Below are 109,687 nucleotides of genomic sequence, written 5' to 3'. Positions count from 1 at the left end.
AAAATTGGGGGACAGCTGCATGGGTCAGTCCTTGTTGGGCAGAAAGCGGTCAGCGAGGCGGCCCGGCACGCTGGTCAGCGTGTCGATCGCGGCCTTGGCGATGCGCGGGGTGGCGTCGAAGGCGAGCAAGGCGATGGCGAAGGCGATCGACTGCGCAGCGAAGTGATTCCAGCCAGTGACGGCGATGATGGCGATGGTCGCGTAATAGCTGACCGTCGATCCAACCACCCACTGGAGGAAGCGCTGGCGGAAAGGCAGGGCAGGCTTCCATGCCTGCGCCACGGCGGAACCGATCAGCGAAGGCGTGAGGGAGCCGATCAATTCGATGACGGATTCCAGAAAGTGGCGCAGGTCCATGGATCAATCCCAAAGCTGAATGAGGGGAAGCACGCGCGTTGCGCTGGCGTCGGCGGTTGCGGGCACGATGACGACGGTGCCGAGCGGAAGGACGGGGCCAAGATCAGCCAGCCCCGGATTGGCGTCGCAGACGCGGGAAATCTCGGCCGGACCAAGCCCGGCATCGCGCCACAGCAGCAGGTCCAGCTTGTCCCCTGACCGGGCAACAAGGCGCTGCTCCGACGCCATCAGATGAGATCCACCACTGTTCGGGTCTGGCCCAGCATGTCGCGCACCGCGTGCATCGCGTCACGGCGCAAGCTGCCGATCGCGGAGGCCGCGTCACTGCCTTCCGAGCCTCCCGCTGCCGTTGTGTCGAAGTCGGGATGCCGCTCGATCAGTTCGGCCTTGGCATAGAGCGCGACGGCGCGCTGATAGCGGAACAGCTGCACGCTCGCCCCGTCCAGCTGGGGCGCGGGCACGGCGGCGAGGGTGGCGTGCCCGGCGGCGATGGAATCCGCAGCGAATTGCTGCAGGTCGATTCCTGCCGTCATGATCGCGCCGATGATCGCGGCGCGCAGGCGCGCGGGCGTGATGCTGGTCGGGATCCTCGCGGCATCACGGACTGCCGCCGGATCAATGTCGGGGAAGAAGCCGTCGTTTATGACCGCAGTTTCTTCTTCCGGCGGCTGCTCGATCTCGGACGCGGGCGGGCGGGCGACGAACGTCATGCCATCCCCAATCGGGCGATGAAGGCCATGCTGGCGAAGACGACGAAGGCCCAGCCCGCAGCCGCGCCGACGTCGAGGATCAGGAAGAGGGGCAGCACGATCCGGTAGGCCGGGGACATGCGGATGCGATCAGGCAGATAGGGCGCGATCAGCTGGGGCTTGCGGACGACACACCAGATCCGCTCGAAACAGAAAAGCGCCGACAGCACGGCGCAGACGGCGAAAACGGCAATCAGCGCCAGATTGAAAAAGGGCATGATGTCCTCCGATTTCGGCCCACCGGCTTACAGGGGTGAGGATCGGGGCAGAGTGCGGCCCTACGGCTCGAAAGCCTCCCGCATCGCGCGATCCGCCCCTGAGCGCCGGGGGCGAGCCTGTCAGGCGGCAGCGCCGCCCTGTTCGTTGTTGGGCGTGCACACGCCACCGTGGTCATGGGTGCAGCCGGGATAATCGCAGTCGAGACCGCTTCCGGGCCGGTCATCGCCATTCCACGGGTCCGGGGCGACGGCGGCAATGGCCGTCAGCAGCTTGTTCGCCCGCTTGATCTTGTCCTTGACGCCGATGCGATCATGCAGGCGCTGGGCTTCATTCAGGCTCGCCAACGCCGCTTCCAGCGCGGGCTTGCCTTCGTCCGCTGGCAGATCTTCGGCGGCGGTCAGCTGGACGGTGCCGGTTGCCTTGAACAGCTTGGCGCGGACTTGATCGTGGATGTCGCAGGCGGCGGTCAGTTCGGCGACGCGGGCCAGTATTTCCAGCGGAAAATCAGCGCCTGCGCCCTGCGCCTTGTTCGCGGCGTCGGCAATTTCCTCAATGGCGATCGTCGCCGCATCGCGCTGATAGCGGTTCGGCATGGCAACCTTGTGCTTGAGCATGAACGGCAAGAGATCAAGCGCCTCGCCATATGCGCCGACGTCGATCAGCCAGACCATGACGGTGGGAACGACTTCGGCAGCAAGGCCGATGCCGACGCCCGCATCAGCGCCCACGGTGCCCGCGACCCAATCACGATATTCCGGCAGCATTTCGCGCTTCGCCGCGATCTTGAGGTCGATGCCCCGAATTTCCTTGAGGCGGCGCAGGTCATGGGTGAGCCGCAGCACGATCTGCGCGGCGGCGCGTTCAGCCAGAGAGGCATTGCCCGCCCCTGCCGCCGGGAGAGTTGCGGCGGCAGGGGCGATGCCCCCTCCATCAGCAGGTGCAGCCGCTGCGCTTACGATCTGGGCAGCGAGGATGCGATCACGGTTGCGACGAGCAAGGCTCATTTGCGTGTCCTGTCAGATGGAGGGGATAGCGTTAGGACCGCGCCGATCAGGCGGGCTTCGGTCCCATGACGATGTTTTCGACCAGGGCGCACTTGCCGTAATCTTCGACCACGAAAGCCTCATTGACGCTCTCGTAATTGGCGATCTGGGTCAGTTCCGGTTCGTCCTTGACGTAGCGGCGGCGCGATTCTTCCTGCTCGTAGATCGCCAGATTTTTGTAGCTGGTGATGAGCAGGGTCGCGGTCGGGAAGTCGGGAACGCGCTCGGCATAGTAGCCGCCGACCTGATTGGCACCGCGCAGGATGATGTCGCGCGCCAGCTGCTCGGTCGGGGTGTTGCCCGCCTTGTTGACGATCGGCATCTGTTTGTCGTGGACCAGATCGCGACCGATCATGACGACAAGGTCATCCGCTTCCTGATGCCACTCATCGAGCAGGCCAGCGGCGGCGTCCTTCACCAGCGCGTCGAGATTGACATAGTCACGCTTCGTGGCGTCATCGGTGTCGGCCACATAGATCGCCTTGCCAGCGGCGGTCAGTGCGCCGTCATCCAGCACGCGCTCCGGTGCATACTGGCGGATCTTGTGCAGCCAGCCCTTGTTGACGTCCTGCAGGCGCGGATTGGCGACCAGATCAGTGGTGGCGGCGACCGATGTGCCGTGGAACCCGATCGTGATCCGGTCCAGTGCCTGACGCTGCACGATGACGTCACGAACCAGCGTCTGGAATTCGGGCTTATGGCGCCATGCGTCGAGGCGTTCCCAGCTGATCGCGTGATCGTAGAAGGTCTGCTCGCAACGATAGTTGCCGCCGTCGCTGGTGTCGGTCGGATCGGTGGGTGCCCGTCGCGTGCCGCCGCGCGTGTTGACACGGCCAGCGAGCGGGCGAGTCACGCCCACGCCGACCTTCTGGCCTTCCTGATTGGGCACCGTTTCGAACGAAATCTTCTGGAGGAAGGCGCTGGACTGCTGGATCAGCTGGCTCAGCGTCTGCTGGACGGTCGGGGCGACCGAAAAGCTTTCGGTGGCGAGTTCGACGCCATTGAGGCGGGCGATCTGGCCCAGATAGGCGTTGAACGCGAGACGAGTTTCACGACGCATGTGGGGGTTACTCCAAGGTGTTGAGGCGGGCGGCGGCGAGGATCAGCAGTTGGTCTGGATCGCGTTGGAACCGCCGGTCGCGGGGGCGCGCGAAAAGCCGGTCTGCTCGGTCGATTCCAGCTTGGTGACGAGGGCGGCGAAATCGCCCTGGAGTTTGGCTACGGCGTCGTTCGCGGGCTTGACCGCAGCAACCATCTGTTCGCCCAGCCCAGCGCAGAACGCCGCCACGTCAAAGCTGTTGTCATTGGCAGGCTTGGGCGTTTCCGGTTCCTGCCCCTTCGCTTTTTCGCTGCCGGACGTGAATTTGGCGGCGAGGCTGGCGAAGCCTGCGGCGATGGCGGACGCGATGCCGGTCCCGTCCACCGGCGCTTCCTCCAAGTCGATTTCCACCGCTTCGAAGGCTTCGGAAAACAGATTGTTGGGCGAGGATTTCCGGGCATCGAACATCGGCTTGAGCGCGGAAAAATTGAACGCTTCGGTGCCGAGGGAGGCGGGATTGTCGGTCAGGGCGAGGCCGACCAGCCCGACCTTGCCGGTGCCTGCGAAATCGGGCGAGATTTCAACCGACGGGAAGGGCTTCTGCCCCTTGGCGCGCATGGCGATCAGCTGCTCGTTGGGTTCGACCTGCGCATACAGAGCGCGGCGGCGAACGGTCTGGCCGTCAATGACCAGTTCGTCGGTCTGGGCCTTCACGGCGACGACATCGCCATAACCATTGAACGGCGGCTCCGGGCTGTAGCCCTTGATGTGCTCGATGTTGATGCGCGGCGTGTAGGTTTCCGCGTTGAAGGTGGAGACGATGTCGTCAATCCACGACGCCTCGATCTTGCGACCGTCGCTGGCGGTGAAGCCCTCTACGAAGACGCGGAAAAATTTGCTCTTTGCCATGGTCGGTTCCGGTTCCCTTGGTTGCTGGCGGCGCGGCTAGGCGTTGACGCGACCAGAAAAGGGGCTGTCGGGCGAGCAGGCTCAAGGCCCAGCATTTGGATAGGCCGCTGTCCAAATAGACGCCCATGATCAGGTGCTTGAGCGCGGGGCATGGTCCGCCCCGATGACCATGCAGCCTCCCCAGCCCGGCGCGCCCTCTGCCATGTGGCAGTTCGATCCACGCCGTCATGCCCGCAGCCTTTACTGGCGCGGGTGGGGCGTGACGCAGATCGCGGAGGAATTCGCGCTGCACGGTGTCGTCAATGAAAAGGGCGGGCCGATCCCTCGCGCGACGATCGAGGCGTGGAAGCAACGCGATCGCTGGGATGATGCGCCCTCGATCCGCAAGATTGAGGATGGGCTGGAGATCCGGCTGCTGACCCTGATCGCCAAGGAAAAGAAAACCAGCGCGGATCTGGTCGAAATGGACGCGCTGGCCCGCCAGATCGAAACACTGGCGAAGGTGCGCCGCTATGAGGCCCCCGGCGGCCACTCTGGCGATCTCAACGACAAGGTTGCGAACCGCAACGCGGGCGAGCGCAAGAAGGCGAAGAAGAACCATTTCACCGCCGAGCAGGCGGAGGAACTGAAGCGCGTCTTCCTCGACGGGCTCTACGATTATCAGCATCGCTGGTGGCAGGCGAAGGATCAGCGCACGCGCATGATCCTCAAGTCGCGCCAGATCGGCGCAACCTACTATTTCGCGTTCGAGGCGCTGATCGACGCGATCGAGACGGGCCGCAACCAGATCTTCCTGTCGGCATCGAAAGCCCAGGCACACCAGTTCCGGTCCTATATCGTCAGCTTCGCCAAACTGGTCGGGGTCGCGCTGACCGGCGACCCGATGCTGATCACGTCGGATCTGCGGCCAGCGGAGGAAGCGGCGGCGGAACTGCACTTCCTTGGCACCAATTTCCGCACGGCGCAGGGCCGCCACGGCAATTTCTATTTTGACGAATTCTTCTGGGTCCATTCGTTCGAGGAATTGAACAAGGTCGCGTCGGGCATGGCGACGCACAAGAAGTGGCGGAAAACCTACTTCTCCACGCCGTCGAGCGTCGCGCATCCGGCCTATCCCTACTGGACCGGCGACCGCCGCAACCGTCGGCGCAAGAAGGAAGATCAGATCAAGATCGACGTCAGCCATGATGCGCTGGCGATCGGCATGGCCGGGCCGGATCGGATCTGGCGGAACATCGTCAACATCCGCGACGCCGAGATGGGCGGATGCGATCTGTTCGACATCGAAGAGCTTGAGGACGAATACGCGCCCGACGAATTCGCCAACCTCTTCATGTGCGACTTCGTGGACGACAGCCAGTCCGCCTTCCGCTTCAACGACATGATCGCCTGCGGGTGCGACAGCCTGATCGAATGGCAGGATTTCAACCCGGAGGCGGCGCGGCCCTACGGCAAGCGTTCAGTCTGGGCGGGCTATGATCCGCAGGAAAGCGAGAATGGCGACAACGCGGCGCTGGTCATCGCTGCGCCGCCGCTGGTCGAGGGCGGGCAATTCAGGATCCTTGAGCGCCACCAGCTGCGCGGCCTCGATTTCGAGCAGCAGGCTGAATTCATCAAGGCGGTCCTGAGCCGCTATACCTGCACATATCTGGGCATCGACGCCAAGGGCGTTGGCGCGGGCGTCTATCAGATCATGGCGAAGCCCGGCGCGCTGCCGGGCTGCGCCGTCGCCAAGATCGAATATTCGCTCGAACTCAAGGCGCAGATGATCATGAAGGCGCAGAACGTCATCCGCCGGGGCCGTCTCGCGTTCGACAGCGGCCTGCTCGATCTCGTGTCCGCCTTCGTGTCGATCAAGAAGACGCTGACCACCAGCGGGCGGAATATCACGTTCAAGGCGGGGCGCGGCGGCAATGACGGCCACGCGGATCTGGCTTGGGCCACCATGCACATCCTCATGAACGAACCGCTCGACGGCAAGGAAGCGCCCAAGGGCACAATGGAGATCATCGAATGAGCAAGCGCGCACGCCGTATGAACCGCCGGGAATCGGTCGCAGCGTCCGAGGGCGCGATCGTCGCGGCCAGCGACAATCGGCGCGGCGCGGTCGAGGCGTTCACGTTCGGCGATCCTGAGCCGGTGCTGAGCCGGGCCACTATGCTCGACATGCTGGAATGCTGGCACAATCATCGCTGGTATGAGCCGCCGCTGTCACTGGACGGGCTCGCCCGCGCCTTCCGCGCCTCGCCGCATCATAGCAGCGCCATCATGCTCAAGCGTAACCTGTTGGCGGCCAGTCTGGACCCGACACCGTGGCTGTCCCGCAAAACCTTCGCCGGGATGGTGCAGGACTATCTGGTGATGGGTAACGCCTATGCGCAGGAGATCCACAACCGCCTCGGCGGTGTCCTGCGGCTCGATCACTGTCTCGCAAAATACACGCGGCGCGGCGTCGAGCCGGGCCGCTTCTGGTGGGTGCCGGGGCAGCGGACCGAAAGCGAGTTTCAGCCGGGCACGGTGCATCAGCTGCTCGCGCCCGACATCAATCAGGAAATCTATGGCCTGCCCGAATATCTCTCGGCCCTGCAGTCGGCGCTGTTGAATGAAAATGCCACGCTGTTCCGCCGCCGCTATTTCGAGAACGGGAGCCACGCGGGCTATATCCTGTACGCCACTGGCGACTTCGCTAATGGCGACGTCGACGCGATGCGCGATGCCTTGAAGCGGGCGAAGGGACCGGGCAATTTCCGCAACATGTTCGTCCACTCGCCGAACGGGAAGGACGGGGGGATCAAGATCATCCCCATCGCCGAGGTCGGCGCAAAGGACGAATTTCTGGGAATCAAGAACACGACGCGGGACGACGTGCTGGCCGCGCACCGGGTGCCGCCGCAGCTGCTCGGCATCATCCCGGCCAACGCGGGCGGCTTCGGCGATCCAGCCAAGGCGCTCGACAGCTTCTTTGAACTGGAAATCCAGCCCCTCCAGTCCGTCTTCCTGGAACTCAACGACCAGCTGGGCTTTGAGGCGGTGCGATTTCTGGAGCGGGTGAAGGCGGTCTGATCACGCCAATTTCCTTAGATAGCGACGAACTGCAGGAGAACGTACTATCGGCGAGCCGTTAACCGGCCCGCCCCATAGTAATCTGATCTCATTTTCCCAGGCGAAATCTTGCGATTTTTTGAATGGATGGGGGCGGACGGGGGCTGAAATCGACAGATCTGCCTCCCTCGCCACATACTCCACCGGCGACCAACGAACTTCGCCCAGATGAGGGTTCTGGCGATTGATGGTGGCGGCGAACTTAAGAAGGTCAGTAATCTCGATAAGGCTGCAGCCCATGTCCTTGGCTTTAGAAAAATCAGGGGCAAGGGAGGCGCAGAATATGCGCATAGGTTGCAGTGATTGGACAGAGGATATGTTCGTGAAGCTCGGCTTGTAGCAGAAACTTATATCGATGCCGATGGATCGGATCAGGCTGACATCGGCAGGATTCATGCCATCCAAGACCATCGTGCGGCCGATATAGTTTTTCGCGGCCCCTTCCAGCGGGTCGCCTCGCTCGCCTTCCATGGCTCTGTAGTTTTCCAATGAGTCGATCTTGATGCTTTCCCCTGCGAGGAAGGCACGCTCGAATTGGGGATCAACCATCTTGTATGCCTTGATGGGCAGGCGCAGCCCTGTCTCCAAATGAACCCGTGTCAGCGTCATCACATTCCCCCTGCTGTCCTTACATGTCGCGCGATGTGCTGGCGCGCAATGGACGTGCCGTAGATGAGCCTCCGGGCCGCCCGTCAGTGCCGCATCTAACGTGTAAGATTATTACGCGACCTGACCAACCATCCAGGCATCGGGACGGAACCCCCGACGCCCGCGGATCGGCACGAGGTCCAGCAGCCGAGGGCCGGGACCGGGGTGCCCCCCTGCCGCCCCCAAAAACGCGCTTTTCCCCCCGCCTCGCCCGCGCGCTTTTCATGTCCCTTTTGATGCACCATCGACGCCCCCCGGAAAGCGGCCTAGATCCTTGGCCGGTTGCCGATCATGAGGCGGCCTGCGCTGATGCGTTTTGATGCACCCACAGCGCCCTAATCGGGCCGGTGCGACATTCTCCGAAAAATGATGTTCGCCGCCGTTGAAAGCGGGAGGGGTCGGGAAAAAGGTAATCTCGCCAATCTGCGCCGATCATCCGCTAAAAAGTGGCGGATTTCTGCGGTTTCTGGGGTTGGCCTTTCCCTATAATATTCTGCAACCTCTCAGGGGGTAAAACTATAATCCCTTTGAAAACTAAGGACTTTTTTGAGCCGGAAAATCACTCCTAGAAGGTATAATCTGGTTATAGAAAGATTATAGGTAAAGTTACTCGTAACCTGTTGAATTTGCACGGTGGTTATAGAGATTACCTTTTTCCCGACCCCTCCCGGCTTACTAAATGGACCTGCCCCCTATATAGGGATAAGCCGTAGATCGGCGCTGCAACGCTGCTGCCTCGACAGAGAAAGTATCTTGCCGCCTTTATGGTCAGATATATGGTATGCGGGCGAGCGGAGCCGGGGCGGCCTTCGGAATATCAATGTGTTACGTCGAAAATGCGCCTTCCTCCCTCTCCGCCACCACCCTGTCCTTTCACATCCGTTCCGAATCACTAAAGCCCAGCTTTTCTGCGGCTTTCAGCGTGATTCGCATCCACGTTCATCCCTGCCAGTCCACCGGTGACCGATTGGAAATGTGGGAAAGAATGTGGGAGATTTGGTGGCATGGGAAAGCTCTCCGCTACCGCTGTGAAGGCAGCAACACGCCCCGGGCGGCTCGGGGATGGCGACGGCCTGTTTCTTGTGATTCAGCCCGGCGGCGGCAAGAGCTGGGTGTGCCGGGTGCAGAAGAATGGCAACCGGCGCGACTTTGGTCTGGGCAGTGCGTCAAAAGTCTCGCTGGCTACCGCGCGGGAGCGGGCACGAGAAATCCGCACCTGGGTTGAACTCGGGCTGGATCCGATATTCGAGCGGCGCAAGGCGCAGGGCATTCCCACATTCCGGCAGGCGGCAGCCAGAGTGATTGCTGCCCACAGCAAGACCTGGCGGAATGAGAAGCACGAGAAGCAATGGCTCCAGACGCTGGAGACCTATGTGTTCCCGCAGATCGGCCATGTGCAGGTTCATGAGATCACAGGACCCATGATCCGGAACGTTCTGTCGGATATCTGGCTCGCTAAGCCCGAGACAGCGCGACGGGTCCGGCAGCGGATCGGCACAGTTCTCGATTGGGCTTACGCCTCGGGTTACCGCGAGACTGAAGCGCCCATGCGCGCGATCACCAAGGGGCTTCCGCGACAGCCCAAGAAGGACGGGCACTTCGCGGCCATGCCCTATGCAAAGGTGCCCGCTTTCATGGTGAGGCTCGCGGAGCGGGAATCCTTCGGTAGGTTAGCGCTGCGCTTTGCTATCCTGACTGCCGTCCGATCAGGCGAGGTCCGAGGTGCGGCATGGGAAGAATTCGATCTGGACGAGAAACTGTGGGCCATACCGGCCGCGCGCATGAAGGCGTCGCGCGAGCATGTCATTCCGCTGTCGATACCGGCGCTGGCGATCCTGGAACGGTGCCGGGAATTGCGGATCGGATCGCGCTCGCTTGTATTTCCTGGGGCCAGAGGTGACGCGCCAATGAGTGACATGACGCTCACGAAACTGCTCCGCGAGATGAAGGAGGAGGTGACCGCCCACGGATTTCGCTCAGCTTTCCGGGACTGGGTTAGCGAGGAAACCAATCACCCCGGTGAAATCGCAGAGGCGGCCTTGGCCCATCGGGTCAAGGACAAGACGGAAGCCGCGTATCGGCGCGGAAACCTCCTCGAGAAGAGGCGAAAGCTGATGGACGAATGGGGAGCATATTGTTTGGAGCGCTGACCGGGCACCTTCTTCAGTGCCTTTTGAGCATCTTGCCGTCCGATAGCGGCCGTCTCACGACTTCAGCCGGAATGGCCTTCATGTCCGCTTCGTTGGACACTCCGCGTCGGCGCGGTCCATGCCCTTGATGCACAAGCCGCTTTCGGTGATCGCGCGGTGAAACAAACCTTTGACCAAACGGACCGCAGATGCCACGGATCAGTCGCGACGAAAAATCCCGGTGCTGAAATGCGGCGATGCGGAACCGGGCGATTGGGGGCCAAGGTTGAGCGGGTCTCGACCTGAATTCGGTCGATTGGACCCTGACCGATGCCTGTTGCCTACTGGCTGACGCCGAGGCGCGACTGCGGCCACCTGAATGACATGGGAGCATTCTCACAAGGTCCTGCGAGACGTCTGCCAGCCGCCGCCGAGTGCGCGGAACATAGTCCGGACCCGCAGCGCAGGCGGAAAGCCTCAGCGAGGCCGCGCCGATGAGCAGATATCTTGTCGTCATCATCTTTCTCATTCCGCTGCCCCGAGCGCGGGTCTGGCGATATGCTGGTCCCTACGCTCCCGCCAACGCCGCATCCGTTCGGAAAGCGCGCGGGTGCCTGCCTTGAACGCCCGAGGCTGTGGAGTGTTAAACAGGGCATTGCGGACGTCCCGCCTTGGCATTTTTGCGACCCCTGAAGCGACGCCGTTCGCCACAGGCATATCAACCTGCGGCTCAGACATAATTTCATTCAGCAAATCGGCCTCGCTGGGGATGAATTATGGAACCGATCCTTCGTTGATTATGGATGGACGCCTTGACGTGGGCCTGAAGAGCCAGCGCAGGAGACCTTAGGGCCTCTGTGCCGGTTAGGCGATCAGCGAATCAGCGAGCAATGCCCGGCCGCGCAGAAAGGTGCCGTTTGAAATGCCTTCTTGTCCATCTCTTCGCCAAGACGCGCGCCTATCGCTTGGATCTGAACCCCGGGCGCCTGAATGAGAGGGACGGCCGGAAGAGGGTTGGAACCTCATACTTCCCTTCCTGCAGCTCTTCAGCTGCGGGAGTCCGCAAATCAGAAGGGCGTATTGGCGAGTCTAGATAAACACCAAACCCTTCACCTTTGCGCCAAGCCACCGTGCCATTGGCCGGGTCACAATCGACGACATGAATCGAAACCCGATCTCCGACTGCTATGTCGGATGCACATCTGCCTCCCAGCCCGCGTTCAGAAACATCTCGCACCAAGATGTCGATCAAGCCCAGGCGATCATGAAACATCTGCGCCTTTAGGAGTCGTCGTCTCCGGTCGTAAGCGCGAACCGCATGAAGACAGGCTTCATCCTCTTCCATCGTCATTTTTCCGCGACCTTTTTATATCGATTGTTATATTGGGCCGCGTCCTCGAAGCAATAGAGCATTCCGCGGTTCAAGAGGCCCTCGGCCGGGAATTTTCAGAGCGGCAGACCAACGGTGTAATGTCCGACGCGCCGGACGGTTGCAGCCCACAAAATACGTTGCGATCAGGAGACGCCAGCAAGGCTGGCATGCCGGAGCGAGATCGACGCTCGAAACCGCTCAACATGCGCTGGCGCACAGCCTCGCAGACGATCTTCTCATATCCTTCTGTACCCACTCCCCCTAGCACCTGTTATGCTTCGACCTCAGTACCTATCCTGCAGCTCGCCATAATTCCCGCCCCACTCGCCCGAGAGCATGTCGTGGACGATCCGCTTCTGCCTAATCCAACTCTGGGGGACATTAACATCGTCTCAATGCCAGCCTGATACGATTTGCCGAAATGGTGGAGGATCAGGCGTGGGACGTCCCTATGGAATTGCCGAATGGGAAAAGGGGGAGGAGATTGGCTTCCGCGGCTTTGCAGCGGAACGGCGGCAGCTGACCAGGAGACTCCCCGATGCCGACTTCGATATCCAGACAGCCGCTCAGGCGAGCGAAGAGCGCTATCGCAACACTGTAGCGCTTAGCCCCCTCATCCATTGGATCGCCGATGCTCGAGGCGGCATGGTCGATATCGACGTGCGCGGCCTCGAGTACACCGGCCTTTCTTATGAGGCGTGCATGGGGTCGGGATTCCTCGCTGTGGTTCACCCAAGTGACCGTCCGACCGTGAAGAGGGCGTGGAGCGATGCGCTAATAACGGGTTCGCCCATGGATTATGAAATCCGCCTCAGGCACCGAGACGGCAACTACCGATGGCACCGTTCACGAGCCGCACGGCACCAGGAGCGCGGCAGCGCACTCGGAGTCTGGTACGGCACCGTCGAGGATATCGATGATCGCAAGCTGGCGGACGAAGCGGTGCGCTGGACGGCAGACCATGACGACCTGACTGGGCTCTGGAACCGGCGCGCCTTCATGCAAGGGCTGGGAACCGCGCTCGCTGGTGTTGAAGGATCGGGGATCGGGGTCGGACTTCTTGTTATCGATCTTGATGGCTTCAAAGCCCTGAATGATCGCTACGGCCACGACGTCGGCGATGCGCTGCTGAAGGAGATCGCCCGGCGCCTAAAGAGAAATGGCACCGGCGATTCAATGGCCGGGCGGCTCGGTGGCGATGAGTTCGCTCTCTTTATTTATACCACTGGTGAAGCGCAACTTGATCAGACGATCTCCGAGCTGAGGCTTGCATTGTCTGAACCATGTTCACTCAACGGTCAGGCCCATACCTGTCGTGCCAGCATTGGCGTCGCGCTCAGTCCAGATCACAACAAGGATGCCATTAGTCTCTACAAGGACGCCGATCTGGCACTTTATGAAGCGAAGATTGCGGGCGGCGGTGTCCGCCATTTCGAGAGAAGCATGCGTGCGGGTCTGCAAGCCCGCATGTCGGAACTGTCGCTGGCCCGCCAGGCGCTCGACCTTGATCAGGTCCTCCCCTTCTATCAACCCAAAGTCGATCTGGAATCGGGTGCCATCGCAGGATTTGAGGCACTGTTGCGTTGGCGCGACGGAATGCCTGGAGCATGTCACGGACCCGGAACAATCTCCGCCGCTTTCGAGGACGCCGAACTGGCCATCGCTCTTGACCAGCGCATATTCGAGCTGATCGCGGCCGACATCCTTCGGTGGAGAAGGCGGGGACTCCCCATCGGTCGTATCGCCTTCAACGTGTCAGCCGCATCCTTTCGTCAGGAGCATTTTGTCGCGGGCGTGATGGAACGCATTGATCGCGCGGGCATCTCCGCATCTTGTCTGGAACTGGAAGTCACTGAAACGGTGCTGCTTGAGGGGGCTTCTCACAATGTAACGAAGACGTTTGAACAGCTTCGGCGCGCCGGGATGACGATCGCACTTGACGACTTCGGCACAGGATATGCCTCTCTCATCCACCTAAAGCAGTTTCCGGTTGATGTACTCAAGATTGATTGTTCTTTTGTTCAATCTCTCGATGACCCGATCAACGCGGCGATCGTCCGCGCGATCATCAACCTTGGGAGGGATCTGGGAGTCACGACGGTCGCCGAAGGGATCGAAACAGGAGGCCAGGCAGATTGCGTGCACAGGAACGGGTGCGATCAGGCGCAGGGTTATCTCTTCAGTCCAGCCGTAGCAGCGGATCAGATCCCTGCGCTTCTTGCCGATCAAACTGCAAGTTGGAGCCGGCCCGAGAGGCGTAGTGCCAGAGAACGGCGCATGCATCGGCCCTCGACCAGCTTCTCAAAGAGAGCGATTGAATGCGATCGCACGCCTTGAAAGAGCGGTATTTGAATCCGCCCCCTGATGGCGAAATGCGATCAAGAGCTTTATAGGGTTCCGGCATGGCCGCTACTTTCTAAGTACCGGCCTCCACTCCCGGCGGCGGTCCAGCGAGGCGCTGCCGTCGCCGGGAGACCAAAGATCGCCGACAACAACCGTCAGGCCGCATCACATGCCAGCAGTATCTGGGAAGTGTGGCCCCCACGGTTCGTGCCAACCGTCATGCCGGTCGAGACGACCGCCCAATCTGCCGAGTAAGAGTCGCACGGCTTCCTTCTACCGGCTCCATATGGACCTAAGGCTGGATCGACATGAGGTGGTCGAAACATTCGTCAGGCTTGCAATTATTGAGGGGCAAGAATGTCGGCCCAGAAGGTGATTTCCTCATAAAGCTGCATGCCTTCCGGGTCCTCCCAGTCTCGCCGGTGGGGATCCCATCGGCCCACGACGGGCTGATCCTCCTCCCACAGTAGCATCCGTCGACCATCTTTTCGGTCAGACGGCAGATCAGAAATAGGGTTCCATCCTGAGCTGCTTGGCATCGTCATATGCGTCCCTCGGATAAGCGACGCTTTGAGCCTTGGCCTTATCGTCGCGCCTATGTCCACTCGGGGCGACGGCCAAAGCCGGATGTTCGAAACCTGGCATACACACAGGCGCATGCGCCTTTACCGGCAAGCCGGCTGGACATGCGCGCATGCCACCCGGCCTCCAGAAACTGGATGACCGAGCCGGTATGCAGAGGTTTCGACGCCCCGCTCCCACGTGTCTTGGGAGCCGGGACAGATTGCTGGGTTTGAGTAAGTTATCAAGCCAAAATTCGCGCATGTCAGCGCCGACGAGGTGGGGCCGCAGCAGAAATTCAGATGCAATCTCAAGTCGGCAGGGGCATTGCGACTGATGAAAAGACGCCTGGAATCCATCGCTCGATGACTTCGTTCTGAGATAAAAACCAGCCAGGATCGTGGCAAACCAAGACCACGTCCGCACCGTCATTCAGGCGCTCAAGATGGCAAAAAGGCCGCCGAGCAGGAGAGCCGTTTGTCTGTCATGCCGCTGCATCAAGGCCGGATTTCTGAGAATGCTGTTGAGATTTGAGACGCAGAAAGCCGGATTTTAGGGGATTTAAGATACGGCAAGATTAAAGCCCTGCCTCCTGCGGTGGCGGGGAATGGCGCCTGCACAGGGTTTTTGATGGAGGCATGCCGATGGCCATGCCTCCACAGGGCCGGAGAATGCAGCACTTTCGGGCTTGGCGATGGAGGCCCTTGCACGGCGGGCCGGCCGCTTCCCATCCTTTCCTGCTTTCTGCGGGAAAGGATCACGACATGGCCGACGGCGACGATTTCGATCTCTGGCTCGGGCGGATCGGCAGCGACACCCCGACCGTCGGTAAGAGCCTCGCCCGGGCTCGTCGTGTCGGCGGTGGGGGCAGTGCCTGCCGTCGCTTCACCGGCGCGCGACTGGGCAGGGGCAATGGCGTCGGCCGGGTCCTCGGCCGGGGCGCGTCAGGGTCTGGTGTCGGCGCCCGCCGCGTCGTGGTGAAAAGCCGCATCGTGAAGCTCGGCAAGGGCATGGCAGCCGTCGCCCATCTTCGCTATCTCCAACGCGACGGCACGACCCGCGAGGGCGAGCGCGGATCGCTCTATGGTGCTGACGCTGATCGGCTCGAAAGCAAGCCCTTCCTCGAACGCTCGGCCGGCGACCGGCACCAGTTCCGCTTCATCATCGCACCGGAGGATGGTGCCCAATATGAGGACCTGAGGCCCGTGGTCCGCCGCCTGATGGATCAGGCCGAGAAGGATTTGGACACGAAGCTCGATTGGGTGGCGGTCGATCATTTCAACACCGGCCATCCCCACAGCCATGTCATCGTGCGGGGTAAGGACGAGACCGGCAAGGATCTCGTCATCGCCCGGGATTATATGACCCAGGGGCTTCGCACCCGGGCGACCGAGATCGTCTCCCTCGACCTTGGTCCCCGCACGCAGCAGGAGATCGCCGCCAGCATGGCCAGGGAGGCCGGGCAGGAGCGTTTCACCAGCATCGACCGAACCTTGATGCGGCAAGCCGATGAAGAGGGTGTCATCACCGTCACCAAGGCCGATCCGGGCCAACATGCTTCGCTCATTGGGCGGCTACGCACGCTGTCCCGGCTCGGCCTGGCCGAGGAAGGCAGGAACGGTCGCTGGACGCTCGACCATGAACTGGAGCCCACGCTGCGGCGCATGGGCGAGCGCGGCGACATTGTCCGGACGCTGAACCGGGAGCTTCGGGAAGCAGGCATCCACCGCCCACCCCAGAACCACGCCCTGTTCGATCCGGCGCAGGATAAGGTGATCGTGGGAAGGGTCGTGGCCACCGGCCTTTCCGACGAGCACCGTGACCGGCGCTATCTCGTCATCGACGGCATTGATGGCCACAGCCACTATGCCGATATCGGCGAGGACCAGCAGGCTGTCCGAACGGGCAGCATCGTCCGCCTGTCGCCCACGCCGGTCGAGGTGCGCGAGATCGATCGCGCCGTGGCCCATGTCGCTGCCCATCGTCAGGGCCGCTACAGTATCGAACTCCACCTGAAACAAGACCCGATGATGACCCAAGGCCGAGCAGAGATGCATGTCCGTCGTCTCGAGGCCATGCGGCGGCTGATCGACGCACCCGAGCGACAGCACGATGGCAGTTGGGCGATTGGCCAGAACCATCTGGCTGATGCTGAACGCTTTGAACGGGAGAAGAGCCGACGCCTGCCGGTTCGCATCGAAACGCTGTCGGTCGGGCCGCTTGAACAGCTCGCCATCCATGATGGCGCGACATGGCTGGACCGCGAGATGGCGAGCGATCGGCCGCAGCCGCTTTCCGGCGGGTTCGGCGCGGATGTCAGGAAGAGCCTTGTCCAGCGGCAGGCATGGCTCGTGGAGCAAGGGCTGGCAGAACAGGAGGGACAGACTGTCCGCCTCCGCCGTGATTTGCTTGTCGTCCTCCAGCAGCGCGAGCTCAGCCGAACCAGCCAGCAGATCGAACAGGAAACCGGACTGCGGCATGTCACGCCGCGGCGCGGTGAGCCGATCGAGGGCATCTATCGCCGCGCCGTGGCCCTTGGGGACCAGCGCTATGCCGTGATCGAGAGGGCGCATGAGTTCAGCCTCGTGCCCTGGCGCCCGGTTCTCGAGCGGGCCGTTGGCAAGCCCGTGTCTGGCGTCATGCGTGAGGGTCCGATCAGTTGGACCATTGGCGGCAGGAGTAGGGGATTGAGCATCAGCTGACCGGCCGCCCTCCAACGGACACTTCACGGCACCATGGAGGCACTGTCGCGCCTTACCGACTTGGCGGATGCTGCGGGCCATGAAGACGTTCAAGACCCGCCATCAATTCTACCTGCCCGACGACCTATCGGCGAAGCTGGATGCGCTTACCGCCAGCCCGGGCACCTCGAAGACGCAGCTCCTGACCGACGCGCTCAATGCCTGGCTCGACCGCAAGGGCGCGCAGGAACTGGACCAGCGCTTCGGCCCCAGGCTGGATCGGCAGAACCGGACAGCCGAACGGCTCGAGCGCAAGGTCGACGTACTGAGCGAGATGCTGGGCGTCTTCATCCTCCACCAGTTGACGCTGGTGGCCCATCAGCCCGCGTTTGACAGCGACACTGCCCGTCTGGGAAGGGCGCGCTATGTCAGCTTCATGAAGCTGGTCGAGCAGCGCCTGGTGCGGACCGACGGCGGTGACGCGACAGCCCTTGCGAAACAGGAGGAACAGCCATGAGCCTTGATCCATCGCCAGCACCCATCACGGTCCGGATCAAGGATGCCTGCCGTATGACCGGCATCGGGCGGTCAAAGCTCTACTTGCTCATCGCCGAGGGCGCGATCGAAACCATCAAGCTCGGCAGCATGACGCTCATACCGGTCGCATCGCTTGAGGCGTTTTTGGGCAGTCGAAGGAATGGCCGGTAGGCGCCACTTTTTGCCGCTCCGGTGCCCGCCGCCCTTTCGAGAACTGGTCATTCAGTGCAAATACTCACCACCGTCCAGCGCCCGCCTCCTGCTGCGGAGGGGGCTCGCGGTTTAAATTCTGGCTGTGTCTGCTTGCAGTGAATAGGTCGTGTCGGAGGCGGAATGCTGGGCACTTAAGTCCAAGCCGATGGTTGGCCTCAAAGGAGATAGCCTTTGCTGAGCGAACGAAACTCGTCAGTCTGCTTACCAACAGTGTGATCGCCGTTCTGCGTTGCTCGTTAACGCGGCATTTTCCGGCAGTGTACGACAGCAGCATGGATGATCTTGTCGGCAAATTGGACAGCAGATCGGAGGAGGTCAGGCACCTGCCTCTAAAATGAGTCCATTCTATTCCGGCATGGTTGGTTTCCACACTCGGTTCGCCGTCGACTCTCTTGAACGGAATACAATCTTCGCCGGATGATCAGGCAGATGCCTCTTCGCCAGGTCAGCCGCATGGCGAGGATAACTCACCCCCAAACGTGCGGGAAACATGAGATGCCACTACGGACCCGCTTCGCTTGAGCGAAGCTTGGCTTCTTTCTTATCATCCCGGCCCTGCCGTTCAGCCTTTTCGGCTTCTCTCGCCAATGCCAGGTGCTCGCTGGCTAACCGCCGGTGATATTCGGCGGTGATGTCATCGCCATGGATCGCGGCCTCAGTCATCTCCTCGGCTGCACGTCTGCGATGGTATTCTGAGGTGCTTTCGGTCACCACCTAGCTCTCCTTGAGCCTCCTTTATCATGCGGGCGCCTCATTTTTCCACCGAGTCGTTTCGTAACCGACTTAAGTATCTGTCGGCACGAGCATGTTTAAGGACTTGCAGACGGGAGCGCTTGACCGACTCGCCTGACAACGGGACGCTTTGGCAATGACTCCGCTCGAACGCGCTGCCCGCGCCCTGTGCCGGCTCGATGGCCATCCGGAAAATGCCAGGCTGGAAGGGCGGTCGCTTTTGCGAGATTATATCCCCGAAGCTCGGGCTGTACTTACCGCCGTTAGCGATCTCAGCGATAAGATGCAGGATGTCGCCTACAGAATATAATGGTCAACTGGAGGCGACGGTGCGGCGGCAGACGCTAACGCGATCAACGTCTGGCAAGACATGATTGATGCTGTCCTCAAGGAAAGCCACTAAAACAGGATCAACGTATCGCGGCGGTGCCTACAGGCTTGAATTTCAGCCCAGCAGAAGTCTCCTCTGCTCCGGACGAATAGATGCACCCCGCCGGGAACGGCTGTGCTACAACGGCCAATCACCCTGATCCTTCCCAGGCATATCGTGACAGAGAGACCATCGTGCTCCCGCCTGCAAGCAGGAGATATCGATGCCCGCCGACGTGAAACGCCCCACTCGTCTCCGGCGGAAGCGATCATGACCGTCCGTACGACGCGTAAAACGGTGACCTTCACCAAACCATTCCGGCTACCCGGGTTCGAAAACCCCTTGTCAGCGGGTCCCTACGAAGTGGAAACTACCGAAGAGATGCTGGAGGGCAATAACCATACGGGCTTTCATCGCACCGTTACGGCGCTGCGGATCCAAATGGGTTCTGCCATAGAGTATTACCCGATCGATCCCGCCGATCTCTCTGCTGCACTGGAAAACGATTAAAGGTCTGCGCCACTACGGGGGAGGCCGCCCGCCTCGGCCGCAGATCAGGCGAAGTCGGCCAGCGGTTCGCCGTCCGCTGCGGCGCGATGGGTGTCGCTTTGGGTGCGCAACGCGCCACCTGACGGTAAGAGGTAGGCGCAATGAGCAACAGTTCAACAATGTGCAGACGACAGGCGGCTCACCATCGCCAGGTTGCCGCCGCTTCTCTCTTGAACAGGTACGCCGGGCTGCCCTGCGAGCCGCCAATGTTTGGGAGGCGCAGGCTGCCGAGGCTGAGGCGCGTGAGGCAGGGACGTCTGACGCACTCAGCCCAGAAGATGCGGCTATCGCTTTGGAATTCCGGTTGGAAGAGGAGGAGGACGCTCAGGGTCGCGCTGGCGATGAGGGGGGACAGCCTCCTCACGCCGGCCGGGGCAGGACAGAAGTTCTGATGAACGGTGAGGTAGAGCAATTTCGCTCGTAGGTAGCCGCACAGCATGGCGGGCTTGATCGGAGCTGATGAAGGAGTTGGCGGACGCTTTTGGAACACGCGCCGACCCCTATAGCGCAATCAGCTTTTCAGGGTAACGATGCCGAGCGCGCCGGGCTTCTGCGACGGGTTGGGCGCATTCTGCTTTCTGGATTTCTCCGCCTTGGGTTTGCGAACTTCACGGTTGGATCTTTTCTGGCTTTTGGCCATGGTGTATTCCTTTGCATTGGACGTCAGATGTATGGGTTGTGCTGCTTCGCTTGTTCAGATGTGTGGGGGGCGCCCGGTGGCGCATTGCTGCTCCTCCTCGAGACCATGAGGTCGTCGAGCGCACCGTCTAAACGCTGCCTCTCGATCGTAGACAGCGCTTCTCCACATGCCAGCGCATCGCGGGCAGCATAGAGGAGTGTCTGAAGTTCCTGTAGCTTGTCGAGGTCACAGGTCAGTCCGGGCGTCAGCCGAAACTCGGCATTCGCCAGTCCTTTTGGTGTAGCATCCATTTTTCTGCCAATCGCTGTAAATATGGGGGCTCAATTATTTACCAATATGATGGCTACTGTTCCCGCTATCAATATGAGGAGGCCGTTGATAATGGCCGCACGCATCGTGGTATCGTCACGAAATAGATCAGCGCACCACTGGAGCTTAGTGAGCCGGAGAGGCTTGGGTCTTAATGACGTGGCAACGCCAATTGCTGTTCCACCCTCATTCTCCCAGCTATCAATAGCCGACGCCAGCTGGCGCTTACGGTCATGCGAAATGGCCGCCGCCTTTCTCGACCGTTCTCGCGCTGCTCCAAGGGTCAGCCATTGTTGCTCAGCGTCAGCGTGCCTGCGAGCCTCGCGTAGCGATAATGATGGATTAGAGCTTTCAGATGCGGACATTGTGCACTCCTCGCCAAACGGGAGCGCCTGTGTCTCTCAGCCCCGGCCTGTCTGGATGAGTCGAGCCGGGATGCCTCACAATAGCACGTTGCCGTTGGGGACGAGAGCACTTTCTGTTCAGCATTGAAGCGCCGGAACACCCTGGCCTTGCTGCCATCACTGCGAAGATTGACGTCGCGCCTGCCACTGGTCGAGAAGCTGGAGGGACGGAGTTACGGTGATGCCATGTAGAACGATTGAAACGAGCACCACGAAGGCAGCGACACTCCAGAGCCTCTCCGCCTCGGGGAAATGAGCTTGATTGAGGGCGAAGGCGAGATAATAGATCGTGCCCACGCCCCGTATTCCAAAGAAGGAAATCACGAGCTTCTCCCGCCACGGAAGTTCCAATGCGAAAAGGCTGATGAGACCGGCGAATGGGCGAACGACGAGGATTGTCAGGGCGGTGAATAAGATCATCCAAATATCCAGTTGCGCGAGTAGCCCTGCATGGGTGATCATGCCGCCGAACAGCACCAGCATCAGCATCATCAACAGGCGTTCGGCTTCTTCGGCAAATGCGTGCAGACGATGATGGTAGCTGTGGTCGCGGCTGGCATGGCGAAGGCAAAGCGCCGCTACGAAAACGGCGAGAAAGCCGTACCCGTGCGCCAATTGGGTGAGGCCATATGCAAGGAGCGCGGCACCAAGGGCGACGAAGCCGTCACCTGTCCGGGACAGCTTGGCGGCATTGGGCAGGTGGAAAGTAAGGAAGCCCAGCCCCATCCCGATGACGTAGCCCATGCCCACACCGGCAAGAACCTTCCAGATCACGTCAACGATGAGCCAATGTTCAAGCGCTTGCGTTCCAAAGGAGAGGCCGGCCAGTGCAATCGCCAGGTTGACGAAAGGAAAGGCAAGCCCGTCGTTCAGACCCGCTTCGGACGTGAGGGCGAAACGGGCCTCATCTTCCTCTCCCTCTCCTGGTGCGCCGACCTGGACGTCGCTCGCGAGCACCGGGTCTGTGGGGGCGAGGCTCGATCCCAGGAGCAGGGCGGCTGCGAGGCCAAGCCCCAGAAGGGAGGAGGCGAGCGCTGCAACAAGCAGGATCGTGATCGGCATCGCGATCGCGAGGAGACGCCAAGTGAGGATCCAGCGGTGAAGGCCAAGGAGCCTGTCAATCTTGAGACCCGCGCCCATGAGCGCGACGACCACCACAAACTCGCTCAGGCGTTCCACCAGGATAGGGTACTGCAGCGGATGAACCGCGAAGGGTCTCAACTGGGGCATCGTAAACAGGGCCGCACCAAGGGCTACGCAGAAGATCGGCAGCGACAAAGGCATCTTCCTCAGGACCATCGGAATCCAGGCGGTCATGAGTATGATGGCGCCGAGGCCGGTCAGGATCTGGATGTAGAATCCAGAATTAAGCATGGATTGTCTCTCCATGAATCGAGGAAATTTTTGAGCGCCGCCTGACACTGCGGCTAAACGGATTAAATCAGCGCAACGTTCACCTGGACGTCCATGCCGATGAAGTCGTCCGCTGCGCCAATGAACCCACCCGTGACCGGCATGATCTGCTTGTTGCACCTGCCAACTGCTACTGGAATGAGATTCGCTGAGCCGGTGCGCCGGTGCGTAGGGTCAAACGCGATCCACCCGGCCGCTGGAAGATAGACTTCCGCCCAGGCGTGCGTTGATCCTGCGTCATGCAGCAGTTGGTCTGGATCATGCAAATAGCCGGAGACGGCACGGCCGCCAAAGCCAAGGTGGCGAACCACCTCGATGAAAAGAGCCGCCATGTCTCGGCAGGATCCACTCGCCATCGTTAAAGTTTCCAGGGGGTCTTGTGTTCCATCTTCGTCTCGGGTTCGGTACGCGATCGCGTCGGCGATGCCATTGTTGATGTCTTTCAGCAGCGACAACGTGTCGGTCGGAAATGCGTGAACGAAAGCGCGTACCCAATTATCTAACTGTCCGCCATGATCCGCATGTTGCGCCTTAAGGAGGGTGCCCAGGTCGGTAACCTCTTCTTCTGAATAAGTGAATGGGTAGGAGTGAGCGCCTGGCGCGATCCGGAAGATGGGCCACGCGGGAGCAAACTGCTCCACCGTGATGTCCGTTGATATGACGAGTGTGTCCACAGAGCTTGAGAAGCAGGCGGTCGCGACCAGGTTCCCGAACACGTCTTGCGACCATTCGATGTCGGCTTCCGGTGTCAGACGGATCGAACTCGCCAAGACCCTCAGATCGTGCGAACTGCGCGGCGCAAGCATGAGGCGATGCGGTTGCAGGCCGACGGCATTCCGATAGCGGTAGGTGGTTTCATGGCGTATTTGGAACTTCATAACCCCCCAACGCGTCAATCCGACCGCAGGGTGCGCACCTTGACTGGTATGGACTTCCTATTTTGCTGCCTCTGCGGCTTTGGCTCACCCCGACCGGCTAAAGCTGGTCCTATGATGTTGAGGCGGCACTGCTTTGCCGAGCGATACCGGCCACCGTAAGTGACGTCCGAAGGATGCCGAACCGATCACACCCTGACGGGAGGTGTGGATTGGCTGCGCGGCGGTCCGCACCTGAGAACCAGAGAAGAAAACTCGCCGCGGGGTGATTGAGAAAGAGGGCCTGGAGCTGGGCCGCGTCCCTCAGGTGTAGCAGCTCTCCCGAGTCGATCGCCGCGAACCTGCCATTCCGCATTCGGACAGTCCGATTAGCGGCCGGCAGCAGGGCTCATTCAGTAGCGTCTGGACAGATCCAAATCGGTCCGTCATAAATATCATCAAGCTGGTGGTTTGATGGCCAGCAGAGATGACCGTGGGAACGAGTGTGGGGGAGCTTCGGCCGTTCTGAAGGGAACGCAGGATATTAGGCACTTTTGGCTTGAACATACTGCTCCCTCCCTCTCCGCCAATCATTATAAACATTTGAAATATAACGATTAAATTCTGAAATCTATCCTTGGGCCGACGTCCGGTCCCTTTTTGCCGTTGCTGTTACGGCTGGTTCCGAAAAATTTATGCGATCTTTATACTCGGGGCGTGCCATTCCCATGGAGCCTTAACGCGCTCTGGTTGCATTGATCGGCTTTCAATCAGGAAGCTCGTCGATGCAGGAAATCTCCAAGACAACGCGCAATTCGCTCGGCGGCCTGACGCTCGGGGCGATTGGTGTCGTCTATGGCGATATTGGCACCAGCCCGCTCTACGCCTTTCGCGAAGCGCTGGCGCAGGCGGCGCAGGACGGGATCACGCGCGGTGAGATCGTCGGCGTTCTCTCCCTGGCGCTTTGGGCGCTGATCATCGTCGTGACGCTGAAATATGTCCTGTTCCTCAGCCGGATGGACAATAATGGCGAGGGCGGGGTGCTCTCGCTGATGGCATTGGCCAAGAGGGCGACGGACGGACGCTGGCTGATCGTGCTGCTCCTCGGGGCGACCGGGGCGGCGATGTTTTATGGCGACGCCATCATCACCCCAGCCCTGTCGGTGCTTTCCGCCGTGGAGGGATTGAAGACCATCCCCGGCCTGGAGGGTATGAGCGAACCTGCGATCATCGGGGTGGCTGTCGCTATCCTTTTGGCCTTGTTCGCCATTCAGGCACGGGGCACGGCCAGCGTCGCGGGATTGTTCGGGCCGGTCTGCACGCTGTGGTTCGTCGCTCTCGCGGGGCTGGGGCTTTGGCACATTGCCGATGCGCCGCAGATATTGTCTGCGTTCAACCCGATCAACGCGGTGCGTTTCATGGCATCGCATGGTGTGACAGGGCTGTTCGTCCTGGGCGCCGTGTTCCTGACCGTAACGGGCGCGGAGGCATTGATCGCCGATATGGGCCATTTTGGGCACAAGCCGATCCAGCTTGGCTGGCTCACGCTGGTCTGGCCCGCGCTCACGCTGAACTATCTGGGACAAGGGGCGCTGGCGTTGAAGGCGCTGGCGGCTGCCGAAGCGGCTGGAAGGCCGCTCGCCAATGCCGACTGGTTCTTCATCATGGCGCCCGATGCGCTGCGCGCGCCACTGGTTGTGCTGGCCACACTCGCCACCATCATCGCCAGCCAGGCGGTGATCACAGGCGCCTATTCGCTGACGCACCAGGCCATTTCGCTGGGTCTTCTACCCCGCCTGACGATCCGCCAGACCTCCGCACACCAGATGGGCCAAATTTATATGCCCGGGGTGAACTGGCTGCTGCTGGCGGGTGTGCTGATACTGGTCTTCGGCTTCAGGTCCAGCACAGCGATGGCGGCGGCTTACGGCATCGCGGTGACGGGAACGATGGTGGTGACGACCTGCCTTGCCTTCATCATCGCCTGGCGGTTCTGGAAATGGGAGCCGGTCTGGACAGCCCTGCTGATCTTCCCCTTCCTCACGCTCGACCTGTTCTTCTTCGGCGCCAACATTCTCCGCGTCAGCGAGGGCGGCTGGGTGCCGCTGCTGGTGGCGGGTGTGGTCGGGGTGGTCATCCTGACCTGGCTGAAGGGTCGCAAGGCGGCGCAGGCGCGCACCAGCGAACAGGGTGTGGCGCTTGACGCTCTGATCAAGGCTCTTGCCGCCCGTCCGCCAATCGGGATCGAGGGGACTGCCGTGTTCCTGACGCAGGATCTCAATGTCGCGCCCTCCGCCCTCCTGCACAATCTGAAGCATAACAAGGCGCTTCACCGGACCAACATTCTGCTCAAGGTCGAAAGCCAATCCCGCCCTTATATTGCGGCCGATGAAAGGCTGGAACTGGAACGCGTCGATGAACGCTTTCTGAAGGCCCGGTTGCGCTATGGCTATATGGACAGCATCGATGTTCCGAGCGACCTCGCCCGGCGCGACGGCCTGCTCGCCGGGGCGGGGGGAACGTCCTTCTTCGTCGGCCGCAGTGCTATCCGCTTTGCCACGAAAGCCGCGCTGCCGCGTTGGATGACCATCCTGTACATGTTCCTGCACCGCAACGCCGCTGACCCCACAGCCTATTTTTCGATCCCGCCGAACCGCGTGGTCGAATTAGGCAGCCAGATAGAGCTATAAGGGCAACCATGCGACGATCAGCCACATCCTATGCCTTTGCCTTGGCGGGTGTTGCGGCCATCACCTGGGTGACTTCGGCATTTTTTCAGGGGCTGGGCCTTGCTTCTTCGGCGCTGCTATTCTTGTTGCCGGTTCTGTATGCGGCAACCCGTGGCGTGGGGCCGGGAGTGTTCGCGGCGGTTATGGGCGCAGCGGCCTATAACTTCTTTCTGTTGCCGCCCCGTTTCACATTTCGCGTCCACGGCCTGGAAAATCTGGTCAGTGTCTTCGTGCTGGTGGCAGTGGCCCTTGTCACCAGCCGTCTGGCCATCCGGCTCATGGCGCGCGAGGCCGAAGCACTCGAACGCGCGCGGATGAGTGACGAAGCCGCCGGACTGTCTGCCATTCTGGCCGGGCACCCGGCCGAGGCCGCGTTGGGTGAAGGTCTTGAATGGATTGCCCTGCGATATGGCGACCTCCGCCTGCTGACGCAAAGCGCCTTGCCCGAGGGCGAGGCGGCGTTTTCGTCGCTTGACCTTTCGGCAGCGGCATGGGCGCTCCACAATGGCGATATGACCGGCCACGGCACTGGCGTGATGCCTGCCGCTGACTGGACCTTTCTTCCTCTTGCACTGAAGAACCGCAAGGATGGCAACGTCGCCGCATTGGCGAGGCCAACAGATGGCGGGACGCGGGAACCGGGCGAGTTGGAACATCTTGGGCAACTATGCCGCTTGCTGGGCCAGAGCCGGGACAGCGCTGCCCTGGAAGCCGAGCGGCATGAACGGGAAAGGCTGGAAGAGACAGACCGGCTGCGCCGTACCTTTCTCGCCTCTCTGGCACATGATTTCCGCACGCCGCTTACCGTCATCAACGGGCGCCTCACTTTATTGGCACAGCAAAATGCCGACGCGCGCGATGCCCTCGCTGCCGCCCAACGGCTTGACCGGATGATGACCGATCTCGTCGGAGCCGCGCGGATCGAGGCGGGCTCGCTCGCGCCTGGGGTGGAGAGCGTGGACCTGATTGATGCCGTGGGTGCGGCGATGGACGGGCTGGAGGCACCGCAAGGCATTCGCGTTCTGCGGAATATTCCAGCCAACCTGCCCTTCGTCGCAGGCGATCCGATGTTGCTGCATCACATAATGACCAACCTGATCGACAATGCCCTGCGGCGTGCGTCCAGCAGCATAACAGTTGATGCGCAGCATGCAGGCGATGCCGTTTTGTTCAGCGTCAGCGACGATGGGCCGGGCGTGCCGATCGCCGACCGGGCCAGGATATTCGAACGGTTCGTCCGTCTTGAAGGCAGTGACCGGACAAGCGGCAGCGGGTTGGGCCTGGCCATCGTCAAGGGATTTGCCGATGCGATGGACATGACGATTTCAGTCGATGAAGCCCCGACGGGAGGCACCTGCTTCACGCTGGCAATGCCTCTTGCCGCAAAGGGCGGCGCATGAGCCGCATCCTGTGCATCGACGACGAACCTGCCATCCTTCGCCTGCTTGGCGTTGTGCTCGCCCAGGATGGGCATGAGGCTGTCGCCGTTCCCGATGGACGCGCCGCCATGGACGCTATCGTCCGGGGCGGGATCGACGCGGTTCTGCTCGACCTGGGATTGCCGGATCGCGACGGACTGGAACTGATCCCGGCCATCCAGGTCGTGTCGGCGGTTCCGGTCATCATTGTATCCGCGCGCGGCGATGTGGCCGAAAAGGTCGCCGCCCTTGATCTGGGTGCTGCGGACTATGTCACCAAGCCCTTTGATGGCGACGAATTACGCGCCCGCTTGCGAGCGACCCTACGGAAAGGGCACAGCGCGGTAGTCGGGGCGGAATTATGCCATGGTCCCATTCGCATGCTTCCGGACCGTCACGAAGCAAAAGTGCATGGGCGTCCAGTCGCTTTGACGCCGAAAGAATATGCTGTGCTGCAAGCGCTGGTCGAGGCGGGCGGGCGCATTCTGACCCATGCTTCTCTGCTCGAACGTGTCTGGGGCAAGGCGCATCGCGATGATATCGAATATCTGCGAGTTGCAGTGCGTGCTTTGCGGCTTAAGGTTGAGGACGATCCCTCGCAGCCCGCCCTGATCCGCAACGAGCCGGGGATTGGCTATCGCTTGGTTTAGATGCAGCGCGTCACGGCTGTTCATGACCGGTGGTGTTGTCGACGGAGTTTGCTACAAAATCTGAGATCATGAAATTATAAGACATTGAAATGTAGCTGTTAAATTAGATTGGTGTAGTTTCCCTCCCTCTTTCCGCCACTTCAGTTCAATGATCGGTGCCTGAGCCGTTGACCTTTACCGCATTGCTGCGCGCGCTTGTCCTGCTGCTATTCCTGCCTCCGACGGCTGCGTGGAGCATGCCCGGCAATCGGCCGACGCCCGGCTATACGCGCGTGGCGATCGAGACCTCGGTGGGCACAATAGTCGTCGCCGTCGATAACAAGCGGGCGCCGCATACTTCAGCCAATTTCCTTGCCTATGTCGATGATGGCCGGTTCGATGGTGTCACCTTTTATCGGGCGGCGCGGCGCAAGAGCAATGCGAGGCTGGGGCTGATCCAGGGCGGGATCGATACCGATGCGCGCCGGTCCCTGCCGCCAATCCCGCATGAGCCGACCAGCAGGACCGGTATCCGGCATCTTGATGCGACCCTGTCGATGGCGCGGCCTAATCGGCCCAATTCGGCGATGGGCAATTTCTTCATCACCGCGGGTGCGACGCCCAATATGGACGCGCGGGGGGATTATATCGGCTATGCTGCCTTCGGCCATGTGGTCGCTGGCATGGATGTCGTGCGCCGTATCCTGGCCATGCCGACCTGTTGCGGGTCCGGGCCGATGCGGGGGCAGATGATCGTGAAGCCGGTGACGATCATTCGCGCCAAGAGGCTGGATGGAACGGCGCGGCCGACGCGCGGGGTGAAGCCATGGCTGATCGGCCTGCGGCGCAAGGCGGCTTCCTGACATTTGCTCTGTTCCGGGCGGCGTTCAGCCGTCAGGATGGGCGTTGTAAGGAGAGTGCCATGGCGGCGGGACGCATCAGGGTAGGTATTGGCGGATGGACGTTCGAGCCATGGCGCGGCACCTTTTATCCCGAAGGGCTGCGGCAGAAGGATGAACTGGCCTATGTCGGCCAGCATCTGACCGCTACGGAGATCAACGCCACCTATTACAGCACGCAAAAGCCCGCGACCTTCGCGAATTGGGCCAAGGCGGTGCCCGACGGCTTCCAGTTCGCGGTGAAGGCGTCGCGATATTGCACCAATCGCCGCGTGCTGGGGGAGGCTGGTGAGTCGATCGCCAAGTTCGTGGGGCAGGGGATCGCGGAACTTGGCGATCGACTGGGTCCGATCCTGTGGCAGTTCATGCCGACCAAGAAATTCGAGCCGCAAGATTTCGGTGCTTTCCTGAAGCTGCTGCCTGATAGCGTCGATGGCGTCCCGCTGCGTCATGCGCTGGAGGTACGGCATGAAAGCTTTGATGATCCCGCTTTCCTGCAACTGGCGCGCGATGCGGGCGCGGCGGTGGTGCTGGCCGATCATGACGAATATCCTGCCATTGTCGGCCATGATGTGGGCTTTTCTTACCTTCGCCTGATGCGCACGCGGGAGGAGGAGGCAACCGGATATTCGCCTGACGAAATCGACGGCTGGAAAAAAAGAGCGAAAAGCATGGCGGATGATGGGGATGTCTTCGTTTTCTTCATCAGCGGTGCGAAAATCCGGGCGCCTGCCGCCGCCCAACGGATGATTGTTGCTTTGAAGTAACAGCGACTGTTGCGTTTACTGCAACTGCGAACGCGCCCTTTGCGATTGAGGCAAAGGGCGTGGTCGATCATATGCGTTCTTGTCCAAACAGGGCGCAAAACAAAAATTGCAGGAAACGAAACATGCGGCACACTATGCAGGGCGTTGCGTTGATGGTTGCGGTTGGTGCGCAGATGCTGACCTTCTACTCGGTGCTTTTCGCCTGAGCGATTAATCGCTCCCCTTCATTCCTCGTCTTTGGGGAATTTCAAAAAGGCCGCCCGGCTATTGTCAGGGCGGCTTTTTTATTGATACCGATTATATGCAATGAGCCAGCCTCTGCTATTCGTTTACGGGTCTCTCCGGCCCGGATTTTCAGGGGAGATGGCTCGCTGGCTGGCGTCGGTGGCGGAATTTGCGGGTGCTGCCATTGCGAGCGGCGCGCTTTACCGGATCGATTATTATCCCGGCTTCGTTCCCGGTGCTGACGGAATTGTCACGGGTGAGCTGTACCGGCTGCCTGATCCTGACGGCGTCCTTGCCATCCTTGACGAGCATGAGGAGTGCGCGGCGCATTTTTCCGCGCCTCATGAATTTGCGCGGGAGCGGATTGAGGTGCGCGGCGCGACGGGGCCGGTCGATGCGTGGACCTATGTTTATGCGCGCGATGTCGCGGGGCTGGAGCGAATCGCGAGCGGCGATTTCCTGGCCTGACCGCTTGCGCTGGGCGGATGGGCCGATAATCTGCGGCGGCCGGGGGGCAGCGGAGAGGAAGCGCGATGAGCAGTGAGAATGCAGAACCCGGCCCCATGGATCGCCTGCCCGAAGACCGCAGCTGGATCGACAGCACAGGGCTCGACCGGCGCAAGCTGCTGATGACCGGCGCCTTCGCGGCTGGTTTTGCCGCCGCATGCCGCCCGGTGTCGAGCAGCGCCGTGCAGACATCGGGCGAGGGACTAACGCAGGAGACGGTTTCGATCGCGGCGGGTGATGGCTTTGCCATGCCCGCTTATGTGGCGCGGCCGGAAAAGGCGGAGAACGCGCCGATCATCGTTGTGGTGCATGAGATATTCGGCGTCCATGAATGGATCCGCGACATGTGCCGTCGCTTTGCGCGAGAAGGCTATTATGCGATCGCGCCCGATCTGTTTGCCCGTCATGGCGATGCGACCAAGATCGCCGATATCAAGCAGCTGATCAGCAGCATCGTGTCGAAGGCGCCCGATGCGCAGGTGATGGCCGACATCGATGCGGCCTATGACTGGGCAGGCAAGCATGGTGGAGATGCGGCCCGGCGGGGCATTACCGGCTTCTGCTGGGGAGGGCGGATCGTATGGCTCTACGCCGCGCACAGTGCGCAACTGGATGCGGGCGTCGCCTTTTACGGGCGGTTGGTCAGCGACAAGACGGCGTTGCAGCCGTTGAGCGTGGTGGAGCAGGCGGCCGCGTTGAAGGCGCCGGTGCTGGGGCAATATGGCGGGTTGGACAAGGGCATCCCCGTCGCTGACGTCGAGACGATGCGGGCGGCGCTGACGAAGGCGGGCAAGTCGCCGCCGGATGCGGTCACCGTCTATCCGGAGGCTGATCACGGATTCATGGCGGATTACCGGCCGAGCTATAATGAGGCTGCGGCTAAGGAGGCCTGGGCGGCTACGCTGGAGTGGTTTGGGCGCTATGTGAAGGGCGCCGGATAAGGGTGATGCCCGTTCGTGTTGAGCGACGTCGAGACATAGGATGTGTCAGCGCTTCTCGACTTCGCTCGAAGCGAACGGAGGTGGGGGGAGACGGGGTAGGCGTTTCCTATTTCGCCTTCATCGATTGCACGGCGGCGAGGGTGCTCTTTACATGGCCAGTATAATTCATCTCGCTGTGAACGAAGACGATCCGGCCGTTGGGCGCGATGACGTAAGAGGTGCGGTCGGTTATGCTCGGCGCCATCTTGAGCGCGACGTCATAGCCCGCGATGATGTCTGGTCCGGCCGAGGCCACGGCGAACTTGCCCGCGCATTCCTTGGTGGAGAAGGCGACAAGGTCGTCCACCGGATCGGCCGACATGCCGATCACGGTCGCGCCCGCTTTCTTGAAATCATCAATATGCGCCGCGAACTCGCGCGCTTCGGCCGAACAGCCGGGCGTGAAAGCCTTGGGGAAGAAATAGAGGACGACCGGGCCGCGCTTCAACTGATGGGACAGGGTCAAGGTGAAGGTCTTGCCCGCCAGCGCGCCGCGCGTGGTGAAATCGGGCGCCTTCGCACCGGCCGACAGCGCCGCCATGGCTGCGGTCGATCCCAACATGGTGGCGGCAAGGCCCATAGCGATCATTGCGCGCTTCATCATCACCCGTCTCCATCCTTTACGGCAGAGCAAGGGTGATGGCCCCAAGCCGTGCCGCTGGCAAGCCTGTAGCTGGAACCCTTCACCGTGCCGCAGGTTCATTACGGATGCGCCTGCTTTTCGCCATCCCGCTGCTGTTGCTCGCCGCCTGTGACGACAAGGGCGGGGAAAAGCCCCGCATGTCGACCAACATCGTCGATGAGCAGGCGACTTATGATATCAGCAACGAGACGCCCGCGCAGGATGAGACGCTGGCGGCGGGAAATGAGGCGCAGTCCGAACTGGCCGACAACGTATCTGTTTCCGCCGCTGCGGACAAGGCAGGGACCGCGTCGTATGCTGGCGCAATTCCCGCAGCGTTGCAGGGGAGCTGGACGGGCCTCAACGACCGTTGCGGCGACCGTTCGGCTGAACTGGAATTGAAGGTAACGGCGGACAGCCTGATCTTCCATGAAAGCGTCGGCACGGTGAAGGGGGTTGCGACCGGTACTGGTGGCAAGGTGAAGGTCGATGCCGCCTTTACCGGAGAAGGCGACAGCTGGACCAAGAAGCTGGAACTGCGCCCATCGGCCAACGGTCGAGAACTCACCATCATCAACGACGGGGCTGCGGTGACGCGCAAGCGCTGCTGAAGCGCTTTCCGTTTCTCGCGAGCGCCGCTAGAGCGGGGCGATGATCGGCCGCCTGACCTTGAGCGATTTCCGCAATCATGCGGATGCGCTGATCCTGCCCGATCACGCCTTCATCGTGCTGACCGGCGAAAATGGCGCGGGGAAGACCAACATATTGGAAGCGGTGTCGATGCTGGCGCCCGGACGCGGCCTGCGTGGCGCGGCGCTGCGCGACATGGCGCGGCAGGGTGGGCCGGGCAGCTTCGGCATCGCGGCGGAGGTGGACGGGGTGGTGCTGGGCACCGGCACCTCGCCCCAGGCGCCCGATCGGCGGCAGGTGCGGATCGGCGGCGTCGCGTCTTCGGCCAACGCGCTGGCCGATCATCTGGCGATCGTGTGGCTGACCCCGGCGATGGACCGGCTGTTCATGGACAGCCCCGGCGGGCGGCGGCGGTTTCTGGACCGGCTGACGCTGGCGCTGCATCCGGGGCATGCGGTGCACAGCGCCCGCTATGAGGCGGCGATGCGGGCGCGCAACCGGCTGCTGTCTGACCTGCCACGCGCCGATCCGTCATGGCTGGCGGCGCTGGAGGCACAAATGGAGGAGCATGGCGCGCTGCTGTCGGCCGCGCGGGCCGATCTCGTCACGCGGCTGGGCGTGGAACTGACGGGTCAGCCCGATGAGCCTTTTGCCCGTCCGCTGCTGGCGATCGACGGGGGCGAGGATGGCGAAGGGCCGCTCGCCCAGCGGCTGGCGCGGGAGCGGCGGCGCGATGCTGCGGCGGGACGGACCTTGTCCGGGCCGCACCGGCAGGACCTGGCCGTCACCCACGCAGCCAAGGGGCAGGCGGCGGCGCTGTGTTCGACGGGGGAGCAGAAAGCGCTGCTGTTATCGATCCTGCTTGCCCATGCTGCATTGGTCGCCGTTCATCGCGGCCAGCCGCCTGTGTTGCTGCTCGACGAAGTGGCGGCCCATCTCGATCCGTCGCGACGAGCTGCGCTGTTCGGCCGGTTAAGAGAAACCGGGGGGCAGGTGTGGATGACGGGAACGGAAGATAGTCTTTTCAATGAGTTGGGTGCGGCAACACGGTTAACGGTAACGGCGGGCCAGCTTTTTCGTTCCGCAGATTAACCCGCCTCCGCAACAATTCATCGCTTGGCGCTTCTCAACTCATCCTGGCTCTGCGCTAAAGACGCCACAGGGTTGATAACGCACAACAAGTCGGGGGTCGTTTCACACATGGTCAGTGCTTTTCGCGCATTTATCGCGACAGCCGTGCTTGCGCTCGGCGCCCTGATCGTGACCCCTGCCGCCGCTGGCGTTCTGCAATGCGCACCCTATGCGCGCCAGGTTTCCGGCATCGAAATTTTCGGCAACGCCAATACCTGGTGGGGTCAGGCCGAGGGTCGCTATGACCGTGGTCATGAGCCGCGCGAAGGCGCTGTCCTGGCCTTCGCCGCAAGCCGTTCCATGCCCGTCGGCCATGTCGCCATGGTCAGCAAGGTGGTCAGCGATCGCGAAGTTCTGCTGACCCATGCCAACTGGTCCTATCGCGGCGGCATCGAGCGCAATGTCCGCGCCATCGACGTGTCGCCCAACAATGACTGGACCGATGTGCGCGTATGGTATGGCCCGATCGGCGGCCTTGGCCTGCGATCGAACCCTGCCAAGGGTTTCATCTATCCCGGCCATGCCCGAGAGGTCGCGCCGGTCCAGATTGCCATGGCCGATCGCGTGAACCCGGCCGCTGCCGCTGCGGGCGCTGCTTTCTGACAGTTTAACCAGTTCATAAGAGCCGCCGGATAATCTTAGCGGCGGTGGGGCGATTCTCAGTGGTTTGAGGTCGCAATTAATGTTTCGATATGTTCGCGGGGCGGCTTGGCTGCTGGCGGCGCTGGTCGCCACGCCGGTATTCGGCGCTACCGCTTTGCAATGCGTGCCCTATGCGCGGATCGTATCCGGCGTGAATATCCGGGGCGACGCGCTGACCTGGTGGGATCAGGCGGAGGACCGCTATGCGCGCGGGCACGTGCCCCGGCGCGGCGCCGTCATGACCTTCCGCCCCTATGGGCCGATGACCCTTGGCCATGTGGCGGTGGTGAGCAAGGTGCTGGACGACCGGCGCGTGCTGATTCGCCATGCCAACTGGTCGGTGCCCGGCGCGATCGAGGAAGATGTGCTGGCGCTGGATGTCTCCGACGCTGGCGACTGGAGTCAAGTGCGTGTGTGGCACAGCCCGACGGGCCAGATGGGCGCGCGGACCAACCCGACCTTTGGGTTCATCTATCCTGCCAAGCCGCAGTTGCGTGAGTTCGAGCCTGATCCCGCACTCGGTACCAGCGTGCGCTTCGCGAAGGCGGATGCGGAGGATTGGAAGCCGACAAAGGCGGTGGTCAAGGCTGACGGAGAGGAGCCTTCCACGCGCCTCGCGAGCCTTGGCCGATCCTTGCGCAAGGCGGCGCATGAGCCGAAGCTGGAAATGGATATGCGGGCGATCCAGTTCGCGGATGCCGTGCCATCGGGACGATCGCTGCGCGACATCATCGCTGATGTGAAGCGGGATGCGCGGCTGCGGTAAGACATATTCCGTTCGGGCTGAGCTTGTCGAAGCCCTCTTCTTCCTAAAAGAAGTAGAGCCCTTCGACAGGCTCAGGGCGAACGGTATGAGGAGGTGGTGCCGGTTAAAGCGGGAAGGTATAGCCCGACCTTCGCTCGAAGCGAACGGAAGTTATTGGGAAGTCCCGGTCCTATGAGGACAGGCCAACTCACTCGGCGTCGGCGGGCTGTTCCTCTTCGCCGTCAGCCCCGCGCTCGAACCATGCCTCTACCGGGCCTGACAGCTTGATCGTCAACGGCTGGCCGTGGCGGTCCTTGGTCTTGCCGGCGGCGACGCGGATCCAGCCTTCGGAAATGCAATATTCCTCGACATCGTTGCGGACGCGGTCCTTGAAGCGGATGCCGATGCCCCGTTGCAGCACGTCCATGTCGAAATGGGGGCTGCGCGGGTTGGTGGAGAGGCGGTCGGGAGGCGTATCGCTCATGGCTGTTTCAGATCCTTCGTTTCGCGCCGCCTAGCCTTTTGGCCGCGCCGCCGTCAACCGGGGCGCGTCGTCCACGTCGCAGAAGATGCGCCGGATCACCCCCTGTTCCAGCCAGGAGGCAAAGCGCGTCTCGGCATCGGCTAGCCCCGCGAAGGGGTAGGCGACCGGCTGGTCATTGACGGCGCGGCTGGCATGCACCAGTCGGATCATGGCGTCGGGTGCGGTCGTCAGAATGCGGCCGCGCCGGTCGGTGGCCGCGCTGTTGACGCCGATGACATGGCCATCCTCGGCAAAGACGGGGCCGCCGCTGATCCCCGACAAGGTGTCGTCGCTTTCGGGCAGGCGCGCGACCTCCGCCCAGGCGAGCACCGGCTGGGTTTCCTCCGTTCGTCCGCGTCGGGCGCTGGCCGCGCCGATGAGTTCGGAAACGACGAGCGCGGCGCGTCCTGCGGGAAAACCCATGTGGAAACCGACCGATCCGGGCGCGGGGACGCGGTCTGACAGTGGCAGCGCGTGATCGCTGGGCAGGCCGTCGCGGACCAGCGCGGCGTCGGCTTCCCGGCTCTCCACAATACGGGACACGGCGCGGGCGACGCCGCCTTCCTCCAGCCCGATGCGGGAGCAATCATGGGTGACATGTTCGGCGGTCAGCCAGGCGCCGTCCCGATCGACGGCGAAAGCAGTGCCCATGCTGTCGGATGGCGCGCCCACGCGATCCTCGATCACGAAGGCTTCGTCGCTCCATTGGGGCATGGGGCGCCGGGGCGATCGGGGATCGAAGCTTTCGACCCGCAGCGGCGTTGGTTGCGTTACCTCGCCGATCCAGGCGATCGTCAATATGACGCCCAGCATCAGCGGCAGGCAGCCGACGCTCCGCCGCGCCATGGCTCAGCCTGCCACGGCCGCCGCCGTCAGGCAGGCGATCGCGACCTTCATCATGGCAAGGAATATGGCGGCCGACCGCTCATTCGCTTCGATCCGCGCGGACAGGGAGCCGAGCAGGAAATCGACGAAGCGGAAGGCGATGAGTTGCAGGATCAGCGTGACGCTGCCCCAGATGATCACGTCCCAGACATTGACCGACCCGGCAAGGCACAGCGCCAGAGGAATGGTCAGCCCGATCGCCGCACCGCCAAGCGATATCGCCGCAGCCTCATTTCCGGCGCGGATCAGGGCGAATTCGTCGTGCGGCGTAATCCACATATAAAGCGCCAGCGCCGCGAGCCAGGCCAGCGTGGCGGAGGCGAGGTGCAGCAGGAAGATGGGGAGCCCGGACAGCAGGCTCTGGATGACGGGCATGGGATCGCTCATGCCGCCAAGGATGCCGCAACCCGATCCCCGCTTCAATCAGGGATCGGGTTGCGGAAGTGTTTCTGTGCCTGATTCAGACAGTTAGTCAGGTTTTGCCCTGTGTCTTATCGGCAGATACGCACCCGGACGTCCCGGTCGCGATAATAGTCATAGCGCCATTCGGTCCAGCAGCGCTGGCGATAGCGATAATGATGCCGCCTTCCATCGCGCCAATGACGGCGGTCGTTATGCCAGCGCCGGTCGTCGCGCCGGTCCCAGTGACGATCATGGCGCCCGTCACGCCAGTCGCGATCGCCATAGCCATAATAGCCGCCGCGATATTGCGCCTGGGCGGGCGCGGCAGTCGCGCCCAGGGCGGTGATCGCCAGGCCAAGCGCCATCGCGCCCTTCACGAAGATGTTCATATCCTCTCTCCTCACTTGCACCCCCGACGCATGGGCGTTCAGCGGGGCCACGGAAGAGAAGATGCACTCGGTTGACTGAACCGTCCGGGAACGGGGCTGTCAGCCAGCGTTCAGGGGGACTATTTGCCGCGCAGTTCGTCCTCGGCAGACACCATATAGTCGCGCGTGATCGGCAGGGATCGGCGATTGCGCGCATATTGAACCTGGTAGTTCACCATGCTGCCATGTTCGAACACCGTGGCGGCGCCCGCCAGATAGAAGGTCCACAGGCGGAAGAAGCGCTCATCATAAAGGGCGACGATGTCCGCCCGGCGCGCCATCGCGCGGGCATACCATTGTCGGATGGTCAGGCCATAATGCATCCGCAGCACTTCGACGTCCGTCACCATCAGGCGCGTGCCCTCGCTGCCCTGGATCATTTCGGACAGGGCAGGGATATAGCCGCCGGGGAAGATATATTTCTGGGTGAAGGCGTCGGTGATGCCCGGCCCATCGACGCGGCCGATCGTATGGATCAGCATCACGCCATCGGGTGTCAGAAGATCGCGGCACTTGTCGAAGAAGGTGCGGTAATGGGCTGTGCCGACATGTTCGAACATGCCGACAGACACGATCCGGTCGAACGGCCCCTCTATGTCGCGATAATCGATCAGCTCGAAACGGACATGATCGGCGACGCCCGCCTCCTCCGCCCGTTGCCGCGCGACTTTCAGCTGTTCCTCCGACAGGGTGATGCCGGTCACATCGACGCCGCAGGTGCGGTGCAGATATAGCGCCATGCCACCCCAGCCGCAGCCAATGTCCAGAACCTTCATGCCCGGCTTCAGGTGCAGTTTGGCGGCGATATGCGCCTTCTTGTCCTCCTGCGCCTGTTCCAGGCTGATCCCGGCCTCATTGTCCGCGTCCGGGAAATAGGCGCAGCTATATTGGCGGTCGCGATCGAGGAAGAGAGCGTAGAGGGCGCCGGACAGATCATAATGATGGGCGACATTGGCTTTTGACCGGGCGCGGTGATTGGCTCTCCACAGTGTCTGGCGGATCGATTTGAACCCGCGTTTCAGCCGCCCCTTGTCGCTGATCGACTTGCCGCTTTCCCAGCTATTGTTGGCGCGGATCAGCGAGATTAGTTCCATGATCCCGCCGCCCTCGATCGTGACGCGCCCGTCAATATAGGCCTCCGCCATGCCAAGGCGCGGGTCCTTGATGATGTCGAAGGGGACGCGCGCGTCGCGGAACTTCAGCGCCAGCGAGGGGAACGCCGGGTCTGGCGTACCTGCCGTCACCTTTCTGCCGTCATGATAGATGATGGTCAGCTGTCCCCGTGTGACCAGCCGCTTTATGACGCGATCGAACAGTTTCATGGGCGGCAAACTGTCAGGTCAGGCAGCGCCCGTCAAATGCCTGCGTACCAATCATAATTCGCCCGGTCCTCCCAATAGCCGCCCTTGCCGTCGCCAATGCCGGACAGGCTGCTGACCGCCTTAATCTCCATCAGATATTTGGCATGTTTATAGCCGAGGTGCCGCTCGACCCGCAGTCGTAGCGGCGCGCCATTGGCTACCCGCAGCGGTTGGTCATTGAGCGCGAAGGCGAGGATCGTCTGTGGGTGAAAGGCATCGACCCTATCGATGCTTTCATAATAGGGCCGCCCATCGCCCATGACGTCAGCGCATTTGAAAACGAGATAGCGCGCGCGGTCGCTCATTCGTGCAGCATCCAGGACGAGGCCGAGGGGCACGCCGCGCCATTTGCCGATGGCGCTCCACCCCTCGACGCAGTCATGGCGGGTGATCTGCTCGCGGTGCGGGAGACTGTGCAATTGGGCAAGGGACAGTGACAGAGGGCGGCCGACCAATCCCGTGACCTTCAGCCGCCAATCGGCAAAGCCCTTCCGCCACAGGGCGCGATATTCCGGCGTGTCGGGGTTGGCGGTTCCGTTGGGCCGGAAGAAGGGGGAAATCTGGTCGGGCTTGAACTCCTGCGCCAGCGCATCGCGCGCCATCAGGCTGCGCTGCGCCCATTTGTGGAAATTCTCGGCGGAGAACAACGCGTCCCGCACATGTTCGTTGCGCGCCAGCCGGTCGCATCCCGACAGCGAAGCCGCCGCGCCGAGCATCAGCGTGCGGCGATTGAGGATCAGGCTCATGGCCTCTCCTCCGGCAAGCGGTACCGCCCCGTGATGATGGAGCGCAATTCGTTCGCCGGGCCTGCCAGCAGCACCATCGTCAGGTGGACGAGGAAGAAGGCGACGAGCGCGAAGGCGGTGATGAAGTGGATCGATCGCGCCGATTGCCGCCCGCCGAACAGATCGACCAGCCACGGCCAGGCGGCGTTCATGCCGGGCGACATGGTGAGGCCGGTGAGAATGATGAGTGGCAGGGCGACGAAGATGACCGCGATATAGCTCGCCTTCTGCAGAACATTATAGCGCAGCGCCGCGTGGCCCTTCGGGAAGCGCAGACGCGCATGATCGAGGATGTCCTGCCAGATATGGCGTGGCGCCAGCTCGCCTTTCCGGAAGGCGAGGTCGCGGCTAATATGGTGGCTCAACAACGCCCAGAGCATATAGGCGAGCAGGGCGAAGGCGAAGACGGGCGCTGCCGCGAGATGCCAGTGCCGCGACATGGCGAGATCATAATATGCGGGCAGGGTGATCCACTGACCAAAGCGCTCCAGCTTCAGCCACGGCTGATCGAAATTCGCGCCATAATGGCCCCAATAGAGGCGCGGATGGGCATTGAAGATGCCAAGTCCGCTGGTGAAGAGAATGTAGAGCAGCCCCGCATTGATCCAGTGCCACAGCCGCACCGGCCAGCGGTGGCGCAGTACCGGCGGCGCCTTGTCGCCTGAGGGGGTGGGACCGCCATCCATCGCCCTGCTGTTACCCTTTTGCATCAATCGCGTCAAAAATCGCCGAGCATATCGGAACGTATCCGAAATGAGGTGCCGGTTCATCTTCTGGCCACATTCTCTGTGGATAGGAACGCTCGGCCTTGCCTCAAGGTCACGCGGTGGCGGAAAATGCGGGAATAGGATGGTGAAGAAAAGGTGACTGTTGCGAAATAGCATCATCAATCGACAATCTTCATATCGATATTGCAACATTGATCAAAGACAGCCATATGCGCCTTCGCTTACGACGCAAGATCGGGGCAAGCAGGGATGGAGTAAAGGGGTCACTTCATAGCGACGCTCGAAGCTGAATGCTTCGATACCATGCCTGTTATATATCAAGAGTGCGATCCGCTTCCTGGATGACGCACATCTTACCGCATGAGGACATTATGAAGACTGTGATTTTCGCAGCAGCTGCTGCTGCCGCTTTCTCGGCTCCCGCTTTCGCGCAGGACGCTGCTCCCTTCACCGGCCCCCGCGCTGGCGTGACCGTTGGCTATGACAGCCTGGGTGACGAAGAAGGCGTCAGCTACGGCGTGACCGCTGGCTACGACCTGCCGGTTGCCCAGAACATCACCTTCGGCCCGGAAGTTTCGCTCGGCGATTCCTCCATCGACGCCGGTGGCGTTGACGTGAGCCGTGACCTGGCCGCTTCTGTTCGCCTGGGCTATGTCGTGAACCCGCAGTTCCTGGCATTCGCCAAGGTTGGTTATGCTGACACCCGTTTCGAAGCGCTTGGCACCAACGTGAATTTCGACGGCGTCCGCTTCGGTGGTGGTCTGGAATTCGCTCTGACCAGCAACGCCTACATCTCGGCTGAATATCAGCGCACCGAGTATGAAGACGATTTCGGCGGCCGTGACGCTGGCGTTGTCGGCATCGGTTTCCGTTTCTAATCCCTCTCGGATCTGAAACACAGGAGGGCGGTCCCATCGGGGCCGCCCTTTTTTGTTTGTCGGCCTTTGCTTTCGCAGATGAGTTCGCGAAGTTGAGGCCGTAGATTGGGAGTGGCCCCGCATGGGGACGAAGCAACAAGCAACGAAGCTATAGCGAACCGGCCAGAGCCAGCACCACGCCGCTTACGACCAGCATCAGGCCCATTACCTCGCTGCGGGCCATCCGCTCTCCGAGGTAGAAATGGCCAAAGCCCAGGGTGAAGGCGACTTCCACCTGGCCCACGATGCGCACCAGCGCCACGGGCGCGGTCGCAAATCCGGTGAACCAGCAGGCTGACCCCAGGGCGGACAGCAAACCGACCTGTCCCGAGATGCGCCAGCTCGCGAACACCCTGCGCATCTCCGCCGGTTCGCGCAGCAGCAGGTAGCCGCCCTGCATCAGCGTCTGGAGTGACACGGTGGCCACCAGCACGATGAGGGCGGCCAGGATCGGGTCGCTGCCGCCAACTTCCTGCGTCGCGCGCCTGATGCCGATGGCGGTGAGGGCGAAGAAAAAGCCCGACGCGATGCCGGTCAGCGCGGCGGGCTGGCCGAGCGCTTTGAGGAAATCGGCTGGCCCCATGCGCTTCCCGCCGGTCGACAGCAGCATGACTCCGACAACCCCGCAGCCGATGCCTGCCCAAGCCAGGGCGCTGAGCCGCTCCCCCATCAACAGGAAGGACAGCGCCGCGCCCTGCACCGCTTCCGTTTTGGAATAAGCGGTGCCGACGACGAAATTGCGGTGGGCGAAGGCCATGATCAGCAGGTTGGTGGCGATGATCTGCGCAATGCCGCCGCCGATGCAGAACAATAGGAAGGACGGGTCGGGGTGAGGCAAGGGCACCCTGCCTGTCAGCACGTAGCCACTCAGCAGCAACAGCGCGAAGGGCAGGCCGTAGAGGTAGCGCACCAGCCCCGCCGCGTTGATCGACAAGCTATGGCTGACCCGCCGCTGCACCGCCGTGCGCCAGGCCTGCACCGCGCCCGCGAACAGAGTGGCGGGCAGCCAGATGGGTGAGGTGATCACTTAATCCTCCCCATCGTGAGATGGGGAGGGGGACCAGCCGCAGGCTGGTGGAGGGGAAATGCGCAACAGTGGTGCAGAATATGCGACGTCACATCGTCGAGATTGTATAAAACATCGGCGGCCTTGATCCTCAAAACGTTGATCCCCTGCGCCCGCAACCACGCGTCACGTCGCTCATCATGCATCATCCGTTCGATGTGATCATGCCCGCTTCCATCAATCTCAACCGCCAGCCGCGCCGGAGCACAGTAGAAATCCAGCACATAAGGCCCGGCTGGATGTTGGCGGCGGAATTTCAATCCGCTTGGCCGTTGCCGCAGCCATTGCCACAGCGCGACTTCTGGTGGCGACATCTCTCGCCGGAGTCCGCGCGCATTTTCGACCGTTCTTCTTCGCGGCGGCATCGCGCATTTCCCCTCCACCACTCGCTATGCGAGCGGTCCCCCTCCCCATGCGAGCATGGGGAGGATTAGTGGGCCGTCATGCCTTTTCGAGAAGGCCTTCCTTCTTGATCTTCTCTTGCCACACCAGGGGGGCGAGGCGGTGGACGTTTTGGCCTTCGCTGTCCACGGCGACGGTCACAGGCATGTCCTGGACGTCGAACTCGTAGATGGCTTCCATGCCCAAATCCTCGAAGCCTACGACTTTCGCGCCCTTTATCGCGCGGGCAACGAGATAGGCCGCGCCGCCGACCGCCATCAGATAGGCGCTCTTGTGCTTGGCGATGCTGTCGGTGGCCGCCGGGCCGCGCTCAGCCTTGCCGACGCAGGCTGCGAGGCCCTGTTCCAGCATCATGTCCATGAACTTGTCCATGCGGGTCGCAGTCGTGGGACCGGCCGGGCCGACCACCTCATCGCGCACCGGATCGACCGGGCCGACATAATAGATTACGCGGCCCTTGAAATCGACCGGTAGCTGCTCGCCTGCGGCCAGCATGTCGGCGATGCGCTTATGCGCGGCGTCGCGGCCGGTCAGCATCTTGCCGTTCAAGAGCAGGCGGTCGCCATGCTTCCAGCTCTGCACGATTTCCGGCGTCAGATTGTTCAGATCAACGCGGATCGCTTCCTTGCTCGGCTTCCAGTCGACCTGCGGCCATTCGGAGAGCTTGGGTGCTTCCAGATAGGCAGGGCCTGAGCCATCGAGCGTGAAATGCGCGTGGCGGGTGGCGGCGCAGTTGGGGATCATCGCCACCGGCTTGCCCGCTGCATGGCAGGGATAGTCGTAAATCTTGACGTCGAGGATAGTCGAAAGACCGCCCAGGCCCTGCGCGCCGATACCGAGCGCATTGACCTTGTCGAAAATCTCGATCCGCAGACGCTCGATGTCGTTCTGCGGCCCGCGTGCTTTCAGTTCGCCCATGTCGATGGGCTCCATCAGCGATTCCTTGGCCAGCGCCACGGCCTTTTCCGCCGTGCCGCCGATGCCGATGCCCAGCATGCCGGGCGGGCACCAGCCAGCGCCCATTTGCGGGATCATCTCCAGCACCCAATCCACGATCGAATCGCTGGGGTTCATCATCTTGAACTTGGTCTTGTTTTCAGAGCCGCCGCCCTTGGCCGCGACGTCCACCGTCACCTTGTTGCCGGGCACCATTTCGACATTCAGCACGCAGGGCGTGTTGTCCTTCGTATTGACGCGCGAGAAAGCCGGATCCTTCAGAATCGACGCACGCAGGCGGTTTTCGGGGTTCAGATAGGCCTTGCGTACGCCCTCATCGACGACGTCCTGCATCGAGCGGCTGTTGTCGTCGAACCGGCAGTCCATGCCCCATTTGATGAAGACATTGACGATGCCGGTGTCCTGACAGATCGGGCGATGCCCTTCGGCGCACATACGGCTGTTGGTCAGGATCTGGGCGATGGCGTCCTTCGCCGCCGGATTGGCTTCGGCGTCGTAGGCTTTGCCGAGCGCGCGGATATAATCCATCGGATGATAATAGCTGATGAACTGGAGCGCGTCGGCGACGCTCTCGATCAGGTCGGCGGTCTTGATGACGGTCATCTACCCAAAGTCCCTATTCTGCGCCCGCCCTGCACGGCGGGTCTTCGCAGGCGCGGCTAATAGGGATTGCGGCCAGAGTCCAGATATGCCGGTTCGGCTATCCGTTGGCATAGGGGAACATGTGCCACCAGGGCTCTTTCTCCTCCAGCACCCGGGCAAAGCTGGGCCTTGCCTCCAGCCGGTCGAGATAAGCGGCCAACGCCGGAAAGCCGCCGCGCATCGGTTCCACCTTGTCGGCATAGAAAAGGGCGGGGGCAGCGGCGCAATCGGCCAGCGTGAAGTCGTCCCCCGCCGCCCATTGCCGCGCGCCGATCCGCCCCTCCAGCATCGCATAGGCCTTGCCCAGCAGGATGCGCGCTTCGCCCACGCCATGAGCATCGCGCGCATCGTCGGCCCGCAGCCGGTCGGCGACGATCTTTTGCATCGGGGTCATGACATAATTGTCGAACAGCCGGTCCATCAGCCGCACCTCCAATGCCTCGCCTGCATCGTCGGGAATGGGACGGAAGGGGCCAGCGCACTGCTGCCCCAGATATTCGATGATGATGCTCGCCTCTGCCACGGTTTGGTCACGCGCCTCATCCCGCAGCAACGGGAACTTGCCCAGCGGCCACAGCGCGAGCCACGCCTCCGCCACGCCGGGGTCCTCCATCATCGCGCGTTCGAATGGCGTGTCATTCTCATAAAATGCGATCAGCACCTTCCAGCAATAGGAGGAAAGGGGGTGATAATAGAGAATCATCGGCTCTGCCTCTTTGCATGGTCCGGGTGGTAGGATCGTGCCTCTTACCATGGTTTCCGGGCGGTTTCTTGGCGGCTCCTCATCCACAGTTGATCCACATCAGCTTGTGGATAAGTTGTGGACGAACCACCATCCTTAGCGGAACAGGGCAGGGGTGCTGACCTGATCCCGGCAATTTTGGGCCTAAGCGAAAATTATTTTCGTTCTCAAATTGTTTCCCTTGCCTTTTGCAAGAGCGCGGGAAGTCCGCGCGTCGCTGCAATGCAGGATGACCGCCGTGCCATGCAGATGCCATCCCGTTAGCCGCCCGGAGTCTTCATACCGTCATTTACCCCCTTGCAAGCATATGAAGCTGTGGCACTATCCCTTGTATCGGGTTAACGGGGGTTACCCAACAGATTGTGATTGCACCGGCCGGACCATTTTCCGGGCGAGAGGCGTTTTGTCTCATGCGATCCGCTGCTGGCACACCCCGCTGCCGTTCCGGGCGGCCTTACAAGATGAGGCTTGACCGAATCGAACGAAACAGGAACATTCGGGGGCTCGGAATGGATTTTCGTGACAGCGAACAGACAGGTGCAAGTGACGTGGCGACGGTAATCGACGAAGTGGTGGAAGCAGTGGCGGAAAAGAAGGCTGCGCCAGCCAAGGAAGCCGTGCGTTCTTCATCGTCCATCCAGGCGCGCCGGTTCGACGTGGTCACGGACGAGAGCCGCGATGCGCTGCTCACCGAGTTCGGCAAGGACACGCTGAAGGACCGCTATCTGCTGCCCGGCGAAAATTATCAGGATCTGTTCGCTCGCGTCGCCGCCGCCTATGCCGATGACCAGGCGCACGCCCAGCGCGTCTATGACTATATCTCGCGGCTGTGGTTCATGCCCGCGACCCCTGTGCTGTCCAATGGCGGCACCGGGCGCGGCCTGCCGATCAGCTGCTATCTGAACAGCGTCGATGACAGCCTGGAAGGCATCGTCAATACCTGGAACGAGAATGTGTGGCTCGCCTCGCGTGGCGGCGGCATCGGCACCTATTGGGGCAGTGTGCGCGGCATTGGTGAACCGGTTGGCCTCAATGGCAAGACCAGCGGCATCATCCCCTTCGTCCGCGTGATGGACTCGCTCACCCTCGCCATCAGTCAGGGCAGCCTGCGCCGCGGTTCGGCCGCCTGCTATCTCGACGTCTCCCACCCGGAGATCGAGGAGTTTCTGGAGATCCGCAAGCCGTCGGGCGACTTCAACCGCAAGGCGCTGAACCTTCACCATGGCGTGCTGCTGACCGACGAGTTCATGGAAGCGGTTCGCACCGGCAGCGAATTCCAGCTGAAATCGCCCAAGGATGGCTCCGTTCGCGGCACGGTCGATGCGCGCAGCCTGTTCCAGAAGCTGGTGGAAACCCGCCTTGCCACTGGCGAGCCCTATATCGTCTTCTCCGACACCGTGAACAACATGATGCCCAAGCATCATCGCGATCTCGGCCTGAAAGTTTCGACTTCCAATCTTTGTTCAGAAATCACACTGCCGACGGGTCGCGACCATCTCGGCAATGACCGGACGGCGGTCTGCTGCCTTTCGTCCCTGAATCTGGAAACCTGGGACGAATGGAACAAGGACCCCGTCTTTGTTGAGGACGTCATGCGCTTCCTCGACAATGTGCTGCAGGATTATATCGACCGTGCGCCGGACGAAATGGCGCGGGCGAAATATTCGGCGGCGCGTGAACGGTCAGTGGGCCTGGGGGTGATGGGGTTCCACTCCTTCCTCCAGGCCCGTGGCCTTCCTTTCGAAGGGGCGATGGCCAAGAGCTGGAACCTGCGCATCTTTAAGCATATCAGCGAGAAGGTGAACGACGCCTCGATGCAGCTGGCGGTCGAGCGCGGGCCGTGCCCGGACGCCGCCGACATGGGCGTGATGGAGCGGTTCAGCTGCAAAATGGCGATCGCGCCCACCGCGTCGATCAGCATCATCTGCGGCGGCACATCGGCCTGTATCGAACCGATCCCGGCGAACATCTACACGCACAAGACGCTGTCCGGCAGCTTCGTGGTGAAGAACCCCTATCTGGAAAAGATCCTGCGCGACAAATCGAAGGATTCGACCAACGTCTGGAACACGATCCTCGAACGTGGCGGGTCGGTCCAGCATCTCGACTTCCTGAGCCAGGAAGAAAAGGACACGTTCAAGACCAGCTTCGAAATCGACCAGCGCTGGCTGCTCGAACTGGCCGCCGACCGCACGCCCTTCATCGACCAAGCGCAGTCGCTCAACCTGTTCATCCCGGCGGACGTGGAAAAGTGGGACCTGATGATGCTCCATTTCCGCGCGTGGGAGCTGGGCATCAAGTCGCTTTACTATCTGCGGTCAAAGTCGGTGCAGCGCGCGGGGTTTGCGGGGGGCGTGGAAGCCGACAACACGATCGACGCACCGAAATTCGAGCTGGCTGGGGGAAGCACAGACTATGACGAATGTCTTGCGTGCCAATGAGTTAATGGGGGGGATGGGCGCGGCGGTGGCAACACTGACCGCGCCCACACATTCAGCCCCGGAGGCTTTACCCCTCGTCCTGTTCTTCTTCAAAGAGGACGGCGTTGGCACCGGTCGCAGACAGCCGCACAGTGCCATCCTCATCAACCCCGGCGATCAGTCCCTGGCTGATATAATGATGATGCCCGGAGTGACTTCCCTGGCCGCTATCCGCCTTGATCAGCTTGATACGCTGATGTCCTTCGGCGCCTTCGACATGATCGACAGTGCCGACATGGACGCCATCAGCGCCAATAACCTCAGCATGTTCCTTGATGCTGGTAAGATCAACCATCATATTGCTCCTGTGCCGGGAATGACAGGGACTGAACGTCCCGCGCCCGCGCAGGTTGCGCTTGTCCATTAATTCGCGGAGCCGACCCAATGCCCCTTCTTCAAGCCAGCAAGGTCTACAAGCCTTTCGAATATCCCTGGGCCTATGAATTCTGGAAGCGCCAGCAACAGCTGCACTGGCTGCCCGAAGAAGTGCCGCTGGGCGAGGATTGCCGCGATTGGGCACAGAAGCTGTCCGATCACGAACGCAACCTGCTGACCCAGATCTTCCGCTTCTTTACCCAGGCGGACGTGGAAGTGCAGGATTGCTACCACGAAAAATATGGCCGCGTGTTCAAGCCGACCGAAGTCAAGATGATGCTGACTGCGTTCAGCAACATGGAAACGGTCCACATCGCTGCCTACAGCCATCTGCTCGACACGATCGGCATGCCCGAAACCGAATATTCGGCCTTCATGCAGTATAAGGAGATGAAGGATAAGCATGACTATCTGAGCCAGTTCGGCGTCGATACGGACGAGGATATCGCCAAGACGCTGGCGATGTTCGGCGGCTTTACCGAGGGGCTCCAGCTCTTCGCCTCCTTCGCCATGCTGATGAACTTCCCGCGCTTCAACAAGATGAAGGGCATGGGCCAGATCGTCACCTGGTCGGTGCGCGATGAGACGCTGCACTGCGAAGGCATCATCAAGCTGTTCCACGCCTTCACCAAAGAGCGCGATTGCCTGACGCCGTCGGTCAAGGACGACATCATGGACATGTGCCAGAAGACGGTGCGGATCGAGGACGCGTTCATCGACCTCGTCTTCGAAATGGGGCCTGTGCCTGGCATGACGCCCAAGGACATCAAGAAATATGTCCGCTACATCGCCGACTGGCGCCTGGGGCAGTTGGGCCTGAAGCCCATCTACATGATCGACGAGCACCCGCTGCCGTGGCTTACTCCGCTGCTGAACGGGGTGGAGCACGCCAACTTCTTCGAAACCCGCGCGACGGAATATTCCAAGGGCGCGACGCGCGGCCAGTGGAATGAAGTGTGGGATGCGTTTGATCGGCGGAAGCAGCTCAAGGCTGGCGATGCGGCGAATGCGGACGAGGCGAGTGATCCCGATATGTTCAAGGCTGCGGGGATCGCTGCGGAGTAATAATGTTAAGTTGTGGTTGGCGCGGACCTCAAAGGGGGGGGACGCGCCAATCTTTTAACATAAAAACGGCGGCGTGCTTCGTCAAAAGCCGCCGCCGTAAAGTTCCCAATGTCTCACGCGCCAGCTTGCCAGCAATGCCGTGTGAGACTCCTTCCAACGCGAAAGGAGGTGCGCCATGTGGTCCATGGCCCGGTCATCATAGCGAACTAAGTGCCGGGGGCGCGTTGCTTTGGCAGCGCGTCCGCGGCTCCTGACTAACTGGCTATTTCCTACAAGTCAAAGGAGTGAGTTATGGCTAAGCAGCCTCCTCGCCAGACATCGAGCAAGGTTTCGACCTTGGCATCTGGTATTTTATCCGGGAAAATTCCTAACCCCACTAAGGCTCAGATTAAGTCTGTAGCCGCATCGGCTTTGGGGCAGGATCAGACTAAGGGACAGAAATAAATGATAATGCGCGGAGCGTGCATGTCACGCTCCGCGTCTACGCTCCATCAAACCGGATCGGCTGTCCCTGTGCACGTAACCCTTCCTCAATCCATCTCATCTATCCTCCCGCCCATGTTCGGCGTCCGCCTCTCCTCGCTCTTCACCAGCCGCTGGATGGCGCTGCTATGGTCGGTGCTGGTGATACTCACGGCGATCCAGTTTGTCGGTTCAGGCGATCAGAATCATGATGAGGCGGCTGCACCCGCCCCCGCTTCCGACACGTTCACGGCGGACCAGCAGAAGGCCATCGAACGCGCTTTCTAAAAGTGCCTGAAAATCCTATTTCCCTGTCCTACAGCCTCCCACAAATGTTAAGCCGGCTGCGGCTCTTTGACCCTGTAGGAAATGGCAGAATTCTGCGACCAAGAACGGTGTGAACTTCGACACTCCGCCACTCTTCCGTGTGCGCAATCTGTCAACCTGTCCGCCCGCTGAATGCAATGTTTTGTTCCGTTCATGCAACGTCCATCGGCATCCATGTGTTTAGCTCAACAGCCTGACAGATTATGGCAAGGAGCATCACATGAACTTCTCGATCAAGCGCACCATCGCCGCTTTTTCGCTGGGCGCGATGACGCTGACTGGCGTTGCTGCGACCCCTGCTTTTGCATAGCCTGGCCATGGCCGACATGACGAGCGCCATGGCGGCAAGCATGACCGCGACTGGCGGGGCGACCGCGATCGCCATGACCGTGGCTGGCGCGGCGATGATCGCCGCCACGACAATGGCCGCCACAATGGCTGGCGCCGTCCCGGTGGCGTTGTCTACAGCTATGACTGGAACCGCCCGGATCGCCGCTATGGCAGCCGCTATCGGCCCGATCGCTATTATCGCAGCGGCTATGAGCCGATCCGCGTGACGCGCGGGACGCGTATCTATCGCGGCTATGACGATCGCTATTATTGCCGCCGTTCGGACGGCACGACTGGCCTGATCGTCGGCGCGGCGCTGGGCGGGTTGCTCGGCGGGCAGCTGGATCGCGGCTATTCGAACACTGCTGGCGTGCTGATCGGCGCGGGTGCGGGCGCTCTGCTCGGCCGCGAGATCGACCGCGGCGGTATCAGCTGCCGCTAACTACGGCACCATGGCTGGCGCGCTCCGGTCCAGGGGCGCGCCAGACCTTCGGCGACCAGCAGCGCGCCGATCGACCGGCCCTGCCGCGTCACGATGCGCAGGGTCCGCCCATAGCGATCCCGTTCCCGCTCTACCGGCAAGAGTGAAAAGGCGCCCGTATTGAGCAGCGCTAACAGCCGCTCGGTCGCTCGCACGCCCAGCGCGCCCTCTGCGCTGCAACGCGGCCCGTGGGTTTCCGGCGTGTCGATGTCGGCGATGCGGATTTTGGTCCCCTCCATCCAGAATGTATCTCCATCGACCACGCAATCCGGCCCGCCCATGCCGTGGCACAGGCCGAAGCGTGAGGAGGGATTTGACGCCCGAACAGCCTCCGCTGATCCGATCAGCAGGATATGGAGGGCGAGGAGGGGAGAGAGCAGTTTGCACAGGCGGATCATCCCGCCAGCCTAGGGCACGCGGTTGACGATGCGCGGTGAAGCTGATCCGTTTACCCTCCGTTATGGCGGCTTTGGGCCGTTAGAGCTTCGAGTCCTTTATCTGGATCACTCAATTCCGTTCGGGCTGAGCTAGTCGAAGCCCTGTTCTTTCTAGAAAAAAGTACAGTCCTTCGACAGGCTCAGGGCGAACGGTAACAGGGGCAGTGCCGATTTAAGGCGCGACGCTCTAGCGGCTGGAGGCCGGAAGGCGCGGGGAGAGCGCCTTATCCCGCCTCGGCGCTATTCCTCGTCCTCGGTGTTGCCGAGATATTCTTCCTCATCATCCATCTGCGGTTCGCCCGCGAAGGCGTCATTGTCGATCCGTCCGGAACGGTTCATTTCCTCCATCCGCTCGACCAGGTCGGGCGTGTCTTCGGGGATGATCTGCGCGGGGTTTGGGGTTCCGCCTCGTTCGCTGTCCTCCGACAAGTCGGTGCTGCGCGCGCGGGCGTCGTCGGCGACATCCTGCGCCTGCGATCCCCGGTCCCTCTGCTCGTCATTTTCCTCGATATCGTCGGGAAAGCGGTCCTTGTCCGACTGATCCTTTGGCTGGTCCATGGCATGTCTCCTTGCCTGCCCAACCGATCAACCGGGGCGCCCGTTCCATGGCTGTCCAAAAGGCGCTGGACAGGGGACACGGCAGGGGGCAAGAGCCGCCCGATCCCTTTCATCGCTACCCCTTCGAAGGAAATCCCATGTCCCGCAAACTCATCTCCTCGGGTTCGCCTTTCGAGGCGCAGGTCGGCTATTCGCGCGCCGTGGTTCAGGGTGACTGGTGCTTCGTCGCCGGCACGACCGGGACTGATCCCGAAACCAAGACGATGCCCGAAAGCGTCGTCGATCAGGGCGTCAACGCGCTGAAGGTCATCGGCAAGGCGCTGGAAGAAGCAGGCTTTTCCTTCGCCGACGTCGTGCGCGTGACCTATTATATCACTGACCCGGCCTATTGGGATGAACTGGGCAAAGCGACCGCGCCCGTGTTCGGCGAGATTCGCCCCGCGGCAAGCTGCGTCGTCGCTGGCCTCATCAAGCCGGAGATGAAGATCGAGATCGAAGTCACCGCGTTCAAAGGCTGACCCCCATGATTACCATGTATGGCATCAAAAATTGCGACACCATCAAGAAGGCGCGCAATTTCCTGGACAATGAGCGGGTCTCCTACAGCTTCCACGACTATAAGGTGTCGGGTGTGGACAAGGGCAAGCTGGAAGAGTGGGTGATGGAACATGGGTGGGAAACCATCCTCAACCGTTCCGGCACGACCTTCAAGGCGCTGGACGCGGGCGACAAGGCGCATATCGACGCGGAAAAGGCGATCCTGCTGATGAGCACCAACCCCTCCATGATCAAGCGGCCGATCCTGGATGTTGGCGGGCGGACCGTCGTTGGCTTCAAGGCTACGACCTATGAAGAAGCGTTGAGCAAGGTGAAGGCCTGATCGGCCTCGCGGCGGCTTGTCAAATGAGGCGCGGGGGCGAATAACGGGAATATGCTTTCGCAGAAGACCCGTTACGCCATTCGCGCTCTCCAGCATCTTGCCGACCGCTACCGTCAGGGACCCGTTCCACTGAACGAAATCGCGACGCGGCAGAATATTCCGGCGAAGTTCCTGACGGTCATCCTGTCCGAACTCTCCCGCGAAGGGCTGGTGGCGACGCAGCGGGGGCGGGACGGGGGCTATTGGCTCGCGCTGGCGCCGGTCGACATCAGCTATGGCGACATCGTGCGGCTGACGCGCGGGTCGCTGGCGCTGACACCCTGTGCCAGCCGATTCGCGCATGAAACCTGCACCAACTGCCTGCCCGAATCGGAATGCAGGCTGCATCGCGTGATGCTGCGTGTGCGGGACGAGACGGCGAAGGTGCTGGACGGGATCAGCCTGGCCGAACCGCTGGGGCTGGAGGAGGCGGGCTAGCTCTTGCGCCTCGCGCCCGGCTTCGCCACATCTCCGCCCATGACCACGCCACCGCTAAAAGCCGCTCTGATTCCCGTCACTCCGTTGCAGCAGAATTGCACGCTCTTCTGGTGCACGGCCACCAATCGGGGCGCTTTCGTCGATCCGGGCGGAGACTTGCCACGGCTGAAGGCCGCCGCCGAGCAGCAGGGCGTGACGATCGAGAAGATATTGGTGACCCACGGCCACATCGACCATTGCGGTGAGGCGGGTACGTTGGCCAAGGAACTCGGCGTACCGATCGAAGGGCCGCATGAGGCCGATCGCTTCTGGATCAGCCGTCTGGAAGAGGACGGCCGCAATTACGGCGTGAACGGAAAGATCTTCGAGCCTGATCGCTGGCTGGCCGACGGCGATCAGGTGACGGTCGGCGATCTGGTGCTGGACGTCTATCATTGCCCCGGCCACACGCCTGGCCATGTCGTGTTCCATCACGCGCCCAGCAAGCTGGCGATCGTCGGAGACGTGCTGTTTCAGGGGTCGATCGGCCGCACGGACTTCCCGATGGGCAATCACCAGCAGCTGATCGACGCCATCACGGGCAAGCTTTGGCCGCTGGGTGGCGACACGGCCTTTGTCCCCGGCCACGGCCCGATGAGCAATTTCGCCCTTGAGCGCCGCACCAATCCCTTTGTCGGTGACGCGGTCCTCGGCTAACGGCTAGAGCATGATCCGATCAGATCGGATCGGATCATGCTCTATTTATCTTTGTTTTTCCGCATTTTCCGAGCCAGCAGATGATGCCATCTGCTTCGAAAATGCTCTAGCGCGCGGCCATGGCTGGCGGCGCAGGCACCGCGCGGGTCGCGTGATAGGCAACATAGAGGGCCGCCACCGCTAGGACTGCCGTTACCACCCAGGTGAGCAGCGCGCCGCCTGCCCGCCAGGCGTTAGGGCGATCCGCGTCCATGCCTATCCCGTGCGAAGCGCGCGCGATGACATAGGTCAGCGCGCCTATCCACAACCACAGCGGCGACCCGATAGCTAATTCGACCAGCGCGAAGAGGATGAGGATGATCGGCGTATATTCGATAAAGTTCGCGTGTGCCCTTATCCGCCGTGCGAGCAGCGGATCGCCGCCATCGCCATGCAGCACCTTGCTGCCGACGCGAATCCGGGCGCAGCGAAATGCGAGCCACAGGTTGAGAAGCGCGCAGGCAGCGGCCAAGGTCAGCGTGATCGGCAACAGCATCGCATGTTCTCCCCATAATTATGTTGGCGGTACAATAGGCGGCCATCGTTTCGGGGCAAGGAAGGACTTGCGCACCTGCCAAAAAACGCTATAGGCGCAGGGCTTCGCGATCACCCGGGCCGCATGGGTCTGCGGCGCCTGTGGCGTCGATATTCATCGGATTTCGGCCAGTCGCTTAACCAGATCTAATTATGGAATAAGGTGCCGACATGGCTGTCCCCAAGAGGAAAACTTCCCCGTCCCGTCGCGGCATGCGTCGCAGCCACGACGCGCTGCGCGTTGAAGCGTTCCAGGAATGCTCGAACTGCGGTGAACTCAAGCGCCCGCACAATCTGTGCGACGCCTGCGGCCACTATAACGGCCGCGAAGTCGTTGCCGTCGGGGCCTGACGACACACTCCCTCCTGCAAAGGTGTCCTGAAGTGTCCAGCCAACCGCGAATCGCAATCGACGCGATGGGCGGGGATGAAGGCGTGCGCGTGATGATGGCGGGTGTAGCGCTCGCCCGTCACCGCCACGAAGGGCTACGCTTCACCCTTTTCGGAGACGAGACGCGGATCAAGGCCGCCCTCGACAATCATCCGAATCTGCGGGCCGCGTCCGAAGTGGTGCACGCCAGCGATGTCGTGTCTGCGGGGGATAAACCCAGCGCCGCCATCCGCAAGAAAGCCAGCTCCATGAGCATGGCGATCGCGGCGGTGAAGGCTGGCGAGGCGGGCGCTGCGGTTTCGTCCGGTAATACCGGCGCGTTGATGGCGATGGCCAAGCTGGCGCTGCGTACCATGCCCGGCATTGATCGGCCCGCTCTGGCGGCTTTGCTGCCTACGCTCGGCGACAATGACGTGGTCATGCTGGACCTGGGCGCCAATACCGAGTGCGACGCCCGCAACCTGGTGCAGTTCGCGGTGATGGGCGCGGCTTATGCGCGCATCGCTTTCGATCTTGAACGCCCGCGCGTTCGCATCATGAACATCGGCACGGAAGACATGAAGGGCACGGAAGAAATCCGTGACGCCGCCGCGATCCTGCGCGCGGCGACGAGCCTGCCCCTGTCGTTCGATGGCTTTACCGAAGGCGACAAGATCGGACGTGGCGAGGCCGATGTCATCGTCAGCGACGGTTTTTCCGGCAATGTGGCGCTGAAGACGGCGGAGGGCACGGCCCGTTTCGTCACCGATCTGCTGCGCACCGCCTTTACCAGCTCCATCCGGTCCAAGATCGGCTTCCTGATTTCCAAGCCCGCCATGCATCTGCTCAAGCATCATCTGGACCCCAACAACCATAATGGTGCGGTGTTTCTGGGCCTGAACGGTGTCGTGGTGAAAAGTCATGGCAACGCCAATGACAAGGGCGTTGCCAATGCCGTCCATGTCGCTGCGCGGCTGTTGGAAGAAGATATTACGCGGCGTATCGCCGCCGACATGGCGGGCGTCAGCGCGCTGTCGGCCGTGGCGTCCAAACAGGAGCTCGCCGCAAAGTGATTCGCAGGTCCGTTCTTCTGGGTACGGGGTCGGCACTCCCGGTTCGCGCTGTCAGCAATGCTGAACTGGCGGAGACCGTGGACACGAGCGACGAATGGATCGTCGAACGCACCGGCATCCGCAATCGCCATATCGCGGGCGACGGCGAAACAACCGCAAGCCTTGCGACCGATGCTGCTCGCGCGGCACTGGATGCGGCGGGCCTGGCTGCGCAGGATATCGACCTCATCATTCTGGCGACGGCCACGCCGGACCAGACCTTTCCCGCGAGCGCGACCATTGTTCAGGCAGCGCTGGGCATCGATGATTGCGTCGCCTTCGACGTCGCGGCGGTGTGCTCCGGCTTTCTCTACGCAGTGACGGTGGCGGACAGCATGATCCAGTCTGGCGCCGCGCAGAAGGCACTGGTGATCGGGTCGGAGACGTTCAGCCGCATTCTCGACTGGGAAGATCGGACGACCTGCGTCCTGTTCGGGGACGGCGCGGGGGCCATCGTGCTGGGCGCGGAGGAAAGCGCAGACGGCGCGCGCGGCATATTGGCTTCAAAGCTGCATGCTGATGGACGCCATAACCAGCTTCTCTATGTCGATGGCGGGCCTTCGACGACGAAGACGGTCGGCAAGCTGCGCATGAAGGGACAGGAAGTCTTCCGCCATGCGGTCGTCAACCTTGCTTCGGTGCTGACCGAGGTCATGCAAATAGCGGGTTTGGGCACGGACCAGATCGACTGGCTCGTTCCGCACCAGGCGAATGCGCGCATTCTGGACGCCACCGCGCGGAAGCTGAAGCTGTCGCCCGATCGGATTGTCATGACGGTGGATCGCCACGCCAATACTTCCGCCGCTTCGGTGCCATTGGCGCTTGACCTGGCCATGCGGGATGGCCGGATTCAGCCGGGCGACCTGCTCGTTCTGGAGGCGATGGGCGGGGGCTTCACCTGGGGCGCTTGCGTCCTTCGGGTCTAAGCCGACGCATCTCCCCGAAATTCTTTGACTTTCTTGGGCGAGTCATCTTGCCGAATCACTCAGCTTATCGCACAATTTACCATTGTCGTCGGCAATAACCCGGCGGATGAAGGTGGGGACGTTCGATGACTGGCAATGGCACCCTGACACGCGCAGATCTGGCGGAAAGCGTCAATCGTCATATTGGCCTTTCACGATCCGAGGCCGCGGCGCTTATCGAGTCCATATTGGAGCATATGACTTCCGCGCTGGAACGCGGGGAAAATGTGAAGATATCGAGCTTTGGCACCTTCGTTCTGCGCGACAAGACCCAGCGCATGGGCCGTAATCCCAAGACAGGGGTTGAGGTGCCGATCGAACCGCGCCGCGTGCTGACCTTTCGCGCCAGCCAGACCATGCGGGACCGCGTTGCCGCGTCCTGATAGGTTGGGATAGCTGCCAGTTAATCCCGCGCATGGTTGACCTTTGCGCCCTGATAGGTGCAACATTGGACCCATGGAAAAGGCAGAGGGCGCGTTCCTGACGATTAGCGAGCTGTCCGGGGAACTGGGGCTTCCGCAGCATATTCTGCGCTACTGGGAAACGCGTTTTCCCCAATTACGTCCTCTCCAGCGGTCGGGTAATCGCCGCTATTACCGGCCAGCGGATGTGGCGCTGGTCAGGCGTATCAACCAGCTGTTGAACGTGGAGGGTTTCACGGTGCGGGGCGCGCAGAAGGCGCTGGCCGATGGTATAGCCGTGGCGAAGCCTGCCGCTGTTCCAGCTCCTGCTGTTTCGGCCAAGCCTGAGCGGGGTGCGGATTTGCTGGATCGGCTTCAGGTGATCCGGACGGCCTTGGCGCAGGCTATCGGGGAGTAAGTTCAGCGCCTCGTGTTCTAACTCAGTGCTGCCCTTTAAGCCGGTTCGCCCTAAGCTTGTCGAAGGGCTACTGCCCTTTAAAAAGAAGAGGGCTTCGACAAGCTCAGCCCGAACGCAAGTGGGGGCGGGTTGAACTCACTCTGCGCCAGCAGCCACCTTGGTCACTTAGAACAGTTGATTTAACGCGATTCCGGACCAAGCGCGGGGTCCAGATCGCGCGGGCGGGTGAAGCTTATGAACGACGCCGCATCCGGTTTGGTTTCTTCCCAACGATCAACATCCAGATCCAGAACCGCGAGGCTAGCGGTTGGAAACTTGACTTCCACATCGTCGCGTAGCGGGCTGGCGCCATTGTCGGGCACCAGCTCCAGGATCAGTTCTTCGAGGCCGGGATTATGTCCTGCCAGGACGACGTTGCTTGCAGTGTCGGGCAGATCGCGCAGAACATCCAGCAGCGTTGCCACGGACGCCAAATAAATGCGGCGATCCCAATGAGGATCGAGCGGCTGGCCGTAGCCTTCAAGGAAAGTATCGAGCGTCTGCACGACCCGGACGGCGGGAGAAGCGACGAGAAAGTCGAACTGCATTTTCCGGTTGCGGGCATATTGACCGATCAGCAGCGCCGCCTTTTCCCCGCGCCGGTTCAGCGGCCGGTCGAAATCCCGCTCTACCGGATCGTCCCAGTCGGACTTGGCGTGGCGCAACAGGGTCAACCGCTTCATCTTTGCTCCAGGTCGGGAATGCCGGATTCGTGTCCCCGTTGCCCTAGCGACATGCCGGCGCCAAGGCCAGCGTGGGAATGGGCGCTGACCGCAATGATCGCTTCGTCAAGGGTGACGCGGCGAATGGGGGTGCCCGGTGGAAAGGCGCTGAGCAGGCGACTGGGCATGGCGGCCGACAATATGACGAAGCTGCCGCGATCCTCGGCGCGGCGGATCAGGCGGCCAAAGGCCTGGGCAAGGCGCGCGCGGATCAGCCGATCGTCATAGGCGGCGCCCCCTCCGGCGAGACGGCGGGCGGCGTGCAGCACCGTGGGCTTCGACCATGGGACGCCCTCCATCACGACGAGGCGCAACGAATGGCCGGGCACATCGACCCCGTCGCGCAAGGCGTCGGTGCCGAGCAGCGAGGCACGCGGATCGTCGCGGAAAATGTCGATCAGCGTGCCGGTGTCCATCGGATCGACATGCTGGGCGTAGAGCGGCAGACCCGCCCGTGCCAGACGATCGGCTATGCGGGCATGGACCGCGCGCAACCGCCGTATAGCCGTGAACAGGCCGAGCGTCCCACCGCCCGCGGCCTCGATCAGCCGCCCATAGGCGCCCGACAGTGCGGCAATGTCGCCGCGCTTGATGTCGGTGACGACCAGCACCTCGGCGCGGCCGGGATAGTCGAACGGGCTTGCCGCTTCGAACCGCTGGGCACCGTGCGGGAGATGGCTCGCCCCGCTGCGGCTTTCCGCATTGTCCCAATCGCCGCCGCCCTTGAGTGTCGCGGAGGTTATAAGCACGCCCTGTGCAGGTTTCAGAACGGTTTCAGCGAGGGGACGGGTGGGGTCCAGCCAGTGACGGTGGATGCCGATGTCGAATTCCCGCCCTTCGATGCGGTCGACCGTCATCCAGTCGACGAAATCCGCATCAGCCGGGCCGCCGATCCGCGCGAGCAGCGCCAGCCAGGCGGCGATAAGGTCGCACCGCCAGCCAAGGGAGGCAATCGCGCCTTCGATCCGGGCACGGGCTGCGCCGTCGAGCCAATCGGGCGCATCCTCAATGACTGCCTCCAGCCGTTTGCTGAGCCGGTTCAGCGGCCGCAGCAAAGCGTCGAGGGCCAGCGCCGCCTCCTGCGCGGCTTCGACCAGCGGGCCGTCGGGTTCGGCAACTTCCGTTTCGAGGCCATAGCCCGCGTCCGCTTCCCCCACGTCGGCGGCGCGGGCATAGACCGTGCCACGCACGGCTGCGAGCAGCTGTTCTAGTGGTCCGAAGGGCTCTCCTGCGACGATCCGCTTCAGCCACTCATCGGCTGGCAGCGCGCGCGCCGCGTCCGCCGCTGCGCGGATCGCCTGGCCGCCTTCCTCGTCATAGCTGGCCAGATCCGACAGGCGGGCGGCAAGGCCGCGCCGACGGCCACGCGAATTGCCTTCGGGTCCCATGACCCAGCGGCGCAGCTCGATGGCTTCCTGCCCCGACAAGGCGACGGAAAAGGTGGAGTCGGCGGCGTCGAAGAGGTGATGGCCCTCATCGAAGATGATGCGCTGGGGGCGCTGGCCTGTCTCACGGCCACGCGCGGCGTTGATCATGACGAGGGCGTGATTGGCGATGACGATGTCCGCGTCGGCCGAGGCGCGCGCCGACCGTTCGATGAAGCATTTGCGATAATGCGGACAGCCCGCATAGATGCATTCGCCCCGGCGGTCGGTCAGCGCTGTCGATCCGTTGCGGCGGAACAATGTCGGCAGCCAGCCGGGCAGGTCGCCGCCGACCATGTCGCCATCCTTGCTGAACGCCGCCCAGCGCGCGACAAGTTGGGCGAGGATCGCTGCCCGGCCGGAAAAGCCGCCCTGTAGCGCATCCTCAAGGTTCAGCAGGCAGAGGTAATTTTCGCGCCCCTTGCGTACGACGATGCGCCGCGCTGCCGTTGCCGGATCGGGGAAGAGGCGAAGGCTTTCGCGATCAAGCTGCCGTTGGAGCGCTTTGGTATAGGTCGATATCCACACCGTACCCTGCGCCTCCGATGCCCAAAGCGAGGCCGGGGCGAGGTAGCCCAACGTCTTGCCGATCCCGGTGCCAGCCTCCGCAAGCAGCATGTTGGGTTGATCCCGATGCTGTCGCGGGCGGAAGCTCTCCACGGCGGCTGCGGCATAGGCGCGTTGTCCCGGCCGGGCTTCCGCCGCGCTTCCGGTCAGATGCGCAAGCCGCGCCAATACAGCCTCTTCATCGAGGGAGATGGTGCGCGGGGCTGGACGCGGCGGTGTTTCCTCCCATTCGGGCAAGCGGGAGAAAAGCCAGCGTTCTGCTTCGGGCGGTCGGCTTATCCGGGGCGCGATCAGCGGCGCCCATGGCCAGCGGAGGCGGTGCAGCGTCTGGGCGGAGGTCCAGCCGCCCTCCCTCTCGGTCCATGAAGGCGATCCGAGCATGTCCAGTAGAGCAGCGGTGGCGGCTTGCAGCAGCTGCGGAATGTCCGCTTCACTGCCCGGCCGTTCCAGGCCGAGCGCTTCGGCAAGGCCCTTGGGCGTGGGGACAAGGAAGCGGGCGGGATGGACGAAAGCCCAGAGCTCCAGCAGGTCCAGGCCGTTAAGCTCAGGATAGCCGAGCCTCTGCCCCGTCAGTGGCGCATTGAGCAGCAAAGTCGGTGTCTCTGCCGCGCAAGCGATGGCCGCTCCCTTTGCGACCGCCCGGGTGTCTTCACCCTCGCGCAACCAGATCCCACCATGGCTGGCATGAAGGGCGGGCAGGGCAGTGGGGTCGATCACTCCAATCGCTTAGGCGACCGGGAACAAAAGGGAAACCGGAAAAAGGCTCAACTCAGCTTGCGCGGCGGCCAAATCCGGTGGGCTGTGAGGAAAAGGCGCGCAGGGCAAAGCCGCGTCCGCCATGTCTATCCGTCAGTGGCAAACGCAGGCGGGTGCGCGCCATCTCCAGCAAGTCGAACAGCGGGCCATTCACCAGGTCATAGGGAAAACGAACCCCGATGCGGTCGGGTTCGGACCATTGCACCGTCCCGAAAACGATCTGCCCTTCAAACCCGATCTGGCACTGGCTTCGTGCGGGTAGGGTGCAGCCACGAATCTGCGCGCCTCCTTCGCTCAGATCGACGATGGTCCCCTCCAGGCTGTCGAGCACGGTTGTGACGACAACGCTGATATCGACCCCAATGCGTTGACGGCTACGTGGTATCTGCACGGTGCCCGCTATCCCCTTTCCGGCGGCTATCGAGGATAAATGTGCCGTATTAAGGTTAATCAAGGTTAAACATAATCTCTCGGCAGTGCGGCCGATACGCGCGTCGCTGTGCGGAAAGGCGTTCCATTTCCGGCCTTCCAAGGCTAGGGGCGTGTGCATCATGACCGTGTCCGATATCCTCCGCACCGCCGCTCAGGCGTCCAAGGCCTGGCCCTATGAAGAAGCGCGCAAGCTGCTGAAGCGCTATCAGAACGGCGCTCCCGACAAAGGCCATATCCTGTTCGAGACCGGCTATGGCCCGTCCGGCCTGCCGCACATCGGTACTTTCAACGAAGTGTTGCGCACCACGATGGTGCGCAATGCCTATCATGCGCTGTCCGACATACCCACGCGCCTGATCGCGTTCAGCGACGATATGGACGGGCTGCGCAAGGTGCCCGACAATGTGCCGAACCAGGCGATGCTGGCGGAACATCTTGGCAAGCCGCTGACGCAGGTGCCCGATCCGTTCGAGAAGTTCGAGAGCTTCGCGCATCATAATAATGCGATGCTGCGCGAATTTCTGGACCGCTTCGGTTTCGATTATGAGTTCGTGTCCGCGACCGATCGGTACAAGTCCGGCGCGTTCGACGATGCGCTCAAGAATGTCCTGCGTCACTATCAGGCCATCATGGACATCATGCTGCCGACGCTGCGCAAGGAGCGGCAGGCGACCTATTCCCCGGTCCTGCCGATCAGCCCGAAGAATGGCATCGTCCTTCAGGTGCCGATCGAGGTGTTGGATGCCGACGCCGGGCTCGTCCGGTTCGAGGATGAGGGCGAGATGGTCGAACAGTCGATCCTGTCCGGCGGCGCGAAGCTGCAATGGAAGGTCGACTGGGCGATGCGCTGGGTCGCGCTGGGCGTCGATTATGAGATGGCGGGCAAGGATCTGATCGATTCGGTGACCCAGTCGTCCAAGATCTGCCGCGCGCTGGGCGCCCGCCCGCCCGAAGGTTTCAACTATGAGATGTTCCTGGACGAAAAGGGGGAGAAGATCTCCAAGTCCAAGGGCAATGGCCTGAGCCTTGAGCAGTGGCTGACCTATGGGCCGCAGGAAAGCCTGGCCTTCTACGCCTATCGTGAGCCGAAAAAGGCCAAGCAGTTGCACATGGGCGTGATCCCGCGCGCGGTGGACGAATATTGGCAGTTCCGGGTCAACTATCCCAACCAGGCGGTCGAGCAGCAGCTTGGCAATCCGGTGCATCATATCCATGACGGGAAGCTTCCGGACGGCAAGCTACCGGTGACCTTCGGCCTGTTGCTCAATCTGGTCGGCGTCATGGGCGACGCCAGCCGGGAACAGGTGTGGGGATATCTGCAAAATTATGTCCCTGAAGCGAGCGCGCAGACTTATCCTGAGCTGGACGCGCTGATCGGGCATGCGCTGGCCTATCATCGCGACTTCGTGGCGCCGACGTTGAAGCGTCGCACGCCGGAGGCCCATGAAGCCGAGGCGCTGCGCAGGCTGGACGCGGAACTGGCGGCGCTCGGCGATGACGCCACCGCCGAGGATATTCAGAATATCGTGTATGCGATCGGCAAGGACGAGGCCTTTGGCTTTGCTGAACTGCGTGACTGGTTCAAAGCGCTGTATCAGACGTTGCTGGGTGCCGATCAGGGACCTCGCATGGGCAGCTTCATCGCCCTTTATGGCGTGGCAAACAGCCGCCGCCTGATCGCAGAAGCGCTGGGTTAACGCAGGGGAACATTAGCAGCCCCTAAGCGTTCCTATTCCGGTCCACCCCCTTTCGGACTGATGGTGCGCCCTGTGCGTGCCATCGGCCGCGCCTGCTCGGAGACGGGCGGCGCGGCCAAGGGGATTTCCAAAATTGAGGTAGTAGCAGGGGCCGCGCCGCGACCGCTCTTCTGTGTCGAAAAAATAGCGAATGGCTCCGAACCGAAGTTCGGAGCCGCCCCGCGTCGTCGTTGGTTCTGCGTTACCAGAAGAAGCCGCGATGGACCTGCATTACGCGCCCGCTGCGGACGTTGACCAGCAGCACATCGTTATAATGCCTTACCCAGCGTAGGTTGCGGTTCGCGGGCCGGGGCAGGCGATAGCGATAGGGATCGCTGATATAATAGCGGGAATTATAGAAGCTCGGACGCAGTCGAGACCCGACTTCCCAGCGATTGTAGCGGAAGGGCGCGCGCCAATTGCCGCCGCGATAGACGTCGCGGTGCGAACGGCGATAGTCGCGCCAATCTTCGCGCAGTTCCTGCCGGGCGTCGCGTACGTCGCGGCGCTGTTCGCGCACATCGTGACGCGAGCCATGGCGTTGCGCGTCGCGCAGTTCGCGCTGCTCCTGACGCAGGTCCCGCGCACTGTCGCGCACTTCGCCGCGCGACTGGGCCATGACCGCGCTTGGCATCGCAGTTGCCGCGATCAGGCCGAGGATGATTAGTTTACGCATATATTTTCTCCCATCAGCTTGGCGGCCTGAACCGGCTGGGATCAAACTTTCATCCCGTAGGCCGGTTCCGTCACCAACAATGGGGTTATGCATCCCGGCCGCTGAACCGTCAGGGAACGGCGCTGTCAGGAATCAGTCATTTATGTCGCAACTTGTATCATGGACATGAAGGGCCGAGGCTGCGGTCAGGCCGTCCAGCGCCGCTCCCGAAACCATTTGGTCACGACATATTTGACGCCGCTTTCTACCGGCCGGGCGGCATGCAGGCTCATCGGATTGGGTGAACCGTCGGCCTTCAGGTTGTTCCAGATGAGGATCATCCCCTCAACGGGAGGCACCATGAACTCGCAATGGGGAAAATGCGTCTCTCCGCCCGCCGCGACGGGCGACAGATAGATCATCGCCGTCCAACTGCGCTGCCCACCCTTTTTCATCATTGCGGGCCAATAGTCGGCGGTTACCGGGAAATAATCGCAATGCGCCTTATATTCCTGACCAACCGCATAGCGTTGACCCTGCAAGGTTTCGCCATTTTCGGGCGGCAACCCGGTCAGCGCGCAAATCTGGCGGCTGATGCCATCGACCAGCGGGTGCCAGGGGCTAAGGTTGCAGCTGTGGCTGGTGCGGTAATCGGCGTTCGCGCTGCCGGAAAACAGCGTGGAGGGCTGGGCGTCGGCGTCAATCAGGGCGCGCAAGCCTTCGCATTCCTCGGCGCTGAGGAAATCATGGCGGCCGTAGATTTCAAGGTTTGTAGCGTCGATCCGGCTGACCAGGGGGTTACGGTCCAGCTTTGCGCGCACCGCATCGCCAATCTTCGCCCGAGTGGCCGAAGCGATGCCGCCATCATCAATCACGTCCGTCATGCCCGCTTCCTGCCGCCGTCGTCCCGCCGGTGCAAATGAAAAGGGCCTGACGCACATGGCGCCAGGCCCAGATGAAATCAGCGGATATGACCCTGCGGTTACCAGAAGAAGTCGCGGATCACATCTACCACATAGCCGTCCCGGATATCGACCAGCAGGGCATCGTCATAATAGCGCACCCAACGCAGCGTGCCGTAGGCAGGCGGCAGGCGATAGGACCATGGATCGTTGATCCAATAGTTGTTCGAGAACAGCAAGCTGTTCAGGAAGATGCCTGTCGAGAAGCTTCTGTAGCCATAGCTCCATCCGCGCGGCGCATAATAGCGCCCCATCCGGTAGCGGTCGCCATAGCGTGAGCGATAGCTGCGCCAGTCATAGCGGCGGTCCTGCCGCCAGTCATTGTCCCAGCGCCGCTGACTGTTCCAGCGGGTGCGATCGTCAAACCGGCGATTGCCCGCCAGGCTGCCACGCCAGTTGTTGCCGCTGTCGAGGCGCCCTTCCGGGCGTCCATCCCGGCGACCATCACGCCAGTCCTGACGTCGGTCGTCGCGATTGCCGCGCCACTCCGCCCGGTTGTTGTCCCGGCGGTCATCCCGCCACTGCGAACGATCGCCAACGGCCCGTTCCCTGATGCGCGCATCGTTGCGCTGTGCATTGCGAGCAGCATCGGCGCGCGATTCCGCACCACGCCACTGGCGATCGGGTTGTGCCGGAGCGGTCTGTGCCCGTGCGCGATCATTTACGCGCCCTTGCCAACGCTGAGCAGAAGCCTGATCACGCACGCGTACGTTTCCGCGATCGCCATCCTGCCCGCCGCCCCGGGACGCCCGGCCGTCGTTCCGGCCAGACTGTTCACTGCCGCGATCGCGCCATCCATCCTGCCCCCGCTGCGCATAGGCAGGGGCCACGCCGCCAAGAACTGTCGCGGTCATCAGCCCCGCCAACATCATTTTCCTCAACATGATCTTTGCTTTCCAAAAGGGGCGCCATGCCCCGCATGCTGCCTTTCTACGTTTGCCGCCATGTCGCGACGCTGAACTCGTTCGTCAGCGATTTGAAAGAATCTACTGGGTGTAGATGGACATTGGAACCTGGCGTGCGCAAATCGATTATTTCGGTAGAAAATCGACCAGCCGTCACCGTCGACCTTAAAAGCTGATCTAGATCAGTGCGCGTTTTGATGACAGCCTTTAGGAACGACGAGTGAAAAGAACGTCCAATGCCGGCCGAGTTCGACAGGCCCTCCGAAAAGCGACGATGGAAAACCATCAGCGGGTGGATGATCTTTTTTCCGGCTTTTCACTGGATTCCCCGACGGAATATGGTGCCTTTCTGAAAGCGCATGCACGCGCGCTCATGCCGCTGGAACAGTTGGCGATGCCCGATTCTCCGCGCTTGCCCCAATTGATGGAAGACCTTGCATCATTGGGCGAAACGCTGCCGGAGCCACTGGAAACAACGGCGCATGCGGGCGAAGGGTTTCGATGGGGCGCGCTCTACGCCCTGGAAGGTTCGCGGCTGGGTGGTGCCATGCTGGAGCGGCGCGTGCCTGCCGGATTGCCTCGGGCCTATCTCAAGTCTGTCCACGGCCAGGGAAGCTGGGTCGCCTTTCAGCAAGCGCTGGACGAGGCGGCGGATGGCGGTGGCCAGGATTGGATCGACGACGCGATACAGGGAGCGCAAGCCGCCTTCGCTCTGTTCGCGGCAGGTGCCGCAGCGGAACGGGTGAGCAGTCATGGCTGAACGCGATGGACAGGAGATGGCCGACTTCGCCGTCGACATCAGCAATTGCGATCGCGAACCGATCCATGTGCCGGGCACCATACAGCCTTTCGGCTTTCTGGTTGCGCTGACCGCCGACTGGCTGGTTTCCCGCGTCTCGGCAAATTGTGAGCAGTTTATAGGGCTGGCCCCTGAGCAGATGCTGGGCAAGCCGATCAGCGGCCTGTTCCGGGACGATGCCATTCATTCGCTGCGGAACCGCATCACGCTGCTGCGTGGCCCCGACGCGGTCGAGCGGATGTTTTCGCTGGTGTTGATCGACGGCGTTCCGCCCTTTGACATTGCCGTTCATTTTTCGGGCTCGCTGGTGGTGATCGAGGCCGAACCGGCTTTCGCGGACGAGATCGAGGCGACCAGCATGGTGCGCTCCATGGTCGCACGGCTTGCTCAAACGGACAGCATGGCCGCCTTCCTGCGCGATGGCGCGAGGCAGGTGAGGGCCTTGACCGGATTCGACCGTGTCATGGTTTACCGCTTTGCCGATGGTGGCGACGGCGAAGTCGTGGCCGAAGCGCTGCGGCCGGACATCGACAGCTTTTTCGGGCTGCATTATCCGGCTTCGGACATTCCGACGCAGGCCCGGGCGCTGTACCTGCGCAATATCTTTCGCGTCATCGCGGACGTGCAGGCAGAGCCGGTGCCGGTGCTTCCGGTGCTTGATCCCACTGGCGCGGCGCTCGATATGTCCTTGTGCCTGCTGCGTGCGGTTTCCCCGATCCACATCGAATATCTCGGCAATATGGGCGTGGGCGCCTCGCTCTCCATCTCGATCATCGTCGAGGGGCGCTTGTGGGGCTTGTTCGCCTGTCATCATTATGGCCCGCGCCTGCCGACCTTCGCGCAGCGTAGCGCGGCTGAGTTGTTCGGGCAGATATTCTCCATGATGCTGGAAAGCCGCGAGCGGGCGGAAACGGCGGATTATGAAGGGAAGGCGCGGCAAGTCGCCGATCGCCTTATGTCCGCCGTGGCCCAGGATCATGATCTGCTGTCCAACGCCCGTTGGCTGGGCGACGTCATCTTCGACACCGTGCCTGCGGATGGCGTCGGCGTGTATATCGACGGGGACGTGACGCTGGCCGGTTTGACGCCGGACAGGTCCGCTTTTGCGGCGATCGTCACGATGCTCAATCGTGCGGCGGCCAGTCAGGTGTTCGCGACCGACTGCCTCGGCCGGGTGATGCCCGAAGCAGAAGCCTATGCCGATCGCGCGGCGGGGCTGTTGGCCATCCCTCTATCACGGCGACCGCGCGATTATGTCGTGCTGTTCCGGACCGAGCAGATGCGTTCGGTGCGCTGGGCGGGCAATCAGGAAAAGCATATCGAATATGGGCCTAATGGGCCGCGCCTGACTCCGCGCAAGAGTTTTGAGGAATGGTCGCAACTGGTGAAGGGTACGTCGGTGCCTTTCACCCCGGCCGAGTTGCGCGTCGCGGAGGCATTGCGGACGGCTCTGCTGGAAGTGGTGCTGCGCCTTTCCGATTCCGCGCATGAGGAACGGCAGAAGGCGCATGAAAAGCAGGAACTGCTGATTGCAGAGCTGAACCACCGGGTCCGCAACATATTGTCGCTGATCCGTGGGCTGCTGTCCCAGACGCGCGACAATGCCCGTTCGGTGGATGAATTCATCGCCACGTTGGAAAGTCGTGTGCATGCACTGGCTCGCGCTCATGACCAGATCACGGCTGACCGCTGGGCACCGGCGCGGTTGCAGGATTTGATCGAGGTGGAGGCCGGAGCCTATCTGGGCGAGCGGCGCGACCGGGTCAGGCAGACCGGCCCCAACGTGCTGCTGACGCCGTCGGCGTTCACCGTGCTGGCACTGGTCATTCATGAACTGCTGACCAACGCCGCAAAATATGGCGCCCTGTCGGATGGCGGCACGGTTGCGATCGACTGGCGGGTCGATGCGGAGGGCAGCTTGCTGCTCGACTGGAATGAAAGCGGCGGCCCGGCCGTCGTCGCCCCAACCCGCCGTGGCTTCGGCTCCACTGTCATCGAACGGTCGATCCCGTATGATCTGGATGGCAAGGCGGAGATTACGTATCGCCTTTCCGGGCTGGAGGCGCATTTCTGCATCCCGTCCCAGCATATCGTGACGGTCCTGCCGGACGTCACCGTTGGGGAAAGATCAAAGCCGGCGCCCGCGCCTGCTCCCGGCTTGCTAAAAGGGCGCAACGTCCTTCTGGTCGAGGACAATATGATCATCGCGATGGATGGTGAGGATGCGCTGCGCGACCTGGGCGCGGAAGTCATCACCGCCGCCAGCGTCGGCCGGGCGCGTGAAGCCATCGATCTGCATGCGATCGATTTTGCCGTCCTGGATTTCAATCTGGGCAATGAAACCAGCCTGCCGATCGCCGACATGCTCGCGGAAAATGGCGTCGGGTTTTTGTTCGCGACTGGCTATGGCGATGGCCTGGACCTGCCCGAGCGGTTCAGCGGGATCACCCTGTTGAAGAAGCCCTATTCCGGCGCCACGCTGGCGCAGGCCATCGCTCCGATTATCGAGGCTGGCGAAGCGTAGGGGACGGCGAAACGCACTGTTTCACGCCGCGCACTTGCATGGTGAGGGGCGGCGCGCGATCTAGCGGTCATGAAACAGCCCAGCCTTTACATCCCGCATGGCGGCGGTCCTTGCTTCTTCATGGACCCTGCCGATCCCGGTCGTCCCTATAGCGACCCGATGTGGCAGACGATGCAGGATTATCTTGCGCAACTGGTCGAGAGCCTGCCCGAACGACCGCAGGCCATGTTGATCGTGTCCGCGCATTGGGAGGAGCCGGTCCTTACCGTGCACAAGGCGGATCGTCCGGACCTTCTGTTCGACTATTATAATTTCCCGCCGCATACCTATTCCCTGAAATGGGATGCGCCCGGAGCGCCCGCCGTCGCCGACCGCGCCGCCCAACTGCTGCGCGACGCTGGCTTCCCCGTGGCGGAGGAGCATGAACGCGGCTGGGACCACGGCGTCTTCATTCCGATGAAGGTCGCACGGCCACAGGCCGACATTCCCGTGGTCCAACTGTCTCTGAGACAAGACCTCGACCCACAGGCGCATATCGCGGCGGGTCGCGCGCTTGAACCGTTGCGAGATGCAGGGATCGTGATCATCGGATCGGGAATGAGCTTTCACAATATGCGCGTCCAGGATTCGCAAGCGCGAACACCGTCGCTATCGTGGCATGAGGCTTTGACTGATGCGGTGACGGATCCGGACCCGCAGCGGCGATCGGCACGTATTGCCGCGTGGGAGACCTTGCCGGAGGCGCGCTTCGCCCATCCTCGTGAAGAGCATCTGCTGCCGCTGATGGTGGCGTTGGGCGCGGGCGGCGATGATGTCGCGCAGGTTGATTATGACGACGCTGTGCGGGGATGGCCGGTATCGGCCTATCGTTTCGGTTAGAGTAGAGTGCTTTTAATCTGAATCACTCAACCCGTTCAGGCTGAGCCTGTCGAAGCCCTTCTCTTCCTGAAAAAAGTAGCGCCGTTGGCTTCGCCGGCCTTCGGCTCGACAAGCTCAGGGCGAACGGTATTGAGGTGTTGCCGATTTAAAGCACGAAGCTCTAGGGACGGCGGAGCGCGGGGACTGCGTGCGCAGCCTCTTCGGGTGATACGCCGGGGGGCGGGGCCGCCTCTACTTGCTCCTCCCCGCGCATCACCTTCCCGGCACGTTTGATGGCGCCGCGCAGGCGGGGGTAGATGCCGCAACGGCATATATTGGTGATGGCGGCGTCGATATCCTCGTCACTCGGATCGTTGTTGCGCTTCAGCAGAACCGATGCCGCCATGAGGACGCCGGGGATGCAATAGCCGCACTGCGACACATTGTCGGCCGCGAAAACCTGTTGCAACGGGTGGCCGCGATCGGGAGACAGCGCCTCGATAGTCGTGACGAAGCGCCCTTCGGTTTCCCTTATGCTGACCTGGCATGAGCGCACCGCCTGCCCGTCGATATCGACTGTGCAGGCTCCGCAATCGCCCGTTCCACAACCATATTTGGTGCCGGTAAGGTTGGATGCGTCGCGCAGCGCCCACAGTAGCGGCGTGTCGGGGTCCATCCGATATTGGACTGGCCGGTCATTGACCGTGAATTTGGTCATGCGCCGTCTTCCCCCTCCGCCTGGTGATAGAGCACTTCGTTGCGGATGTGGATGGTGCGCGATGCCAGACGGATTTCCTGGATGAACGTCGCGAATCCTCCCGCCTGAAGCAGCATGGCAAGACTGAACAGAATGGCGATGGGCGTGCCAAGGTGCGCGCCGAACAAATTGCCCGCAAACAGCAGGATGACGACCAGACAGACCGCGCAGGCGGACGCCACGGAAAGGAAGATCGCGACATTGACCACGCTCATGCGCCGGTCCAGCACGCGGATCTCGCCCACCATGCGGTCATGTTCCTTGCCGCGCGACATGAGTATCTTTTCTTCGACACGTCTGGCCCTGTCGATAATCCGGGCAAGGCGCCCCGTGCAGACGTTAAGAAATGCGCCGATGCCTGCGAGCAGGAACACCGGCGCCAAAGCGAGCTGGATCGTCTGCGCGACCTGCGAAACCTGGGGCAGGGGGATGGTCGAGTGAAGTGCCACGCCTTTAACCCGGCGCCGCTTCCGTCAGGCCGCACCCTTGGCGGGCGTGTTGATGCCCATGGACTTCAGATACTGCTTGATGTTGCGTGCCGCCTGCCGCAGCCGCTGCTCATTTTCCACCATGGCGATGCGCACGAAGCCTTCGCCGTCCTCGCCATAGCCGACGCCGGGCGCTACCGCGACCTTGGCGTGGGTGAGGAGCTGCTTGGAAAATTCCAGGCTGCCCATGTCCTTGAGCGCGGGGGGCAGCGGCGCCCAGGCGAACATCGACGCCTTGGGAGCCGGAATTTCCCAGCCAGCGCGGCCGAATGCCTCGACCATCACATCGCGACGCTTGTGATAGAGTTCGCGATTCTTCTGAACAATATCCTGCGGCCCGTTGAGCGCCGCGCAGGCCGCAGCCTGGATCGGTGTGAATGCGCCATAATCGAGATAGGATTTTACCCGCTTGAGCGCCGCGATCAGTTTCCGGTTGCCGACCGCGAAGCCGATGCGCCATCCCGCCATCGAATAGGTCTTGCTGAGCGAGGTGAATTCGACCGCGACATCCTTGGCTCCTGGAACCTGCAGGATCGAAGGCGTCGGATTGCCGTCATAATATAGCTCGGAATAAGCAAGGTCGGACAGGACCCAGACGTTATTTTCCTTCGCCCAGGCGACCAGCCGCTCGTAAAAGGCAAGATCGACCGTTTCGGCCGTGGGATTGCTGGGATAGCCGACGACCAGAATGGAGGGGCGCGGTACGGTGAAAGCCATCGCGCGCTCCAGCGACTTCCAGTAATTTTCGTCCGGCGTCGTCGGAACCGAGCGAATGGTCGCGCCAGCGATGATGAAGCCGAACATGTGAATCGGATAGCTGGGGTTGGGCGCCAGAACGACGTCGCCGGGCGCGGTGATCGCGGTCGCGAGGCTGGCAAGCCCTTCCTTCGACCCCATGGTCACGACGACCTCGGTCTCAGGATCCAGGTCTACGCCGAAGCGGCGGCCATAATAATTGGCCTGCGCCTTGCGAAGCCCCGGGATGCCCATCGACTGGGAATAGCCGTGGGCGCTCGGTTTTTGCGCGACTTCGCACAGCTTGGCGATGACATGGTCGGGCGGCGGCAAATCAGGATTGCCCATGCCCAGGTCGATAATGTCCTCACCCGCGGCTCGCGCGGCGGCCCGCATCGCATTGACTTCAGCGATGACATAGGGTGGCAGGCGCTTCATGCGGTAGAATTCTTCGGACATTATAGGGCTTTCCTGAAAGGTCTCCATGAGGAATAGTGCTGCACGCACTTTCGCGCGATGCGCTCTGGCTATAGCCCGCCAGATTGGCTCACGCCAGCGAAAGCGGCGGACATAAAGGATGCCAAGGGGAGGAAGGTGGCCATGGAAGCGCAGAACCTCAACGAGCCTCATCTGCCGACGCTGGAACAGATGCAGCAATGGACAGAAGTTGTCGGCCGGGCGCAGCAGCTCATTCTGGAGCAGGCTGCCGGGGCCACGGGGAGGGCGATGCCGTTCGATCCGGATGCGGTGGCGCGCATCCAGACAGGCTTTGCCAATGAAGGTCTGGCCCTGTGGCAGCGTTTTCTTGACGCGGGGGGCATGCTTCGCGACCAGCCGGACGCGCCGCCTCCCGAAAGCCCAGCCGCGCGCAAAGATCGCCGCTTTGCCGATCCTGCCTGGACCAAGCATCCTTTCTACGACCTGATCCGGCAAAGCTATCTGCTGATGTCGGACTATCTGCTGAAATTGACGGACGCGGTCGATGGGGTCGATCCCAAGCAAAAGGCAAAGCTGCGTTTCGCCACCAGCGGCATGCTGGACGCGGTGGCGCCCAGCAATTTTCCGCTGACCAACCCCCTCGTCATGGAAAAGACCCTGCAAAGCGGGGGCGAAAATCTGGTCAAGGGCCTCCAGCACATGCTGGCGGACATGGAAAAAGGTCAGCTGACCCAGACGGACGGCACCGTCTTTGAGCTTGGCCGGAACATCGCGACCACCCCCGGCAAGGTGATCAAGGAAACGCCGCTTTATCAGCTGATCCACTATGCGCCGACCACGGACAAGGTGCTGGAAACGCCCCTCGTCATCTTCCCGGCGTGGATCAATCGCTTCTACATACTCGACCTGTCACCGGAAAAAAGCTTCGTCAAATGGGCGACCGACCAGGGGATCAGCGTCTTCCTGCTGTCCTGGAAATCCGCCGATGCGTCGATGAAGGACCTGCTGTGGGATGATTATATCGTCCGGGGCCAGATCGACGCGATCGACACCGTGCGCGAACTGCTCGGCGTACCGAGCGTTCATACGATCGGTTATTGCGTGGCGGGCACCACCCTTGCTGCGACCCTGGCCTATCTTGCCGAACGTGGCGAAGCCGACAAGGTGGCGAGCGCGACCTTCTTCACGGCGCAGGTGGACTTCACCGAGGCAGGGGACCTTGGCCTGTTCGTCGATGATGAGCAGATGAAACTGGTTGACCAGCTTTCGACCGGGGGCTTCCTGGATGGGCGCTATATGGCCGCGACGTTCAACCTGTTGCGAGGCCGCGACCTGATCTGGAACTATGTGGTCAATAATTACCTGCTGGGGCAGGATTATCCGCCGTTTGACCTGCTATATTGGAATGGCGACACCACCAATCTTCCTGCCCGCTGGCACAAAAATTACCTGACGCAGCTTTATCGGGACAACCAATTGGTGGTGCCGGGTGCGCTGACCATCGACGGAACGCCGCTTGATCTGAGCAAGGTGAAAACGCCCGCTTATGTCCAGGCGGGACGGGAAGATCATATCGCCCCTCCGGAAAGCGTGTGGAAAATTACTTCTCACTTCGCCGGGCCGATCCGGTTCCTGCTGGCGGGGTCGGGCCATATCGCGGGCGTGGTCAATCCTCCGGCGGCGAATAAATATCAATATTGGGCATGCGAGGAACTGCCTGCCAGCCTGGCCGACTTCGTGGCGAACGCGAAGGAGACGAAGGGAAGCTGGTGGCCGGACTGGATCGAATGGATTCGCTCTCATGGTGATTCGATGGTCTCTGCCAAAGACGGTGGGCGCGTGCCTGGTGCCGGTTCCCTGAAGGCGATAGAGGATGCGCCCGGCCGCTATGTGAGAGAGCGCTAAGCCTCACAAAATAGGCTGATTTCAGACGGGTAAAACAAGGACCGATTTCTCCGCCATTCTGTTTTTGCTGCACTGCACAAAAATTCTTGCGTTTGCGCTCCGAGTTATATATTGTGCACTGCAGCAACGGAGAACCTTTTATGCCAGTCACTCCAAAGCCTGCTCGCCGCAAGGCAGTGGCCAAGACGCCCGGCTCTACATTGTCGGCGGCTGAAGCATTGAAGGCTGCGGAAGAAGCGGTGAGTGTCAGCCCAAAGGCTGCGCCAGCGCGGAAGGCCGTGGCGGTCAAGAAGGCGGCGGTTAAAGCCGCAAAGCCTGATCCGGTCGCGATCGTCGCCGCCACCACGGCGGTCGATGCAGCGCCCGAACCGGCTGCTCCGCCAGCAATTGAACCGGCCCCTCATGCACCAGCGCCGCTGGTCGAAGAGGTCGCGATCGAAGCCGAAGAAACCAAGAGCCTGTCGTCCGAGGCCGGGCCGGTAGAGCCCACCATGCTGCCTGCCACAGAAGGAACCAAGATGATGAACGACGTGATCGAAACCGGAAAGAAGTTCGCTGAAGAGACCAAGGCCAAGTTCGAGACGGCCTATGCCGGTCTGAACGAGAAGGCCAAGGCTGGCGTCGAAAAGTCGACCAAGGCCATCGAAGAGCTGAGCGACATCGCCAAGGGCAATGTCGAAGCGCTGGTCGAATCGGGCAAGATTGCTGCCAAGGGCATTGAGACCCTGGGCCAGGAAGCTGTCGATTACAGCCGCAAGAACTTCGAGAAGGCGACCGCCTCGCTCAAGAGCTTTTCGACGGTCAAGACGCCGACGGAATTCTTCCAGCTGCAGAGCCAGCTTTTCTCGAGCAGCTTTGACGAGCTGACCAAGGAAGCCGCGAAGAGCAGCGAAGCGCTGATCAAGCTGGCTGGCGAAGTCGCCCAGCCGCTGACCGCGCGGGTTACCGTTGTCACGGACAAGGTAAAGTCTCTCGCCGCCTGATCGGCGGTAAAAGACTAGAAAGAATGAAGCGGCTCTCACCCTGGGGTGGGGGCCGCTATTCTTGTGCGCCGCCCTCCTTTGCACGATGACCTGCAATCTGTGCCCCTTGCCTTGAGGGCCGGAATCGCCATATCCTCACCCGTCATGAGCAGCATCAGCACATATCGGGAGAAGATGGCGGGCCGGGACCAGGATGATCAGGGTGAAGGCCCTGGCGGTCCCAATGTCGGCATCGCGACGCGCACTCGCGCCCGCACCAAGAAGCCATCTCTCTACAAGGTATTGATGCTGAACGACGACTACACGCCGATGGAATTCGTCGTGCATGTCCTTCAGCAGTTTTTCCGCATGGACATGGAAGAAGCCACCCGCGTGATGCTTCACGTGCATCAACGTGGCGTCGGCGTTTGCGGCATTTTCAGCTATGAAGTGGCGGAGACAAAGGTGAATCAGGTGATGGACTTCGCCCGGCAGAACCAGCATCCGCTGCAATGTACGCTTGAAAAGGCTTGAACTGCCAGAGCCACGCCTACCGACGCGGTGAGATGACGAACGCCATGCTTTTGGTTTGGTAGGCCGTCTTCATGGTTATTATATATTAAGGATGGTTGCTTAGGCAGAGGGCGTCATGCCTGCCATTCTCCGTTCTCCTTCTTCCAGACTGATGCCGCTGGTTGCTGGTATTGCCTATTTCCTGATGGCGACCCTGGCGTTGTTATGCTCGCGGTTCGAAGGGGGGCTGGCTTTTGTATGGGCCGCCAACGCATTGCTGATGGCGGAGTTGCAGACATCGGAAACCCGCTATTGGCCGCGTGTAATCGTGACCTGCGGCATCGCCAGCGTCCTGTCGACGACATTGTTTGGCATGGGGCCGTGGGCAGCCCTGCCCATGGCGCTCATCAACATCGCCGAATCACTGATTGTCGCCATACTGTGCCGTCGGTTCATTCCCGTCCACCTGAGTGACGGGTCGAAGCGCTCGCTCCTCGTCTTCATCCTCGCACTTTGCGTCCCTGCGAATATCATCGCGGCCACCGGCGCGGCGTTTGTCGCCTCCACCCTTACGCCCGTGTCCTTCGGCCCTTCATGGCTACAATGGTATAGCGGCCATGTGCTGGGTGGTCTGGTCTGCACGCCGATCCTGACGATGCTGTTGCAGGGGCAGGTTCGCGCCTGGGTTCGAGAGACATCCGGCACGCAGAAGCTGGAGGCGTTGGCACTTCTGGCCATTTTTGCGGCCGTGATCGTCCATATATTCTATTTCGCGCATTACCCGCTGCTGTTCCTGTTGGTGTTGCCGCTGGTCGCGATCGCCTTCCGCATTGGTTCATTGGGAACCGCGGCCGCCGTCGTGCTGCTCGCCTTGATCGGCGGGGCGGCGACGATGACGGGCCATGGGCCGCTGAACATGGTGGCCAGCAGTGTCGGTGAACGGACCCAGTTGTTCCAGTTCTTCCTTGCCTTCAGTTTCCTGCTGTCCATGCCGCTTGCAGCCGAACTGAACGGGCGCCGCCGCTTGTTCCAGATGCTGCAGGCGAGCGAGGCCCGATATCGCGCCATAGCCGAACATAGCGGCGACCTGGTGTTGAACGTCAGCGTTGATGGCATCATCCAATATGCTTCGCCTTCAGCGGCCGAGCAGATCGGTTGCGCGCCCGCTATGCTCGTCGGCCGTTCGGCCGACATCATGGTCGATCCCAAGGATCGCGCGGAGGTTCACGGTGCTCATCAGCGTGCTCTGGCACGGCCGGGCGACGTGCAGACAGTGGAGTTCCGCCCGGCAGCTTTCACGGACGGGGTGGATTGGTGCGAGATGGTCACCCGCGCCGTGCTCGATGAACAAGGCCTTCCCATCGGAGTGGTCAGCACGATCAGGGACATGTCGCGGCATAAGGCACGGCAGAGGGCGTTGCAGCGCGTCGCCGCCGTCGATACGCTGACCGGAGCCGACAGCCGCTGGGCCTTCGTCGAAAAACTCGATCAGGAAATCAAGCGGGTGGCGCGAGGCGCAAATGCCTGTTTGCTGATGATCGACATTGATCATTTCAAGTCGGTCAATGATCGCTACGGCCACGGGGTGGGGGACAAGGTGCTTTCCAGCTTCGTCGAACGCCTGCGGCCTGGCTTGCGTGGCGGGGACAGCATCGGAAGGCTAGGTGGAGAGGAGTTCGCGATCCTTCTGACTGGCACCGATATCCAGCGCGCCAGCATGGTGTGCGAGCGGCTGCGGAAGATGGTGTCTGCCCAGCGGATCAGCACCGTAGGCAGCGAATCGATCGCCATTACCTTCAGCGCAGGGCTTGTCGAACTCGACGGACGGGCCAGCAGGGCGGATCTGCTCGATGCAGCGGACAAGGCACTTTACCGGGCCAAAAATAGCGGGCGGAATTGCCTGCGGCTTGCCGCTTGACCCGGCTGCCCGGTCTCGCGAAAACGCATCGTTGATCCTGACGAATTTGTCAGATGATATGTTGTAACTTCATCTTGTCTGGCCTATGTACTGGCCATCATGCCAACCAGCATCCGCTCCTGCCTGCAAAATGGCCGCATTGATCGCATCGCGATTGCGCTGTCGGGCATGTGCGTCGCGCATTGCATCGGCACGGCTGTGCTGCTTGGCGTTCTGGCGTCGGCGGGCGGGATATTTGAGAATCCTTTATTCCACGAAGTCGGGCTCGTGCTCGCCATCCTGCTGGGCGCGGTGGCGCTCGGGCATGGGGCGATGGAACATGGCTTCATGATGCCAGCGGCCGTCGGCTCGCTGGGTCTGGGCATCATGGCGGGCGCTTTGACGTTGGATCATGGATGGCAGGAAAGCGCTTACACCTTGCTGGGCGTGGTGACGCTGGCTCTGGGGCACGATCTCAATCACCGGGCTGGCCGCTGAGGCATCCTGACTGGAGCGCATAGAAAAGGGGGCTTGGTGCCCCCTTTTTCGTTACCGGCCTTCCCATTCTGGTCAGAAATGCTTCCTGTCCAGATGATGCTCGCCCTTGACCCAGCGAACCGTCCCGGTGCTGGCGCGCATCACGACGCTATCCGTGGTCAGCTTGCCGCCGGGCAGCCGCTTGACGCCCGCGAGCAGGGAGCCGTCGGTGACGCCGGTCGCCGCGAAGATGCAGTCACCCTTTGCCAACTCCTTAAGGTCATAAACTTTGTCGAGGTCGGTGATGCCCCACTTGAACGCGCGCGCGCGTTCATCGTCATTGCGGAACAGCAGCTTGCCCTTGAACTGGCCGCCGACGCAGCGCAGTGCCGCGCACGCCAGTACGCCTTCAGGCGCGCCGCCCGAACCCATATAGATATCGATATTCGTTTCCGGATCGGTGGTGGCGATCACACCGGCGACGTCGCCGTCGGGGATCAGCATGATGCCGCATCCGATCGCGCGCAGTTCCGCGATCAGCTTTTCATGTCGGGGCCGGTCAAGAACGCAGACGATGATCTCATGAGGATCGACGCCCTTTGCCTTCGCCACCGCTTCGACATTCTCCCTCACCGGCTTGTTGAGGTCGATGATGTCATCGGGATATCCGGGGCCGATCGCCAGCTTTTCCATGTAGACGTCGGGCGCGTTCAGCAAGCCGCCTTCTTCCGAAATGGCGAGAACCGCGAGCGCGTTGGGACCGGCCTTCGCCGTGATCGTCGTCCCTTCCAGCGGATCGAGAGCAATGTCGATCTTCGGGCCTGTTCCGATCGCGTTGCCGACCTTCTCGCCGATGTAGAGCATCGGTGCTTCGTCGCGCTCACCTTCGCCGATGACGACGGTGCCGTCCATGTAGAGGTCGTTGAATGCCATGCGCATCGCTTCGACAGCGGCAGCGTCAGCCGCTTTTTCGTCGCCGCGTCCAATCAGCTTCGAGGCGGCGATGGCGGCCGCTTCGGTGACGCGCACCATCTCAAGCACCAGGACACGATCGAGAACTGAGCTAGCCTGCACCATGATAATCCCTCTGCTGTCTCTTTGTGATCAGCGCGATAGGAGGTCATCCCCGCCTTGTCGAGCCATCCACCCGGCCTCAGCCTGCTTTTCGCGGCGCCAATGCAACGGAAGGTCGTCTGTGGCGTTAAAAGGCCAACAAAGACAAGGGGTCGAAATGATGATCGCCGCGCTGCTTGCTGCCAGCCTCGTTCAGCCCGCGGCTTATCCTCCTCAACCTATCTCGGCCAAGGCAGCGCCGTGCCAGGCGGTGCCGACGCTATGCATGTCTGGTCGGCCTGCTTCGAGCCGCCTGCCGTTGGAAGGCAGCGCAAGACCTGCGGACAACAAGCTGAGCGCCTATCGTTTCGACGCGCGGCCATGCCGGATAATCGGTAACATGGGTTGTCCAAAACAGGCCCGTCTGCGCCTGTTCAAACTTGGCGAACCTTTGCGCGAGACTTTGATGCGCAGCTTCGCGCCTCGTTAAATGGCAGCCATTTTCAGTCGAGAATATGCATGACCATCGGAGCCTGGAGCAGGCTGTCCGTTCCCGAGAGCCGCCGAAGCGTATCGAGGACGCAGCGCTCTTCCCCCGCATGGGTGACGATCGCCATCAGCACGCTGTCATCATGGCTTGCACCGCGCTGGATCATGCTTTCGATCGACACACCGGCGTCGCGCGTCGCGGCGGCAATCTCGGCAAGGACGCCGGGGCGGTCCTGTACCTTGAAGCGCAGATAGCTACGGCCGATCCGCGCGCCCGCGTCCGCTGCCGGTTGCCGCGCCAATGCCGAGACCGGCATCGCCAGCGCATCGCCATATTCATCGCGGGCGACGTCAATCAGGTCGGCGACCACGGCCGATGCGGTGGGACCATCGCCTGCGCCCCGCCCCTGGAAAAAGAGGCGGCCGACGAAATTGCCTTCGGCCACAACGGCGTTGAGTGAGCCATCGACGTGAGCGAGCGGATGGTCGAGGGGGACGAGCATCGGGTGAACGCGCTGGAACAACCCGCCCGGCCCATTTTCCGCCATCCCGACAAGGCGGATGCGATAACCCATAGCCGCTGCTTCGGCGATGTCAGCGGCGATGACGTGGCGGATGCCCGTTACCGCGACACTGCCAAAGTCCAGTTCCGTCCCAAAGGCGAGGCTGGCGAGTATGGTCAGCTTGTGCGCGGCATCGACGCCGTCGATGTCGAAGCTGGGATCGGCTTCTGCATAGCCAAGCTCCTGCGCTTCCTTCAGCACATCGTCGAAACCGCGCCCTTCCTTCTCCATCGTGGTCAGGATGTAATTGCAGGTGCCATTGAGGATGCCATAGACGCGGCTGATCTCATTGGCGGCGGCGCCTTCGCGCAGGCCCTTGATGACCGGAATGCCCCCGGCAACAGCAGCTTCATATTTGAGGGCGATGCCGGCTTTCTCCGCCAGCGTGGCGAGGTCGAGGCCGTGATGGGCCAGCATGGCCTTGTTGGCCGTAACGAATGGCTTACCGGCCGAAAGGCACTGGCGGGCGAGGGTGAGCGCGGGGCCGTCGGCGCCCCCGATCAACTCCACCACCACATCTATATCGTCGCGGCCGGGCAGGGTGGTCATGTCGTCCACCCATTCATAGGGCGACAGGTCCACGCCCCGGTCCTTGTTGCGGTCACGCGCGGAAATGGCGACGATCTGAATCGGGCAGCCAGCGCGGCGTGCGATCAGGTCTGCATTTGTCTGTAACAGCCGGATCACGCCACCGCCCACCGTGCCAAGGCCGACAAGCGCGACGCGCAGCGGGGCATGGCGGTGAAGATTGGTCATGATAGTGGCTGTCCTCAGGCTGATATAATGCCGCGCTGATAGCCGCCAACGCGCCGCTGTCCAAGAAAAAGGACAAGGACGACGCGTTCGAGGGCGTCAACGCGCGGAACGGGTGCGGCCGCAATTGCCGAGGGATTGGATGACAAAGGCATAATCGATCCGAGCCGCCTCCGCATCGATAGGCGCGAGCGCGCGAACCGAGGATCCCGGCAGGGTGGGCGGCAGGCTGCAAGCCAGCCGATACCAGAGAAGGCTTCCCGGTGCAGGCGGCCGCGCCGCTTCATCGACGATTTCGCCCAGGGCAACGGCCCATTTCGGCTGCTGTCCGGGGCGACGCAGGATGGAAAGCGACACCGGATCGCCCGTGGCCGTCCGCAGGAAAATCTGTGTCTCGCCTTCGCCCGCAACGGTGCCTGCGACGTGGAATGCGTCGCCAGGCCCTATGATGCGAGGCGGTGCATTGGAAGCTACCAGTTCGGACAGGATGACCTTCATCTGCTCGACCGCCGCAGCCGTGGCAGGAATTTGAGCGTCGCCCGCCACCAGCTGGATTTCTCCCGGCCGTCCTCCTGGGCGAGCAAACAGGATGACCTCGGTTTTCTTCAGCTTAGGCAGCTTTCCGCGAGCATTGAGCGGCGCATCGTAAAGATAGCGGACGCGTGGACTGATTCCCCCTTCGCCGCGAATCAGTGACGTGACTTCGGCCTCGACAAAGATCCGTTTTTGACCGGTCGGCACATTTTGGACCGTTTTTTCAGGTAGTGCAATAATGCTGCTGATGCGTGCCACGGCCACCAGCGGAGCCGCGTCTGCCAAATCCGCAAGATCGGCGTAGGAAAGGGTGGCGGACTTTGTGCCAATACTCGGCTGGGCCGCTGAAACCAGCGGAGATGCGGCGAAAATGAGGCATGTTGCGACTGTGGTTTTGAAGGTCATGGAGGATTTTCTTTGCATGTTCGTCCTGCCTAAAGTCATCCGTGACAATGTTGTCACAGGCAAGTCATTCTGTATTAAAATGCTAATCGGAAATGATCCTGTCGATAAAGCGTTTGCGTGCCACGATGCGCCGCGATAGGAGTTTGCGCGGTAGCAAATGCGCGGAAGGGGGCCAAAGGTGGCCAGGGACGACCTGGTCAACTAGGGCTATTTTTGGCTTGTTTGCTTATAACAATGGTAAGTTGAGTTAAGGAGTGTCGTTGCCGAATGGCCTATGCTGACCACTCGCAAGGATCGAGTCGCACGATCTCGATCGTCATCGTCGCCCTGATTCACGCTGTTCTGGGTTATGCCTTTGTTACCGGCCTTGGCATGAAATATGTCAAAAAGGCGGCGGAACAGCTGAACGTGATCGACGTGAAGGAGGAACCACCGCCACCGGATGAGGAGCCGCCGCCGCCGCCGCCAGACCAGCCAGTCGAGCCGCCGCCAGTCGTCGCGCCTCCGCCGATCGTTCAAACGCCGGCTCCTGCGCCGCCAATCCAGACGGTGCGTACGCCGCCGCCGGTTTTCAATCCGGTTCCGGTTGCTGCTCCACCGCCACCACCGCCACCACCGGCAGTGCCTGCTTCGCGCGCTACGCCGCGCAGTTCGCCCGGCAGCTGGCTCAGCGATGCGGACTATCCGAGCCGCGCCCAGCGCGAGGAACGTTCGGGTACGGCGGGTTTCCGGCTTGAAATCGGACCTGATGGCCGTGTCACGAGCTGCACGGTCACATCTTCTACCGGTCATTCCGACCTTGATGAGGCGACCTGCCGACTCCTGCCGCGCCGGGCGAGGTTCAAGCCCGCTACTGCAGCCGGGGGCGGGCCTATGTCCGACACCTACAATGGTCGCATTACGTGGCGACTGCCTGAATAATTGTAACGGGAAGGCTGGCGCCGCTGCCGCCTTCCCCTTTTATTGATCCTTTTGAGAGGGAAGTCTTGAAAATGTTGATGTATCTCGCAGCAGCTGCGGCGCCCAAGCCGGAGAATCCGTACGGCCTCATGGAAGCCCTGGAGCAGGGCGGCACCATCGCATGGACCGTGTTCATCATCCTGGTCGGCATGTCGGTCGGCACCTTCTACATCCTGTTCACCAAGCTGATCGAACAGCAGAAGGTTCTCAACCAGGGCAAGAAGGTCCGTGCGACCTTCTGGCGCGCGGCTACCCTCAAGGAAGGTTCGGCCAAGCTCGAAAAGAACTCGGCCTACAAGCAGATCGTCGATGACGGCATCAAGGCTCAGGAAGAACACACCAAGCTGACCGATCCGGTTGAAGCGCATGACTGGCTGCACGGTTCGCTTGCCCGTTCGGAAGCCTCGATCAACTCGAAGCTGGGCGGTGGTCTGGCGTTCCTCGCGACCGTCGGTGCGACTTCGCCGTTCATCGGTCTGTTCGGTACGGTTATCGGCATCTACCGCGCGCTCATCAAGATCGGCGCTGCCGGTCAGGCCTCGATCGACGCCGTTGCCGGCCCGGTCGGTGAAGCTCTGATCATGACCGCGCTGGGTCTGGCCGTGGCCGTTCCCGCCGTGCTTGCCTACAACTTCCTGCAGCGTCGCAACAAGTCGATCGCCGAACAGCTGAACGGTTTCACCGTCGATTTGCTGGCTCACCTGGTGTCGAACGGCGCTGTTAAGCCTTCGTTCGCGACTGCCCCGGCTGCGCCTGCCGCCAAGACGGCTGCTGCTCCGACCAAGGCCTGATTGGGTCAAGGAGCCGGTGTGGGGGTTAGTGGACGGCTGCGACCGCTGCTTCCCCACCGGCCATGGGTCCCGAATAACGGGGCGCCATCGACACGCATGTTAGGAAATTATCAATGGCAATGAGTGTTGGCTCCGACGGCGGTGAAGACAAGCCGATGTCCGACATCAACACGACGCCGCTCGTCGACGTCATGCTGGTGTTGCTCATCATCTTCCTCATCGCGGTTCCGGTCGTCGTCCAGACGGTTCAGCTACAGCTCCCCAAGGTCGCATTCGAGCCGACGACGACGAAGCCGGAGAATGTGTCGCTATCGATCACGCAGGCTTCTGATGGCAGCTGCGCGGTTTACTGGAACCTGACCAGGGTGTCTTCGGACGAACTTCTCGACCGCGCGGTCGCGAAGCTGGAGGCGGACATCAAGAAGGCAGGTGGCGTTGAGAACATGACGCCTGAGGACCTGCCCGAAGTGCATATTCGTGGGGACATCAATACCCCCTACCGGTGCATCGGCGGCACCATCTACACGATGCAGCGCGCCGGTTTCCCGAAGGTCGGCTTCATCTCCGAACCCGAACCGGGTTCGACGGTGCAGCGGCTCTAAGTTTTTAGGAGTATCGCCCCATGGCAATGAGCGCCGGAAAAGATGATGGCGAGCCGATGATGGAAATGAACACGACGCCGTTGATCGACGTCATGCTCGTTCTCCTCATCATGTTCATCATCACGATCCCGATCCAGACCCACGCGGTCAAGATCGACCTACCTCAGAATGCGCCGCCCACGGACAGCGTCATCGACCCTGTCAAGAACAAGGTCGCGATCGATCCTGGCGGCATAATCACCTGGAATGGTTCGGCCATCGACCTGCTGACCCTGCGTCAGTATCTGCAGCAGTCGCTGCGGTTGCCGGTCGAACCCGAATTGCAGTTCCAGCCCGATGCCGCGACCCGCTATGTCGTCGTTGATCAGGTTCTGGCCGAGATCAAGCGTGCTGGCGTCACGAAGCTGGGCTTCGTGGGCAATGAACAATATGGAAACTTCTAAGAGCTGGCTACGCCGCCGCTGTCTGGCCGGGAATGTTCGACTTCCCGTTTCCGGGCGCGGGCTGGGGTGACGCAATCAGCTTTGGGTTATCTACAGGGTCGCTTCGGCGGCCCTTTTTTTGGTCCCTGCCTCAACGGTTCCTTAACCGTAATGTGAGATGTTCCGCCCAAAGGAACGCATTTGATCATGGGCGCTGAATTGCACTTGGACCTGAACCAAAAGCGCGGTCGCCAGACTGATCGGCGCTATATTCAGGTGCCCGTCAAGGTCAGACGGCCAAGCGAAAACTGGTTCAAGAGCAGCGTCGCCGACTTGTCTGTTAATGGCTTCCTCCTGCAGAGCTTCATGAAGCTGGCCGCAGGTGATTCCCTATGGGTCATGCTGCCTGGCTTCGAAGGCCGACGCGCTCATGTCCTCTGGACACGGGGCCATGAAGCAGGTTGCCGGTTCGAACGGCCCCTGCACCCTGCCATCCTTGATCATATCGTCAGGATCAGCCGATAATATAGCTTTGAAGGCCGACCGGCCTCAGGCCGCTGGTGCATCCTGAAACTGAAGGGTCGCCAGACGCGCGTACAGACCCTTTTCGGTCATCAGTGCGGCATGATTACCCTGTTCCACCACGCGACCATTATCGAGTACGATGATCCGGTCAGCAGCGCGAACCGTTGCCAGCCGATGGGCGATGACGATTGTCGTGCGCCCTTGCATCAGGCGCGCTAGTGCGTCCTGGACCAGCCGCTCCGATTCCGCGTCCAGCGCAGAGGTCGCCTCGTCCAGCAACAGGATCGGCGCATCGCGGAGCAAGGCGCGCGCGATCGAAAGGCGCTGCCTTTGGCCGCCGGAAAGCCGGGCTCCACCTTCGCCCAAAAATGTATCCAGCCCCTCGGGAAGCGCGCGCAGGAACGTCTCTGCATTGGCTGCGCGCGCTGCTCCCCAAATCTCCTCGTCCGACGCGTCCCAGCGGCCAAAGCGCAGATTGTCCCGCGCCGATGCAGCAAAGATGACGCTGTCTTGCGGAACCATCGCCATCATATTCCGAACCGTTGCCGGGTCGGCATCCCTCAGATCGACGCCATTCAGCCGGACGGCCCCGGTCTCCGGATCATAGAAGCGTAGCGCAAGTTGGATCAGCGTGGATTTGCCCGCACCTGACGGCCCGACGACTGCCACTGTTTCACCCGCCGCAATATCGATCGAGATGCCGTGCAGCGCGGCTTCGCCCGGTCGCGTGGGATAGCTGAAATGCACCCCGTCGAACTGGAGGTGCGCGCCGTGCGGAAGCTGGGGAATCGGCTTGGGCAAAGCAGGGGCGACGATTTCGGGCTGTGCTGTCATAAGCTCATGCAAGCGGCTCGCCGCGCCAGCCCCCCGGAGCAGGTCGCCCCAGGTTTCGGACAGCGCGCCGAATGCGCCCGCGACAAGGCCTCCGGTGAGAACGAACGCCGCGATGCTGCCGCCTGAAAGCCTGCCCGCCGCAACATCCAACGCGCCTTGCCACATCACCGCAGTGATCGATCCAAAGACCAGAGCGATGACAACGGCTGTCATCGCCGCGCGGAGGAGGATGCGGCGCCGGGCTGTCGCAAATCCTGCTTCCACCGTGGTGTCGAAGCGCGCGGATTCCCGCGCTTCCTGCCCGAATGCCTGAACGATCTTCATGGCTCCCAGCACTTCGGACGTTACGCTGCCGACGGCGGCCAGCCTGTCCTGGCTGGCGCGGGAGAGAAGCCGTACACGGCGACCGAGGCTGATCATCACGACCAGAATGATAGGGATGCCAAGCACCAGAAGGCCCGCGAGCTTGGGCGCGAGGGCGAAGAGGTATATGAGGCCACCCACCCCGGTGACGAGGTTGCGCAGGGCGACCGATACGGTTGAACCCACGATCTGGTCGATGATGGCGGTGTCCGCCGTCATGCGCGACGCGATTTCAGACGGCCGGTTCTCTTCGAAAAAGCGGGGTTCGAGGCGCAGCAGATTAGCCTGCGTTGCCGATCGGATATCGGCCACCACCCGTTCCCCAAGCCAGGACACAAAGTAGAAGCGTGCCGCTGTCGCCAGGGAAAGGATCAGCACAATCAAAGCCAGATACTGAAACCAACGACTGATATCGCCGCCGCCCATGAATCCGCGATCGATGACCAGGCGGAAGCCGCTGGGGATAGCGAGCGTCGCGGCGGATGAGACGATCAGCGCGGCGAGCGCGGCGGCGATCCGTCCGGGATAGCGCGTGGCGAACCGCCACAGCATGGCGAGGCTGCCTAGGGACGAACGCGCGCCGCCGCGCGGCATGGGCTTTTCCGCATCTTGCATGGGCGCGCGCTTAGCAGCCCCCGGCGCAAGCCTCAACGAGGATCAGCGGCGCGTCAGCTGGAAGGTGTAATCTCCGCCGCCAGCGTCATGATGCGGCGGGCGGCCGTGCGCCCGGTCAGCGCGTAGGCCATGTCGCCAGCTTCCCAATAAGCGATGATATCGGTTGCGCGCCGGGCGATCAGGGGACGTCCTTCCGCAGGCGTTTCGGCCTTGTCCGCAAAGAAGGAGAGTTGTTCGCCTGTCGGTGTCACAATCGAGATGGCGATGGCCGGGCTGTCGGGTGTCGGAAAGAGCTGAACGTCGGTAACACGCCAGCTGCCGGGAAAGGATGGCAGGATGATCCCGGTTGAACGGCGTATTTCCTCGCTATTGAGGGTCGCGCTTTCGACTTGAGACGCCATATTTTGCCGCAACAGGCCAGCACGGTGGGACGCCGCTGCTTCGTCGAGGAAGGGACTGGCCTGCGCCGCCTGCGGAAACTCGCCCAGCGCACCCCGGGCAACCCAGCCGATCGCTAGCAGCCCCGCGATCACGGCTGTCCGGCGCAAATGCTGCCAGCCGCGCCCGCTTTCATTATCGTTGGCCACCGGGATCGACATGTCACGCCTGCGGCCGACCAGCGTGCCCTTGGTGCCGTCATGCATCAGGCGGAAATTGATGTGCGGCCAGCGCTGACGCCAGCGCCGCGCCACGATCCGCTCGCCGGGCCGCGCCGCGTCATCCAGCAAGACAACCGCGTTGGGCGACAGCCGTGCAAACAGGCTGTCCGCTGCGCCCCGTACCAGCGGATGGACCGACCATGGCGGCCCGTCGATGATCAGCAGGTCGATGCGCTCAGGCAGATCGTCCAGCGCATACCAGCGCCCCGGCCAATCGCTGCTCTCCGATGCGAGCGGCGCATGGCGCAGGTCGGCTTGCAGACCATGATCGGAAAGCCAGTTGCGGGTGGCATCGACAAAGCCGCCATGCTGGTCAAAGCTGGTCAGGCGGCCACCACCATGCATCGCCAAGGCCTTGGCCGCGACCAATGTGGAAGCGCCTGCGCCCAACTCCACGACCTGTGCAGGCCGCAAGCGCGCAATTTCCCGCACGATATGGCGTAGGAAACCGACGTCCGCCTTCCAGCTGCCAAGATGGGGAAGCGCATCATGGGGCAGGTTCAGCTCATCCATCAGAGCGCGTTTGTCGGCTTTGCGTCCACCCGAAAGGCTGGCGAGCAGCCACGGCCAACTGATCGCCCCAAAACCGATGCGCCATGCCAGGTCGGACAGCCGACGTTGTGCCGCACCGTCCTGCTGTTCGGCCAGGGAAAGAAAGCCGGTCAATTCGCGGGAAGTCACGATGCACCCATCCTTATATAAGATCTGGCGGGACTATGCGGCGGCCCGCGATTCTCGCATAGAGCCTGTGTCCGGTCCCTAACTTGCCGCTCAGGAAACGTCGATGACCCGTATAATTTCCGCCACCATCGAACGCTGGCCGGTAGCGGGCGCCTTCATCATCAGCCGGGGCGCCAAAACCTCTGTGGACGTCGTGGTCTGTACCGTGAGCGATGGCGTACATATGGGCAGGGGCGAAGGCACGCCTATTTATTACGAAGGTGAAACAGCCGAAGGCTGTGCCGCCGCGATCAGCGCTTATCGGGGACCACTGGATCGCGAGGCACTGCTCGAAGCGATGCCCCGAGGCGCGGCGCGCAACGCGCTTGATTGTGCGCTGTGGGACCTGGAGGCCAGACGGGCGGGCATTCCCGTTTGGCAACTGGCGGGCGTTCAGCCCCCTGCACCGCTGCCCACCGCCTTCACCATCAGCCTGAATGATCCGGACCAGATGGAGGCCGACGCCCGTGCCGCGGCGGGTAGGGGCTTTGCTCTGTTGAAATGCAAGCTGACGGGTGAGGGGGACAGGGACCGGATTGCAGCGGTTCGTGCCGGGGCGCCGGGCACGCGGCTGATCGTCGATGCCAATGAGAGCTGGCACGATCTCGACATTGCGGCGGAAGCGGGCGCTCTGGCCGAACTCGGCGTGGAAATGGTGGAGCAGCCGGTTTTTCACGGGCGTGAGGACAGGCTGGCGGGCGTCAAGGCGCCGCTCCCCCTTTGCGCGGACGAAAGTTGCCACACGCGCGCCGACCTTGATCGACTGGGGGACTTTGACGCGGTCAATATCAAGCTGGACAAGGCGGGCGGGTTGACTGAGGCGCTGGCTCTTGCTCGCGCGGCACGGGCGCAGGGCTTCCGCATCATGGCCGGATGCATGCTCGGCACATCGCTCGGGATTGCCCCTGCGGCGTTGGTCGCACAGGGCGCCGACTGGATAGACCTGGATGGTGCCCTGTTGCTCGCCGAGGACAGGGATGGTGCCCTCGCCTTGCAAGACGGCATGCTCCAACCGGGCGCGCTTTGGGGCATGGGTCAGTAGCCGAGGGTCAGGCCCACCGCATAATATTTCGGCCCCACATTGCCTTTCACGCGCAGCTTCGGGACGATCGGCATCGCGATGGTGGCATAGGGGCGGCTGTGGTCACCGCTAAACCGAATGCCCGCGCCGATCGTCGCGAAGGCGGGCAGGTGGTAGGTCGCCTCGACCCGGCCATACAGCTTGGCCTCACCATCGCGCAGGTAGACGCCCGCGCCGGGGGTCAGGCTGAAACCCGCCACGTCCAGTGCGTAGCCAGCGCCGATTTCGGTGCCCCAATGACCATTCGCCCGGCCGTAATTGACTTCGGCTCCAAGCCCTTCGGCGTGCACCGCAGGAGTGATGGCGAGAGAGCCCATCAGTGCAGCGGCAGCGAGTTTGGTGCGTGACAACATCTTCATTCCCCAATCAGCGATGCTGCTGCCTGACCGGCTGACAGGGCCGAGGCAAGCAAGGGGAAGGCGAAGCGAATCGAAAACCCGCTCAGGTGATCCGCGCAGTCCCTTCATGGTCGATATGGATCGGATCGGGATAGGGCATGATCGTCCGTCCGTCCGGGGCTGCGGTAAAGCTGGTCTGGGTGGGATAGGCAAATTCAATGCCTTCCGCCTTGAACCGCTTCCAGATCGCAAGGCCGATGCGATGGCGCGACTGGAAATAATCATGCGTATCGGGGTAGGGCACATCGAAGTTGAGCTCATAATCCAGCGAGCTCGCGCCGAAGCGAACCAAGCCCGCATTGACGAAGTTCATGCCTTCCGCCGTCACGATTTCTTCAAGCAATTCCGGAATGGCGTCGGCCTTTTCATCGGCGGTCTGGTAGATGATGCCGATCGCAAAGGTCACCCGGCGCTGCTCCAGCGTTTGAAGGCTGGTGATCTCCTTTTGCAGGAGGTTGGCGTTGGAGATGACCTTCTTCTCGCCCGTCATGGCGCGCAGGCGTGTGCTCTTGAGGCCGATGCGTTCGACCCGTGCAGTGGTCAGGTCATAGGTAATCACCTCGCCCCGGCGGAAGGGCTTGTCGAAGATGATCGACAGCGCAGCGAACAGGTCCGAGAAGATGCCCTGCGCCGCGAGGCCGATGGCGATGCCGCCGATGCCAAGGCCCGCGACCAGACCCGTTACGTTGACGCCCAGATTGTCGAGTACGACCACCAGGGCGATGGCGAACAGGCCGAAGGTCACCAGGACGCGGATCAACCCCATGGCGTTGGCCAGGGTTTCGCCATGAGCGTCTTCGCCCACGGTCTTGCGTTCGACCAACCCCAGGATGATCTCGCGCGCCCAGATGGCGGCCTGGAAAACGGCGGCAATGGTGAAGAGGAAGGCCACCGTCTTCATCACCATTTGCGGAGGATTGGCGTAGCTGACCACCAGCCGCGCGGCGACCAGGGCCATGAAAAAGTGGGTGGTCCGGGCGATAGCACGCCCAACGACGTTGGAAACGCCGAGCGTGCTGCCCGGCTTGCCCCTGAACCGCTTGCCGAACTGCCGCAGCGCGGCGAGGGCGAGATAGATGGCGACGCCGATCCCGACGGCGATCACTATCTGCAAAGAGTGAATCGCAAACCAGTTCGCCGTGGCGTGCCACATTTCCGAAAGGTTGGGAGCGCGAACCGTGAAGGCCGGGTCATTCTTTGCAGCCATGGGGATCCCTGAAAATGTAAGCGGTCAGGCCGCCAGAGGACGAGAGGAGCTTGCCCCGCATTCTTCCAGAAAGGCGATCAATCCGCGTTCGTAACGGGTGAGATAGCGCGTACTGCGCGGCAAGCGAAGCCCTGCCCGCCATTCATCCTGTCCGGACTTGCACAATTCGATCAGCGCTGGATGGATATAGCTTTTACGGCTGATGGCGGGCGTGTTGCCCAGCGCTTCGGCCACGGGCGCGACCATCTGTGCGAGCGATACGGGGCCGCAGGCTAGCGCCTCGAAAGCAACGGCCGATGCGCCCCATGTGCGGAAATGCTTGGCGGTGAAGTCATGCCGCATGGCTTCCGCGATATAGGCGTTCACGTCCCCGGAGGTGATCGGCCGGGCGATCCCTTCCTCGTCCAGATATTGGAACAGATGCTGCCCCGGCAGGTCCTGCATCGCGCGCACGAAGCGGAGCAGCCGCCGGTCGCTGATCGTCAGGTCATGCTCGCGCCCCGACTTCGCGCGATAGCGCAGCCGCAGCTTCTGCCCGGTAAGATCGACATGACGGCGGCGCAGGGTCGTGGCGCCGAAGCTCTTGTTCGCCGCGGCATATTGTTCATTGCCCACGCGCACCTTGGCAAGGTCGAGCAGGCGGACAACGGCGGCCAGGGTGCGCTCCTTGCGCAAGCCACGTATCGACAGGTCCGCCTCTATGCGCGCGCGCAGGCGGGGGAGCGCCCGGCCGAACAAGGCGCATCCGCCATATTTCTCCGCCTCTCGAGCGGCGCGGAACTCGGGATGATAGCGATATTGTTTGCGCCCCCGGTCGTCGTAGCCGGTCGCCTGGATATGGCCATGCGGTAGCGGGCAGAACCAGCAATCCCGGTAGGCTGGAGGCATGCCGATCGCGTTCAGCCTGTCGATTTCGTCCCGGTCGGTGATCCGCGTGCCATCGGGGAGGAAATAGGCCCATCCCCGTTTCAATGGGCGGCGCGCTATTCCCGGCAGGCTGTCATTGGCGTGGACGAGGCGTTGCGGCATTTGGCTCCTTCTCAAGAGCCATTAACCCGCCTTACCGCGCTTGCGTTCCCGGCCTTGGCGCGTCGGGTCAGGAACGACCGGGCTGTGAGCCAGTCAAGCGCCAACGAAATGTGCCACTGCTGCGCAACCGCCAATGTTCTGGATGGCGGCGGATAACCGATAGGTGCGCGAGAGTGAGGGTCGCGGCCAATATCGCGGCGGGCATGGCGATCATCGCCGTACCGGGCAAGAGCAGTGCGATCGCGAAGAAGCCCACGGCTGTGGCTCCGGCGATCATGGTGGACCGTGCTTCACCGTCCGGCCCGCGCATCCAGAATATGCAACCGCTCACCCCTAGCGCGAAAGCCATGGCGAGTCGGGCAGGCTGACCCTGTCCCGCGAGGCCGCAGCCGATGAGCAGCAGAAGGATGAGGAGCGCGATCCCGGCACGGGGCAGGCGGCCAAGCAGATAGGCTCCGGCAGGATAAAGAAGGAGCTCCGCCATCAGCACCGCCGCCAATATCGATCCGGCGAGCGCCGACTGCTCTGGCCCCGCGATGATCGCCACCACCGCCGTGGCAGCCCAGGGGACGAGGCGCCCGGGCGCCATGCGAATATGGCTGACCCAGCCGCGCAGGCCCGCGCGGGTTTCCCATCGCCGGTCGGCAAGCCGCAGTTGGAAGGCGGCGATGATGAACAGCGCCTCCACGCCCCAGGGCAGGAACTCCCTGCCGATCATGGGCGACGCCAGCACCAGTCCGAGCAACAAGCCATGGGCGATGCCCAGAATGCGGAGTTCTCCGCTCATCATACTCCCCCTGTGATCGGCTTTAAGGGCCGCAACGGAATGGCCGGGGCTCGCGCGCCCTCCCGCTGCTTGCGCGCGAGATAGGTGTCGAGGCCGATTTGCAGCGATAGCATCATGAAGATGAAGGGTTGGTAAGCGATGCCTACGAACAGCGATCCGATCATGTAGATGACATGGCCTTGCTGAAGCGCCAGCGCGAAGGGCGCGACCCATGCCTCGCCCGGACCATCGCGGCCCCCATAGCGTCGGCGGATTGCTTCGGTGCGGATGAAGCAGATGAGGTGGATCAGCAGCCAGAGCGCGAAGCCGAAATAGCCCTGCTCGCCCAGCATTTCGAAATAGGCGCTATGATAGGCGCGGCCCTTGTCAGTGACGAGCCGCCGCTCCATGCGCGATCCGCCGCTGTCGGTCACCCGTTCCTGCGTGAAATAGGTGAAGCTGTTCTGTAGGTAATTGTCGAAGCCGCCGCCGCCCGGATGCTCCTTCACATAGTCCAGCGTCCACTTCCAAACCGCGAGGCGGGTGGAAGCGCTTTCGTCGCCCTGATGATTCTCGATGGTGGACATGCGCTGCGTGAAGCTGGCGGGCAGGAAGGGGATGGCGGCCAGCGCGGCCACAGCCAGCAATGGGCCATAGACAAAGCGCCGCTTTGACCGCATCAGCATCATGCCCGCGAGGATGACGATGCAGACAAGGCCGGTGCGCGCCTCTGTGCCGATCGGCATCAGCAGGCAGGCAAGGCAGAGCGCGTAGGCGAAGGTGCGCACCCGCCAGTCCGGCGGAAAGATCGTCCCATGCTTTGCCAGCCACAGGATGAGCGGGATCAGCGAGATGGCGACGCAACTGATGATGCTGCCTTCGTAAAGGCCGCTATTATTATCGACCATCAGGTTGAGGACGCCATAGCCGCCGCCCGACAGCGCCGTTTTCATGCCGCCATTGATGATGATCGTGCTCGCGCACAGCACCATGAACAGCGCCAGCGCTTCCAGCCGCAGCCGGGTGCGCAGGGTGAGCGGCAGGAAGATCGCGAAGATCATCGCCTTCCACACCCATTCCCACTTGGTATGGGCGTTCAGCGGAAAATCCGCCGTCGCGGTCGTATAGCCGCACCAGGCCAGCAGGATCAGCAGCAACAGCTGGCGCATGGAGAAGCGGCAGTCGGTTTTCTTGTCAACCAGCAGCCACGCGCCCACCGCCAGAGCAAAGGCGATCGCGGAAATCGGGATGCGGTTCAGAAGAAAGTAGGACAGCCGCTGCGGCGAGACGATGTCGATATAGGCGTAGACGGCCACGAGCAGGAATGGACGCCGCAACCCCAGCAGGAAGAAGGCGCCGAGAAAAGCGAGGAAGAACAGATCACGCATCGCGCGATTGCTTCACCTGCGATTCATCATCCAGATCGGCGCGCGGCAGCAGGCGCCAGGCCGCCAGCATGATCACGCCATGGCTGATCAGCAGGGAAAGGGCGTCAATCATCGCGCTAAGGGTTCTTCCATGGCCACACCCTTTCCCTAGCGCGGCAGAGTTGACGGGCCGTTAAACCTTTTCCGCCACAACAAGCGTCATGACTCGGATACTTCATGTGCTCGATCACAGCCTGCCGATGCATAGCGGCTACACCTTCCGCACGCGTGCGATCCTGCGAGCGCAAATGGCGCAGGGCTGGGACGTGCGGGGAATCACCGGATTGCGTCACGGCGCCAAAGGTCCAGCAGAAGAGGTCGTCGATGGCCTTCATTTTCATCGCACGCCGGGCGCACCGGCAACCGGCAATCCGTTGCTGCGCGAATGGCGGGACATAGCGGCGCATGCGGATGCCATCGATTCGCTGATCGCTCGGTGGCGGCCGGATGTGATCCACGCCCATTCGCCGGTGCTCAACGCCATGGCGGCGCAACGCGCGGCCAAGCGGCACGACATTCCCATGATCTATGAAATCCGCGCCTTCTGGGAGGATGCAGCCGTTGGAAACGGCACCGGCACCGAGGGCAGCCCCCGCTATTGGCTGACCCGGCAGCTGGAAACCCATGCGGTTCGGGCAGCCGATGCCGTCGCGGTCATCTGCGAAGGGTTGCGCGGCGACCTGGTTGCGCGCGGGATTGACCCGGCCAAGATCATCGTCTCGCCCAACGGCGTGGATATGGAGCAATTCGGAACGCCGGTGCGCCGCGATCCGGCGCTCACCGCAAGGCTGGGGCTTGAGGGCGCCGACGTGATCGGCTTCATCGGCAGCTTCTATGATTATGAAGGTCTGGACGACCTCATCGCCGCGATGCCTCGGCTGGTGCGCGCGCGGCCCAAGGTCAAGCTGCTGCTGGTAGGCGGCGGCCCGCGCGAACAGGCGCTGCGCGACCAGGCGACGGCCTCACCTTTTGCCGACCATATCGTCTTCGTCGGGCGCGTCCCCCATGATGAGGTCGAGGATTATTATGCACAGATCGATGTCCTCGCTTATCCGCGCAAGGCGATGCGGCTCACCGATCTTGTGACCCCGCTCAAACCGCTGGAGGCAATGGCGCAGGGGCGGCTGGTGGCTGCCTCCAATGTCGGTGGTCATCGCGAATTGATCGAGCATGGTGTGACCGGCACGCTGTTCGCGCCCGGTGATCCGGCTGCCATTGCGGCCGCTTTGGCAGAGATGTTTGCTGATCGTGGCTTCTGGGATGATCGGCGGGCGACCGCTCGCGCCTTTGTCGAGCGTGACCGTAACTGGTCGTCAAATATTCTGCGTTATGGGCCTGTCTATGAGCGGTTGCTGGCGCAGCGGATCGCGCGCGTTCGCGCTGCCGCGTGAACTGAAACATGGCGGTGGTTCGACTTCATAGGGCGATGACCCCGGCCGTGCTAGCAGGGCTGGCGTTTGCGCTGATCCTGTTGGCGATGCCAGTGGGACTGATCGAGACAATCGTCGCGTCGAGCGGGCTAAGCGAAGCCTTGCCAGCCGCCGCGCCGCCATTGGGATTGAAGGCACGCCTGCTCGTTGCGGGCTTCGGCGCGCTGATGGCGATGGGCTTTGTAGGTTTCAACGCGGCGCCCGTGCCGATGAAAAAGGATCGACGCTCTCGCAGCGTTTCAGGAGTGAGTGAAATGGGTTTTGCATTGCCGAAGCTGAACTGGCTGTCTCGCGGCCGGACCTCGGGAGCCTCCAGAATATCGCGCCCGCTGATGCGCCGCGCCGACGCGCATCCCGACGCCCCGGCGCGTGCCCCCATCTTTGCCAGCCGCGACTTTGGCGGTCTGGAGATTTTCCCCCGGATTGGCCCTGCGCGCGGTGAACAGTTCGAATCGGATCAACCGGAAGCAGAGGCCATGATCTTGCCCGGCGCGCCGACGCCAGAAGAAACCTCGGACAGCGATGTAATTGAAGCCGTGAGCGTCATTGCCTCCGATCCCACCCCCGCCACGCTGTCCAACGACATCCCGCCAGCTCCCGGCCTGCCTTCACTGGCTGAACTCACCGCGCGGTTCGAAAAAGGCCTCACCGATCGTGTGCGCGGCACCAGGACTGCTGCCGCCAACGGTGTCATCGCTGACATGCCGACCGAACAGCGGGTCCCGGTGCGGGATCGGGTCGAGGATGATGTCGATCAGGCGCTGCGCGCCGCGCTTGGCACATTGCGAGCCATGGCGGATCGGGCGCGCTGAGAACTGCCGCTCACCAATCTTCGATGGTGAGCGCCGACAGTTCGATCCATTCGTCATCCGCATCCGATCTGCCGCCGTCAATCGTGATGTCGGCGACAAAATGTCTGGGCAGCGTCCATTCCGCTTCCTCCAGTCCCTCGGCAAACCGGGTTCGCCGATCTTTGGCGTCCGGTCCCTTTATCCGCAGCGTAATGACGTGCCGCCTCCCTTGGAACAATGCGCTGGCCCAGGGACGGCTGATGGCGCGTTCGATGCTCGCAGGTTCGCCCGCACGCTCGATCAATTGGGCGAGCAGTCGGGGCAGGGGGTCCTGTCCGCTCAGGCGCCTTCCTTCATTTTCGACCAGTTTCCGGCCTTGGCGGAGATGATCCAGACTTGTCATTGACCCGCGCTCCTGCGATATGTGTTCATGAAATGTTCTATACGTCTCTTGATCCGTTCCCCCGGTTCGCGACCTTGACGCAGGTCGAACACCAGACGGGGATCGCGAACGCTTTCACGACCAAAGCGTGTCGCCGGAATGCCGTTGTCCCGCAGGAACTTCTCTACGGCGCGAATCAGCATGCGGTTCAATCTCCCTCTTCAATGCGATTCGCCCCCTGCGAATCTCTAAGTGTTTTCCTATCTCTTCCCCTATTTCCTACTTGTCTAGGAAAATTCCTATCATTATGGATGAATCATGGTCGGTAATGGAGAAGATCCGCGCGTGGTGCTGGAACGGCTGATTGCCGAGCGGGGGGAGAATTATGCCGACCTTTCCCGCCTGCTGAAGCGTAACCCGGCCTATGTTCAGCAGTTCATCAAGCGCGGCACGCCCCGCAAGCTGGATGAGGAGGACCGGCGGGTGCTGGCCCGCTATTTTGGCGTTGCCGAAGACCTGCTGGGTGGGCCGACGCGCCAAGCCCCGGTGGAAAGGAAATCGCGGCCTTTGCCCGCAGTGGTGCCTGTACCGCGCCTGTCGCTCGGCGCGTCGGCCGGACCCGGTTCGCTTGACGAGGATGAGCGGGCGGCGGGTGTCATGGCTTTCGATGCGAATTGGTTGCGCCATCTGGGTGTGAAGCCTCAAAGGGTCTCCATCATCCGGGTGGATGGCGAATCGATGGCGCCGACGCTCAATGATGGTGACGAGATCATGGTCGACCATGATGATGACGCGGTGCGGCTGCGCGACGGGGTATATGTGCTGCGGCTGGACGGCGTGCTGATGGTGAAGCGTATCGCGATGGGGCCACGTAGAGGACTGTTCAGTGTGCGCAGCGACAATGTCCATTATCCCGATTGGGTGGACATCGACCCATCACTGGTGGCGATCGTCGGCCGGGTCGTGTGGACGGGGCGGCGGCTGGTCTAGCTTGGCGACGCATCGGCGACCTCCTATGTGCGATGGGCAAGGAGGCCGGGATTGAACGACAATGACGCAGTGATACGCAAGGCGATCGAGTGGCGTGGCGCGTCCATGGCGCTGGCAACGGTCGTATCGACATGGGGATCGGCCCCCCGGCCGCGCGGCAGCCACATGATCGTCCATCGCGACGGCCGATTCGAAGGCAGCATTTCAGGCGGCTGCGTTGAGGCCGACGTCCTGCAACGCGCGGAGGAGGTCATTGCGGGCCGTCCGGCGCACCTTGAACGCTATGGCGTGGCTGATGGCGATGCCTGGGCGGTGGGCCTTCCCTGCGGAGGCGAGATCAGCGTGCTGGTCCAGCCGGTGGAAGAGGGGAGCTTCGCGCCTGCGCTGTTCGACCGGATTGCGCAGGCCCGTGATGAGGGGCGATCTCTCACCCTTTCCACCGACCTTGGTACAGGCATCACCCGTGAAGCAGTGATCGAGGGCCAGTTCCACAACCGTTACGATCCGCCGCGCCAGTTGCTGATTGTGGGCGCGGTGCAGATCGCCCAGTCCTTGTGCGCACTTGCCCAGGCCATGGGCGTCAGACCCGTGGTGATCGATCCGCGTGGCCGCTTCCTGACGGAGGAGCGTTTTCCCGGCGTCGAGTTGGACGATCGCTGGCCCGATGAGGCGATCGCGGCGCGCCGTCCGGGTGAAGCGACGGCAATCGTGACGCTCAGCCATGATATCAAGATTGACGATCCGGCTTTGGCCGCTGCCCTGCGCGCGCCGACCGGCTATGTTGCGGCGCTGGGATCGCGAAAGAGCCATGCTGCGCGGCTTGAGCGCCTGTCGGCAATGGGCTTTTCCGCAGAGCAGATTGCGCGCATTGATGGTCCGGCTGGGCTCGATATCGGCGCGGTTGGCGCGGCTGAGATCGCCCTGTCCATCGCAGCTGGAATGATCGCAGGCTTCAACGCCCGCAGTTGACCGCCGCCTTCAACAGCATTTGCCACCATTCTTCCCGCCATAGCGCGCCTCCTGCCGATCCCGGAAAAACTCGGTGGGCGTCATGACCGGCTCGCCGGGGTGGTGCATGTGCATATGGCGGGCATAGCCCTCATAATCGGGCACACCGACCATCATCATCGCCATCCGGCGCATCCTGTCGAACAAGCCGATCATTCCGCTGGCACCAGAGACGCGGGGATTTCGCGCGCCGTCGGCGCATCGGCCCGCCGCGCGGCAAGGCAGGTGCGGACCGTGAAGAACAGCAGCGAAAGCACCACCATCAGGAAGATGGCGACCAGTCCGGCGTCCACCCGGTCGTTGAAGATGATCTGCTCCATTTCCGCCATCGACTTGGCAGGGCTGAGCAACTTGCCCTCATTCGCCGCTGCCGAGAATTTCGCCGCATGCGCCAGGAAGCCGACCTTCGCGTCGGCCGAAAACAGCTTCAGCAGTCCGGCCGACAATGTGCAGACCAGCAGCCAGGCGGTCGGGATCATCGTCACCCAAGCATAGCGGTTCCGCTTCATCCGGAACAATACTGCCGTCGCCAGCATCAACGCGATCGCCGCCAGCATCTGGTTGGAAATGCCGAACACCGGCCATAGCGTGTTGACGCCGCCCAGCGGGTCCGTGACGCCCTGATAAAGGAAGAAGCCCCAGGCCGAAACCGTCAGCGCCGTGGCCACCAGCCCCGGCACGACGCCCGCTGTATCCTTGAAGCGCGGCACGGCCAGCCCGATCAGGTCCTGCAACATGAAACGGCCCGCGCGCGTGCCTGCGTCAACCGCCGTCAGGATGAACAGCGCCTCAAACAATATGGCGAAATGATACCAGAAGGCCTTCATCGCAGGCCCGCCGATCACATGGGAAAAGGTTTCCGCCATGGCTACGGCCAACGTGGGCGCGCCGCCGGTGCGTGAAATGATGGTATGTTCGCCCACATCCCTGGCGGTTTGCGCGATCAGGTCCGGGGTGATGGGAAAGCCCATCGCGGTGACTGCGGCGGCCGCGCTCGATGGATCGGTCCCAATCACCGCCGCCGGACTGTTCATCGTGAAATATATCCCCGGATCGAGGATCGACGCACCCACCAGCGCCATGATCGCGACGAACGCCTCCATCAACATCGCACCATAGCCGATCAGCGGCGCGTCGTTCTCGCTCGCGATCAGCTTGGGTGTCGTGCCGCTGGCGATCAGGGCGTGAAATCCCGACACGGCCCCACAGGCGATGGTGATGAACAGGAAGGGGAAGAGTCCGCCCGACCAGACCGGGCCATTGCCGTTTACGAACTGCGTCACGGCGTGCATTTTGAGCGGTGGCGCCATGATGACGATGCCGATGGCAAGCGCGGCGATGGCGCCGATCTTGAGAAAGGTCGACAGATAATCGCGCGGCGCCAGCAGCAGCCACACCGGCAGCACCGATGCCACTGCGCCATAGCCGATCAGGATCCAGCACAATTGCACCGGCGTGAAGGTGAAGACCGGCCCCCATAGCGGCGATTGCGCAATGGATTGTCCATATATGATCGCCGCCAGCAGGCCGATGAGACCGATCAGTGACACCTCGCCAATCCGCCCCGGCCGTATCCAGCGCGTGTAGGCGCCCATCAGCAGCGCGAGCGGCACCGTGGCGGCAACGGTGAACATGCCCCACGGGCTTTCCGCCAGCGCCTTCACGACGATCAGCGCCAGCACGGCCAGGATGATCACCATGATCATGAAGGCGCCAAACAGCGCAATCGTCCCTGCGGCCTGCCCCATTTCCATGCGGATCAGTTCGCCCAGCGACTTGCCGTCGCGGCGCATGGAAATGAACAGGACCATGAAATCCTGCACAGCGCCTGCCAGCACCACGCCCGCGATGATCCAGATAGTGCCGGGCAGATACCCCATCTGCGCGGCGAGGACCGGCCCCACCAGAGGCCCGGCGCCCGCGATCGCTGCAAAATGATGGCCGAACAGGACCACGCGGTCGGTTGCGACATAATCAAGCCCGTCCGCTCGCCTTAGCGCGGGCGTGGGCCGTGCAGGATCGAGCCGCATCACATGGCGGGCGATGTAGAGCGCATAATAGCGATAAGCGACCAGGAAGCTGCTGACCGCCGCCACGACGATCCAGAGCGCATTGACCGCCTCGCCCCGGGATATCGCAACCACTGACAAGGCGATCGCCCCGACTATGGCCGTCAGGATCCAGGGGATGTGCCGGGTCATCACTCTCTCTATCTTCGTTCGTGGAAGGCGGGCGCCACAGTAGGGCCGCGCATTTCAAAGACAATCATTGATATGGGACGTCATGTTTCCGCCCGAACGGCCATTCGACCGCCATGCTGGACCACAAGGCGCACCATATGATCACCGGCTGCAACAGCAGGCGCGGGCCATGATACCACCAGCTCAAATGCACGCCGTTCAATGGAATATCGTTGAGCGCATGGTTCAGATTGGCTGGCCACACGCACAGCGCGTAAAGCGCAAGGCCGATACCGGCGGCCTTACGCAGTCTAGGGATATGCAATCCCGCAGCCCCCGCTATTTCCGCCACGCCGGTCAGCGCGATGATGTCAGCGGGGTGGGGCACCCAATATGGCGTGATGGCTATGAAGCCGCCTGGCCGGGTCAGATGGGCCACGCCCGCGATCAGATAAAATAAGGACAATATCCAGCGTGACGCCGTCCTGACGCGATCTCGCTTGCCCGCCCTTTCGTCAAGATCAGCGCTGGACCTCCCCTTCATCCTCTCCATCCCAATAATGCGCCCGTTCCGCGCTGACCTTGATCATCACCAGCCCCGGCGTGTCGATGCCTTCGCCGAACCAGCGGTCAAGGTCGCTGTTCCAATGCGCCTTGAACGCCCCCTTGTCACGGACAAGATCGGCGCACCCTTCTATCGCCACGAATAGCGGCCGCTGTTTCAACAACCCGGCCGAGCCCTGAAAGGCCAAGCCAACCTTCGGGTCGCGCTCGATATCTTGGACCATGCCCAACGTCCGAATGGCGGATCGGCTCCCGAGACTCGCTATCAGCACTATAGGAACATATAGTGAACATATCGACTCGAAAGGATCAGCCATGCGCCATGACATGCGCGCCGACACCAAATATCGTCTCTTTTTCGCGCTGAAACCATCGCCCATCATCGCGCGCCAGACGGATCATTTTGCCGAGACACTGGGCGGCGGGGAGCGCCGCATCCGGCCGGAGCATCATCATGTGACGCTCGCCGTGACCGCCGACTATGTCGAATATCCCTATGCGGTGATCAAGGCATTGTTGCGGGCAGGAACTGCGATCGATGCTGAACCTTTTGACTTGAAGCTCGACCGGCTGAGCCTCAGCAACCGCTCCGCTGCTCTCCGCCCTTCCCGATCTGTGCCGCTGCTCAATCAATTACAAAAGTCGATCATCGACGCAATGCGGGGGGCGGGTGTGGCCTTGCGCCCCGGCTGGACCTTCAGCCCGCACCAGACGCTATTCTACAGGGATGGCCCTCCGGCGCAGCAAGCAATCGACGGCTTCCTTTGGTCGCTCGACCAGTTTGTCCTGGTTTGCAGCCATGTAGGCCGCACTCGGCACGATATTCTCGGTACTTGGACGCTCAAAGGAGACGGGCAGTATGAGTTGTTCTGACCCCGGCCTTGGCTGTTTGGGGAAAGTGATAGCTAAAGCATAAGCCGAAGGAGGGGCAGCGCCTGCTGCTCCGCTTTAACGGAGACCCATCATCCTTCAGTAACGCTCGCCAAAACGGCTGCCCGAAGCTCCGCTATGCCCATGCCCTTTTCACTTGAGGTCGGGATAATCTCCGGATGGGCGGCAGGGCGTTTCCGAACGGCATCGCCGGTCGCCTGGATCACTTCGGCGAGGTGGCTGGCCTTTACCTTGTCCGCCTTGGTCAGGACGATACGATAACTGACGGCCGCCGCGTCGAGCATGTCGAAAATCTCGTTATCGACATCCTTGATGCCATGGCGACTGTCGATCAGCACGAGTGCGCGCTTCAGTTTCGCCCGCCCGCGTAGATAGTCGTTCACAAGGAAGCGCCACTGGCGCACCATATCCTTGGGCGCGCGCGCATAGCCATAACCCGGCATGTCGACGAGGCGAAAACGCAGCGGGTCGCCGACATCGAAAAAGTTCAGTTCCTGCGTCCGTCCCGGTGTGTTCGACGTGCGGGCAAGCCCGTTGCGGCCCGTCAGCGCGTTCAGCAGGGACGATTTGCCAACGTTCGATCGGCCCGCAAATGCCACTTCATTGACCGACATGTCGGGCAGGAACTTCAAATCCGGTGCTGACTTAAGGAAGGTGATCGGCCCGGCGAACACCTTGCGTGCTTCCTCGATCAGTTCTGCCTGTTCCTGCTCGTTCACTGGGATATCCGCCTTATTTCGCCGGAGCCGCGTTCAGCACGGGGTGGCGCTTGTAGAGCCACCACTGCTGCAGCATCGACAGGCAGTTGTTGGTGATCCAGTAAACCAGCAGGCCCGCCGCGAACGGTGCCATGATGAACATCATCATCCACGGCATGATTGAGAAGATCTGCTGCTGCATCGGGTCCATCTGAGCCGGATTCAGCTTGAACTGCAGCCACATCGAAATGCCCAGCAGCAGCGCCAGCACGCCGATCGCCAGGAAGGACGGCGGGGTGAAGGGCAGTAGGCCGAACAGGTTCAGGATATGCAGCGGATCGGGCGCGGACAGATCCTTGATCCACAGCACAAACGGCTGGTGGCGCATTTCGATCGTCAGCTGCAACACCTTGTACAGCGCAAAGAAGATCGGGATCTGGATGAAGATGGGCAGGCAGCCGGCGAGCGGATTGACCTTCTCGCGCTTGTAGAGCTCCATCATCTCCTGCTGCAGCTTGGGCTTGTCGTCCTTATACTTGTCCTGCAGCGCCTTCATCTTCGGCTGCACCGCGCGCATAGCCGCCATGCTGGCGAACTGACGCTGGGCGACCGGGAACATCAGCGCGCGGACCACGAAGGTCAGGCAGATGATCGCCACGCCGAAATTGCCGATATGTTCGAACAGCCAATGCAGCAGCGCGAAGATCGGCTTTTCGAACCAGTAGAACCAGCCCCAGTCGATCGCCCGGTCGAACAGCGGAATGCCCGCGTCCTGATAGGCTTCGAGCGTCTTCACTTCCTTCGCGCCCACGAACAGGCGAGTGGTTTGAGTGATGGCTTTGCCCGGCGCGAGCATCGTCGGCGCAAGACTGTAATCGGCCTGATATTGTGTGCCTGCGCCCTTGCGGAACTGGCCTTCAAAAGCGGCCTTCTGGTCGGGGACCAGCGCCGACAGCCAATATTTGTCGGTGAAGCCCAGCCAGCCACCGGTCGATTGGAAGCTCTGCGAGGAAGGACCCTCGTCGAGATCCTTGTAATTCACGTCATAATTGGCAGCGCCGTTGAACACGCCCATCGGGCCGATATGGATGGTCCAGGTGTCCGGATCATTGGGGATGCCCGTGCGGTTGATGTAACCATAGGGCTTCACCCCCACCACGCCTGTGCCGCTGTTCGCGACCTTCTGCTGCGCGGTGATCATGTAATTCTCATCGACCGACAGGCGGATTTCGAAAGCCTGGCCCGCACCATTGTCCCACCGCAGGGTCACAGGGCTGGTCGGCGTCAACTCCTTGGCATCGGCGGTCCAGACGGTGTTCGCGTCAGGGGCCTTAAGTCCCTCGCCCTGCCATCCGAACCCGGCAAAAAAGGCGTCCTTCGTGCCCGAAGGGCTATAGAGCCGTATCGCAGGCGAATTTTTCGCAATCGTTTCGCCATAGGTGGGCAGCACGATATCGTCGATACGCGCGCCCTTCAGATTGATGGAGCCGGTCAGCTTCGGTGTGCGGATCGCGACACGGGGGCTATCCTTCAAAACCTGCGCGCGATCGCGAATCGCGGACGGACTGCTCGCTACCGGGCTTGATCCCTGCACCACCGGCGTGGTCTTGCCGCCTTCGATCTTGGTCGCGGGTGGGTTGGCGGCCGGGAAGAAATGCTGGGCGATATAGGGCCAGCCGAACAGGATCGCTGCGGTCAGTAGCACCGCCAGAATAATATTCTTCTTGTCGTCCACGCTTGTCGGCTCCGCCGTGTCTTGTGAAAATTCGTATCAGGGGACCGGGTCGTAGCCCGAACCGCCCCAAGGGTGGCATCGCATTAGCCGCTTCGTGGCGAGCCAGCTACCCTTCACCGCACCATATTTGCGGATGGCCTCTATGGCATATTGCGAACAGGACGGCGCATAGCGGCAGCTGGGGGGCAATATGCGCGACGGGCCGAGTTGCCAGAAGCGCGCGATCAGGATGAGTAAGCGAGCAATCATTGCTCTTGAGCGCCCTGTTCGCGGGAAGGTTTCTTTCGCGAAGGCCCTCGATGGGTGCCAGCAGGGCGGCTCATCACCTTACCCAGGGCCTTTTCCAGTTCCGAGCGGAGCAAGGCAAAGTCGCGCTCTATGCCTTCGGAACGGCCGATCAGCACATGGTCGGCGCCCACGATTCCGTGGATGGGCAACAAATCCCGCGCCAAGACGCGAAAACGGCGCTTCATCCGGTTGCGGATGACAGCGCCGCCAATCTTTTTCGTAACCGTGATGCCGATACGCATCGCCGGATCGCCATCGCCACGTTCGCGCACCAGCAGGACAAAGCCCGGCATCGGCGCGCGCCGCCCACGATTCGCCGCCAGGAAATCAGCGCGCCGCCTCATCATGGCTGGCGCGCGATCCGGCGGCGCGTCGTTCAGGCGCTCAGGCTCTTGCGGCCCCGCGAACGGCGGGCGCGGATCACATTGCGGCCGCCGGGGGTCGCCATGCGAGCGCGGAAACCGTGACGGCGCTTCCGAACCAGATTGCTCGGCTGATAGGTGCGCTTCATCGTTCATTCCTCAAAGCAAAACGTCAAAATCGGGCGTGACAAAAAAGGGCCGCGATGGGCGGCCGCATGTCAGGGGGCGTCCGATAGGCAAAAGCTGTAGATGAGTCAATGGCGGAGGAGGGGGTGGGTGGGTGTGGCATCAGCAGTTTTATTCCCTCTCCCCTTCAGGGGAGAGGGTTAGGGAGAGGGGAGCAACGGATGTGCTGTGCGTTCCCCTCTCCCGCCTTCGCTACGCTCGGCACCTCGGCCAGAGTCACGTGCCTCTGGCCGACCCCTGAAGGGGAGAGGGAAACAGGTCTGTGATTACTTCGCCCGCGCCACCGAAACCGCTTGCTTCAGCGCGTCATAGCCCACTGCACCATTCAACACCTGATCACCCACCACAAAGGTCGGCGTACCCGTGGCGCGCAGCTTTTGCGCCAGCGCGATGTTCGACTGGATTTCGCCATCATATTTGCTGTTGGCCATGGCCGCCTCCGCAGCCTTTCCGTCTATGCCGACCTTGGCGGCAGCGCCCAATATAGTGTCTCGCGTGACCTTCCCGCTCGCATACAGCGCGCGGTGGAAAGGCATATACTGGCCCTTCTCAGCCGCCAGCAACGACACCTTGGCCGCATCTGCGCTCTCGTCGGACAGGATCGGCAATTCACGATAGACGACCTTCACCCCCTTGTCCTCGCCCACCAGCTTGGCGAGGTCGGGCAGGGATGCGCGGCAATAGCCGCATGCGTAATCGAAGAATTCGACCACCGTGACATCGCCATTGGCCGCGCCTTCCCACGCGCCCGCATAGGGCGTTTCGATCGCCTTGCGACTTTCGCCGATGCTGTCCGACACGCGTTTAGCCTGCAGCCGTTCGACCGCCTCGGGAATGATCTCGGGATGCTCCAGAATATAGTCGCGCACGATCTTCTCGATCGCGGCCTTGTCTCCGGCGGCGACGCTGCCGCTACTCTGCATGCCCAGAGCCGCGCCAGCGGCAGTGGCGGCGATGAAGGCGAGGGCGCCAATCGTCATCTGAATGGTCCTGTTGGAAAGGGCGGCGCGAATGCCGGGTCGAGAGGTTTCGGTCATTTCTTCTTTCGCTTCTGCTCGACGGCTGCGCGGGACACCATGGCGATATCCTGTGCCCGCAGATAGTCAACCGTGCCCGGCCTCAATCCCTGCATGGCCGCGTCAGCGCTGCGCAGCGCCATCTGATCGTCGCCCATCAATGCATAGCGTTCCGCCGTGGCCAGCGCCGCGCGAGGCGTGTCGCCCCGCCGTTCATAAACGACGCCGAGCTGATACCAGGCAAAGGGGTTTTCCCGATCGCGCGCTACGGCGTTGCGCAATACCTGTTCGGCTTCCACGAAATTCCGGTCATCTTCCGTCGCGATGAGCGCATGACCCAGCATCGTGGCGATCAAGGGCTGCTGCGTCAGCTGCACCGCTTCGCGTAGCGGCGGGATGGCGTCGGCGGGCTTTCCGCTTTCCAGCAGCACCTGACCCTTGAGTTCCAGAAAATACGGGTCGTGCGGCTGCGCCGCCAGAAGGGCGTTCACCTCGGCGATCGCTTTGTCGGGATAGGCGCTTTTATGCCAGGCGTACGCGCGCGCATAATGCGCCGGGAGAGACTGATCGCTCTCGGGATATTTGATCAGCGTTTGTGTGGGTTCGGAAACGAAGCCGACCAGCTTGGCCTTTATGCGCTCGAACCGGGCTTCCAGCTTCGGGTCGATAGGTTTGTCCCACGCTGGATCGACCGTATAAACTTCTCGCAGAACATTGATGCGTTCGCCGGATAGCGGATGCGTGCGGCCGTAGCTGTCGTCCTGCGGGATCGCGAGACGATATTCCTGGTTCTGCAACTTCTTGAAGAATTCCAGGCTGCCCTTGCCCGACAGGCCCGACTTGCTCAAATAGCGCGCACCCGCAAGGTCGGCGGAGCTTTCCTGCGCGCGGGAAAAGGCGAGATATTTGCCCATCGCCGCCTGCTGGCCCATGCCCAAAATGCCCATGCCCGCTTCCGCGCCGCCCGCCGCAATCGCAGCGGCGCCCAGGACCAGGCTGAGCAGGGTGATGCCGGTCGCGGCCTTCATGCCTTCCGATGACCGGATGATATGGCCGCCCTCGATATGGCCAAGTTCGTGTGCGACGACCCCTTGCAACTGGTTCACATTGTCGGTCGCGGCGATCAGGCCGCTATGAACCCAGACATATTGGCCGCCTGCAACGAAGGCGTTGATTTCCGGATCGTTGAGAACCAGCACCTGGACATTGCGCGGTTCCATCCCTGCCGCGCTGACCAGCGGTCCTGACATGTCCGCCATGAAAGCTTCGGTTTCGGCGTCGCGAAGAATCTGTTGCGCCATCGCGGGCTGGGCAACGAGTGCCAGCGAGGCAACTGCGATCGCGGCGGTGCGCAGCCATCGGCGCATCATGGCCGATCACCATGGATCAGGGATGAAGGCAGCATGTCCGCGCCCCTGCCAGCACGGGGATGAACTCCGCCTGAAGCGAGAACGCCGCCGCCTTCCCGGAAATCCGGAAGGGCAGCGGCGTTGCTCATCGGGCGGACGTCCTTCTTACTGACCGAAGGTGCGCTGCCACCATCCACGGCGCGGTGCGCTATCGTCGTCGTTCGTCTCTTCGCCATCAGCCGTCGAGACCGCGCTCTCACCAGCTGCTGCCGATGTTGCACCAGCTTCCGGTGCCACGGCTCCTGCGATCGCGGGAGCCTCCGCCGCGTCCTGGGCAATGGCCTCAACCTTCTTGCGGCGAGTGCGCTTGGGCTTGGCGGGTGCCTCGGCTTCGGGTTCCACGCTCACGACCGGTTCGGCAGGCGCTTCGGGAGCGGCCTCTGCCTTCTTGCGGCGAGTGCGCTTGGGCTTGGCAGGCGCTTCCTCGGCTGCCGCTTCGACCGGAGCCTCGGGAGCCTCCACGGGTGCTTCTACGGCTTCCTTTGCCTTGCGAGCACGGGGACGACGGCGCGTCTTGGGCGCCTCTTCCTCCGCAGGCGCTTCGGGCGCTGCTTCTGCTACCGTCTCGGCGACAGCCTCGACAGCGGCAGGCTCGAAAGCCTCGACGGCTTCGCTAGCAGCCTCGTCGGCAACCGCTTCGCCCTCGCGACGACGGCGTCCGCCACGGCGACCGCGACGGCCACGACGGCGACCGGCCTCTTCGCCTTCGCCATGAGCCTCGACAGGCTGTCCTTCCGTTTCTTCGTCAGCCGATTCGGCTTCTTCGCCAGTTTCGTCGCCGGAACCAGCGGCAGTTTCCGCTTCACCTTCGGCGTGATGCTCATCACGCTGGCCGCCACGACGACGGCGACGGCGACGACGACGGCGGCCGCCTTCGCGATCCTCGCCTCGGTCACCGCGCTCTTCGCGCTCAGCGGCCTCGACTTCCTCGATTTCCTCTTCTTCCAGCTCCTCGACGATATCGAGGTCATCCTCTTCCTCGACGATCGGAGCATAGCTCACCACCCGTTCCGGACGCGGGCCGCTGGCTTCCACCGACATGCGCGCGCCTTCGACCTCGCCATCAGGCAGGATGGCGATCGTCACGCCATAACGCTGCTCGATCTCGTCCAACTCGCGGCGCTTATTGTTGAGGACATAGAAGGCCGCTTCCTGGCTCGCGCGAAGGGTGACGAGGTTGCCGCGACCACGCGCTGCTTCCTCTTCCAGCATGCGCAGCGCGGAAAGACCCGCCGAAGACGCCGTGCGGACAAGGCCGGTGCCTTCGCAATGCGGGCACTGGCGGGTCGATGCTTCCAGCACGCCGGTGCGCAGGCGCTGGCGGCTCATTTCCATGAGGCCAAAGCCGGAGATGCGGCCGACCTGAATACGGGCGCGATCGTCCTTCAGCGCCTCCTTCATCGCCTTCTCGACCTTACGGATGTTGGAGTTCATCTCCATGTCGATAAAGTCGATGACGACCAGACCCGCCATGTCGCGCAGGCGCAACTGGCGAGCGATTTCGCGCGCGGCTTCCAGGTTGGTGGCGACGGCGGTCTGCTCGATGCCATGTTCACGCGTCGAACGACCCGAGTTGATGTCGATCGACACCAAAGCTTCGGTCGGGTTGATGACCAGATAGCCGCCCGATTTCAGCTGCACGACCGGATTATACATCGCGGCAAGCTGA

The 109,687-nt window shown here is 62.0% G+C and carries 114 protein-coding genes and 2 pseudogenes (2 of these 116 running past the window's edge); 54 read left to right on the top strand and 62 right to left on the bottom strand.

Annotated elements, in window-relative coordinates; genetic code table 11:
- The 8 genes from ACZ5TB_RS09835 to ACZ5TB_RS09800 all read right to left on the bottom strand — a co-directional run.
- Nucleotides 1-21, bottom strand: the start of a protein-coding gene (locus tag ACZ5TB_RS09835; RefSeq protein WP_464791096.1) for a D-Ala-D-Ala carboxypeptidase family metallohydrolase. Its footprint begins 432 nt before the window's first position; only the first 21 of its 453 coding nucleotides appear in the window; the start codon lies at nucleotides 19-21; its stop codon lies beyond the left edge, outside the window.
- Between the two features lie 3 nt (nucleotides 22-24).
- Complete coding sequence (locus tag ACZ5TB_RS09830) at nucleotides 25-357, bottom strand: hypothetical protein (protein WP_460986702.1); 333 nt, start codon at nucleotides 355-357, stop codon at nucleotides 25-27.
- A 3-nt stretch (nucleotides 358-360) separates the two neighbouring features.
- Nucleotides 361-585, bottom strand: coding sequence for a tail protein X (locus tag ACZ5TB_RS09825; protein WP_464791095.1), 225 nt, complete (start codon nucleotides 583-585; stop codon nucleotides 361-363).
- Nucleotides 585-1,067 carry a head completion/stabilization protein gene (locus ACZ5TB_RS09820; protein ID WP_464791094.1) on the bottom strand — a complete coding sequence of 161 codons (483 nt, stop codon included), beginning with the start codon at nucleotides 1,065-1,067 and terminating at the stop codon, nucleotides 585-587. Before ACZ5TB_RS09820 ends, ACZ5TB_RS09825 begins: the two co-directional genes overlap by 1 nt.
- The gene (locus tag ACZ5TB_RS09815) at nucleotides 1,064-1,324 is read right to left on the bottom strand and encodes a hypothetical protein (protein ID WP_464791093.1); all 261 of its coding nucleotides are present in this window, start codon (nucleotides 1,322-1,324) and stop codon (nucleotides 1,064-1,066) included. The genes ACZ5TB_RS09820 and ACZ5TB_RS09815 overlap by 4 nt, the downstream gene beginning before the upstream one ends.
- A 120-nt stretch (nucleotides 1,325-1,444) precedes the next feature.
- On the bottom strand, nucleotides 1,445-2,329 hold the full coding sequence (gpM, locus tag ACZ5TB_RS09810) for a phage terminase small subunit (protein WP_464791092.1): 885 nt from the start codon (nucleotides 2,327-2,329) through the stop codon (nucleotides 1,445-1,447).
- A gap of 46 nt (nucleotides 2,330-2,375) precedes the next feature.
- Entirely contained in the window at nucleotides 2,376-3,428 is a 1,053-nt protein-coding gene (locus ACZ5TB_RS09805) for a phage major capsid protein, P2 family (RefSeq protein WP_460986714.1), read from the bottom strand.
- A 42-nt stretch (nucleotides 3,429-3,470) separates the two neighbouring features.
- Nucleotides 3,471-4,316, bottom strand: a complete 846-nt coding sequence (locus tag ACZ5TB_RS09800) for a GPO family capsid scaffolding protein (protein ID WP_460986716.1) — start codon at nucleotides 4,314-4,316, stop codon at nucleotides 3,471-3,473.
- Nucleotides 4,317-4,479: 163 nt separating this feature from the next.
- Here ACZ5TB_RS09800 and ACZ5TB_RS09795 point away from each other — a divergent pair, with 163 nt between their 5' ends.
- Nucleotides 4,480-6,333, top strand: a complete 1,854-nt coding sequence (locus tag ACZ5TB_RS09795; RefSeq protein WP_464791091.1) for a terminase large subunit domain-containing protein — start codon at nucleotides 4,480-4,482, stop codon at nucleotides 6,331-6,333.
- Nucleotides 6,330-7,379: a phage portal protein gene (locus ACZ5TB_RS09790; protein ID WP_464791090.1), complete on the top strand. Its 1,050-nt coding sequence runs from the start codon at nucleotides 6,330-6,332 to the stop codon at nucleotides 7,377-7,379. Before ACZ5TB_RS09795 ends, ACZ5TB_RS09790 begins: the two co-directional genes overlap by 4 nt.
- On the opposite strand, the gene ACZ5TB_RS09785 is transcribed toward ACZ5TB_RS09790, so the two are convergent.
- Nucleotides 7,380-8,027 (bottom strand): hypothetical protein, encoded by a 648-nt coding sequence (locus ACZ5TB_RS09785; RefSeq protein ID WP_464791089.1) that lies wholly within the window; start codon nucleotides 8,025-8,027, stop codon nucleotides 7,380-7,382.
- 1,043 nt (nucleotides 8,028-9,070) lie between these two features.
- Here ACZ5TB_RS09785 and ACZ5TB_RS09780 point away from each other — a divergent pair.
- The 5 genes from ACZ5TB_RS09780 to ACZ5TB_RS09760 all read left to right on the top strand — a co-directional run bounded on the left by ACZ5TB_RS09780 (nucleotide 9,071) and on the right by ACZ5TB_RS09760 (nucleotide 17,860).
- Complete coding sequence (locus ACZ5TB_RS09780; protein WP_464778262.1) at nucleotides 9,071-10,216, top strand: tyrosine-type recombinase/integrase; 1,146 nt, start codon at nucleotides 9,071-9,073, stop codon at nucleotides 10,214-10,216.
- A gap of 1,789 nt (nucleotides 10,217-12,005) precedes the next feature.
- The gene (locus ACZ5TB_RS09775; protein ID WP_464778261.1) at nucleotides 12,006-13,904 is read left to right on the top strand and encodes a putative bifunctional diguanylate cyclase/phosphodiesterase; all 1,899 of its coding nucleotides are present in this window, start codon (nucleotides 12,006-12,008) and stop codon (nucleotides 13,902-13,904) included.
- A gap of 1,331 nt (nucleotides 13,905-15,235) precedes the next feature.
- Nucleotides 15,236-17,173 carry a relaxase/mobilization nuclease RlxS gene (rlxS, locus tag ACZ5TB_RS09770; protein WP_464778257.1) on the top strand — a complete coding sequence of 646 codons (1,938 nt, stop codon included), beginning with the start codon at nucleotides 15,236-15,238 and terminating at the stop codon, nucleotides 17,171-17,173.
- 79 nt (nucleotides 17,174-17,252) lie between these two features.
- Nucleotides 17,253-17,669: a CopG family transcriptional regulator gene (locus ACZ5TB_RS09765; RefSeq protein ID WP_464778256.1), complete on the top strand. Its 417-nt coding sequence runs from the start codon at nucleotides 17,253-17,255 to the stop codon at nucleotides 17,667-17,669.
- The gene (locus ACZ5TB_RS09760; protein ID WP_464778255.1) at nucleotides 17,666-17,860 is read left to right on the top strand and encodes a helix-turn-helix domain-containing protein; all 195 of its coding nucleotides are present in this window, start codon (nucleotides 17,666-17,668) and stop codon (nucleotides 17,858-17,860) included. Before ACZ5TB_RS09765 ends, ACZ5TB_RS09760 begins: the two co-directional genes overlap by 4 nt.
- Nucleotides 17,861-18,403: 543 nt before the next feature.
- On the opposite strand, the gene ACZ5TB_RS09755 is transcribed toward ACZ5TB_RS09760, so the two are convergent.
- Entirely contained in the window at nucleotides 18,404-18,613 is a 210-nt protein-coding gene (locus tag ACZ5TB_RS09755) for a hypothetical protein (protein WP_464791088.1), read from the bottom strand.
- Between the two features lie 661 nt (nucleotides 18,614-19,274).
- On the opposite strand from ACZ5TB_RS09755, the gene ACZ5TB_RS09750 reads away from it, so the two are divergent.
- Nucleotides 19,275-19,514, top strand: a complete 240-nt coding sequence (locus tag ACZ5TB_RS09750) for a hypothetical protein (protein ID WP_464778253.1) — start codon at nucleotides 19,275-19,277, stop codon at nucleotides 19,512-19,514.
- Nucleotides 19,515-20,064: 550 nt separating this feature from the next.
- Here the strand turns inward: ACZ5TB_RS09750 and ACZ5TB_RS09745 are convergent.
- From ACZ5TB_RS09745 to ACZ5TB_RS09735, 3 genes are all read right to left on the bottom strand, one after another.
- A complete protein-coding gene (locus ACZ5TB_RS09745; RefSeq protein WP_464778252.1) occupies nucleotides 20,065-20,193 on the bottom strand; it encodes a hypothetical protein in 129 nt (42 codons plus the stop codon).
- A gap of 830 nt (nucleotides 20,194-21,023) precedes the next feature.
- Nucleotides 21,024-22,280: a cation:proton antiporter gene (locus ACZ5TB_RS09740; RefSeq protein ID WP_464791087.1), complete on the bottom strand. Its 1,257-nt coding sequence runs from the start codon at nucleotides 22,278-22,280 to the stop codon at nucleotides 21,024-21,026.
- A 62-nt stretch (nucleotides 22,281-22,342) separates the two neighbouring features.
- Complete coding sequence (locus ACZ5TB_RS09735) at nucleotides 22,343-23,197, bottom strand: transglutaminase family protein (protein WP_464780018.1); 855 nt, start codon at nucleotides 23,195-23,197, stop codon at nucleotides 22,343-22,345.
- A 761-nt stretch (nucleotides 23,198-23,958) separates the two neighbouring features.
- On the opposite strand from ACZ5TB_RS09735, the gene ACZ5TB_RS09730 reads away from it, so the two are divergent.
- From ACZ5TB_RS09730 to ACZ5TB_RS09700, 7 genes are all read left to right on the top strand, one after another.
- Nucleotides 23,959-25,863, top strand: a complete 1,905-nt coding sequence (locus ACZ5TB_RS09730; RefSeq protein ID WP_464791086.1) for a potassium transporter Kup — start codon at nucleotides 23,959-23,961, stop codon at nucleotides 25,861-25,863.
- Between the two features lie 8 nt (nucleotides 25,864-25,871).
- The gene (locus ACZ5TB_RS09725) at nucleotides 25,872-27,302 is read left to right on the top strand and encodes an ATP-binding protein (protein WP_464791085.1); all 1,431 of its coding nucleotides are present in this window, start codon (nucleotides 25,872-25,874) and stop codon (nucleotides 27,300-27,302) included.
- Nucleotides 27,299-27,970: a response regulator transcription factor gene (locus ACZ5TB_RS09720; protein WP_464791084.1), complete on the top strand. Its 672-nt coding sequence runs from the start codon at nucleotides 27,299-27,301 to the stop codon at nucleotides 27,968-27,970. The genes ACZ5TB_RS09725 and ACZ5TB_RS09720 overlap by 4 nt, the downstream gene beginning before the upstream one ends.
- Nucleotides 27,971-28,206: 236 nt before the next feature.
- Nucleotides 28,207-28,812, top strand: coding sequence for a peptidylprolyl isomerase (locus ACZ5TB_RS09715; protein WP_464792527.1), 606 nt, complete (start codon nucleotides 28,207-28,209; stop codon nucleotides 28,810-28,812).
- A 59-nt stretch (nucleotides 28,813-28,871) separates the two neighbouring features.
- On the top strand, nucleotides 28,872-29,615 hold the full coding sequence (locus ACZ5TB_RS09710; RefSeq protein WP_464792526.1) for a DUF72 domain-containing protein: 744 nt from the start codon (nucleotides 28,872-28,874) through the stop codon (nucleotides 29,613-29,615).
- Between the two features lie 306 nt (nucleotides 29,616-29,921).
- Nucleotides 29,922-30,308, top strand: coding sequence for a gamma-glutamylcyclotransferase family protein (locus ACZ5TB_RS09705; RefSeq protein WP_464791083.1), 387 nt, complete (start codon nucleotides 29,922-29,924; stop codon nucleotides 30,306-30,308).
- Between the two features lie 65 nt (nucleotides 30,309-30,373).
- Nucleotides 30,374-31,288 (top strand): dienelactone hydrolase family protein, encoded by a 915-nt coding sequence (locus ACZ5TB_RS09700; RefSeq protein ID WP_464791082.1) that lies wholly within the window; start codon nucleotides 30,374-30,376, stop codon nucleotides 31,286-31,288.
- 106 nt (nucleotides 31,289-31,394) lie between these two features.
- Here ACZ5TB_RS09700 and ACZ5TB_RS09695 read toward each other — a convergent pair whose 3' ends face one another.
- Nucleotides 31,395-31,928, bottom strand: a complete 534-nt coding sequence (locus ACZ5TB_RS09695) for a peroxiredoxin (protein ID WP_464792525.1) — start codon at nucleotides 31,926-31,928, stop codon at nucleotides 31,395-31,397.
- Between the two features lie 107 nt (nucleotides 31,929-32,035).
- Between ACZ5TB_RS09695 and ACZ5TB_RS09690 the strand changes: the two genes are divergently transcribed.
- The 4 genes from ACZ5TB_RS09690 to ACZ5TB_RS09675 all read left to right on the top strand — a co-directional run bounded on the left by ACZ5TB_RS09690 (nucleotide 32,036) and on the right by ACZ5TB_RS09675 (nucleotide 35,118).
- On the top strand, nucleotides 32,036-32,560 hold the full coding sequence (locus tag ACZ5TB_RS09690; RefSeq protein WP_464791081.1) for a hypothetical protein: 525 nt from the start codon (nucleotides 32,036-32,038) through the stop codon (nucleotides 32,558-32,560).
- Nucleotides 32,561-32,600: 40 nt separating this feature from the next.
- Nucleotides 32,601-33,671 carry a DNA replication/repair protein RecF gene (gene recF, locus ACZ5TB_RS09685; RefSeq protein WP_464791080.1) on the top strand — a complete coding sequence of 357 codons (1,071 nt, stop codon included), beginning with the start codon at nucleotides 32,601-32,603 and terminating at the stop codon, nucleotides 33,669-33,671.
- Between the two features lie 108 nt (nucleotides 33,672-33,779).
- The gene (locus ACZ5TB_RS09680) at nucleotides 33,780-34,313 is read left to right on the top strand and encodes a CHAP domain-containing protein (RefSeq protein ID WP_464791079.1); all 534 of its coding nucleotides are present in this window, start codon (nucleotides 33,780-33,782) and stop codon (nucleotides 34,311-34,313) included.
- Between the two features lie 79 nt (nucleotides 34,314-34,392).
- Complete coding sequence (locus ACZ5TB_RS09675) at nucleotides 34,393-35,118, top strand: CHAP domain-containing protein (RefSeq protein WP_464791078.1); 726 nt, start codon at nucleotides 34,393-34,395, stop codon at nucleotides 35,116-35,118.
- Between the two features lie 187 nt (nucleotides 35,119-35,305).
- Here the strand turns inward: ACZ5TB_RS09675 and ACZ5TB_RS09670 are convergent, their stop codons facing one another.
- From ACZ5TB_RS09670 to ACZ5TB_RS09640, 7 genes are all read right to left on the bottom strand, one after another.
- A complete protein-coding gene (locus ACZ5TB_RS09670) occupies nucleotides 35,306-35,581 on the bottom strand; it encodes a DUF3297 family protein (RefSeq protein WP_196224644.1) in 276 nt (91 codons plus the stop codon).
- Nucleotides 35,582-35,611: 30 nt separating this feature from the next.
- The gene (locus ACZ5TB_RS09665; RefSeq protein WP_464778239.1) at nucleotides 35,612-36,466 is read right to left on the bottom strand and encodes a S1 family peptidase; all 855 of its coding nucleotides are present in this window, start codon (nucleotides 36,464-36,466) and stop codon (nucleotides 35,612-35,614) included.
- Between the two features lie 3 nt (nucleotides 36,467-36,469).
- Nucleotides 36,470-36,892: a DUF350 domain-containing protein gene (locus ACZ5TB_RS09660; RefSeq protein WP_464778238.1), complete on the bottom strand. Its 423-nt coding sequence runs from the start codon at nucleotides 36,890-36,892 to the stop codon at nucleotides 36,470-36,472.
- A 104-nt stretch (nucleotides 36,893-36,996) separates the two neighbouring features.
- Complete coding sequence (locus ACZ5TB_RS09655; RefSeq protein ID WP_464778237.1) at nucleotides 36,997-37,296, bottom strand: hypothetical protein; 300 nt, start codon at nucleotides 37,294-37,296, stop codon at nucleotides 36,997-36,999.
- Nucleotides 37,297-37,415: 119 nt separating this feature from the next.
- Nucleotides 37,416-38,657 carry a class I SAM-dependent methyltransferase gene (locus ACZ5TB_RS09650; protein WP_464791077.1) on the bottom strand — a complete coding sequence of 414 codons (1,242 nt, stop codon included), beginning with the start codon at nucleotides 38,655-38,657 and terminating at the stop codon, nucleotides 37,416-37,418.
- A 32-nt stretch (nucleotides 38,658-38,689) separates the two neighbouring features.
- A complete protein-coding gene (locus ACZ5TB_RS09645) occupies nucleotides 38,690-39,442 on the bottom strand; it encodes a molybdopterin-dependent oxidoreductase (protein WP_464791076.1) in 753 nt (250 codons plus the stop codon).
- On the bottom strand, nucleotides 39,439-40,167 hold the full coding sequence (locus tag ACZ5TB_RS09640) for a cytochrome b/b6 domain-containing protein (protein WP_464792524.1): 729 nt from the start codon (nucleotides 40,165-40,167) through the stop codon (nucleotides 39,439-39,441). The genes ACZ5TB_RS09645 and ACZ5TB_RS09640 overlap by 4 nt, the downstream gene beginning before the upstream one ends.
- Nucleotides 40,168-40,580: 413 nt before the next feature.
- On the opposite strand from ACZ5TB_RS09640, the gene ACZ5TB_RS09635 reads away from it, so the two are divergent.
- Nucleotides 40,581-41,087, top strand: a complete 507-nt coding sequence (locus ACZ5TB_RS09635) for an outer membrane protein (RefSeq protein ID WP_464791075.1) — start codon at nucleotides 40,581-40,583, stop codon at nucleotides 41,085-41,087.
- A 148-nt stretch (nucleotides 41,088-41,235) separates the two neighbouring features.
- On the opposite strand, the gene ACZ5TB_RS09630 is transcribed toward ACZ5TB_RS09635, so the two are convergent.
- The 4 genes from ACZ5TB_RS09630 to ACZ5TB_RS09615 all read right to left on the bottom strand — a co-directional run bounded on the left by ACZ5TB_RS09630 (nucleotide 41,236) and on the right by ACZ5TB_RS09615 (nucleotide 44,896).
- Nucleotides 41,236-42,153 (bottom strand): DMT family transporter, encoded by a 918-nt coding sequence (locus ACZ5TB_RS09630; RefSeq protein WP_464791074.1) that lies wholly within the window; start codon nucleotides 42,151-42,153, stop codon nucleotides 41,236-41,238.
- Nucleotides 42,150-42,506, bottom strand: a complete 357-nt coding sequence (locus ACZ5TB_RS09625) for an endonuclease domain-containing protein (RefSeq protein WP_464791073.1) — start codon at nucleotides 42,504-42,506, stop codon at nucleotides 42,150-42,152. Before ACZ5TB_RS09625 ends, ACZ5TB_RS09630 begins: the two co-directional genes overlap by 4 nt.
- 127 nt (nucleotides 42,507-42,633) lie before the next feature.
- Nucleotides 42,634-44,154, bottom strand: coding sequence for a fumarate hydratase (locus ACZ5TB_RS09620; protein WP_464791072.1), 1,521 nt, complete (start codon nucleotides 44,152-44,154; stop codon nucleotides 42,634-42,636).
- A gap of 97 nt (nucleotides 44,155-44,251) precedes the next feature.
- Nucleotides 44,252-44,896 carry a glutathione S-transferase family protein gene (locus ACZ5TB_RS09615; RefSeq protein ID WP_464791071.1) on the bottom strand — a complete coding sequence of 215 codons (645 nt, stop codon included), beginning with the start codon at nucleotides 44,894-44,896 and terminating at the stop codon, nucleotides 44,252-44,254.
- A 548-nt stretch (nucleotides 44,897-45,444) separates the two neighbouring features.
- Here ACZ5TB_RS09615 and ACZ5TB_RS09610 point away from each other — a divergent pair.
- A complete protein-coding gene (locus ACZ5TB_RS09610) occupies nucleotides 45,445-47,376 on the top strand; it encodes a ribonucleoside-diphosphate reductase subunit alpha (RefSeq protein WP_464791070.1) in 1,932 nt (643 codons plus the stop codon).
- A gap of 67 nt (nucleotides 47,377-47,443) precedes the next feature.
- Here the strand turns inward: ACZ5TB_RS09610 and ACZ5TB_RS09605 are convergent, their stop codons facing one another.
- Nucleotides 47,444-47,710, bottom strand: coding sequence for a DUF2171 domain-containing protein (locus tag ACZ5TB_RS09605; protein ID WP_464780013.1), 267 nt, complete (start codon nucleotides 47,708-47,710; stop codon nucleotides 47,444-47,446).
- 89 nt (nucleotides 47,711-47,799) lie between these two features.
- Between ACZ5TB_RS09605 and ACZ5TB_RS09600 the strand changes: the two genes are divergently transcribed.
- The 3 genes and pseudogenes from ACZ5TB_RS09600 (at nucleotide 47,800) to ACZ5TB_RS09590 (ending at nucleotide 50,416) form a co-directional block, all read left to right on the top strand.
- On the top strand, nucleotides 47,800-48,855 hold the full coding sequence (locus tag ACZ5TB_RS09600) for a ribonucleotide-diphosphate reductase subunit beta (protein ID WP_464791069.1): 1,056 nt from the start codon (nucleotides 47,800-47,802) through the stop codon (nucleotides 48,853-48,855).
- Between the two features lie 558 nt (nucleotides 48,856-49,413).
- Nucleotides 49,414-49,605, top strand: a complete 192-nt coding sequence (locus tag ACZ5TB_RS09595) for a hypothetical protein (protein WP_464791068.1) — start codon at nucleotides 49,414-49,416, stop codon at nucleotides 49,603-49,605.
- A gap of 259 nt (nucleotides 49,606-49,864) precedes the next feature.
- Nucleotides 49,865-50,416, top strand: a pseudogene (locus tag ACZ5TB_RS09590) (glycine zipper 2TM domain-containing protein).
- On the opposite strand, the gene ACZ5TB_RS09585 reads toward ACZ5TB_RS09590, so the two are convergent.
- Both ACZ5TB_RS09585 and ACZ5TB_RS09580 read right to left on the bottom strand, forming a co-directional pair.
- Nucleotides 50,413-50,853, bottom strand: coding sequence for a thermonuclease family protein (locus ACZ5TB_RS09585; protein WP_464791067.1), 441 nt, complete (start codon nucleotides 50,851-50,853; stop codon nucleotides 50,413-50,415). The pseudogene ACZ5TB_RS09590 and the gene ACZ5TB_RS09585 overlap by 4 nt on opposite strands.
- Before the next feature lie 279 nt (nucleotides 50,854-51,132).
- Complete coding sequence (locus tag ACZ5TB_RS09580) at nucleotides 51,133-51,450, bottom strand: hypothetical protein (RefSeq protein WP_464791066.1); 318 nt, start codon at nucleotides 51,448-51,450, stop codon at nucleotides 51,133-51,135.
- 137 nt (nucleotides 51,451-51,587) lie between these two features.
- On the opposite strand from ACZ5TB_RS09580, the gene ACZ5TB_RS09575 reads away from it, so the two are divergent.
- Genes ACZ5TB_RS09575 through ACZ5TB_RS09560 form a run of 4 tightly spaced genes read left to right on the top strand, consistent with a single transcriptional unit; the run spans nucleotide 51,588 to nucleotide 53,503 of the window.
- Nucleotides 51,588-51,968: a RidA family protein gene (locus ACZ5TB_RS09575; RefSeq protein ID WP_449474239.1), complete on the top strand. Its 381-nt coding sequence runs from the start codon at nucleotides 51,588-51,590 to the stop codon at nucleotides 51,966-51,968.
- A 5-nt stretch (nucleotides 51,969-51,973) separates the two neighbouring features.
- On the top strand, nucleotides 51,974-52,330 hold the full coding sequence (locus tag ACZ5TB_RS09570; protein WP_196224626.1) for an ArsC family reductase: 357 nt from the start codon (nucleotides 51,974-51,976) through the stop codon (nucleotides 52,328-52,330).
- Nucleotides 52,331-52,381: 51 nt separating this feature from the next.
- Nucleotides 52,382-52,807: an RrF2 family transcriptional regulator gene (locus tag ACZ5TB_RS09565; RefSeq protein ID WP_464791065.1), complete on the top strand. Its 426-nt coding sequence runs from the start codon at nucleotides 52,382-52,384 to the stop codon at nucleotides 52,805-52,807.
- A gap of 39 nt (nucleotides 52,808-52,846) precedes the next feature.
- Entirely contained in the window at nucleotides 52,847-53,503 is a 657-nt protein-coding gene (locus tag ACZ5TB_RS09560; RefSeq protein WP_464791064.1) for an MBL fold metallo-hydrolase, read from the top strand.
- Nucleotides 53,504-53,609: 106 nt separating this feature from the next.
- Here the strand turns inward: ACZ5TB_RS09560 and ACZ5TB_RS09555 are convergent, their stop codons facing one another.
- Nucleotides 53,610-54,038 carry an MAPEG family protein gene (locus ACZ5TB_RS09555; protein ID WP_464791063.1) on the bottom strand — a complete coding sequence of 143 codons (429 nt, stop codon included), beginning with the start codon at nucleotides 54,036-54,038 and terminating at the stop codon, nucleotides 53,610-53,612.
- 209 nt (nucleotides 54,039-54,247) lie between these two features.
- On the opposite strand from ACZ5TB_RS09555, the gene rpmF reads away from it, so the two are divergent.
- The 5 genes from rpmF (at nucleotide 54,248) to ACZ5TB_RS09530 (ending at nucleotide 57,341) form a co-directional block, all read left to right on the top strand.
- Nucleotides 54,248-54,427 (top strand): 50S ribosomal protein L32, encoded by a 180-nt coding sequence (rpmF, locus tag ACZ5TB_RS09550; protein WP_081570365.1) that lies wholly within the window; start codon nucleotides 54,248-54,250, stop codon nucleotides 54,425-54,427.
- Between the two features lie 65 nt (nucleotides 54,428-54,492).
- Nucleotides 54,493-55,518 carry a phosphate acyltransferase PlsX gene (gene plsX / locus ACZ5TB_RS09545; protein WP_464792523.1) on the top strand — a complete coding sequence of 342 codons (1,026 nt, stop codon included), beginning with the start codon at nucleotides 54,493-54,495 and terminating at the stop codon, nucleotides 55,516-55,518.
- On the top strand, nucleotides 55,515-56,483 hold the full coding sequence (locus tag ACZ5TB_RS09540) for a beta-ketoacyl-ACP synthase III (RefSeq protein ID WP_464791062.1): 969 nt from the start codon (nucleotides 55,515-55,517) through the stop codon (nucleotides 56,481-56,483). The genes plsX and ACZ5TB_RS09540 overlap by 4 nt, the downstream gene beginning before the upstream one ends.
- 125 nt (nucleotides 56,484-56,608) lie before the next feature.
- Entirely contained in the window at nucleotides 56,609-56,905 is a 297-nt protein-coding gene (gene ihfA, locus ACZ5TB_RS09535; protein ID WP_449474233.1) for an integration host factor subunit alpha, read from the top strand.
- 73 nt (nucleotides 56,906-56,978) lie between these two features.
- Complete coding sequence (locus tag ACZ5TB_RS09530; RefSeq protein ID WP_464791061.1) at nucleotides 56,979-57,341, top strand: MerR family transcriptional regulator; 363 nt, start codon at nucleotides 56,979-56,981, stop codon at nucleotides 57,339-57,341.
- Nucleotides 57,342-57,520: 179 nt separating this feature from the next.
- Here ACZ5TB_RS09530 and ACZ5TB_RS09525 read toward each other — a convergent pair whose 3' ends face one another.
- From ACZ5TB_RS09525 to ACZ5TB_RS09515, 3 genes are read right to left on the bottom strand one after another with little or no spacing between them, the layout of a single operon-like run.
- Nucleotides 57,521-58,063, bottom strand: a complete 543-nt coding sequence (locus tag ACZ5TB_RS09525; protein ID WP_464791060.1) for a SixA phosphatase family protein — start codon at nucleotides 58,061-58,063, stop codon at nucleotides 57,521-57,523.
- Nucleotides 58,060-60,810, bottom strand: coding sequence for an ATP-dependent DNA helicase (locus ACZ5TB_RS09520; RefSeq protein ID WP_464791059.1), 2,751 nt, complete (start codon nucleotides 60,808-60,810; stop codon nucleotides 58,060-58,062). The genes ACZ5TB_RS09525 and ACZ5TB_RS09520 overlap by 4 nt, the downstream gene beginning before the upstream one ends.
- A gap of 52 nt (nucleotides 60,811-60,862) precedes the next feature.
- On the bottom strand, nucleotides 60,863-61,240 hold the full coding sequence (locus ACZ5TB_RS09515; protein WP_464791058.1) for a PilZ domain-containing protein: 378 nt from the start codon (nucleotides 61,238-61,240) through the stop codon (nucleotides 60,863-60,865).
- 160 nt (nucleotides 61,241-61,400) lie between these two features.
- On the opposite strand from ACZ5TB_RS09515, the gene ACZ5TB_RS09510 reads away from it, so the two are divergent.
- Nucleotides 61,401-62,978 (top strand): lysine--tRNA ligase, encoded by a 1,578-nt coding sequence (locus tag ACZ5TB_RS09510; RefSeq protein WP_464791057.1) that lies wholly within the window; start codon nucleotides 61,401-61,403, stop codon nucleotides 62,976-62,978.
- Between the two features lie 241 nt (nucleotides 62,979-63,219).
- Here the strand turns inward: ACZ5TB_RS09510 and ACZ5TB_RS09505 are convergent, their stop codons facing one another.
- The 3 genes from ACZ5TB_RS09505 to ACZ5TB_RS09495 form a co-directional block, all read right to left on the bottom strand.
- Nucleotides 63,220-63,693, bottom strand: a complete 474-nt coding sequence (locus ACZ5TB_RS09505; RefSeq protein ID WP_464791056.1) for an RcnB family protein — start codon at nucleotides 63,691-63,693, stop codon at nucleotides 63,220-63,222.
- A 185-nt stretch (nucleotides 63,694-63,878) separates the two neighbouring features.
- Complete coding sequence (locus ACZ5TB_RS09500) at nucleotides 63,879-64,556, bottom strand: prolyl hydroxylase family protein (RefSeq protein WP_464791055.1); 678 nt, start codon at nucleotides 64,554-64,556, stop codon at nucleotides 63,879-63,881.
- A gap of 98 nt (nucleotides 64,557-64,654) precedes the next feature.
- Complete coding sequence (locus ACZ5TB_RS09495) at nucleotides 64,655-65,488, bottom strand: RcnB family protein (protein ID WP_464791054.1); 834 nt, start codon at nucleotides 65,486-65,488, stop codon at nucleotides 64,655-64,657.
- A gap of 325 nt (nucleotides 65,489-65,813) precedes the next feature.
- Here ACZ5TB_RS09495 and ACZ5TB_RS09490 point away from each other — a divergent pair, with 325 nt between their 5' ends.
- From ACZ5TB_RS09490 to ACZ5TB_RS09480, 3 genes are all read left to right on the top strand, one after another.
- The gene (locus ACZ5TB_RS09490) at nucleotides 65,814-66,299 is read left to right on the top strand and encodes a biliverdin-producing heme oxygenase (RefSeq protein WP_464791053.1); all 486 of its coding nucleotides are present in this window, start codon (nucleotides 65,814-65,816) and stop codon (nucleotides 66,297-66,299) included.
- Entirely contained in the window at nucleotides 66,292-68,862 is a 2,571-nt protein-coding gene (locus tag ACZ5TB_RS09485) for an HWE histidine kinase domain-containing protein (protein WP_464791052.1), read from the top strand. Before ACZ5TB_RS09490 ends, ACZ5TB_RS09485 begins: the two co-directional genes overlap by 8 nt.
- A gap of 69 nt (nucleotides 68,863-68,931) precedes the next feature.
- Entirely contained in the window at nucleotides 68,932-69,741 is an 810-nt protein-coding gene (locus ACZ5TB_RS09480; RefSeq protein ID WP_464791051.1) for a DODA-type extradiol aromatic ring-opening family dioxygenase, read from the top strand.
- Nucleotides 69,742-69,901: 160 nt separating this feature from the next.
- Here ACZ5TB_RS09480 and ACZ5TB_RS09475 read toward each other — a convergent pair whose 3' ends face one another.
- The 3 genes from ACZ5TB_RS09475 to ACZ5TB_RS09465 are packed head-to-tail and all read right to left on the bottom strand — an operon-like array spanning nucleotide 69,902 to nucleotide 72,159.
- A complete protein-coding gene (locus ACZ5TB_RS09475) occupies nucleotides 69,902-70,438 on the bottom strand; it encodes a (2Fe-2S)-binding protein (protein WP_464791050.1) in 537 nt (178 codons plus the stop codon).
- Nucleotides 70,435-70,926 (bottom strand): DUF2721 domain-containing protein, encoded by a 492-nt coding sequence (locus tag ACZ5TB_RS09470; RefSeq protein ID WP_464791049.1) that lies wholly within the window; start codon nucleotides 70,924-70,926, stop codon nucleotides 70,435-70,437. The genes ACZ5TB_RS09475 and ACZ5TB_RS09470 overlap by 4 nt, the downstream gene beginning before the upstream one ends.
- Nucleotides 70,927-70,950: 24 nt before the next feature.
- Complete coding sequence (locus ACZ5TB_RS09465; protein ID WP_196224609.1) at nucleotides 70,951-72,159, bottom strand: LL-diaminopimelate aminotransferase; 1,209 nt, start codon at nucleotides 72,157-72,159, stop codon at nucleotides 70,951-70,953.
- 141 nt (nucleotides 72,160-72,300) lie between these two features.
- Here ACZ5TB_RS09465 and ACZ5TB_RS09460 point away from each other — a divergent pair, with 141 nt between their 5' ends.
- The 5 genes from ACZ5TB_RS09460 to ACZ5TB_RS09440 all read left to right on the top strand — a co-directional run bounded on the left by ACZ5TB_RS09460 (nucleotide 72,301) and on the right by ACZ5TB_RS09440 (nucleotide 77,913).
- Complete coding sequence (locus tag ACZ5TB_RS09460) at nucleotides 72,301-74,043, top strand: PHA/PHB synthase family protein (protein ID WP_464780011.1); 1,743 nt, start codon at nucleotides 72,301-72,303, stop codon at nucleotides 74,041-74,043.
- 140 nt (nucleotides 74,044-74,183) lie between these two features.
- Nucleotides 74,184-75,026 (top strand): phasin family protein, encoded by an 843-nt coding sequence (locus ACZ5TB_RS09455; RefSeq protein WP_464791048.1) that lies wholly within the window; start codon nucleotides 74,184-74,186, stop codon nucleotides 75,024-75,026.
- 144 nt (nucleotides 75,027-75,170) lie between these two features.
- Entirely contained in the window at nucleotides 75,171-75,539 is a 369-nt protein-coding gene (gene clpS, locus ACZ5TB_RS09450) for an ATP-dependent Clp protease adapter ClpS (RefSeq protein WP_176502233.1), read from the top strand.
- A 151-nt stretch (nucleotides 75,540-75,690) separates the two neighbouring features.
- Nucleotides 75,691-77,436, top strand: a complete 1,746-nt coding sequence (locus ACZ5TB_RS09445; RefSeq protein ID WP_464791047.1) for a sensor domain-containing diguanylate cyclase — start codon at nucleotides 75,691-75,693, stop codon at nucleotides 77,434-77,436.
- A gap of 99 nt (nucleotides 77,437-77,535) precedes the next feature.
- A complete protein-coding gene (locus ACZ5TB_RS09440) occupies nucleotides 77,536-77,913 on the top strand; it encodes a MerC domain-containing protein (RefSeq protein ID WP_464791046.1) in 378 nt (125 codons plus the stop codon).
- Nucleotides 77,914-77,985: 72 nt separating this feature from the next.
- On the opposite strand, the gene glpX is transcribed toward ACZ5TB_RS09440, so the two are convergent.
- Nucleotides 77,986-78,969 (bottom strand): class II fructose-bisphosphatase, encoded by a 984-nt coding sequence (gene glpX / locus ACZ5TB_RS09435; RefSeq protein WP_464778205.1) that lies wholly within the window; start codon nucleotides 78,967-78,969, stop codon nucleotides 77,986-77,988.
- A 157-nt stretch (nucleotides 78,970-79,126) separates the two neighbouring features.
- On the opposite strand from glpX, the gene ACZ5TB_RS09430 reads away from it, so the two are divergent.
- A complete protein-coding gene (locus ACZ5TB_RS09430; protein ID WP_464791045.1) occupies nucleotides 79,127-79,435 on the top strand; it encodes a hypothetical protein in 309 nt (102 codons plus the stop codon).
- 13 nt (nucleotides 79,436-79,448) lie between these two features.
- Here the strand turns inward: ACZ5TB_RS09430 and ACZ5TB_RS09425 are convergent, their stop codons facing one another.
- Both ACZ5TB_RS09425 and ACZ5TB_RS09420 read right to left on the bottom strand, forming a co-directional pair.
- Nucleotides 79,449-80,753: a homoserine dehydrogenase gene (locus ACZ5TB_RS09425; protein WP_464791044.1), complete on the bottom strand. Its 1,305-nt coding sequence runs from the start codon at nucleotides 80,751-80,753 to the stop codon at nucleotides 79,449-79,451.
- A gap of 96 nt (nucleotides 80,754-80,849) precedes the next feature.
- Nucleotides 80,850-81,689: a hypothetical protein gene (locus ACZ5TB_RS09420; RefSeq protein WP_464791043.1), complete on the bottom strand. Its 840-nt coding sequence runs from the start codon at nucleotides 81,687-81,689 to the stop codon at nucleotides 80,850-80,852.
- 267 nt (nucleotides 81,690-81,956) lie between these two features.
- On the opposite strand from ACZ5TB_RS09420, the gene ACZ5TB_RS09415 reads away from it, so the two are divergent.
- From ACZ5TB_RS09415 to ACZ5TB_RS09395, 5 genes are all read left to right on the top strand, one after another.
- Nucleotides 81,957-82,610, top strand: a complete 654-nt coding sequence (locus ACZ5TB_RS09415; protein WP_464778202.1) for an energy transducer TonB — start codon at nucleotides 81,957-81,959, stop codon at nucleotides 82,608-82,610.
- 71 nt (nucleotides 82,611-82,681) lie between these two features.
- A complete protein-coding gene (locus tag ACZ5TB_RS09410) occupies nucleotides 82,682-83,440 on the top strand; it encodes a MotA/TolQ/ExbB proton channel family protein (protein WP_464778201.1) in 759 nt (252 codons plus the stop codon).
- 113 nt (nucleotides 83,441-83,553) lie between these two features.
- Nucleotides 83,554-84,042, top strand: a complete 489-nt coding sequence (locus ACZ5TB_RS09405) for an ExbD/TolR family protein (protein WP_464778200.1) — start codon at nucleotides 83,554-83,556, stop codon at nucleotides 84,040-84,042.
- Nucleotides 84,043-84,062: 20 nt separating this feature from the next.
- Nucleotides 84,063-84,485 (top strand): ExbD/TolR family protein, encoded by a 423-nt coding sequence (locus ACZ5TB_RS09400; RefSeq protein ID WP_464778199.1) that lies wholly within the window; start codon nucleotides 84,063-84,065, stop codon nucleotides 84,483-84,485.
- A gap of 186 nt (nucleotides 84,486-84,671) precedes the next feature.
- Complete coding sequence (locus tag ACZ5TB_RS09395) at nucleotides 84,672-84,989, top strand: PilZ domain-containing protein (protein ID WP_464791042.1); 318 nt, start codon at nucleotides 84,672-84,674, stop codon at nucleotides 84,987-84,989.
- 24 nt (nucleotides 84,990-85,013) lie between these two features.
- Here the strand turns inward: ACZ5TB_RS09395 and ACZ5TB_RS09390 are convergent, their stop codons facing one another.
- Together ACZ5TB_RS09390 and ACZ5TB_RS09385 are read right to left on the bottom strand one after the other, a co-directional pair.
- Nucleotides 85,014-86,801, bottom strand: coding sequence for an ABC transporter transmembrane domain-containing protein (locus ACZ5TB_RS09390; RefSeq protein WP_464791041.1), 1,788 nt, complete (start codon nucleotides 86,799-86,801; stop codon nucleotides 85,014-85,016).
- A gap of 53 nt (nucleotides 86,802-86,854) precedes the next feature.
- Nucleotides 86,855-88,141 (bottom strand): class I SAM-dependent methyltransferase, encoded by a 1,287-nt coding sequence (locus ACZ5TB_RS09385; RefSeq protein ID WP_464791040.1) that lies wholly within the window; start codon nucleotides 88,139-88,141, stop codon nucleotides 86,855-86,857.
- A gap of 103 nt (nucleotides 88,142-88,244) precedes the next feature.
- Here ACZ5TB_RS09385 and dgcA point away from each other — a divergent pair, with 103 nt between their 5' ends.
- On the top strand, nucleotides 88,245-89,222 hold the full coding sequence (dgcA, locus tag ACZ5TB_RS09380) for an N-acetyl-D-Glu racemase DgcA (RefSeq protein ID WP_464791039.1): 978 nt from the start codon (nucleotides 88,245-88,247) through the stop codon (nucleotides 89,220-89,222).
- Here dgcA and ACZ5TB_RS09375 read toward each other — a convergent pair.
- From ACZ5TB_RS09375 to ACZ5TB_RS09355, 5 genes are all read right to left on the bottom strand, one after another.
- Nucleotides 89,216-89,614: a hypothetical protein gene (locus ACZ5TB_RS09375; RefSeq protein ID WP_464791038.1), complete on the bottom strand. Its 399-nt coding sequence runs from the start codon at nucleotides 89,612-89,614 to the stop codon at nucleotides 89,216-89,218. The two genes, dgcA and ACZ5TB_RS09375, sit on opposite strands and share 7 nt — an antisense overlap.
- A gap of 88 nt (nucleotides 89,615-89,702) precedes the next feature.
- Nucleotides 89,703-90,866, bottom strand: coding sequence for a mechanosensitive ion channel family protein (locus tag ACZ5TB_RS09370; RefSeq protein WP_464791037.1), 1,164 nt, complete (start codon nucleotides 90,864-90,866; stop codon nucleotides 89,703-89,705).
- A gap of 24 nt (nucleotides 90,867-90,890) precedes the next feature.
- Nucleotides 90,891-91,895, bottom strand: coding sequence for a DNA topoisomerase IB (locus ACZ5TB_RS09365; protein ID WP_464791036.1), 1,005 nt, complete (start codon nucleotides 91,893-91,895; stop codon nucleotides 90,891-90,893).
- 67 nt (nucleotides 91,896-91,962) lie between these two features.
- Nucleotides 91,963-92,682, bottom strand: coding sequence for a hypothetical protein (locus ACZ5TB_RS09360; RefSeq protein WP_464791035.1), 720 nt, complete (start codon nucleotides 92,680-92,682; stop codon nucleotides 91,963-91,965).
- Nucleotides 92,682-94,049, bottom strand: a complete 1,368-nt coding sequence (locus ACZ5TB_RS09355; RefSeq protein WP_464791034.1) for a putative O-glycosylation ligase, exosortase A system-associated — start codon at nucleotides 94,047-94,049, stop codon at nucleotides 92,682-92,684. The genes ACZ5TB_RS09360 and ACZ5TB_RS09355 overlap by 1 nt, the downstream gene beginning before the upstream one ends.
- A gap of 200 nt (nucleotides 94,050-94,249) precedes the next feature.
- On the opposite strand from ACZ5TB_RS09355, the gene ACZ5TB_RS09350 reads away from it, so the two are divergent.
- On the top strand, nucleotides 94,250-95,479 hold the full coding sequence (locus tag ACZ5TB_RS09350) for a TIGR04063 family PEP-CTERM/XrtA system glycosyltransferase (protein ID WP_464791033.1): 1,230 nt from the start codon (nucleotides 94,250-94,252) through the stop codon (nucleotides 95,477-95,479).
- Between the two features lie 35 nt (nucleotides 95,480-95,514).
- Entirely contained in the window at nucleotides 95,515-96,330 is an 816-nt protein-coding gene (locus ACZ5TB_RS09345; protein ID WP_464791032.1) for a hypothetical protein, read from the top strand.
- Between the two features lie 10 nt (nucleotides 96,331-96,340).
- Here the strand turns inward: ACZ5TB_RS09345 and ACZ5TB_RS09340 are convergent, their stop codons facing one another.
- Together ACZ5TB_RS09340 and ACZ5TB_RS09335 are read right to left on the bottom strand one after the other, a co-directional pair.
- On the bottom strand, nucleotides 96,341-96,712 hold the full coding sequence (locus ACZ5TB_RS09340; RefSeq protein ID WP_464791031.1) for a hypothetical protein: 372 nt from the start codon (nucleotides 96,710-96,712) through the stop codon (nucleotides 96,341-96,343).
- Nucleotides 96,709-96,894 (bottom strand): hypothetical protein, encoded by a 186-nt coding sequence (locus ACZ5TB_RS09335; RefSeq protein ID WP_097092364.1) that lies wholly within the window; start codon nucleotides 96,892-96,894, stop codon nucleotides 96,709-96,711. The genes ACZ5TB_RS09340 and ACZ5TB_RS09335 overlap by 4 nt, the downstream gene beginning before the upstream one ends.
- Before the next feature lie 115 nt (nucleotides 96,895-97,009).
- On the opposite strand from ACZ5TB_RS09335, the gene ACZ5TB_RS09330 reads away from it, so the two are divergent.
- Nucleotides 97,010-97,681 (top strand): S24 family peptidase, encoded by a 672-nt coding sequence (locus ACZ5TB_RS09330; RefSeq protein WP_464791030.1) that lies wholly within the window; start codon nucleotides 97,010-97,012, stop codon nucleotides 97,679-97,681.
- 51 nt (nucleotides 97,682-97,732) lie between these two features.
- The gene (locus tag ACZ5TB_RS09325) at nucleotides 97,733-98,650 is read left to right on the top strand and encodes an XdhC family protein (protein ID WP_464791029.1); all 918 of its coding nucleotides are present in this window, start codon (nucleotides 97,733-97,735) and stop codon (nucleotides 98,648-98,650) included.
- Nucleotides 98,651-98,659: 9 nt separating this feature from the next.
- Here ACZ5TB_RS09325 and ACZ5TB_RS09320 read toward each other — a convergent pair whose 3' ends face one another.
- The 4 genes and pseudogenes from ACZ5TB_RS09320 to ACZ5TB_RS09305 form a co-directional block, all read right to left on the bottom strand.
- Nucleotides 98,660-98,845: a YbdD/YjiX family protein gene (locus ACZ5TB_RS09320; protein WP_464778184.1), complete on the bottom strand. Its 186-nt coding sequence runs from the start codon at nucleotides 98,843-98,845 to the stop codon at nucleotides 98,660-98,662.
- Nucleotides 98,842-100,890 (bottom strand): carbon starvation CstA family protein, encoded by a 2,049-nt coding sequence (locus ACZ5TB_RS09315; protein ID WP_464791028.1) that lies wholly within the window; start codon nucleotides 100,888-100,890, stop codon nucleotides 98,842-98,844. The genes ACZ5TB_RS09320 and ACZ5TB_RS09315 overlap by 4 nt, the downstream gene beginning before the upstream one ends.
- A gap of 64 nt (nucleotides 100,891-100,954) precedes the next feature.
- The gene (locus ACZ5TB_RS09310; RefSeq protein WP_464791027.1) at nucleotides 100,955-101,413 is read right to left on the bottom strand and encodes a DoxX family protein; all 459 of its coding nucleotides are present in this window, start codon (nucleotides 101,411-101,413) and stop codon (nucleotides 100,955-100,957) included.
- Nucleotides 101,391-101,657, bottom strand: a pseudogene (locus tag ACZ5TB_RS09305) (pyridoxamine 5'-phosphate oxidase family protein); the annotation flags it as partial. The pseudogene ACZ5TB_RS09305 and the gene ACZ5TB_RS09310, both read right to left, overlap by 23 nt.
- 91 nt (nucleotides 101,658-101,748) lie before the next feature.
- Here ACZ5TB_RS09305 and ACZ5TB_RS09300 point away from each other — a divergent pair.
- Nucleotides 101,749-102,306 carry a 2'-5' RNA ligase family protein gene (locus tag ACZ5TB_RS09300; RefSeq protein ID WP_464791026.1) on the top strand — a complete coding sequence of 186 codons (558 nt, stop codon included), beginning with the start codon at nucleotides 101,749-101,751 and terminating at the stop codon, nucleotides 102,304-102,306.
- A gap of 89 nt (nucleotides 102,307-102,395) precedes the next feature.
- Here the strand turns inward: ACZ5TB_RS09300 and yihA are convergent, their stop codons facing one another.
- The 8 genes from yihA to ACZ5TB_RS09260 form a co-directional block, all read right to left on the bottom strand.
- Complete coding sequence (gene yihA / locus ACZ5TB_RS09295; protein ID WP_449474163.1) at nucleotides 102,396-103,043, bottom strand: ribosome biogenesis GTP-binding protein YihA/YsxC; 648 nt, start codon at nucleotides 103,041-103,043, stop codon at nucleotides 102,396-102,398.
- A gap of 13 nt (nucleotides 103,044-103,056) precedes the next feature.
- The gene (gene yidC, locus ACZ5TB_RS09290) at nucleotides 103,057-104,757 is read right to left on the bottom strand and encodes a membrane protein insertase YidC (RefSeq protein ID WP_464791025.1); all 1,701 of its coding nucleotides are present in this window, start codon (nucleotides 104,755-104,757) and stop codon (nucleotides 103,057-103,059) included.
- A 36-nt stretch (nucleotides 104,758-104,793) separates the two neighbouring features.
- On the bottom strand, nucleotides 104,794-105,006 hold the full coding sequence (gene yidD, locus ACZ5TB_RS09285; protein ID WP_066526720.1) for a membrane protein insertion efficiency factor YidD: 213 nt from the start codon (nucleotides 105,004-105,006) through the stop codon (nucleotides 104,794-104,796).
- Complete coding sequence (gene rnpA / locus ACZ5TB_RS09280; RefSeq protein WP_464792522.1) at nucleotides 105,003-105,389, bottom strand: ribonuclease P protein component; 387 nt, start codon at nucleotides 105,387-105,389, stop codon at nucleotides 105,003-105,005. Before rnpA ends, yidD begins: the two co-directional genes overlap by 4 nt.
- Nucleotides 105,390-105,421: 32 nt before the next feature.
- Complete coding sequence (rpmH, locus tag ACZ5TB_RS09275; protein WP_013848777.1) at nucleotides 105,422-105,556, bottom strand: 50S ribosomal protein L34; 135 nt, start codon at nucleotides 105,554-105,556, stop codon at nucleotides 105,422-105,424.
- 303 nt (nucleotides 105,557-105,859) lie between these two features.
- Nucleotides 105,860-106,630 (bottom strand): DsbA family protein, encoded by a 771-nt coding sequence (locus ACZ5TB_RS09270; protein WP_464791024.1) that lies wholly within the window; start codon nucleotides 106,628-106,630, stop codon nucleotides 105,860-105,862.
- On the bottom strand, nucleotides 106,627-107,976 hold the full coding sequence (locus tag ACZ5TB_RS09265; protein WP_464792521.1) for a M48 family metalloprotease: 1,350 nt from the start codon (nucleotides 107,974-107,976) through the stop codon (nucleotides 106,627-106,629). Before ACZ5TB_RS09265 ends, ACZ5TB_RS09270 begins: the two co-directional genes overlap by 4 nt.
- Before the next feature lie 147 nt (nucleotides 107,977-108,123).
- Nucleotides 108,124-109,687 carry the 3' portion of an Rne/Rng family ribonuclease gene (locus ACZ5TB_RS09260; protein ID WP_464791023.1) on the bottom strand. The gene runs 1,061 nt beyond the window's last position, so 1,564 of the gene's 2,625 nt are visible here — the last part of the coding sequence; its start codon lies off the right edge, out of view; the stop codon is at nucleotides 108,124-108,126.

Source organism: Sphingobium sp. TomTYG74, assembly GCF_055393875.1.
Note: the sequence above shows the minus strand (reverse complement) of the source record. Positions and strands in the feature narration are given on the sequence as shown.

Coding starts and splice junctions, on each gene's coding strand:
- ACZ5TB_RS09690 (WP_464791081.1), top strand. CDS start 32,036: ATGCGCCTGCTTTTCGCCATCCCGCTGCTGTTGCTCGCCGCCTGTGAC.
- yidD (WP_066526720.1), bottom strand. CDS start 105,006: ATGATTGCTCGCTTACTCATCCTGATCGCGCGCTTCTGGCAACTCGGC.
- gpM (WP_464791092.1), bottom strand. CDS start 2,329: ATGAGCCTTGCTCGTCGCAACCGTGATCGCATCCTCGCTGCCCAGATC.
- ACZ5TB_RS09500 (WP_464791055.1), bottom strand. CDS start 64,556: ATGACGGACGTGATTGATGATGGCGGCATCGCTTCGGCCACTCGGGCG.
- ACZ5TB_RS09745 (WP_464778252.1), bottom strand. CDS start 20,193: ATGGCCAAAAGCCAGAAAAGATCCAACCGTGAAGTTCGCAAACCCAAG.
- ACZ5TB_RS09525 (WP_464791060.1), bottom strand. CDS start 58,063: ATGAAGCGGTTGACCCTGTTGCGCCACGCCAAGTCCGACTGGGACGAT.
- ACZ5TB_RS09720 (WP_464791084.1), top strand. CDS start 27,299: ATGAGCCGCATCCTGTGCATCGACGACGAACCTGCCATCCTTCGCCTG.
- ACZ5TB_RS09760 (WP_464778255.1), top strand. CDS start 17,666: ATGAGCCTTGATCCATCGCCAGCACCCATCACGGTCCGGATCAAGGAT.
- ACZ5TB_RS09475 (WP_464791050.1), bottom strand. CDS start 70,438: ATGACCAAATTCACGGTCAATGACCGGCCAGTCCAATATCGGATGGAC.
- ACZ5TB_RS09365 (WP_464791036.1), bottom strand. CDS start 91,895: ATGCCGCAACGCCTCGTCCACGCCAATGACAGCCTGCCGGGAATAGCG.
- ACZ5TB_RS09675 (WP_464791078.1), top strand. CDS start 34,393: ATGTTTCGATATGTTCGCGGGGCGGCTTGGCTGCTGGCGGCGCTGGTC.
- ACZ5TB_RS09635 (WP_464791075.1), top strand. CDS start 40,581: ATGAAGACTGTGATTTTCGCAGCAGCTGCTGCTGCCGCTTTCTCGGCT.
- ACZ5TB_RS09640 (WP_464792524.1), bottom strand. CDS start 40,167: ATGGATGGCGGTCCCACCCCCTCAGGCGACAAGGCGCCGCCGGTACTG.
- dgcA (WP_464791039.1), top strand. CDS start 88,245: ATGACCCGTATAATTTCCGCCACCATCGAACGCTGGCCGGTAGCGGGC.
- ACZ5TB_RS09530 (WP_464791061.1), top strand. CDS start 56,979: ATGGAAAAGGCAGAGGGCGCGTTCCTGACGATTAGCGAGCTGTCCGGG.
- ACZ5TB_RS09510 (WP_464791057.1), top strand. CDS start 61,401: ATGACCGTGTCCGATATCCTCCGCACCGCCGCTCAGGCGTCCAAGGCC.
- ACZ5TB_RS09575 (WP_449474239.1), top strand. CDS start 51,588: ATGTCCCGCAAACTCATCTCCTCGGGTTCGCCTTTCGAGGCGCAGGTC.
- ACZ5TB_RS09715 (WP_464792527.1), top strand. CDS start 28,207: ATGCCCGGCAATCGGCCGACGCCCGGCTATACGCGCGTGGCGATCGAG.
- ACZ5TB_RS09805 (WP_460986714.1), bottom strand. CDS start 3,428: ATGCGTCGTGAAACTCGTCTCGCGTTCAACGCCTATCTGGGCCAGATC.
- ACZ5TB_RS09265 (WP_464792521.1), bottom strand. CDS start 107,976: ATGCGCCGATGGCTGCGCACCGCCGCGATCGCAGTTGCCTCGCTGGCA.
- ACZ5TB_RS09445 (WP_464791047.1), top strand. CDS start 75,691: ATGCCGCTGGTTGCTGGTATTGCCTATTTCCTGATGGCGACCCTGGCG.
- ACZ5TB_RS09705 (WP_464791083.1), top strand. CDS start 29,922: ATGAGCCAGCCTCTGCTATTCGTTTACGGGTCTCTCCGGCCCGGATTT.
- rlxS (WP_464778257.1), top strand. CDS start 15,236: ATGGCCGACGGCGACGATTTCGATCTCTGGCTCGGGCGGATCGGCAGC.
- ACZ5TB_RS09370 (WP_464791037.1), bottom strand. CDS start 90,866: ATGGCTGCAAAGAATGACCCGGCCTTCACGGTTCGCGCTCCCAACCTT.
- ACZ5TB_RS09820 (WP_464791094.1), bottom strand. CDS start 1,067: ATGACGTTCGTCGCCCGCCCGCCCGCGTCCGAGATCGAGCAGCCGCCG.
- ACZ5TB_RS09270 (WP_464791024.1), bottom strand. CDS start 106,630: ATGACCGAAACCTCTCGACCCGGCATTCGCGCCGCCCTTTCCAACAGG.
- ACZ5TB_RS09420 (WP_464791043.1), bottom strand. CDS start 81,689: ATGACCTTCAAAACCACAGTCGCAACATGCCTCATTTTCGCCGCATCT.
- ACZ5TB_RS09560 (WP_464791064.1), top strand. CDS start 52,847: ATGACCACGCCACCGCTAAAAGCCGCTCTGATTCCCGTCACTCCGTTG.
- ACZ5TB_RS09485 (WP_464791052.1), top strand. CDS start 66,292: ATGGCTGAACGCGATGGACAGGAGATGGCCGACTTCGCCGTCGACATC.
- ACZ5TB_RS09800 (WP_460986716.1), bottom strand. CDS start 4,316: ATGGCAAAGAGCAAATTTTTCCGCGTCTTCGTAGAGGGCTTCACCGCC.
- ACZ5TB_RS09735 (WP_464780018.1), bottom strand. CDS start 23,197: ATGAAGTTCCAAATACGCCATGAAACCACCTACCGCTATCGGAATGCC.
- ACZ5TB_RS09645 (WP_464791076.1), bottom strand. CDS start 39,442: ATGAGCCTGATCCTCAATCGCCGCACGCTGATGCTCGGCGCGGCGGCT.
- ACZ5TB_RS09620 (WP_464791072.1), bottom strand. CDS start 44,154: ATGACCGTCATCAAGACCGCCGACCTGATCGAGAGCGTCGCCGACGCG.
- ACZ5TB_RS09700 (WP_464791082.1), top strand. CDS start 30,374: ATGAGCAGTGAGAATGCAGAACCCGGCCCCATGGATCGCCTGCCCGAA.
- ACZ5TB_RS09605 (WP_464780013.1), bottom strand. CDS start 47,710: ATGGTTGATCTTACCAGCATCAAGGAACATGCTGAGGTTATTGGCGCT.
- ACZ5TB_RS09660 (WP_464778238.1), bottom strand. CDS start 36,892: ATGAGCGATCCCATGCCCGTCATCCAGAGCCTGCTGTCCGGGCTCCCC.
- ACZ5TB_RS09695 (WP_464792525.1), bottom strand. CDS start 31,928: ATGAAGCGCGCAATGATCGCTATGGGCCTTGCCGCCACCATGTTGGGA.
- ACZ5TB_RS09440 (WP_464791046.1), top strand. CDS start 77,536: ATGCCAACCAGCATCCGCTCCTGCCTGCAAAATGGCCGCATTGATCGC.
- rpmH (WP_013848777.1), bottom strand. CDS start 105,556: ATGAAGCGCACCTATCAGCCGAGCAATCTGGTTCGGAAGCGCCGTCAC.
- clpS (WP_176502233.1), top strand. CDS start 75,171: ATGAGCAGCATCAGCACATATCGGGAGAAGATGGCGGGCCGGGACCAG.
- ACZ5TB_RS09665 (WP_464778239.1), bottom strand. CDS start 36,466: ATGGCGCGGCGGAGCGTCGGCTGCCTGCCGCTGATGCTGGGCGTCATA.
- ACZ5TB_RS09765 (WP_464778256.1), top strand. CDS start 17,253: ATGAAGACGTTCAAGACCCGCCATCAATTCTACCTGCCCGACGACCTA.
- ACZ5TB_RS09335 (WP_097092364.1), bottom strand. CDS start 96,894: ATGCTGATTCGCGCCGTAGAGAAGTTCCTGCGGGACAACGGCATTCCG.
- ACZ5TB_RS09750 (WP_464778253.1), top strand. CDS start 19,275: ATGACCGTCCGTACGACGCGTAAAACGGTGACCTTCACCAAACCATTC.
- ACZ5TB_RS09625 (WP_464791073.1), bottom strand. CDS start 42,506: ATGTCGCCACCAGAAGTCGCGCTGTGGCAATGGCTGCGGCAACGGCCA.
- ihfA (WP_449474233.1), top strand. CDS start 56,609: ATGACTGGCAATGGCACCCTGACACGCGCAGATCTGGCGGAAAGCGTC.
- ACZ5TB_RS09390 (WP_464791041.1), bottom strand. CDS start 86,801: ATGCAAGATGCGGAAAAGCCCATGCCGCGCGGCGGCGCGCGTTCGTCC.
- rnpA (WP_464792522.1), bottom strand. CDS start 105,389: ATGAGGCGGCGCGCTGATTTCCTGGCGGCGAATCGTGGGCGGCGCGCG.
- ACZ5TB_RS09615 (WP_464791071.1), bottom strand. CDS start 44,896: ATGATTCTCTATTATCACCCCCTTTCCTCCTATTGCTGGAAGGTGCTG.
- ACZ5TB_RS09430 (WP_464791045.1), top strand. CDS start 79,127: ATGATCGCCGCGCTGCTTGCTGCCAGCCTCGTTCAGCCCGCGGCTTAT.
- ACZ5TB_RS09490 (WP_464791053.1), top strand. CDS start 65,814: ATGGAAAACCATCAGCGGGTGGATGATCTTTTTTCCGGCTTTTCACTG.
- ACZ5TB_RS09360 (WP_464791035.1), bottom strand. CDS start 92,682: ATGAGCGGAGAACTCCGCATTCTGGGCATCGCCCATGGCTTGTTGCTC.
- ACZ5TB_RS09425 (WP_464791044.1), bottom strand. CDS start 80,753: ATGACCAATCTTCACCGCCATGCCCCGCTGCGCGTCGCGCTTGTCGGC.
- ACZ5TB_RS09825 (WP_464791095.1), bottom strand. CDS start 585: ATGGCGTCGGAGCAGCGCCTTGTTGCCCGGTCAGGGGACAAGCTGGAC.
- ACZ5TB_RS09650 (WP_464791077.1), bottom strand. CDS start 38,657: ATGAAACTGTTCGATCGCGTCATAAAGCGGCTGGTCACACGGGGACAG.
- glpX (WP_464778205.1), bottom strand. CDS start 78,969: ATGGTGCAGGCTAGCTCAGTTCTCGATCGTGTCCTGGTGCTTGAGATG.
- ACZ5TB_RS09600 (WP_464791069.1), top strand. CDS start 47,800: ATGCCCCTTCTTCAAGCCAGCAAGGTCTACAAGCCTTTCGAATATCCC.
- ACZ5TB_RS09790 (WP_464791090.1), top strand. CDS start 6,330: ATGAGCAAGCGCGCACGCCGTATGAACCGCCGGGAATCGGTCGCAGCG.
- ACZ5TB_RS09795 (WP_464791091.1), top strand. CDS start 4,480: ATGACCATGCAGCCTCCCCAGCCCGGCGCGCCCTCTGCCATGTGGCAG.
- ACZ5TB_RS09315 (WP_464791028.1), bottom strand. CDS start 100,890: ATGACCCGGCACATCCCCTGGATCCTGACGGCCATAGTCGGGGCGATC.
- ACZ5TB_RS09595 (WP_464791068.1), top strand. CDS start 49,414: ATGTTCGGCGTCCGCCTCTCCTCGCTCTTCACCAGCCGCTGGATGGCG.
- ACZ5TB_RS09655 (WP_464778237.1), bottom strand. CDS start 37,296: ATGAACATCTTCGTGAAGGGCGCGATGGCGCTTGGCCTGGCGATCACC.
- ACZ5TB_RS09830 (WP_460986702.1), bottom strand. CDS start 357: ATGGACCTGCGCCACTTTCTGGAATCCGTCATCGAATTGATCGGCTCC.
- ACZ5TB_RS09455 (WP_464791048.1), top strand. CDS start 74,184: ATGCCAGTCACTCCAAAGCCTGCTCGCCGCAAGGCAGTGGCCAAGACG.
- ACZ5TB_RS09350 (WP_464791033.1), top strand. CDS start 94,250: ATGACTCGGATACTTCATGTGCTCGATCACAGCCTGCCGATGCATAGC.
- ACZ5TB_RS09730 (WP_464791086.1), top strand. CDS start 23,959: ATGCAGGAAATCTCCAAGACAACGCGCAATTCGCTCGGCGGCCTGACG.
- ACZ5TB_RS09395 (WP_464791042.1), top strand. CDS start 84,672: ATGGGCGCTGAATTGCACTTGGACCTGAACCAAAAGCGCGGTCGCCAG.
- ACZ5TB_RS09355 (WP_464791034.1), bottom strand. CDS start 94,049: ATGCGTGATCTGTTCTTCCTCGCTTTTCTCGGCGCCTTCTTCCTGCTG.
- ACZ5TB_RS09300 (WP_464791026.1), top strand. CDS start 101,749: ATGCGCCATGACATGCGCGCCGACACCAAATATCGTCTCTTTTTCGCG.
- ACZ5TB_RS09460 (WP_464780011.1), top strand. CDS start 72,301: ATGGAAGCGCAGAACCTCAACGAGCCTCATCTGCCGACGCTGGAACAG.
- ACZ5TB_RS09375 (WP_464791038.1), bottom strand. CDS start 89,614: ATGTTGTCACGCACCAAACTCGCTGCCGCTGCACTGATGGGCTCTCTC.
- ACZ5TB_RS09585 (WP_464791067.1), bottom strand. CDS start 50,853: ATGATCCGCCTGTGCAAACTGCTCTCTCCCCTCCTCGCCCTCCATATC.
- ACZ5TB_RS09405 (WP_464778200.1), top strand. CDS start 83,554: ATGGCAATGAGTGTTGGCTCCGACGGCGGTGAAGACAAGCCGATGTCC.
- ACZ5TB_RS09320 (WP_464778184.1), bottom strand. CDS start 98,845: ATGATCGGCTTGTTCGACAGGATGCGCCGGATGGCGATGATGATGGTC.
- ACZ5TB_RS09345 (WP_464791032.1), top strand. CDS start 95,515: ATGACCCCGGCCGTGCTAGCAGGGCTGGCGTTTGCGCTGATCCTGTTG.
- ACZ5TB_RS09465 (WP_196224609.1), bottom strand. CDS start 72,159: ATGTCCGAAGAATTCTACCGCATGAAGCGCCTGCCACCCTATGTCATC.
- ACZ5TB_RS09570 (WP_196224626.1), top strand. CDS start 51,974: ATGATTACCATGTATGGCATCAAAAATTGCGACACCATCAAGAAGGCG.
- ACZ5TB_RS09505 (WP_464791056.1), bottom strand. CDS start 63,693: ATGCGTAAACTAATCATCCTCGGCCTGATCGCGGCAACTGCGATGCCA.
- ACZ5TB_RS09780 (WP_464778262.1), top strand. CDS start 9,071: ATGGGAAAGCTCTCCGCTACCGCTGTGAAGGCAGCAACACGCCCCGGG.
- ACZ5TB_RS09400 (WP_464778199.1), top strand. CDS start 84,063: ATGGCAATGAGCGCCGGAAAAGATGATGGCGAGCCGATGATGGAAATG.
- ACZ5TB_RS09555 (WP_464791063.1), bottom strand. CDS start 54,038: ATGCTGTTGCCGATCACGCTGACCTTGGCCGCTGCCTGCGCGCTTCTC.
- ACZ5TB_RS09610 (WP_464791070.1), top strand. CDS start 45,445: ATGGATTTTCGTGACAGCGAACAGACAGGTGCAAGTGACGTGGCGACG.
- ACZ5TB_RS09815 (WP_464791093.1), bottom strand. CDS start 1,324: ATGCCCTTTTTCAATCTGGCGCTGATTGCCGTTTTCGCCGTCTGCGCC.
- ACZ5TB_RS09680 (WP_464791079.1), top strand. CDS start 33,780: ATGGTCAGTGCTTTTCGCGCATTTATCGCGACAGCCGTGCTTGCGCTC.
- ACZ5TB_RS09340 (WP_464791031.1), bottom strand. CDS start 96,712: ATGACAAGTCTGGATCATCTCCGCCAAGGCCGGAAACTGGTCGAAAAT.
- ACZ5TB_RS09670 (WP_196224644.1), bottom strand. CDS start 35,581: ATGAGCGATACGCCTCCCGACCGCCTCTCCACCAACCCGCGCAGCCCC.
- ACZ5TB_RS09725 (WP_464791085.1), top strand. CDS start 25,872: ATGCGACGATCAGCCACATCCTATGCCTTTGCCTTGGCGGGTGTTGCG.
- ACZ5TB_RS09495 (WP_464791054.1), bottom strand. CDS start 65,488: ATGACCGCGACAGTTCTTGGCGGCGTGGCCCCTGCCTATGCGCAGCGG.
- ACZ5TB_RS09330 (WP_464791030.1), top strand. CDS start 97,010: ATGGTCGGTAATGGAGAAGATCCGCGCGTGGTGCTGGAACGGCTGATT.
- ACZ5TB_RS09480 (WP_464791051.1), top strand. CDS start 68,932: ATGAAACAGCCCAGCCTTTACATCCCGCATGGCGGCGGTCCTTGCTTC.
- ACZ5TB_RS09565 (WP_464791065.1), top strand. CDS start 52,382: ATGCTTTCGCAGAAGACCCGTTACGCCATTCGCGCTCTCCAGCATCTT.
- ACZ5TB_RS09580 (WP_464791066.1), bottom strand. CDS start 51,450: ATGGACCAGCCAAAGGATCAGTCGGACAAGGACCGCTTTCCCGACGAT.
- rpmF (WP_081570365.1), top strand. CDS start 54,248: ATGGCTGTCCCCAAGAGGAAAACTTCCCCGTCCCGTCGCGGCATGCGT.
- plsX (WP_464792523.1), top strand. CDS start 54,493: ATGGGCGGGGATGAAGGCGTGCGCGTGATGATGGCGGGTGTAGCGCTC.
- recF (WP_464791080.1), top strand. CDS start 32,601: ATGATCGGCCGCCTGACCTTGAGCGATTTCCGCAATCATGCGGATGCG.
- ACZ5TB_RS09415 (WP_464778202.1), top strand. CDS start 81,957: ATGGCCTATGCTGACCACTCGCAAGGATCGAGTCGCACGATCTCGATC.
- ACZ5TB_RS09740 (WP_464791087.1), bottom strand. CDS start 22,280: ATGCTTAATTCTGGATTCTACATCCAGATCCTGACCGGCCTCGGCGCC.
- ACZ5TB_RS09310 (WP_464791027.1), bottom strand. CDS start 101,413: ATGAAGGGGAGGTCCAGCGCTGATCTTGACGAAAGGGCGGGCAAGCGA.
- ACZ5TB_RS09410 (WP_464778201.1), top strand. CDS start 82,682: ATGTTGATGTATCTCGCAGCAGCTGCGGCGCCCAAGCCGGAGAATCCG.
- ACZ5TB_RS09710 (WP_464792526.1), top strand. CDS start 28,872: ATGGCGGCGGGACGCATCAGGGTAGGTATTGGCGGATGGACGTTCGAG.
- ACZ5TB_RS09785 (WP_464791089.1), bottom strand. CDS start 8,027: ATGACGCTGACACGGGTTCATTTGGAGACAGGGCTGCGCCTGCCCATC.